At 71.3% G+C, this 110,134-nt stretch carries 119 protein-coding genes and 3 pseudogenes (1 of these 122 cut by a window edge); 72 read left to right on the forward strand and 50 right to left on the reverse strand.

Translation table 11 applies throughout. The annotated features are described in order from the left end of the window. Together BLV39_RS14230 and BLV39_RS14235 are read left to right on the forward strand one after the other, a co-directional pair. Positions 1-309 (forward strand): phosphate ABC transporter ATP-binding protein (locus BLV39_RS14230; protein ID WP_425304695.1); only part of this gene is annotated, 309 nt, incomplete at its 5' end. A 56-nt stretch (positions 310-365) separates the two neighbouring features. Beyond that, positions 366-2,318, forward strand: coding sequence for a sensor histidine kinase (locus tag BLV39_RS14235; protein ID WP_090791558.1), 1,953 nt, complete (start codon positions 366-368; stop codon positions 2,316-2,318). Here the strand turns inward: BLV39_RS14235 and BLV39_RS14240 are convergent. After that, positions 2,205-2,810, reverse strand: a complete 606-nt coding sequence (locus BLV39_RS14240) for a response regulator transcription factor (RefSeq protein WP_090791561.1) — start codon at positions 2,808-2,810, stop codon at positions 2,205-2,207. The genes BLV39_RS14235 and BLV39_RS14240 overlap by 114 nt on opposite strands. Before the next feature lie 105 nt (positions 2,811-2,915). Here BLV39_RS14240 and BLV39_RS14245 point away from each other — a divergent pair, with 105 nt between their 5' ends. Further along, positions 2,916-3,470: a dihydrofolate reductase family protein gene (locus tag BLV39_RS14245; protein WP_090797234.1), complete on the forward strand. Its 555-nt coding sequence runs from the start codon at positions 2,916-2,918 to the stop codon at positions 3,468-3,470. Positions 3,471-3,516: 46 nt separating this feature from the next. Here BLV39_RS14245 and BLV39_RS14250 read toward each other — a convergent pair whose 3' ends face one another. Then, positions 3,517-4,110, reverse strand: a complete 594-nt coding sequence (locus BLV39_RS14250; protein ID WP_090797238.1) for a heme-binding beta-barrel domain-containing protein — start codon at positions 4,108-4,110, stop codon at positions 3,517-3,519. Continuing rightward, positions 4,107-4,211, reverse strand: coding sequence for a small membrane protein MtfM (gene mtfM, locus BLV39_RS44785; protein WP_275408206.1), 105 nt, complete (start codon positions 4,209-4,211; stop codon positions 4,107-4,109). Before mtfM ends, BLV39_RS14250 begins: the two co-directional genes overlap by 4 nt. Positions 4,212-4,234: 23 nt before the next feature. On the opposite strand from mtfM, the gene BLV39_RS14255 reads away from it, so the two are divergent. Further along, the gene (locus BLV39_RS14255) at positions 4,235-4,597 is read left to right on the forward strand and encodes a DsrE family protein (RefSeq protein ID WP_090791564.1); all 363 of its coding nucleotides are present in this window, start codon (positions 4,235-4,237) and stop codon (positions 4,595-4,597) included. After that, a complete protein-coding gene (locus tag BLV39_RS14260; RefSeq protein ID WP_090791567.1) occupies positions 4,597-5,223 on the forward strand; it encodes an SAM-dependent methyltransferase in 627 nt (208 codons plus the stop codon). Before BLV39_RS14255 ends, BLV39_RS14260 begins: the two co-directional genes overlap by 1 nt. A gap of 161 nt (positions 5,224-5,384) precedes the next feature. Here BLV39_RS14260 and BLV39_RS14265 read toward each other — a convergent pair whose 3' ends face one another. Continuing rightward, positions 5,385-6,812: an MFS transporter gene (locus BLV39_RS14265; RefSeq protein WP_239083640.1), complete on the reverse strand. Its 1,428-nt coding sequence runs from the start codon at positions 6,810-6,812 to the stop codon at positions 5,385-5,387. Between the two features lie 131 nt (positions 6,813-6,943). On the opposite strand from BLV39_RS14265, the gene BLV39_RS14270 reads away from it, so the two are divergent. The 7 genes from BLV39_RS14270 to BLV39_RS14300 all read left to right on the forward strand — a co-directional run bounded on the left by BLV39_RS14270 (position 6,944) and on the right by BLV39_RS14300 (position 12,209). Then, the gene (locus BLV39_RS14270) at positions 6,944-7,588 is read left to right on the forward strand and encodes a TetR/AcrR family transcriptional regulator (protein WP_090791569.1); all 645 of its coding nucleotides are present in this window, start codon (positions 6,944-6,946) and stop codon (positions 7,586-7,588) included. Between the two features lie 19 nt (positions 7,589-7,607). Beyond that, a complete protein-coding gene (locus tag BLV39_RS14275) occupies positions 7,608-8,039 on the forward strand; it encodes a Fur family transcriptional regulator (RefSeq protein WP_090791572.1) in 432 nt (143 codons plus the stop codon). Then, positions 8,036-9,121, forward strand: a complete 1,086-nt coding sequence (gene ygfZ / locus BLV39_RS14280; protein ID WP_090791575.1) for a CAF17-like 4Fe-4S cluster assembly/insertion protein YgfZ — start codon at positions 8,036-8,038, stop codon at positions 9,119-9,121. The genes BLV39_RS14275 and ygfZ overlap by 4 nt, the downstream gene beginning before the upstream one ends. Before the next feature lie 23 nt (positions 9,122-9,144). Beyond that, the gene (locus BLV39_RS14285; RefSeq protein WP_090791576.1) at positions 9,145-9,984 is read left to right on the forward strand and encodes a beta-keto acid cleavage family enzyme; all 840 of its coding nucleotides are present in this window, start codon (positions 9,145-9,147) and stop codon (positions 9,982-9,984) included. Between the two features lie 24 nt (positions 9,985-10,008). Further along, positions 10,009-10,968 carry an asparaginase gene (locus tag BLV39_RS14290; protein ID WP_090791579.1) on the forward strand — a complete coding sequence of 320 codons (960 nt, stop codon included), beginning with the start codon at positions 10,009-10,011 and terminating at the stop codon, positions 10,966-10,968. 87 nt (positions 10,969-11,055) lie between these two features. Continuing rightward, positions 11,056-11,658, forward strand: a complete 603-nt coding sequence (locus BLV39_RS14295; protein WP_090791581.1) for a helix-turn-helix domain-containing protein — start codon at positions 11,056-11,058, stop codon at positions 11,656-11,658. Beyond that, positions 11,658-12,209 carry a hypothetical protein gene (locus tag BLV39_RS14300; protein ID WP_090791586.1) on the forward strand — a complete coding sequence of 184 codons (552 nt, stop codon included), beginning with the start codon at positions 11,658-11,660 and terminating at the stop codon, positions 12,207-12,209. The genes BLV39_RS14295 and BLV39_RS14300 overlap by 1 nt, the downstream gene beginning before the upstream one ends. Positions 12,210-12,266: 57 nt before the next feature. Here BLV39_RS14300 and BLV39_RS14305 read toward each other — a convergent pair whose 3' ends face one another. The 5 genes from BLV39_RS14305 to BLV39_RS14325 all read right to left on the reverse strand — a co-directional run bounded on the left by BLV39_RS14305 (position 12,267) and on the right by BLV39_RS14325 (position 14,973). Next, the gene (locus tag BLV39_RS14305) at positions 12,267-13,004 is read right to left on the reverse strand and encodes an alanyl-tRNA editing protein (RefSeq protein WP_090791589.1); all 738 of its coding nucleotides are present in this window, start codon (positions 13,002-13,004) and stop codon (positions 12,267-12,269) included. A gap of 11 nt (positions 13,005-13,015) precedes the next feature. Continuing rightward, entirely contained in the window at positions 13,016-13,909 is an 894-nt protein-coding gene (locus tag BLV39_RS14310) for an alpha/beta fold hydrolase (RefSeq protein ID WP_090791592.1), read from the reverse strand. After that, a complete protein-coding gene (locus BLV39_RS14315; RefSeq protein ID WP_090791594.1) occupies positions 13,906-14,220 on the reverse strand; it encodes a DUF2516 family protein in 315 nt (104 codons plus the stop codon). The genes BLV39_RS14310 and BLV39_RS14315 overlap by 4 nt, the downstream gene beginning before the upstream one ends. 116 nt (positions 14,221-14,336) lie before the next feature. Further along, a complete protein-coding gene (locus BLV39_RS14320; RefSeq protein WP_090791597.1) occupies positions 14,337-14,543 on the reverse strand; it encodes a hypothetical protein in 207 nt (68 codons plus the stop codon). A 46-nt stretch (positions 14,544-14,589) separates the two neighbouring features. Beyond that, on the reverse strand, positions 14,590-14,973 hold the full coding sequence (locus BLV39_RS14325; RefSeq protein ID WP_090791599.1) for an MmcQ/YjbR family DNA-binding protein: 384 nt from the start codon (positions 14,971-14,973) through the stop codon (positions 14,590-14,592). A 46-nt stretch (positions 14,974-15,019) separates the two neighbouring features. On the opposite strand from BLV39_RS14325, the gene BLV39_RS14330 reads away from it, so the two are divergent. Continuing rightward, entirely contained in the window at positions 15,020-15,502 is a 483-nt protein-coding gene (locus tag BLV39_RS14330; RefSeq protein ID WP_090791602.1) for a GNAT family N-acetyltransferase, read from the forward strand. Positions 15,503-15,555: 53 nt separating this feature from the next. Here BLV39_RS14330 and BLV39_RS14335 read toward each other — a convergent pair whose 3' ends face one another. Then, positions 15,556-16,089 (reverse strand): hypothetical protein, encoded by a 534-nt coding sequence (locus BLV39_RS14335; RefSeq protein WP_090791605.1) that lies wholly within the window; start codon positions 16,087-16,089, stop codon positions 15,556-15,558. A gap of 727 nt (positions 16,090-16,816) precedes the next feature. On the opposite strand from BLV39_RS14335, the gene BLV39_RS14340 reads away from it, so the two are divergent. The 6 genes from BLV39_RS14340 (at position 16,817) to BLV39_RS14365 (ending at position 20,873) form a co-directional block, all read left to right on the forward strand. Then, positions 16,817-17,260 carry a hypothetical protein gene (locus tag BLV39_RS14340; protein WP_090791607.1) on the forward strand — a complete coding sequence of 148 codons (444 nt, stop codon included), beginning with the start codon at positions 16,817-16,819 and terminating at the stop codon, positions 17,258-17,260. 73 nt (positions 17,261-17,333) lie between these two features. Then, on the forward strand, positions 17,334-17,813 hold the full coding sequence (locus BLV39_RS14345; RefSeq protein WP_090791610.1) for a hypothetical protein: 480 nt from the start codon (positions 17,334-17,336) through the stop codon (positions 17,811-17,813). Positions 17,814-17,820: 7 nt separating this feature from the next. After that, positions 17,821-18,267 carry a hypothetical protein gene (locus tag BLV39_RS14350; protein WP_090791612.1) on the forward strand — a complete coding sequence of 149 codons (447 nt, stop codon included), beginning with the start codon at positions 17,821-17,823 and terminating at the stop codon, positions 18,265-18,267. After that, entirely contained in the window at positions 18,264-19,487 is a 1,224-nt protein-coding gene (locus tag BLV39_RS14355; RefSeq protein WP_090791614.1) for a hypothetical protein, read from the forward strand. Before BLV39_RS14350 ends, BLV39_RS14355 begins: the two co-directional genes overlap by 4 nt. Further along, positions 19,484-19,957: a hypothetical protein gene (locus tag BLV39_RS14360; RefSeq protein ID WP_090791617.1), complete on the forward strand. Its 474-nt coding sequence runs from the start codon at positions 19,484-19,486 to the stop codon at positions 19,955-19,957. Before BLV39_RS14355 ends, BLV39_RS14360 begins: the two co-directional genes overlap by 4 nt. Positions 19,958-20,006: 49 nt before the next feature. Next, the gene (locus BLV39_RS14365; protein WP_090791620.1) at positions 20,007-20,873 is read left to right on the forward strand and encodes a DMT family protein; all 867 of its coding nucleotides are present in this window, start codon (positions 20,007-20,009) and stop codon (positions 20,871-20,873) included. Here BLV39_RS14365 and BLV39_RS14370 read toward each other — a convergent pair. The 3 genes from BLV39_RS14370 to mshA form a co-directional block, all read right to left on the reverse strand. After that, a complete protein-coding gene (locus tag BLV39_RS14370) occupies positions 20,870-21,595 on the reverse strand; it encodes a Type 1 glutamine amidotransferase-like domain-containing protein (protein WP_090791623.1) in 726 nt (241 codons plus the stop codon). The genes BLV39_RS14365 and BLV39_RS14370 overlap by 4 nt on opposite strands. A 266-nt stretch (positions 21,596-21,861) precedes the next feature. Continuing rightward, complete coding sequence (locus BLV39_RS14375; protein ID WP_090797245.1) at positions 21,862-22,377, reverse strand: type III secretion system chaperone family protein; 516 nt, start codon at positions 22,375-22,377, stop codon at positions 21,862-21,864. After that, the gene (gene mshA / locus BLV39_RS14380; RefSeq protein WP_239083639.1) at positions 22,374-23,732 is read right to left on the reverse strand and encodes a D-inositol-3-phosphate glycosyltransferase; all 1,359 of its coding nucleotides are present in this window, start codon (positions 23,730-23,732) and stop codon (positions 22,374-22,376) included. The genes BLV39_RS14375 and mshA overlap by 4 nt, the downstream gene beginning before the upstream one ends. Before the next feature lie 170 nt (positions 23,733-23,902). Here mshA and BLV39_RS14385 point away from each other — a divergent pair, with 170 nt between their 5' ends. From BLV39_RS14385 to BLV39_RS42980, 3 genes are all read left to right on the forward strand, one after another. After that, entirely contained in the window at positions 23,903-24,721 is an 819-nt protein-coding gene (locus BLV39_RS14385; RefSeq protein ID WP_090791628.1) for an SDR family oxidoreductase, read from the forward strand. A gap of 17 nt (positions 24,722-24,738) precedes the next feature. Continuing rightward, entirely contained in the window at positions 24,739-25,536 is a 798-nt protein-coding gene (locus BLV39_RS14390; protein WP_090797248.1) for an SAM-dependent methyltransferase, read from the forward strand. Positions 25,537-25,615: 79 nt separating this feature from the next. Beyond that, positions 25,616-25,957 (forward strand): LPXTG cell wall anchor domain-containing protein, encoded by a 342-nt coding sequence (locus BLV39_RS42980; protein ID WP_090791631.1) that lies wholly within the window; start codon positions 25,616-25,618, stop codon positions 25,955-25,957. 144 nt (positions 25,958-26,101) lie between these two features. Here BLV39_RS42980 and BLV39_RS14400 read toward each other — a convergent pair whose 3' ends face one another. Then, complete coding sequence (locus BLV39_RS14400; protein ID WP_090797252.1) at positions 26,102-27,190, reverse strand: UDP-N-acetylmuramate dehydrogenase; 1,089 nt, start codon at positions 27,188-27,190, stop codon at positions 26,102-26,104. Between the two features lie 70 nt (positions 27,191-27,260). Between BLV39_RS14400 and BLV39_RS14405 the strand changes: the two genes are divergently transcribed. The 4 genes from BLV39_RS14405 to BLV39_RS42985 are packed head-to-tail and all read left to right on the forward strand — an operon-like array spanning position 27,261 to position 30,772. After that, complete coding sequence (locus tag BLV39_RS14405) at positions 27,261-28,022, forward strand: maleylpyruvate isomerase family mycothiol-dependent enzyme (RefSeq protein WP_090791634.1); 762 nt, start codon at positions 27,261-27,263, stop codon at positions 28,020-28,022. 4 nt (positions 28,023-28,026) lie between these two features. Continuing rightward, entirely contained in the window at positions 28,027-29,055 is a 1,029-nt protein-coding gene (locus tag BLV39_RS14410; protein ID WP_090791637.1) for a LacI family DNA-binding transcriptional regulator, read from the forward strand. A gap of 56 nt (positions 29,056-29,111) precedes the next feature. Then, positions 29,112-29,627 carry a SigE family RNA polymerase sigma factor gene (locus BLV39_RS14415; RefSeq protein ID WP_090791639.1) on the forward strand — a complete coding sequence of 172 codons (516 nt, stop codon included), beginning with the start codon at positions 29,112-29,114 and terminating at the stop codon, positions 29,625-29,627. Next, on the forward strand, positions 29,624-30,772 hold the full coding sequence (locus BLV39_RS42985) for a WD40 repeat domain-containing protein (protein ID WP_090791642.1): 1,149 nt from the start codon (positions 29,624-29,626) through the stop codon (positions 30,770-30,772). The genes BLV39_RS14415 and BLV39_RS42985 overlap by 4 nt, the downstream gene beginning before the upstream one ends. Here BLV39_RS42985 and BLV39_RS14425 read toward each other — a convergent pair. Together BLV39_RS14425 and BLV39_RS14430 are read right to left on the reverse strand one after the other, a co-directional pair. Then, positions 30,752-31,975, reverse strand: a complete 1,224-nt coding sequence (locus BLV39_RS14425; protein ID WP_239083638.1) for an MFS transporter — start codon at positions 31,973-31,975, stop codon at positions 30,752-30,754. The genes BLV39_RS42985 and BLV39_RS14425 overlap by 21 nt on opposite strands. A gap of 41 nt (positions 31,976-32,016) precedes the next feature. After that, positions 32,017-33,300 carry an MDR family MFS transporter gene (locus BLV39_RS14430; RefSeq protein WP_239083637.1) on the reverse strand — a complete coding sequence of 428 codons (1,284 nt, stop codon included), beginning with the start codon at positions 33,298-33,300 and terminating at the stop codon, positions 32,017-32,019. 165 nt (positions 33,301-33,465) lie between these two features. Between BLV39_RS14430 and BLV39_RS14435 the strand changes: the two genes are divergently transcribed. Next, positions 33,466-34,215: a phosphoglyceromutase gene (locus tag BLV39_RS14435; protein WP_090791647.1), complete on the forward strand. Its 750-nt coding sequence runs from the start codon at positions 33,466-33,468 to the stop codon at positions 34,213-34,215. Here the strand turns inward: BLV39_RS14435 and phoU are convergent. After that, the gene (gene phoU / locus BLV39_RS14440; RefSeq protein WP_090797260.1) at positions 34,212-34,865 is read right to left on the reverse strand and encodes a phosphate signaling complex protein PhoU; all 654 of its coding nucleotides are present in this window, start codon (positions 34,863-34,865) and stop codon (positions 34,212-34,214) included. The two genes, BLV39_RS14435 and phoU, sit on opposite strands and share 4 nt — an antisense overlap. Before the next feature lie 221 nt (positions 34,866-35,086). Between phoU and BLV39_RS14445 the strand changes: the two genes are divergently transcribed. Beyond that, positions 35,087-36,376 carry a sensor histidine kinase gene (locus BLV39_RS14445; RefSeq protein WP_090791653.1) on the forward strand — a complete coding sequence of 430 codons (1,290 nt, stop codon included), beginning with the start codon at positions 35,087-35,089 and terminating at the stop codon, positions 36,374-36,376. A gap of 13 nt (positions 36,377-36,389) precedes the next feature. After that, on the forward strand, positions 36,390-37,073 hold the full coding sequence (locus tag BLV39_RS14450) for a response regulator transcription factor (protein WP_090791655.1): 684 nt from the start codon (positions 36,390-36,392) through the stop codon (positions 37,071-37,073). Between the two features lie 5 nt (positions 37,074-37,078). On the opposite strand, the gene BLV39_RS14455 is transcribed toward BLV39_RS14450, so the two are convergent. After that, a complete protein-coding gene (locus BLV39_RS14455; protein ID WP_239083636.1) occupies positions 37,079-37,960 on the reverse strand; it encodes a DUF3109 family protein in 882 nt (293 codons plus the stop codon). A gap of 88 nt (positions 37,961-38,048) precedes the next feature. On the opposite strand from BLV39_RS14455, the gene BLV39_RS14460 reads away from it, so the two are divergent. Continuing rightward, positions 38,049-38,993: a Ppx/GppA phosphatase family protein gene (locus BLV39_RS14460; protein ID WP_090791658.1), complete on the forward strand. Its 945-nt coding sequence runs from the start codon at positions 38,049-38,051 to the stop codon at positions 38,991-38,993. Between the two features lie 61 nt (positions 38,994-39,054). Next, entirely contained in the window at positions 39,055-39,855 is an 801-nt protein-coding gene (locus BLV39_RS14465) for a sugar phosphate isomerase/epimerase family protein (RefSeq protein WP_176984923.1), read from the forward strand. On the opposite strand, the gene BLV39_RS14470 is transcribed toward BLV39_RS14465, so the two are convergent. Continuing rightward, complete coding sequence (locus tag BLV39_RS14470) at positions 39,852-40,385, reverse strand: CGNR zinc finger domain-containing protein (protein ID WP_090791661.1); 534 nt, start codon at positions 40,383-40,385, stop codon at positions 39,852-39,854. The two genes, BLV39_RS14465 and BLV39_RS14470, sit on opposite strands and share 4 nt — an antisense overlap. 137 nt (positions 40,386-40,522) lie before the next feature. Between BLV39_RS14470 and BLV39_RS14475 the strand changes: the two genes are divergently transcribed. The 6 genes from BLV39_RS14475 (at position 40,523) to BLV39_RS14500 (ending at position 45,777) form a co-directional block, all read left to right on the forward strand. Beyond that, positions 40,523-41,443 (forward strand): proline dehydrogenase family protein, encoded by a 921-nt coding sequence (locus tag BLV39_RS14475; RefSeq protein WP_090791665.1) that lies wholly within the window; start codon positions 40,523-40,525, stop codon positions 41,441-41,443. A gap of 53 nt (positions 41,444-41,496) precedes the next feature. Next, positions 41,497-42,807 carry a hypothetical protein gene (locus BLV39_RS14480; protein ID WP_143049765.1) on the forward strand — a complete coding sequence of 437 codons (1,311 nt, stop codon included), beginning with the start codon at positions 41,497-41,499 and terminating at the stop codon, positions 42,805-42,807. 175 nt (positions 42,808-42,982) lie between these two features. After that, the gene (locus BLV39_RS14485) at positions 42,983-43,192 is read left to right on the forward strand and encodes a helix-turn-helix domain-containing protein (protein WP_089253551.1); all 210 of its coding nucleotides are present in this window, start codon (positions 42,983-42,985) and stop codon (positions 43,190-43,192) included. A 217-nt stretch (positions 43,193-43,409) separates the two neighbouring features. After that, the gene (locus tag BLV39_RS14490) at positions 43,410-43,511 is read left to right on the forward strand and encodes a 30S ribosomal protein bS22 (protein ID WP_007465623.1); all 102 of its coding nucleotides are present in this window, start codon (positions 43,410-43,412) and stop codon (positions 43,509-43,511) included. 113 nt (positions 43,512-43,624) lie between these two features. After that, positions 43,625-44,686 (forward strand): NAD-dependent epimerase/dehydratase family protein, encoded by a 1,062-nt coding sequence (locus BLV39_RS14495; protein ID WP_090791669.1) that lies wholly within the window; start codon positions 43,625-43,627, stop codon positions 44,684-44,686. A 221-nt stretch (positions 44,687-44,907) separates the two neighbouring features. Further along, positions 44,908-45,777 (forward strand): lysophospholipid acyltransferase family protein, encoded by an 870-nt coding sequence (locus BLV39_RS14500; protein ID WP_090797267.1) that lies wholly within the window; start codon positions 44,908-44,910, stop codon positions 45,775-45,777. Positions 45,778-45,793: 16 nt separating this feature from the next. On the opposite strand, the gene BLV39_RS14505 is transcribed toward BLV39_RS14500, so the two are convergent. From BLV39_RS14505 to BLV39_RS14515, 3 genes and pseudogenes are all read right to left on the reverse strand, one after another. Beyond that, positions 45,794-46,669 (reverse strand): HAD family hydrolase, encoded by an 876-nt coding sequence (locus tag BLV39_RS14505; protein ID WP_090791671.1) that lies wholly within the window; start codon positions 46,667-46,669, stop codon positions 45,794-45,796. A gap of 368 nt (positions 46,670-47,037) precedes the next feature. Then, positions 47,038-47,904 (reverse strand): annotated as a pseudogene (locus tag BLV39_RS14510) (DUF5667 domain-containing protein); the annotation flags it as partial. Positions 47,905-48,019: 115 nt separating this feature from the next. Continuing rightward, a complete protein-coding gene (locus BLV39_RS14515) occupies positions 48,020-48,913 on the reverse strand; it encodes an ECF subfamily RNA polymerase sigma factor, BldN family (protein ID WP_090797271.1) in 894 nt (297 codons plus the stop codon). A gap of 588 nt (positions 48,914-49,501) precedes the next feature. On the opposite strand from BLV39_RS14515, the gene BLV39_RS14520 reads away from it, so the two are divergent. The 3 genes from BLV39_RS14520 to BLV39_RS14530 are packed head-to-tail and all read left to right on the forward strand — an operon-like array spanning position 49,502 to position 51,912. After that, a complete protein-coding gene (locus BLV39_RS14520) occupies positions 49,502-51,025 on the forward strand; it encodes an AMP-binding protein (RefSeq protein WP_239083635.1) in 1,524 nt (507 codons plus the stop codon). Continuing rightward, positions 51,018-51,254 (forward strand): glutaredoxin family protein, encoded by a 237-nt coding sequence (locus BLV39_RS14525; protein WP_090791677.1) that lies wholly within the window; start codon positions 51,018-51,020, stop codon positions 51,252-51,254. The genes BLV39_RS14520 and BLV39_RS14525 overlap by 8 nt, the downstream gene beginning before the upstream one ends. Before the next feature lie 10 nt (positions 51,255-51,264). Further along, complete coding sequence (locus BLV39_RS14530) at positions 51,265-51,912, forward strand: HAD family hydrolase (RefSeq protein WP_373315288.1); 648 nt, start codon at positions 51,265-51,267, stop codon at positions 51,910-51,912. On the opposite strand, the gene BLV39_RS14535 is transcribed toward BLV39_RS14530, so the two are convergent. Together BLV39_RS14535 and BLV39_RS14540 are read right to left on the reverse strand one after the other, a co-directional pair. Next, the gene (locus tag BLV39_RS14535; protein WP_090791684.1) at positions 51,901-52,545 is read right to left on the reverse strand and encodes a response regulator; all 645 of its coding nucleotides are present in this window, start codon (positions 52,543-52,545) and stop codon (positions 51,901-51,903) included. The two genes, BLV39_RS14530 and BLV39_RS14535, sit on opposite strands and share 12 nt — an antisense overlap. Positions 52,546-52,598: 53 nt before the next feature. Further along, complete coding sequence (locus BLV39_RS14540; protein WP_090791688.1) at positions 52,599-53,903, reverse strand: sensor histidine kinase; 1,305 nt, start codon at positions 53,901-53,903, stop codon at positions 52,599-52,601. A 302-nt stretch (positions 53,904-54,205) separates the two neighbouring features. Between BLV39_RS14540 and BLV39_RS14545 the strand changes: the two genes are divergently transcribed. From BLV39_RS14545 to BLV39_RS14570, 6 genes are all read left to right on the forward strand, one after another. Then, a complete protein-coding gene (locus tag BLV39_RS14545; RefSeq protein ID WP_090791692.1) occupies positions 54,206-54,931 on the forward strand; it encodes a redox-sensing transcriptional repressor Rex in 726 nt (241 codons plus the stop codon). Beyond that, on the forward strand, positions 54,928-56,235 hold the full coding sequence (locus BLV39_RS14550; protein ID WP_090791696.1) for a glutamyl-tRNA reductase: 1,308 nt from the start codon (positions 54,928-54,930) through the stop codon (positions 56,233-56,235). Before BLV39_RS14545 ends, BLV39_RS14550 begins: the two co-directional genes overlap by 4 nt. Beyond that, positions 56,232-57,158, forward strand: a complete 927-nt coding sequence (gene hemC / locus BLV39_RS14555) for a hydroxymethylbilane synthase (protein ID WP_090791699.1) — start codon at positions 56,232-56,234, stop codon at positions 57,156-57,158. The genes BLV39_RS14550 and hemC overlap by 4 nt, the downstream gene beginning before the upstream one ends. Continuing rightward, positions 57,155-58,735, forward strand: coding sequence for a bifunctional uroporphyrinogen-III C-methyltransferase/uroporphyrinogen-III synthase (locus BLV39_RS14560; RefSeq protein ID WP_090791701.1), 1,581 nt, complete (start codon positions 57,155-57,157; stop codon positions 58,733-58,735). The genes hemC and BLV39_RS14560 overlap by 4 nt, the downstream gene beginning before the upstream one ends. Continuing rightward, positions 58,735-59,718 carry a porphobilinogen synthase gene (gene hemB, locus BLV39_RS14565; protein WP_090791705.1) on the forward strand — a complete coding sequence of 328 codons (984 nt, stop codon included), beginning with the start codon at positions 58,735-58,737 and terminating at the stop codon, positions 59,716-59,718. The genes BLV39_RS14560 and hemB overlap by 1 nt, the downstream gene beginning before the upstream one ends. Before the next feature lie 178 nt (positions 59,719-59,896). Further along, complete coding sequence (locus BLV39_RS14570) at positions 59,897-60,370, forward strand: helix-turn-helix domain-containing protein (RefSeq protein WP_090797275.1); 474 nt, start codon at positions 59,897-59,899, stop codon at positions 60,368-60,370. 52 nt (positions 60,371-60,422) lie between these two features. Here the strand turns inward: BLV39_RS14570 and BLV39_RS14575 are convergent, their stop codons facing one another. The 3 genes from BLV39_RS14575 to BLV39_RS14585 all read right to left on the reverse strand — a co-directional run bounded on the left by BLV39_RS14575 (position 60,423) and on the right by BLV39_RS14585 (position 65,972). Further along, positions 60,423-63,659 (reverse strand): lamin tail domain-containing protein, encoded by a 3,237-nt coding sequence (locus BLV39_RS14575; RefSeq protein ID WP_090791707.1) that lies wholly within the window; start codon positions 63,657-63,659, stop codon positions 60,423-60,425. A gap of 90 nt (positions 63,660-63,749) precedes the next feature. After that, on the reverse strand, positions 63,750-64,754 hold the full coding sequence (locus BLV39_RS14580; RefSeq protein ID WP_090791710.1) for a GNAT family N-acetyltransferase: 1,005 nt from the start codon (positions 64,752-64,754) through the stop codon (positions 63,750-63,752). Positions 64,755-64,826: 72 nt separating this feature from the next. Continuing rightward, entirely contained in the window at positions 64,827-65,972 is a 1,146-nt protein-coding gene (locus BLV39_RS14585) for a lytic murein transglycosylase (RefSeq protein WP_239083634.1), read from the reverse strand. A 113-nt stretch (positions 65,973-66,085) separates the two neighbouring features. Here BLV39_RS14585 and BLV39_RS14590 point away from each other — a divergent pair, with 113 nt between their 5' ends. From BLV39_RS14590 to BLV39_RS14600, 3 genes and pseudogenes are all read left to right on the forward strand, one after another. Further along, positions 66,086-66,304, forward strand: coding sequence for an FmdB family zinc ribbon protein (locus tag BLV39_RS14590; protein ID WP_090791716.1), 219 nt, complete (start codon positions 66,086-66,088; stop codon positions 66,302-66,304). A 227-nt stretch (positions 66,305-66,531) separates the two neighbouring features. Continuing rightward, positions 66,532-69,339: pseudogene (locus tag BLV39_RS14595) on the forward strand (ATP-binding protein); the annotation flags it as partial. A 380-nt stretch (positions 69,340-69,719) separates the two neighbouring features. Next, positions 69,720-70,745, forward strand: a complete 1,026-nt coding sequence (locus BLV39_RS14600; protein WP_090791719.1) for a potassium channel family protein — start codon at positions 69,720-69,722, stop codon at positions 70,743-70,745. On the opposite strand, the gene BLV39_RS14605 is transcribed toward BLV39_RS14600, so the two are convergent. From BLV39_RS14605 to BLV39_RS14615, 3 genes are all read right to left on the reverse strand, one after another. Next, a complete protein-coding gene (locus BLV39_RS14605; RefSeq protein ID WP_090791721.1) occupies positions 70,746-71,780 on the reverse strand; it encodes a 2-oxoacid:ferredoxin oxidoreductase subunit beta in 1,035 nt (344 codons plus the stop codon). It lies immediately after the preceding gene. Next, on the reverse strand, positions 71,773-73,620 hold the full coding sequence (locus BLV39_RS14610) for a 2-oxoacid:acceptor oxidoreductase subunit alpha (RefSeq protein WP_090791724.1): 1,848 nt from the start codon (positions 73,618-73,620) through the stop codon (positions 71,773-71,775). Before BLV39_RS14610 ends, BLV39_RS14605 begins: the two co-directional genes overlap by 8 nt. Positions 73,621-73,814: 194 nt before the next feature. Beyond that, positions 73,815-75,224, reverse strand: coding sequence for a hypothetical protein (locus BLV39_RS14615; RefSeq protein WP_090791727.1), 1,410 nt, complete (start codon positions 75,222-75,224; stop codon positions 73,815-73,817). Positions 75,225-75,381: 157 nt separating this feature from the next. Here BLV39_RS14615 and ndhC point away from each other — a divergent pair, with 157 nt between their 5' ends. Then, the gene (ndhC, locus tag BLV39_RS14620; protein ID WP_090791730.1) at positions 75,382-75,759 is read left to right on the forward strand and encodes an NADH-quinone oxidoreductase subunit A; all 378 of its coding nucleotides are present in this window, start codon (positions 75,382-75,384) and stop codon (positions 75,757-75,759) included. An 8-nt stretch (positions 75,760-75,767) separates the two neighbouring features. On the opposite strand, the gene folP is transcribed toward ndhC, so the two are convergent. After that, positions 75,768-76,637 (reverse strand): dihydropteroate synthase, encoded by an 870-nt coding sequence (gene folP, locus BLV39_RS14625; protein WP_090791734.1) that lies wholly within the window; start codon positions 76,635-76,637, stop codon positions 75,768-75,770. A 109-nt stretch (positions 76,638-76,746) separates the two neighbouring features. Here folP and BLV39_RS14630 point away from each other — a divergent pair. From BLV39_RS14630 to BLV39_RS14645, 4 genes and pseudogenes are all read left to right on the forward strand, one after another. Continuing rightward, positions 76,747-77,107: pseudogene (locus BLV39_RS14630) on the forward strand (DivIVA domain-containing protein); the annotation flags it as partial. Positions 77,108-77,765: 658 nt separating this feature from the next. After that, on the forward strand, positions 77,766-78,251 hold the full coding sequence (locus BLV39_RS14635; RefSeq protein ID WP_090791737.1) for an SRPBCC family protein: 486 nt from the start codon (positions 77,766-77,768) through the stop codon (positions 78,249-78,251). A gap of 32 nt (positions 78,252-78,283) precedes the next feature. Then, positions 78,284-78,853 (forward strand): DNA-3-methyladenine glycosylase I, encoded by a 570-nt coding sequence (locus BLV39_RS14640; protein ID WP_090791742.1) that lies wholly within the window; start codon positions 78,284-78,286, stop codon positions 78,851-78,853. A gap of 22 nt (positions 78,854-78,875) precedes the next feature. After that, complete coding sequence (locus BLV39_RS14645) at positions 78,876-79,457, forward strand: hypothetical protein (RefSeq protein WP_090791746.1); 582 nt, start codon at positions 78,876-78,878, stop codon at positions 79,455-79,457. Here the strand turns inward: BLV39_RS14645 and BLV39_RS14650 are convergent, their stop codons facing one another. After that, positions 79,458-80,249: an enoyl-CoA hydratase/isomerase family protein gene (locus BLV39_RS14650; RefSeq protein WP_090791749.1), complete on the reverse strand. Its 792-nt coding sequence runs from the start codon at positions 80,247-80,249 to the stop codon at positions 79,458-79,460. It abuts the gene before it with no gap. A 3-nt stretch (positions 80,250-80,252) separates the two neighbouring features. Beyond that, on the reverse strand, positions 80,253-81,071 hold the full coding sequence (locus BLV39_RS14655) for a PaaX family transcriptional regulator (protein ID WP_090791753.1): 819 nt from the start codon (positions 81,069-81,071) through the stop codon (positions 80,253-80,255). A gap of 218 nt (positions 81,072-81,289) precedes the next feature. Here BLV39_RS14655 and BLV39_RS14660 point away from each other — a divergent pair, with 218 nt between their 5' ends. Together BLV39_RS14660 and BLV39_RS14665 are read left to right on the forward strand one after the other, a co-directional pair. Further along, the gene (locus BLV39_RS14660) at positions 81,290-81,457 is read left to right on the forward strand and encodes a DUF3117 domain-containing protein (protein ID WP_089253522.1); all 168 of its coding nucleotides are present in this window, start codon (positions 81,290-81,292) and stop codon (positions 81,455-81,457) included. A 101-nt stretch (positions 81,458-81,558) separates the two neighbouring features. After that, the gene (locus BLV39_RS14665) at positions 81,559-82,977 is read left to right on the forward strand and encodes a leucyl aminopeptidase (protein ID WP_090791756.1); all 1,419 of its coding nucleotides are present in this window, start codon (positions 81,559-81,561) and stop codon (positions 82,975-82,977) included. On the opposite strand, the gene BLV39_RS14670 is transcribed toward BLV39_RS14665, so the two are convergent. Continuing rightward, the gene (locus BLV39_RS14670) at positions 82,978-83,619 is read right to left on the reverse strand and encodes an O-methyltransferase (RefSeq protein WP_090791761.1); all 642 of its coding nucleotides are present in this window, start codon (positions 83,617-83,619) and stop codon (positions 82,978-82,980) included. Between the two features lie 170 nt (positions 83,620-83,789). Between BLV39_RS14670 and BLV39_RS14675 the strand changes: the two genes are divergently transcribed. Together BLV39_RS14675 and BLV39_RS14680 are read left to right on the forward strand one after the other, a co-directional pair. Further along, the gene (locus BLV39_RS14675) at positions 83,790-85,139 is read left to right on the forward strand and encodes a S1C family serine protease (protein ID WP_373315287.1); all 1,350 of its coding nucleotides are present in this window, start codon (positions 83,790-83,792) and stop codon (positions 85,137-85,139) included. Between the two features lie 69 nt (positions 85,140-85,208). After that, on the forward strand, positions 85,209-85,619 hold the full coding sequence (locus BLV39_RS14680; RefSeq protein WP_090791767.1) for a twin-arginine translocase TatA/TatE family subunit: 411 nt from the start codon (positions 85,209-85,211) through the stop codon (positions 85,617-85,619). A gap of 4 nt (positions 85,620-85,623) precedes the next feature. On the opposite strand, the gene BLV39_RS14685 is transcribed toward BLV39_RS14680, so the two are convergent. From BLV39_RS14685 to BLV39_RS14695, 3 genes are read right to left on the reverse strand one after another with little or no spacing between them, the layout of a single operon-like run. Next, positions 85,624-86,769, reverse strand: coding sequence for an Mrp/NBP35 family ATP-binding protein (locus tag BLV39_RS14685; protein WP_090791770.1), 1,146 nt, complete (start codon positions 86,767-86,769; stop codon positions 85,624-85,626). 21 nt (positions 86,770-86,790) lie between these two features. Beyond that, positions 86,791-87,336: a DUF1003 domain-containing protein gene (locus BLV39_RS14690; RefSeq protein WP_090791775.1), complete on the reverse strand. Its 546-nt coding sequence runs from the start codon at positions 87,334-87,336 to the stop codon at positions 86,791-86,793. Beyond that, positions 87,329-88,645, reverse strand: a complete 1,317-nt coding sequence (locus BLV39_RS14695; RefSeq protein ID WP_090791777.1) for a magnesium transporter MgtE N-terminal domain-containing protein — start codon at positions 88,643-88,645, stop codon at positions 87,329-87,331. Before BLV39_RS14695 ends, BLV39_RS14690 begins: the two co-directional genes overlap by 8 nt. Positions 88,646-88,676: 31 nt before the next feature. Here BLV39_RS14695 and BLV39_RS14700 point away from each other — a divergent pair, with 31 nt between their 5' ends. The 3 genes from BLV39_RS14700 to BLV39_RS14710 are packed head-to-tail and all read left to right on the forward strand — an operon-like array spanning position 88,677 to position 91,230. After that, positions 88,677-89,552, forward strand: a complete 876-nt coding sequence (locus BLV39_RS14700; protein WP_090791779.1) for a PhzF family phenazine biosynthesis protein — start codon at positions 88,677-88,679, stop codon at positions 89,550-89,552. 47 nt (positions 89,553-89,599) lie between these two features. Further along, positions 89,600-89,929, forward strand: a complete 330-nt coding sequence (locus BLV39_RS14705; protein WP_090797278.1) for a PadR family transcriptional regulator — start codon at positions 89,600-89,602, stop codon at positions 89,927-89,929. Further along, positions 89,926-91,230, forward strand: coding sequence for a hypothetical protein (locus BLV39_RS14710; RefSeq protein WP_090791782.1), 1,305 nt, complete (start codon positions 89,926-89,928; stop codon positions 91,228-91,230). The genes BLV39_RS14705 and BLV39_RS14710 overlap by 4 nt, the downstream gene beginning before the upstream one ends. Here BLV39_RS14710 and BLV39_RS14715 read toward each other — a convergent pair. Then, positions 91,227-91,727 carry a hypothetical protein gene (locus tag BLV39_RS14715; RefSeq protein ID WP_090791785.1) on the reverse strand — a complete coding sequence of 167 codons (501 nt, stop codon included), beginning with the start codon at positions 91,725-91,727 and terminating at the stop codon, positions 91,227-91,229. The genes BLV39_RS14710 and BLV39_RS14715 overlap by 4 nt on opposite strands. Beyond that, complete coding sequence (locus BLV39_RS14720) at positions 91,724-92,443, reverse strand: HAD family hydrolase (RefSeq protein ID WP_090797282.1); 720 nt, start codon at positions 92,441-92,443, stop codon at positions 91,724-91,726. The genes BLV39_RS14715 and BLV39_RS14720 overlap by 4 nt, the downstream gene beginning before the upstream one ends. Before the next feature lie 174 nt (positions 92,444-92,617). Here BLV39_RS14720 and BLV39_RS14725 point away from each other — a divergent pair, with 174 nt between their 5' ends. Further along, the gene (locus BLV39_RS14725) at positions 92,618-93,514 is read left to right on the forward strand and encodes a DMT family transporter (RefSeq protein WP_090797285.1); all 897 of its coding nucleotides are present in this window, start codon (positions 92,618-92,620) and stop codon (positions 93,512-93,514) included. On the opposite strand, the gene BLV39_RS14730 is transcribed toward BLV39_RS14725, so the two are convergent. Then, positions 93,511-94,326, reverse strand: coding sequence for an SDR family NAD(P)-dependent oxidoreductase (locus BLV39_RS14730; protein WP_090791788.1), 816 nt, complete (start codon positions 94,324-94,326; stop codon positions 93,511-93,513). The two genes, BLV39_RS14725 and BLV39_RS14730, sit on opposite strands and share 4 nt — an antisense overlap. An 86-nt stretch (positions 94,327-94,412) precedes the next feature. Between BLV39_RS14730 and BLV39_RS14735 the strand changes: the two genes are divergently transcribed. Then, positions 94,413-95,369, forward strand: coding sequence for an HpcH/HpaI aldolase/citrate lyase family protein (locus BLV39_RS14735; RefSeq protein ID WP_090791791.1), 957 nt, complete (start codon positions 94,413-94,415; stop codon positions 95,367-95,369). On the opposite strand, the gene BLV39_RS14740 is transcribed toward BLV39_RS14735, so the two are convergent. Continuing rightward, complete coding sequence (locus BLV39_RS14740; RefSeq protein ID WP_090791794.1) at positions 95,350-95,979, reverse strand: DUF4190 domain-containing protein; 630 nt, start codon at positions 95,977-95,979, stop codon at positions 95,350-95,352. The two genes, BLV39_RS14735 and BLV39_RS14740, sit on opposite strands and share 20 nt — an antisense overlap. A gap of 131 nt (positions 95,980-96,110) precedes the next feature. On the opposite strand from BLV39_RS14740, the gene BLV39_RS14745 reads away from it, so the two are divergent. Then, entirely contained in the window at positions 96,111-96,905 is a 795-nt protein-coding gene (locus tag BLV39_RS14745; protein ID WP_090791797.1) for an SDR family NAD(P)-dependent oxidoreductase, read from the forward strand. Here BLV39_RS14745 and BLV39_RS14750 read toward each other — a convergent pair. Continuing rightward, positions 96,902-97,387, reverse strand: a complete 486-nt coding sequence (locus BLV39_RS14750; RefSeq protein WP_090791800.1) for a DUF4190 domain-containing protein — start codon at positions 97,385-97,387, stop codon at positions 96,902-96,904. The two genes, BLV39_RS14745 and BLV39_RS14750, sit on opposite strands and share 4 nt — an antisense overlap. 63 nt (positions 97,388-97,450) lie before the next feature. On the opposite strand from BLV39_RS14750, the gene BLV39_RS14755 reads away from it, so the two are divergent. Next, positions 97,451-98,647 (forward strand): acyl-CoA dehydrogenase family protein, encoded by a 1,197-nt coding sequence (locus BLV39_RS14755; RefSeq protein ID WP_090797289.1) that lies wholly within the window; start codon positions 97,451-97,453, stop codon positions 98,645-98,647. A 9-nt stretch (positions 98,648-98,656) separates the two neighbouring features. Beyond that, positions 98,657-99,889: an MFS transporter gene (locus BLV39_RS14760; protein ID WP_090791804.1), complete on the forward strand. Its 1,233-nt coding sequence runs from the start codon at positions 98,657-98,659 to the stop codon at positions 99,887-99,889. Here the strand turns inward: BLV39_RS14760 and BLV39_RS14765 are convergent. From BLV39_RS14765 to BLV39_RS14780, 4 genes are read right to left on the reverse strand one after another with little or no spacing between them, the layout of a single operon-like run. Beyond that, positions 99,857-100,735 carry a GNAT family N-acetyltransferase gene (locus BLV39_RS14765; RefSeq protein ID WP_090791808.1) on the reverse strand — a complete coding sequence of 293 codons (879 nt, stop codon included), beginning with the start codon at positions 100,733-100,735 and terminating at the stop codon, positions 99,857-99,859. The two genes, BLV39_RS14760 and BLV39_RS14765, sit on opposite strands and share 33 nt — an antisense overlap. A gap of 50 nt (positions 100,736-100,785) precedes the next feature. Continuing rightward, entirely contained in the window at positions 100,786-101,190 is a 405-nt protein-coding gene (locus tag BLV39_RS14770) for a CoA-binding protein (protein ID WP_090791811.1), read from the reverse strand. A 10-nt stretch (positions 101,191-101,200) separates the two neighbouring features. Continuing rightward, positions 101,201-102,004 (reverse strand): hypothetical protein, encoded by an 804-nt coding sequence (locus tag BLV39_RS14775; RefSeq protein ID WP_090791817.1) that lies wholly within the window; start codon positions 102,002-102,004, stop codon positions 101,201-101,203. A 30-nt stretch (positions 102,005-102,034) separates the two neighbouring features. Then, entirely contained in the window at positions 102,035-102,487 is a 453-nt protein-coding gene (locus tag BLV39_RS14780) for a hypothetical protein (RefSeq protein WP_090791820.1), read from the reverse strand. 103 nt (positions 102,488-102,590) lie between these two features. Here BLV39_RS14780 and BLV39_RS14785 point away from each other — a divergent pair, with 103 nt between their 5' ends. From BLV39_RS14785 to BLV39_RS14810, 6 genes are all read left to right on the forward strand, one after another. Further along, positions 102,591-103,283 (forward strand): response regulator transcription factor, encoded by a 693-nt coding sequence (locus BLV39_RS14785; RefSeq protein WP_090791823.1) that lies wholly within the window; start codon positions 102,591-102,593, stop codon positions 103,281-103,283. Then, the gene (locus BLV39_RS14790; protein WP_090791826.1) at positions 103,280-104,542 is read left to right on the forward strand and encodes a HAMP domain-containing sensor histidine kinase; all 1,263 of its coding nucleotides are present in this window, start codon (positions 103,280-103,282) and stop codon (positions 104,540-104,542) included. The genes BLV39_RS14785 and BLV39_RS14790 overlap by 4 nt, the downstream gene beginning before the upstream one ends. Before the next feature lie 72 nt (positions 104,543-104,614). Next, complete coding sequence (locus tag BLV39_RS14795; RefSeq protein ID WP_090791830.1) at positions 104,615-105,106, forward strand: PepSY domain-containing protein; 492 nt, start codon at positions 104,615-104,617, stop codon at positions 105,104-105,106. 72 nt (positions 105,107-105,178) lie between these two features. Beyond that, complete coding sequence (locus BLV39_RS14800) at positions 105,179-106,093, forward strand: ornithine cyclodeaminase family protein (RefSeq protein ID WP_090797293.1); 915 nt, start codon at positions 105,179-105,181, stop codon at positions 106,091-106,093. Between the two features lie 12 nt (positions 106,094-106,105). Beyond that, positions 106,106-106,687 (forward strand): nucleotidyltransferase family protein, encoded by a 582-nt coding sequence (locus BLV39_RS14805; protein ID WP_090797297.1) that lies wholly within the window; start codon positions 106,106-106,108, stop codon positions 106,685-106,687. Next, complete coding sequence (locus BLV39_RS14810) at positions 106,687-107,148, forward strand: hypothetical protein (RefSeq protein WP_204082772.1); 462 nt, start codon at positions 106,687-106,689, stop codon at positions 107,146-107,148. Before BLV39_RS14805 ends, BLV39_RS14810 begins: the two co-directional genes overlap by 1 nt. 155 nt (positions 107,149-107,303) lie before the next feature. On the opposite strand, the gene BLV39_RS14815 is transcribed toward BLV39_RS14810, so the two are convergent. From BLV39_RS14815 to BLV39_RS14830, 4 genes are all read right to left on the reverse strand, one after another. Beyond that, positions 107,304-108,128, reverse strand: coding sequence for a RecB family exonuclease (locus tag BLV39_RS14815; protein ID WP_090797300.1), 825 nt, complete (start codon positions 108,126-108,128; stop codon positions 107,304-107,306). 111 nt (positions 108,129-108,239) lie between these two features. Next, a complete protein-coding gene (locus BLV39_RS14820; RefSeq protein ID WP_090791837.1) occupies positions 108,240-108,857 on the reverse strand; it encodes a MarC family protein in 618 nt (205 codons plus the stop codon). A gap of 29 nt (positions 108,858-108,886) precedes the next feature. After that, positions 108,887-109,744, reverse strand: coding sequence for a PHP domain-containing protein (locus BLV39_RS14825; RefSeq protein WP_090791840.1), 858 nt, complete (start codon positions 109,742-109,744; stop codon positions 108,887-108,889). Positions 109,745-109,764: 20 nt separating this feature from the next. Further along, positions 109,765-110,134, reverse strand: partial view of a hypothetical protein gene (locus BLV39_RS14830; protein WP_143049766.1) — the end only. 803 nt of this gene lie beyond the right edge of the window; 370 of the gene's 1,173 nt are visible here — the last part of the coding sequence; its start codon lies off the right edge, out of view; its stop codon occupies positions 109,765-109,767.

Raw genomic sequence — 110,134 nt, forward strand, 5'->3', positions numbered from 1 at the left:
TTGTGCATCGCGCGGACGATCGCGGTGGAGCCGCAGGTCGTGCTGATGGACGAGCCGTGCTCGGCGCTGGACCCGATCTCGACGCTGGCGATCGAGGACCTGATGTTCAAGCTGAAGGACCGCTACACGATCATCATCGTCACGCACAACATGCAGCAGGCCGCCCGCGTGAGCGACCGCACGGCCTTCTTCTCGATCGAGCGCACCGGCGACCCGGGCCGCCTGATCGAGCACGACTCGACGCAGAAGATCTTCAGCAACCCGAGCCAGAAGAAGACCGAGGACTACATCACCGGCCGCTTCGGCTGAGCCGTTTTTCGCTTCGGCCCGCGACTGCTCGTCGCGGGCCGAATAGCATCCGGGCGATGTCCACCCATCCGGAGTTGCGACTGGCCCGGTTCGCGGCCGCGGCCCTAGCCGTCGGGTTCGGCTTCGGCGGGCTGGTCGGCATCATCGACAGCGACCAGCCGGCCGCCCACCGGCTCGTAGCGGTCGCCCTGCTGGGCGCGCTGGTCGCGCTGCATCTGCGCACCTGCGTGCGTCCGGCGGACGGCAGTCGCCCGGCGGCCTGGCGTGCGGCGATCGCGATCCAGGCGCTGCTGACCGGCGTGGGCATGATCTGGTTCGCCGACACCTGGTACGGCAACTCGGGTTTCCTGGCCGCGGCGCTGCTGCTGCTGATCCGGCCGCCCCGCCTGGCCTGGACCGGCTTCGGGCTGGTCGTAGTCGTCCAGTTCGCCGCCGCCCTGCCCGTCCGGCCGACGGTCGGCGAGGCGCTCTATCTCGCGGTCGGGCACACGGCCTTCGTCGGCATCGCGCTGTACGCGGTCGCCCGCCTGGCCGATCTGGTCACCGACCTGCACGAAACCCGGCTGGCGTTGGCCGCAACGGAGGTGGCCCGGCAACGCCTGGCGTTCGGGCGTGAGCTCAACGACCGGGTCGGCGCCAGCATGCGCCGGCTGATCCGGCACGGCGAAGCCATCCTGGCCCGGCCCGACACCCCCTTGGATCTGGGCCAGGCGCTCACGATGGCCCGCGCGGCGCTGAACGACGCGCGCTCGGTCGCGCACGGCCACCGCGACCAGGAGGTCGTCCCGCGCCACCCCGCGGCGGACCTCGGCACCGTGGGCGTGGCCGCGGTCGGCGCGCTGGCGGTCGTCCTCATGATCGTGCCCACCGCGGTGCGCTGGGCGGCGCGGGTCGGCCTGTCCGGCGGCGAGGTGGTGTTGCTGGCGGCGGCGCTGACCGCGTTCGTCGCCTGCTACCTGCGTGGCTGCCTCCCGCTGCGCGACGGCGCCCGACCGCGCTGGTGGCCGGCCGTGCTGTTCGCCGCGGCGGTGCTGGCCGTGGCGCCGCTCGCCGTGTTCCCGTTCACGGTGTGGCACGTGGCGTACTTCCTGCCCGGGCTCACCCTGGTGCTGCTGCGTGGGCCGGTGCGCTGGTTGGTCAGCGTGCCGCTGATCTGCCTGGACGCGGTGCTGTTCTGGTGGGACGCGAACCTGGGCGATCCGACGGTCCTGGGCCTGGCCTACGAGGCGGTCTGGTCGGGCGAGCGGGCGTTGCTGGTGTTCGCGTTGGCCAACATGGCCGGCCTGACGGCCCGGCTGGTGACCGCGCGAGCCGAGCTTGCCCGGGCGGCCGCGGTGCACGAGCGGCTGCGGTTCGCGCGGGACCTGCACGACCTGTTCGGCTTCGGCCTCTCGGTGCTGGTGCTCAAGAACGAGCTCGCGTTGCGGCTGGCCGGGCGGGACGCCGGCCGCGCCCGTGCGGAGCTCGCGGAAGGCATCGGGGTCGCCCGGCAGTCCCTCGCCGAGCTCGAGTCGGTCGCCGTTGGCTATCAGGCGATGACGGTCGACACCGAGGCCCGCACCGCCCGCACGGTGTTGACCGATGCCGGGATCGAGGTGTCCGGCGACGTCGTGCCGGGACCGTTGGATGCGCGGACCGACACGGTGCTCGCGATCGTGCTCCGCGAAGGAGTCACCAACCTGCTGCGGCACAGCGCCGCACGTCGGTGCACGCTGGAGGTCGAGCGCACCGCGACCGAGGTCCGGCTGCGCATCGTCAACGACGGCGTCGGGCACGTCGGCGAGACGCTTCCGGGGATGGGCCTGGAGAGCCTGCGCGGCCGGGTCGGCGCCCTGGGCGGCCGGCTGACCGCACAGGCCGACGGCGACCGCTTCCGGCTCGTCGCGAGCGTGCCGTTAGAGCCAGCCCTGGTCGGTCGCGATGCGGATGGCGTCGACCCGGTTGCGCGCGTCGAGTCGGGTGATCGCCGACGAGAGGTAGTTGCGCACCGTACCCACGCTGAGGAATAGCGTGGCGGCGATCTCGTCGGGTCCGGCGCCGGTCGCGGCCAGCCGCAACACGTCGACCTCCCGCGCGGGCAACGGACTGTCCGGCGTTTCCAGCGCGGCCAGCGCGAGCTGCGGATCGACCACCCGCTCGCCCGCGGCGACCTTCCGGATCGCGTCGACGATCGTCTGTGGCACCGAGTGCTTGAGCAGGAACCCCGACGCACCGGCGGTGAGGGCGCGACGCAGATGACCGGGCCGGGACAGGCCAGTGAGGATCACCGTCCGGCAGCGCGGCAGCCGCTCCCGCAACCGCGCGGCGGCGGCGATGCCGTCCAACCCGGGCAGGTCGATGTCCAACAGCGCGACGTCGGGCAGCGCGTGGGCAGCGGCGTCGACGATCTCGTCGCCACGTTCCACAGTGGCCACCACCGTGAGGTCGTCCTCGAGCTCCAACACCGCCGCCAACGACTCCCGCAGCAGTCGAACGTCCTCGGCGATCATCACTCGGATCATGTGAGTTCCTCATACGGAGTCGCTGAGCGCCGCACTACCGGCCGGATCACTGGAAACGGAACTCTATCCACATGCCCGACGGACGGGCGGTGGAAGGAAATGACGATGCGCAGGATCATCGCCTCGACGTACGCGACGCTCGACGGCTTCATCGACAACCCGCACCTGTGGTCGATGCGGCACAACAGCCCGGACGCCATGAAGTACGCGCTCGAACTCGCCCTCGGCGCCGACGCGCTGCTGCTGGGCCGGGTCACCTACGAGGGCATGGCGCAGGCGTGGCCCGCCATGGGCGGCAACCCGTACGCCGACCACGTCAACAGCATCGAGAAGTACGCCGTCTCGTCGACCCTGAGCGAGCCGGCCGACTGGCAGAACTCCACCCTCATCCCGGGCGACAAGCTGCACGAGACCGTCACCGAGCTCAAGAGCCGGCCCGGCAAAGACATCCTGATCTGGGGCAACGGCCGGCTCACCGACGACCTGGCCGCGCACGGCCTGCTCGACGAGTACCGAGTCTGGATCTACCCGGTCCTCAAGGGCAGCGGCGAGCCGCTGTTTCGGGCGGACAGCGTCACCGCGCTCGAGCACGTCGACACGACGACCTTCGAGTCCGGCGTCGTGGTGCTCACCTACCGACCGGTCGCGTCCGAAGGCTAGGTGTTCCGCCGGCGCGGGAGGCCCGCTCCCGCGCCGGTCACCGGGCTCAGCCGCCGACGCGGACGAGGCGGGCCGAAAGGTGCGGGGACAGCGGCTGGCCGACGGCGGCCATCTCCTGGGCGTAGAGCAGCTCCCCGTTGACGATGCCGAAGAGGCGGTGGCCGGCGGTCACCTCTTTGGCGGTCGGGGTGCGCAGGACGAGGTCGGTCGCCATCTCGACGCGGGCGCCCTCGATCTTGCCGATGTGCATCTCCATGATGCCGCTCGGCGTGGTGATCAGGGCCTCGATCTCGCCGGTGCCCCGGCCGTCGACCATGACCGGGCGCCACCAGCCGGTTTCCCGGCCGGCGGGCTTGACCGGCAGGTTCTCCTCGTTGATCACCCAGGCGCGCGACTCGTAGTAGAGGAACGGCCGGCCGTCGTGGGTGATTTTGATTTCCTGGCCGTAGTCGAAGTCCTCGATCGTCGGGAAGCCACCACGCCCGCGCCCGCGCCACAGGCCGATGTACGGCAACAGCGGCTGGAGCGCCGGGTGCAGGTCAGGGCCTTCGCGCAGGTCGTACGTCTCCACGAACGGATACGGATCCACCGGCGGGGCGTTGAGCCACGGCGGGGGTTCCATCGGGTTCTCGTCGGTCACCATCTGCCCCTTGCTACGCGTGCTGCCAGGTAGACCAGACCACCCGCCAGCGCGCCGAAGCCTGCCACGAGCAGGCTTACGAACCCGATCTCGGTCACCACGCGAACGATCCTATGCTGAGCCGATGGCTCGTACCCTGATCGTCAAGGTCACCGCCGGGGCGGACGCGCCGGAGCGGTGTGCCCAGGCCTTCACTGTCGCCGCGACGGCAATTGCCGCCGGGGCCGACGTCTCATTGTGGCTGACAGGTGAATCGTCCTGGTTCGCGCTCCCTGGCCGGGCGGCCACCTTCGAACTGCCCCACTCGGCGCCGCTCGACGACCTGCTCGCGGCCGTGCTGGCCGCCGGCCGCGTCACCCTCTGCACCCAGTGCGCGGCCCGCCGAGAGATAACCGAGACCGACGTCATCCCAGGCGTACGCATCGCAGGCGCGGCCGCCTTCGTCGAGGAGTGCCTGACCGACGGCGCGCAGGCGCTGGTCTACTGATGGCCCGCGACTGGGTCGACTGGCACACCGGCTACGCGGACCCGGAATCCACGATCTCCCGCCGACTGCGCGCGGTGCAGGAACAGATCCGCCTGGCCCTGGACGCGGCCCCGCCCGGCCGCATCGGCGTGGTCAGCATGTGCGCGGGCGAGGGCCGCGACCTCCTCGAGGTACTCGCTGAACACCCAAGAGCCGCCGACGTCGACGCGCGCCTGGTCGAGCTCGACCCGGTGCTGGCCGACCGTGCCCGAGCCGCGGCGTCGGCGTTGCCATCGCGGGTCGAGGTGATCCAGTCGGACGCGGCCCTCACCGACACGTACACCGGCGCGGTCCCGGCCCAGTTGGTCCTGTTCTGCGGAATCTTCGGCAACATCTCCGACGCGGACATCGCCACAACGCTCGCGGCGTCACCAGAGTTCACAGCGCCCGGCGGCGTCGTGGTCTGGACCCGGCACCGTCGAGAGCCCGACCTGGTGCCCCAGATCCTCGACTGGTTCGCCGCGGCCGGTTTCGAGCCGCTGTCGGTCTCGCCACCGGACGCCGACTACGGCGTAGGCGCACATCGCAACACCGGTCCGGGCCGTCCCCTCGCCTTGGGCCGCCGCCTCTTCACGTTCCAGCGCTGACAAAACGGACACCCCCGACCGGGGGTGTTCGAGCAGCTTTGCTCTGCACCCATATACGCACCATCCCGTTGACCTGCGGTGCGTATATGGGTGCAGAGCAAAGCGGCGGCAAAACAGCGCCCTCTCCGGAGGTGGAGAGGGCGCTGCGGTTCAGGCGAATTTCAGGCGCGGGCTTTGCGGGGGAGCAGGAAGCCCAGGGCGAAGGTGATCGCCGTCAGGGCCAGCGCGATCAGGGTCACCCGTTCCACGCCCACGTCGATGCGTGCGAAGAAGACCGTGCCGAGGACGGCGACGCCGAGGACCGCGCCGAGTTGTTGCAGCGACTCCAGGATGCCGGCTGCCGAGCCGACCTCGTCGTCGCGCACCTCGCCCATGATGATGCCGAACAGTGGCACGAAGATCATGCCCATTCCGATGCCGTAGACCAGCAGCGGCACGAGAAGCTGGCGGACGCCGAGGTTGTCGAGCTGGAACACCGGGTACAGGGCGGCGGTGCCGACCAGCATCAGCGCCAGTCCGATGTGCAGGATGTGCCGGCCGAGGCGGTTCATCATCGTGCTGCCGAAGCCCGAGCCGATGAACGCGCCCACTGCCCAGGCCGCCATGGTGAGACTGGCCTTCATCGGGCTGTAGCCGAGCACGAGCTGCAGGAACATTCCCACTGCCAGCGAGAAGCCGGCGATGGCGCCGAAGAAGAAGATCACGAAGAGCACGCCCGACGCGTACGAGCGGCGGGTGAACACGCGCAACTCCACCAGCGGGTCGCGGCCCGAGCCGGCCCGGCGGATCTGCCGCAGCGCGAACGCCACCAGCACCGGCACCGCCGCCGCCATCATCGCGAACGTCCACACCGGCCAGCCCTGCTCCCGGCCCTGCATCAGCGGGAAGACCAGCAGCAGCAGGCCGATCGCCGCGGTCAGCGCGCCGGTCACGTCGAGGCGGGTGCGGGTCCGCGGCGCGGTTGCCTTCGGCAGCGCGGCCCGGCCGGCCAGCAGGGCGAACAGGCCCAGCGGGAGGTTGATGGCGAAGACCATCCGCCAGCCGGTGCCGAACAGGTCGGCGTCGATCAGGGCACCGGCCACGACCGGGCCGAGGATCGTCGAGAAGCCGATGATCGGGCCGAAGGTGCCGAACGCCTTGCCGATCTCGTGCGGCGGGAAGAGGTCGCGGATCAGCCCGAAGCCCTGCGGCACCATCACGGCCGCGAACAGGCCCTGCACCACCCGCGCGGCGATCAGGCTCTCCGGCGACCAGGCGACCGCGCAGAGGAGCGAGGCGGCGACGAAGCCGACCACGCCGACCAGCAGCACGCGCCGCCGGCCGAACATGTCGCCGAGTCGCCCGCCGGTGAGCAGACCAAGAGCCATGGCCAGCGTGTACGAGGCGGCGACCCACTGCAGGCTCGTGTAGCTGCCGCCCAGCGAGGCCTGTATCGCCGGCGCGCCGACGTTGACCACCGTGGTGTCCAGCAGGTTCATGATCGTTGCGGCCAGGATCGCGAAGAGGCCGAGCCAGCGGCGGGAACGGACCGGCGCCGCGACCGAGGCCGGCGGGGCGATGGTGACTGGGTCGAGAACGACGGTGCTCACGGCTACCTCCGAGGCGGAGCGGAATGAACTGTTCCGTCATCAGACTAGCAGAGCGGAACGATCTGTTCCACAACTTCGAGCAAGAAACAGAACAGAACTTTTCGTTCCGTTCGGGTGGTAGTGTTGTACGCATGACGACCGTCCCGCTGAGTGGCCGCCGCGCCCAGGCCGCCCGCAACGACTCGGTGATCCTCGACGCCGCGCGCGATGTCTTCATCGCCGATCCCGGCGCGCCGATCGCCGCCGTGGCGCACAAGGCCGGTGTCGGCATCAGCGCGCTCTACCGCCGCTATCCGAGCAAGGAGGAGCTGCTCTCCAAGCTCTGCCTCGACGGCCTGCTGCTCTACGTCGAGATCGCCGAGGAGGCCAACGCCGCTCTCGACGCGGGTGCCGACCCGGCGGAGACCTTCGAGACCTTCATGGTGCGGGTCGTCGACGCCGACACACACTCGCTGACCCAGAAGTTGGCCGGGACGTTCGAGCCGACCGAGGAGCACACCAGCAACGCCATCCGGGCCGGCGAGCTCAACCAGCATCTGGTCGAGCGGCTGCACGAGGCCCGGGCGGTCCGGCCCGACCTCGAGCTGGCCGACCTCGGTCAGCTCTTCGAGATGATCGCGGCCATCCGGTTCGGCGACGACGAACGCCGCGGCCAGCTCCGCCGCCGTTATCTCGGGCTGCTGATGGCCGGCCTGTTCCAGCCCGACGCGGCACCGCTGCCCGGCCCGGCGCCGTACGTCGGTGAGTTCGCCGGCCGCTGGGCCAAGGCCACGTAGCGCGGCGAACTATCATTCGATGGTGTCGGATTCCTCGCTTGCTGAAGTGCTCCGGGCGCGTGGGCTGCGGCTGACCGCGCAGCGCCAACTCGTCCTGGAGGCCGTCTACGAGCTGGGTCACGCGACACCGGAGCAGGTGCACAACGCGGTCCGCGAGACGGCCGCCGGTGTGAACATCACCACCATCTACCGCACCTTGGAACTGCTCGAGGACCTCGGGTTGGTTACCCATACGCACCTCTCGCACGGGTCACCGACGTACCACGCGGCTGGGAACCACCAGCACGTCCACCTGGTGTGCCGGTCCTGCGGAGAGGTGACCGAGATCGAACCGTCGGTCCTCCAACCGCTGGTGGACCAGCTCGCCACCGAGCGGGGGTTTCGGGTCGACGTCGGGCACGTGGCGCTGTTCGGCGATTGCCGGAACTGTGAGGGGCGGGAGCAGGGATGATCGACGCACCGGGTGCGGTGGCCATTGAGGCGATCGACGAGGAAAGCGCTGACCGGGGGGTGGCCGCTCATTACGGCAACCCGACCCGCGAGCAGCGACTGCTGGCCGACGACGTCGCGCTGGTCGACCGGTCCAACCGCGGCGTGATCGCCGTGCCGGGTGAGGAGCGGGCCTCCTGGCTGCACACGCTGACCACCCAGCACCTGGCCGACCTCCGGGCCGGGCAGGGCAGCGAGCTGCTGGTGCTGTCGCCGCACGGGCACGTCGAGCAGCACGCGCTAGTCGCGGAGGACGGCGAGACCACCTGGCTCGACACGGAGCCGGGCGCGACCGCGGGCCTGCTGAAATACCTCGAGATGATGCGGTTCTTCACCAAGGTCGACCCGCGCGACGCCACCGCCGAATACGCCATGTTCGCGCTGGTCGGCCCGCACGCGGTGCAGGCCGCCGCCAAGCTCGACGAGAGCCTGGGCACGCTGGCCGCACCCGACGCGGTCGCGGTGCCGAACGCCAAGTTCTCCGCCGGTGACGCGCCGCCGCGGCCGACCACGATCTACGACGTCCGGGCACTGCCCGGTGGCGGCTGGGCCCGCCGCACCACGCTCGGCGTCGACGTCCTGGTGCCGCGCGAGCAGTTCGCCGAGACGACCCAGCGGCTCCTCGACGCGGGCATCGCGCCGGCCGGGCTCTGGGCGTACGAGGCGACCCGGGTGGCCGCCCGCCTCCCGAGGCTCGGCTGGGAGACCGACCACCGCACGATCCCGGCGGAGGTCGACCTGATCGGCCCGGCCGTGCACCTCGACAAGGGTTGCTACCGGGGCCAGGAGACGGTGGCCCGGGTGCACCACCTCGGCCGGCCGCCGCGCCGGCTGGTGCTGCTGCACCTCGACGGCATCGCCACCGACCAGCCGCCGGCCAAGGGCACCGAGGTGATCTCCGACGGCCGCACGGTCGGCTTCGTCGGCACCGCCGTGCGCCACCACGAGCTCGGCGCGGTCGCGCTGGCCGTCCTCAAGCGCAACGTCCCAGACGACGCGACGCTCAAGGTCGGCGAGTCCACGGCCGCGATCGACCCGACGTAAGGACCCGGCTTAGGATCGCGCCTATGACAACAACGACGTTGATCACGGTGGCGCCGACCGGGGCCGAGTCGGCCAAGTCCGACGTGCCCGCCCTGCCCGTCACGCTCGACGAGCTGGTGGTGACCGCCAAGGAGTGCGCCGCCCTCGGTGCCTCGGTGATCCACGTGCACATCCGTGGCGAGGACGCGCGGCCGACGCTCGACCTCGGCCGGCTGCGGGAGACCGTGGCCGCGCTGCGCGAGTCGACGGACCTGATCGTGCAGCTCTCCAGCGGCGGCGCGGTGACCGACCCCGAGGCCGACCGGCTGCGCGTGCTCGACGCCGAGCCCGACATGGCCTCGTGCACGATGGGCACGGTCAACTTCGGCGACGACGTCTTCCTCAACCGCTGGGAGTTCGTCGTCGACCTGCACACCCGGATGCAGGAACGGGGCATCGTCCCCGAGTACGAGATCTTCGACCTCGGCCACCTCGCCACGCTCGAACGGCTGCTGAGCAAGCACGGGCTGCCGGCCGGCGGGCACGTGCACGTCGACTTCGTGATGGGCGTGCCGGGCGGCATGCCGGGCACGACGGCCGCCCTGGTCGCCTGCACCAACGAGGTGCGCAACCTGCCGGAAGGCACGACCTTCGCCGCCACGGGGATCGGGCGCACGACGATTCCGGTCATGCTCGCGTCGCTGTCGGCCGGCGGGCACCTGCGGGTCGGCATGGAAGACACCGTCACGTACGCCAAGGGCCGTCCGGTCGAGTCCAACATGCAGCTCGTCGCCCGCGCGGTCGGCTTCGCGCAGCTCGCCCAGCGCCCGCCGATGACCCCGGCCGACGCGCGTGAGCTGCTCGGGCTCAAGACCAACTCCTGATCGCCGAGGGGTACGGTCGCAGCCATGGGCAAGTTCTACGAAGGCGGCGTACGCCTCACCGAGGTCGTCCGTTCCGGCTTCTCGGAGGGTTACCACCACGGCTCCGTGGTGGTGCTCGACGCGTCCGGCAACACCGTCGCCGCCACGGGTGACGTCGAGTCGCCGATGTTCCCGCGCTCGTCCAACAAGCCGATGCAGGCAGTCGGCATGCTCCGCGCGGGGCTGCGGTTGACCGATTCGGCCGACCTGGCGCTGGTCTGTGCCAGTCACTGGGGCCAGGACATCCACGTCAACCGGGCCGCCGCGATGCTGCGCTCCGCGGGGCTGGACGAGTCGGCGCTGCGCTGCCCACCCGACCTGCCGCTGGACCCGGCCGCCGCCGCGGACGTGATCCGCGCCGGCGGTGGGCCGTCGCGGATCCAGATGAACTGCTCCGGCAAGCACACCGGCATGCTGCTGACCTGCGTGGCCGCCGGCTGGCCGACCGAGGGCTACCTGTCGCCCGAGCACCCGCTGCAGAAATCGATCACCGCCGCGGTGGCCGACCTCGCCGGTGAAGACGTCGTGGCGACCGCCGTCGACGGCTGCGGTGCGCCGTTGCTCGGCATCTCGTTGACCGCGCTGGCCCGGGCGTTCGGCACGCTCGTGGAGGCCGCGCCCGGGACGGCAGAGCGGTCGGTCGCCGACGCGATGCGCGCCCACCCGGAGCTGGTCTCAGGCACCGACACGGTGGAACAGAAGCTGATGGCGGCCGTACCCGGAATGCTCGTCAAGGCCGGCGCCGAAGGCGTGATGGCGGTCGCCGTGCCGGGTGCCGGCGCGGTCGCGATCAAGATGGACGACGGCGCACACCGGGGCAACCGGCCGGTGCTGGTGTCGGCGTTGCGCCGGATCGGCGTGACCGGCACGGCCCTCGAGCAGGCCGCACAGGAGCTCGTGCTGGGCGGCGGCGAAACGGTCGGAGAACTGCACAGCACCTGGTAGATGTCCGATTTTGATACTTCGTGACTCTGCTAACTGCTGTTAGCGTTTCGCTTGCAGGAGCTAGCAAACGGCGCTAACGTCGTTCGCATGCCCTCGAAAGATCTGCCCCGCGACGTGGGGGGCTTCATCCGAGACCTGCGACGCAACGCGCAGATCTCGCTCCGCCAGCTCGCCGAGCAGGCGGGCGTCAGCAACCCCTATCTGAGCCAGGTCGAGCGCGGGCTGCGCAAGCCCAGCGCCGAGGTGCTCCAGCAACTGGCCAACGCCCTGCGGGTGTCGACGCCGGTGATGTATCTGCGTGCCGGCCTGCTGGAGGAGAAGGAAGGCCACGGCGTGCTGACCGCCATCGCCGCCGACTCCGAGCTCACGATCGCTCAGAAGCAGTCGCTCAGCCAGATCTACGAGACGTTCCGCCGCGAGAACGCGCGGCACGCCGAGGCGGAGGCGGAGACGGCCAAGCAGGCCGAGGCCGCCAGCGAGGCGGCCGCCCAGGCCGCGCGCGCCGCTGACGCCGCCGCAGCCGCGGCCGGTCGCGCCGCCGGTGGGCCCACGAAGGCCCCGACCGGCTGGCCCGACGACACAGAAGCCACCCCAACACCGGCGGCGGAGCCCGCCAAGCCGGTGGTCAAGAAAACGGCCAAGAAGGCCGTGAAGAAGGCGGCACCAAGGGCCGCCGAGGAGGAGAACTGATGTCCCAGCCGAAGACGACCCGCATTCCGGCTCCGTTGTACGCGGCCGCCGGCGCCGGGGAGATGGCCTACCGTCAGCTGCTCAAGCTGCCGACGTTCGCCAACGACCTGGGCGACAAGGCCGCCAACAACGGTGCGGAGCTGCGCCAGTCGGTGATCACCACGACCACCGACCTGCGCCAGCGGGCCAGTGCGGCCTACCGGCAGGCCAACGAGCGCGCGGTCAAGCTGCGTCGCGAGGACCTCGACGTCGACCGCCTGCGTGACCTGGCCATGCGCAACGCCGGCCAGTTCATCGTGACCGCCCAGGAGATCCAGGAGCGGGCGATCTCGTTCTACGGCGAGCTCGTCGCGCGCGGCGAGAAGGTCGTCGGCACCGGTGTCGTGGAGGCCGCCGACGTCGTGCAGGCCGACATGGTCGAGACCGGCAAGCCGTTCACGCCGAAGGCGGAGAGCAACGGGCACGGCACCCTGAACAGCGCCGACCCCAAGCCGGCCGGTGCGAAGAAGACCGCGCCGACCACGCCCCCGAAGAAGGCCACCAAGCCGTAGCACCACACCGAAAAGGGGACCGACCGGCTGGTCGGTCCCCTTTCGCGTACGCGGGACTCAGTCGGCGATCCGGACCCGTACCCGACGGTTCGCCTTGCCCTTGCTCTCCACCTTGACCACCTGCACCCGGCCGATCGCCCGGGTCGAGGCCACGTGGGTGCCGCCGTCGGCCTGCACGTCGAGGCCCACGATGTCGACGATGCGGATCTCCTGCTCGTCGGCGGGGATCAGGTTCGACTGGGTGCGGATGATGTCGGGCAGCGCCAGCGCCTCGGTCCGGGGGAGCACCTTCACCGCGACCGCCCGGTCGGCGGTCACCTCGGTGTTGACCAGCTCCTCCAGCTTTAGCTTGAAGTCCGGCGGCACCTCCGGGAGGTTGAAGTCCATCCGGGCCTCGCCGGGCTCCATGTTGCCGCCCGTGACCAGCGCGCCGAAGTCGCGGAACACCACACCACAGAGCACGTGCAGCCCCGAGTGGGTACGCATGAGCATCGTGCGGCGGGCGTCCTCGACCGCGCCGGTCACCGCGGTGCCGACCGGCGGCAGCGGGTCACCCTCGGCCGGAAGCAGGTAGAGGTCGTCGCCCTTGCGAGTGCCGACGATCCGGGTCTGGGTGCCCTGCCAGAGCAGCGTGCCGTGGTCCGGCGGCTGGCCACCGCCACCCGGGTAGAAGGCCGACCGGTCCAGGACGATGCCGTCCTCGGGTGACGAGTGCAGGACTGTGCACTCCCACTCGCGCAGCGTCGGGTCGATCAGGTCGAGGCGGTGTGTGCGGCCGTGCTCGGAAACGCCCATGACCGGGCAGACTACTCCCGAGCGTTGAGGAATTCGGAGATCCGGCCGCGCAGGTCGGCCCGGTCGGTCCAGATCACCCCAGGCCGGTCGTAGACGTGCAGGGTGGCGTTGGGCAGCGCCTCCGCGAGCCGCTCCGCGACCGGCACCGGGTGCAGGTCGTCACCGGCGCACGCGATCACCAGGGCGGGCGCGGTCACTTTGTGCAGCGGTGCCGGGTCGGGGATCGCCACCTGCTCGGACAGCGAGGCGAGGTCTTTTGCCAGCCCGTCGCGCATGAGCTGGTCGATCCGCTGCCGCAGGTAGGCCCAGACCGCCGGCGTGCCCCGCAGCGTGGGCGGGAACTCGACGGAGATCGCGTCGGCGACCGCGGCGACGTCACCCGAGGCGACGGCGGCGGCCAGGGCGGCCAGGCGGGCCTTGACCGTGGCCGGGCGGGGCAGGTCGAGCACCGCCGGAAGGAAGAAGACCAGCCGGTCGAACCGGTCCGGGTTGTCAGCGACCAGCCGGGTCAGCGCGCCGGCGCCCAGGCTGACCCCCATCGCTCGGGTCGCCCCCGTCAGATCGGCGATCGCGCGCAGGTCACGGGCCAGGTCGGAGTACGACCACGGTCCCGGCGGCGCGTCGGAGCGGCCGTGGCCGCGGAACTGGAAGAACACCTTGCGCCCGCCGACCGCGCTGCCGTAGGGCCGGGTCACCGCGATGCCGCTGGCCAGGCCGTGCGCGAACACGGTGGTGGGGCTGCCGGTGCCGATGATCAGGCGCTCCAGCCGAACCCCGTGCGGGGTCGAGACGACCTCGGTCTCGGGTTCGGGCAGCGTGGGCCGCCCGCTGCGCGGGGCGCTCGGGCCGGGTCCGTAGGTCCGCGGACCCCCGTCGGGCGGTGGGGGCCAGCGGAAATCCCTCACCAGAAGCCTTTGCCGTCAGTGAGATCCTTCAGCCCTGGTCGCACGTCGAGCAGGTAGACCAGGGCCGCGCCGATGCCGATCAGCCGGAAGATGCTGAGCGAGTCGTTGAGCAGCAGCGACAGCAGCAGACAGATGCCGAGGATCGCCAGCCAGCCGCCCTTGGGCAGCGAGCCGATCGCCGCGAACGCGTCGCCGCGCTGGGTCAGGCAATGCACGAACGCGATGCCGATCAGCACCAGCGCGAGGATCAAGCTCGCTATGTTGATGCCCCACAGGACATTGTCGTAGAAAATGGGCGCGCTCGTGGACATGCCCCTAAGCGTACTTCCGTGTCGGCCGCACGGGTGCCGGGAGCTTTGGGGCAGCCCACCTGATCATGGCAACGCCGCCGCCCGGGTCCGGACGACGGTGTCGCGGTGCGCGCGGCTCAGTGCTCCGGCACGTAGCGCCACGGCGGGTCGCTGCCAGGTGCGTCGTCGGCCACATATGTCTCCGTGACCTTCTTCTCGCCGCCCGGGCCGGTCCAGCGCCATTCGTGGGTGAGCGGGCTCGGCGGCAGACCGTCGGTGATGGGCACCTCGATCTGGGTGCCGTCCTGTGGGCCGCCGATGACCGGAATCCACGCGTTTGCCATGCTCAGATCATCGCGCGGGCGATTGTCGGACGTGCGGCGAATCGCGCTATCCGGGCGGCTCAGGCAACAGCGCCGCGAGCTTCTTCGGCGCCATGATCCGGTAGCTCTCGGTCAGTAGCTCACCCACCTCCACCCAGTCGGTGCGCCGGCCGAACGTGATCCCGACCACGTTGCCGCCCCACTCGGCCCGGAAGAACGGCGGACCCCCGCTCGCGAACGCGGCGACCTCGTCGTCGGCCGCCCGGAAGGTCATCACGACGAGCGGGCCGGTGCGGTCCTGGTCGCGCGTGTAGACGTGGGCGATGGTGCGCTGCCTGATCCGCCAGCGCACGCCGATCCAGGCCGGCTCTTCGTAGGCCTCCGGCAGCCCGCGACAGATCGCCCGCAGCCGGGCGAGGATCGCGGGTGGGACGTCGCCGGGTGCGGACATGACAGGACCGTAGCGCCGGGGTCCGACAGTTCCGTAGCCTCGGCGCATGCCTTCGGTGACCCTCCGCCCGGCCCGCGAGGCCGACATCGAGGCGCTCACCGAGATCTGGCACCGCGGCTGGGCCGACGGCCATCTCGGCAACGTGCCCGACGCGTTGGTAGCGGTCCGGACCCCGGATACCTTCCGTTCCCGAACCGTCGACGGCCTCCCGCATACGACGGTCGCGCTGGTCGGCGAGTCGATCGCCGGCTTCGTCAAGGTGGTCGACGAAGAGGTCGAGCAGGTCTACGTCTCCGCCACCCACCGCGGCTCCGGCGTCGCGGGCGTACTGCTCGCGGAAGCCGAGCGCCAGGTAGCGGCCGAGGGTTACGCGGAGGCCTGGCTCGCGGTCGCGGCGGGCAACGCCCGAGCGCGCCGCTTCTACGAACGCAGCGGCTGGTCAGACGCAGGCCTCTTCGACTACTTAGCCAGCACGGCCGAAGGCCCAATCCCAGTCCCCTGCCACCGCTACGTGAAACCGGTCGCCTAGACGCGAAAGCGCCCCGCACCTCCGAAGAGATGCGGGGCGCTGGACAACCGGTGTCAGATAGTGATGGACGCGCCGTGGGACGTGTTTGCCGGATCGTTCGTGGCGTCGAGTTGGACGTTCCACTTGGTCGGGAACGTCATGCCCTGGCACTTCACGGTGGCGTCGCCGTGGAGAGTGATCGCGTCGTCGATCGTCACGACTACCACCGAGTTCGGCGGAAGCACGATGCCGGGGTTGCCAAGGACCCGCTCGATCAGCCACGTGGCGCAGTCCGGCTTGTCCGCCGCGAGGGGGCCTTCGATGTCGGTGTAAGGGATGTTGACCGCAGTGATGCTGCTGATCCGGGCTTGGACGTTGTTGTTGGTTGGCGACGCGATCGTGAGTTTCACGTCGGCGGCGTTGCCTGGCAGTAGCGGCGCGGTGGTCGACCATTCGGCGGTGACCGTGATTTCGCCGAACTTCGCAGCTGCGCCCTGCGCGGTGGCCTGCGGTGCGTAGTAGAAGGCCGCATATGCGATTCCGCTGGCGGCGATGACGCCCGCGACGGCGAGGGCGGCGGCCAGGATGCGCTTCGAACGCTTCTGCAAGGGAGGTCTCCTAGGGCGTGCCGGCGTTGTCTCGGGCCGGCGCATGTTCATGGCGGGTGTCGCGGACAAACCGGATTTTCCGGCCGGTTGTGGCGACATAGGAGACTCTGCCCGAACGGGACGAGAACGCGGCATAGAGAACACGGTCCGTGGTTGTTCGCCGACAAGCGGTCCTGCCGGTCGGACCGGATGACCCCGAATGAGTGACCCCCCTTGAACGCGATAAATGCTCGACCTTGGTTGAGTATTTAAGCAACTAATAAAGCGCACTGATCGTTTTGCTGAATGGCGACAAAGAATCGCTTCGGCGCCGCGTCGCATTGCGGACCGAAATGGCCCGCGCAGCCGAGCTCGCACGCTCTGGCGCGAGGCGGCGCGACCCCGGCCGTGGGAAGAACTCGCAGGTCAGAGCGTTTCGCCACGCCGGTCGTTGCTAACGGTGCGATACCTGCTAGGGAAGTGTTTTCCCAGCTCAGAGCGCTATCCGCGACCAGGGAACCACCACGAAACGGGCTTAACGGGCATATTGGGTCACTCTAAGGGGTTAGGCCTTCAGGGTTTAGTTCTGCTATTTGCGCACAGCAAAGGTCGGACGGTTGCTTGCTTGAACGATAAGCGTCTTCTGGGCAAAGTTGTCATCGGCGCCGGACCGCCTCCACCGGGCCGGCGCCGACATAGAGATCGTTCTTTTCGCCCAATCTCAGCACAGCCCTGAAAGGACTTCGCCATGCGCAAGGTCACCAAGCGGACAGTCACCGTCCTCGTCGCCGCAGCCATCACGCTCGGGACGTCGAGTGCCGCTTGGGCGTGGTGGGAGTTCTCGGGCCGGGCCACCGTCGAGGCCTCGGCCGCGTCGATCAAGCCGATCAAGGTCGAGACGCGGGACGTCAACGGCCTCTACCCGGGTGCCGAGAAGGACCTGCGGGTCGAGATCTACAACCCGAACCCGTTCCCGGTCGTTATCACGGAAGCCGAGGCAACCGTCCGCACCAGGTCGGAGCACTGCGACGACGCGATCAGCGTCGAGCTGCCCAGGCGGCCGGTCCGGGTCGAGCCGGGCCACAAGTCCTACACGTTGGAAGACGCCGTTCGGATGGACCGCGACGTGGAGCGATGCCAGGGCGCGGACTTCAAGGTGGTCATTTTCTACTCGGGCCAGAACGCGGCCTGATCGCCGTCGGCGGGTGGCGGAGCCGGTTCGGCCGCGTCACCCGCCGAGTCCAGAAATGAACGTAGGAGCGTCCATGCGCAACATGTCCCAGCGCACCGCCATCATCACGCTGGTCGCCGTCATCGTGACGGGCATCGCCAGCGTGGCGTGGGCGGCGTGGTCGGTTACTGGCCAGGGGACCGCGACGGTGACAGCGGCCGAGGTGACCGCGCTGCAAGCGACGGCCCGGCCGACGGGAAGCCTGTTCCCGGGCGGCACCGCCGACATCGAGATCCGCGTGACCAACCCGAACGAGTTCGCCGTCGAGGTGCAGTCGTTCGCGCAGTCCCCGGACATCGTGGTCGACGACGCGCACGCCGCCGGGTGCCCGGCCGGCAACGTGCGGCTCAAGGCGACCAAGAAGCCGATTGGCCAGCGGGTCGAGGCCGACGGTGGCCGCGAGACGTTCGTGGTCGAGGACGCGGTCGAGATGGTCTACAACGCACCCGAGTCGTGCATGGGCGCTTCCTTCGAGATCACGCTCGCGCTGGCCGGCGTCGGCCTCCCGGACTGAGGTCTTCATGAAGCTGACGACGGCCCTCGCCGCAGGCGCGCTGGCGCTCGCCTTGGCGGGCGCCGTTGCCACGTCAGGTCCCGCCGGCGCCGAGCTCAAGCTGACCGGCGACGAGGCGCACACGTTCGTGATCGACGGGACGTCGGTGTCCGGCCTCCACCCGGGCTCCGAGCGGTCGACCGCGCTGCGGGTCCGCAACCCGTACCCGTTCGACCTGCGGTTGACCCGCCTGCGCGGCGACGTCGTCGACAGCTCCAGCCCCGACTGCCCGGCTCACCCGGGCAACCTCACCGCCGGCCCGCACCAGGGCCGGCTGCCGCTAACGGTGCGCGCCCGTCAGTCGCGCGATGCCGGTTCGATTCCGATCCGGATGCCCGCCTCGGTGACCAACGAATGCTCGGGGGTCACCTTCACCATCCGGATCACCGGTGTAGCCACGAAGGTGAACAAGTGAAAAGACTGATCGCCACGTCCCCCGCCGTACTCGGTGGCATTGCCGCTGTCACCCTGGTCGCCGGCGCCGGGGCGGCGATCGCCGCGTGGCGTGTCCAGAGCGACGAGGTCGTGCTGACCGCGGAGACCGCGACGCTCTCGCCGGGCAACAAGCCGGCGGTCAGCGCGGCAGGCAACCTGGTGACCGTGTCGTGGACGCCCAACACGTTCGGCGACCGGAAGGTCGACAGCTACCGGATCCAGCGCTACGACCTGGCCGGCTCCGTGCAGCAGCCGCGCGGCACCTGCGAGGAGAACGTCGCCAAGGAGTCCTGTGGGGACTCGGGCGTGCCGACGGGCTCGTGGCGCTACACGGTCGTGCCGGTCAAGGGCGGCTGGACCGGGCCGGAGAGCGCGAAGAGCGACGCGGTGATCGTCGCCGCTGACGGCAAGGCCGTGGTGGTGCCCGACCCGGCGGTCGCGAAGCCGGCCGGCCCCGCCGCGGGTCCCGCCGTCGTCGCGATCGGCGACCCCGCCCAACCGGCGGCCACCCCCGCGCCCGGCAGCCCACCGGCCTGGACCGTGCAGCCAGGTGCCGACGGGGTGCTCGGCACGGACGACACGCTGACCTACGCGGGCGGAGCGCCGGTCGCACCCAACGACGTCATCATCGGCTGGGACGGCGGCGCACGCCCCGTCACCGTGGTGGCCGAGGCCGGCGCGCAGCCGGTGCTGACGGTCGACGACGGCGCGACCCGGATCTTCGGCCCGCTCGCGGTGCCACCCGCGACGGTGCCCGCCAACCTCACCTTCGACGCGACGCTGGCCGAGGTGAAGGGCCGGATCGTGCTGACACTCGGCGCGGTGCGGGTGGCGCCGGCACCGGACGAGGCGGCCACCGCACCCGGCGAGCCGACCGCCGGCACCGACCCGACGACCGGCACGGACACCCCGGAAACCCCCGGCGCGGCCACGCCGAGCACGGAAACCACCGAGCCGGCCGAGCCGGGCGGCACGCCGAGCACGACCGAGTCGGCCGGCGGCGACCCGAGCGGCGCCGACCAGCCAGGGACCGGGGGAGACGGCGGCGACAGTGGCAATGGCGGCGACGCCAGCACCGCGGGCACCGAGGGTGAGCCGGACGCTCCGGCCACCGACACCGCCGCGACCGGAACGCCGGCCGCGGAGGTGACCCCGTCGACGGCCAGCAGCGACCCGGCCGTCGTGCTCGTCGCCGCATGACCGATCCGGCCGGCGAAGAACCGACGACCCGCGAGGTCACCGCCCGTAACCTCGCGACCGTCCTGAACGGTGTAATCGGTGTGCAGCTCACGCCGAAGAAGGTCCTCGCGCTGATCCTCGGGCTCGGCCTGCCCGTCGTGGTCGCGGTCGGCTGGGTGCTCGGTCAGCGCCAGGCCACCGGCACCCCGTCCGACGGTTCGGGTGCGATGGGCACCGCGCCGCACGAGCAGGTGCCCTCGCCGGCCGCCCAGTACGACGTCTACGAGGACGCGCCGACGGTGGTGCCGATGGCCAGCACGTCGGCCGTGCCGTCGCCGCGACCCAAGGACGCCGGACCGAAGAACAGCCAGGCGCCGCAGCCGACGGTCCAGCCGACCGTTGTGCCCGAGGACCAGACGCCGAGCCCGGAACCGAGCCCTGCGGAGACGACTCCGAGCCCGGAGGAGCCCAGCGCGGAGCCCGAAGGATAAAACCGGCTAAACCGCCCACTGGGCCGGCTGTCGCCCGTACGGTCAGCTCATGGGCCTGATCCTGGCGATCGTTTCGGCGATCTGCTACGGCGCGGCGTCGGTGTTCCAGGCGATCGCGGCCCGCCGGGCGCCGAGCTCGGACACCGTCAGCGCGAAGTCGCTGGTCGGGGTGTTCGCGCAGTGGCCGTACATCCTCGGTCTCGGCCTGGACGGCGCCGGCTTCGTGGCCCAGTTCATCGCCCTGCGCAGCCTGCCCATCTTCCTGGTGCAGGCGGCCCTGGCGGCCAGCCTCGCGGTGACCGCGGTGATCGCCATCCCGCTGCTCAAGCTGCGGCTCGGCCCGGTGCAGTGGACCGCGGTCGGTGGCGTCTGCGTCGGCCTCGCGCTGCTCGGCATCTCGGCCGGGCGGGAGAACGCCGACCAGCCCTCCTGGACGTTCCGGATCGGCCTGACGATCGCCGTACCCGTGCTGGCCCTGCTGGGTCTGGCCGCCATCAAGCTCAAGGACCCCCTGCGGGCGGCGACCCTCGGTCTGGTCGGCGGCCTGTTCTTCGGAGTCGTGGCGCTGGCCGCGCGGTCGATCTCGGACGTCGACTTCGTCGACTGGTTCAGCGGCCCGGAGATCTACACGCTGGTCGTCTCCGGGGCCCTGGCCTTCGTCTTCTACACGATCGGCCTCCAGCGCGCCTCGGTGACGACGGTGACCGCCGGCCTGGTGATCGGCGAGACCGTCCTGCCGTCGGTGGTCGGCGTGCTGGCGCTGGGCGACAGCACCCGGCGCGGCTTCATCCCGGTCGCGGTGGTCGGTTTCGCGCTCGCCATCGCGTCCAGCCTGATGCTGGCCAAGTACGGCAGCCTGGAGGAGCCGGAGGACGCGGCCGGGGCGCCGGAGACCGCCGAGCTCCAGGCGGACTAGACCGGCCGGTCGGCGATCACCCGCGCGTTCAGCGGCCGGTGCACTCCGGGCTCGACCCGGTACGCGTCGGCCCCGGGAGCGGACGTCACGGCCTCGACGAGCTCGGTGCCCACGTAGTGCAGGCCGGTCCCGTCGTCGGTGGCGTAACCCGCGGGCAGCGTGCCGTCGTCGACCAGGGCCTGGAACAGCGTCCGCCGGGGTTGGTAGGTGTAGTCGTGGTGCACGCCGTTGCTGTAGGGCAGGAAACCGAGCGCGTCGGTCACGGGGTCCAGGTCGTCTGAGAACGAGTCGGTGGTGCCGCCCGTGTGCCAGCAGATGCTGCCGGCGCTGCCGCCGCCCAGCACGACGCCGGCCTCCCAGCACTCCCGCATGATCTCGTCGAGCCGGTGCGCCCGCCAGACCGCCAGCAGGTTGACCACGCTGCCGCCGCTGACCCAGATCAGGTCGCGCGAGAGCAGGAAGGACCGGACGTCACGCACGTTGGGCTGGGGGAAGAGCTGTAAGTGGCTCGGCTCGGCGTCGGGGGACTCCCGCAGCACGGTGTAGAGGCTGGCGATCGCGGCCGGGTCGTCGCCGACCGCGGTAGTGACGAAGCAGACCTTGGCGCGGGGTACGCCCGTCAGCGAGATCGCGTGGTCGAGGAGGGCGCTGCGCTGGTCAGGCGGCGTACCGGCGGGACGGGCAGCGGGTGAGACGGCGAAGATCTGCGGCGGGCGAGACACGCTTGATCATCTCAGAAGGACAACCAGCGGGGCGAACGACGCCCACCCCCGTAAGCGTCGCCCGCTCGCCCGCCGGTTTCAGGTGACCGACCGTCCCCCAACGGGCTGGTCACCGTACCCCCAACGCTTGCGCTCGTCGTGTGCCGGGCCTCGCGGCCTGCGGCTACCCCCAAAAACCCCTTCGAGCGTGGCGCTAACGAGAACGGTAGTTCTCCACGAGATCAGTGGACAAGCGAGAATGCCTGTCTCGCCCATCACATCGGTCCTTACCGCTCAGTAGGAGAAATCGGCGGGAAGAGATGCGTGAATGCCTGGAGGTTCGCCGTGGACTCGCCGCGCTTGACGCGCCACTCCCACTCGCGCCGGATCGCCGTGCCGAAGCCGATTTCCAACATCGTGTCGAACGAGTCGTCGGCGTAGCTGAGCACCGCGCCGAGCAGCCGGTCGAGCTCGTCCTCGGTCACGCCGGCCAGCCCGGTCCGGCCGGTCAGATAGACGTCACCGACCTGGTCGATGGAGAAGGCGACCCCGTACATCCGGGCGTTGCGCTGGAGCAGCCAGGCCCACAGCTCCTCGCGCCGCTCGTCCGGCTGGCGCATCACGAACGCCTCGACCCGCAGGGCGTGCTCGCCGACGATCAGGTTGCAGCTCGTCTTGAGCTTGTGGGTGCCGGGCAGGGTCACGACGTACGACAGCTCGCCGGTCGCCTCGATCGGAAGCTCCCGCTCGGCGCAGACCCGCTCGATCAGCGCCGCGACCTCGGCCGGCGAGGGGCCACTCACCACGCGGCCGTGCCCGCGCCCAACGCCGCCGCTTCGCCCTCGAGTCGGGCGGTCAGCCGCTCCCGATGCTCTGTCACCGCACCACCGTAAACCGCCAGCAGCCCGCTCGCCGTGCGCGACCAGGAGAACTCGCTGGCGTGCGCGACGGCGCCTCGAGACAGCTCCACCCGCAGGCCCGGCGCGGCCAGCAGGCCACCCAGCGCCCGGGCCCAGTCGTCCGGGTCGTGCCCGTCGACGAGTACGCCGCTGATGTTGTCGCGGACCGCGGTGACCAGGCCACCGACCGCCGCGGCGACCACCGGGGTGCCACACGCCTGTGCCTCGACCGCGACCAGCCCGAACGACTCGTTGTACGACGGGACGGCGACCAGGTCGGCGGCGCGGTAGACGTCGGCGAGGTCGCTGCCGGTCTGCGGCGGCATGAAGCGCACCGCGTGGCTGATGCCGAGCGACGCGGCGAGCTCGATCAGCGCGGCCGGCCGGGCCAGGCCGGTGCCGCTCGGCCCGCCGACGATCACCACGGTCAGGTCGCGGGCGAGCTCCGGGTCGCGGGCGTGCAGCGCGGCGGCCGCGGCCAGCAGCACGTCGGGTGCCTTGAGCGGCTGGATCCGGCCGACGAAGGCGACGATGTGGCCGCGCTCGGGCAGCCCCAGCCGGCGGCGGGCGGCGCCCTTGTCGCCGGGGGTGAAGCGGTCCAGGTCGACGCCGGGCTCGACGACGCTGACCAGGTCGGAGTCCGCCCCGTACCGGTCGATCAGGTCGCGGGCCTCGAACGTCGTGTTGGCCACCAGCCGGTCGGCCTCGGCGACCACCTGCTCCTCGCCGACCACGCGGGCAAGCGGCTCGGGGCGGTCACCGGCGGCGAGCTGGGCGTTCTTGACCTTGGCGAGGGTGTGCGCGGAGTGCACCAGCGGCACGCCCCAGCGCTCCCGGGCCAGCCAGCCGACCTGTCCGGAGATCCAGTAGTGGGAGTGCACCAGGTCGTAGTAGCCGGGCGCGTGCGCCGCCTCGGCACGCAGGACGCCGGTGGCGAAGGCGCACATCTGCGCCGGCAGGTCTTCCTTGGCCAGGCCCTCGAACGGACCGGAGATGACGTGCCGGACGAGCACGCCCGGCGCCATCTCGACGGTGTGCGGCAGGTCGCTGGAGGTGGCGCGGGTGAAGATCTCGGTCTCGACCCCGGCCTCGGCGAGCCGGCGGGCGACCTCGGTGACGTAGACGTTCATGCCGCCCGCGTCACCGGTGCCAGGCTGGTCGAGCGGTGAGGTGTGAACGGACAGCGTGGCGATGCGTCGGGGGAGCGGCCAGGGCTTGGGTCCTCGCTGCCGGCCGACGCCGGACGGCGCCTGCACCACATCTGCTCCTTCCAAGCCGCGCCCGACATCGCCGGGCGCCCATGTATAAACCTCTCCCCCAGGCGACATCTTCCCCACGGAAGGGTGGCTACGCCTACTCGACCGTAGACATACGTGACGGACTTCATCCGGCAGTGAGGCTCGCCACGGGATGGGAGAGGATTGTGGGCATGCCGATCGCGATCGTCACCGGTGCGTCCAGCGGGATCGGGGCGGCCACCGCCCGCCGCCTGGCCGCCGAAGGATTCACCGTCGTTCTGTCCGCCCGCCGTGCCGACCGACTGGCCGAGTTGGTGACGCAGATCACCGACGCCGGCGGCAGCGCGGTCGCGGTGCCCTGCGACGTCACCTCCGACGAGTCGGTGGCGGGCCTCGCCGAGGCGGTGGCCGATCTCGCCGAGTCGTACGGCCGGGAGGGCGGCGGCCCCGACGAGCGGGTCAGCCTGCTGGTCAACAACGCCGGCGGCGCCCTCGGCCTCGACCCCGTCGAGCACGGCTCGGTCGACGACTGGCAGTGGATGTTCGAGGTCAACGTGCTCGGCACGCTGCGGGTGACCAAGGCCCTGCTGCCGCTGCTGGAGGCGTCCGAGGCCGGCACGATCGTGATGGTCAGCTCGACCGCGGGCTTCATCGTGTACGAGGGTGGTGGCGGCTACAGCGCCGCCAAGCACGGCATGACCGCGATGACCGGCACGTTGCGCCTGGAGTTGGCCGGCCGCCCGGTGCGGGTGGTCGAGATCGACCCGGGCATGGTCCGCACCGACGAGTTCGCGACCAAGCGGTTCCGCGGCGACACGGAGCGGGCCGACGCGGTCTACGCCGGCGTCGAGATGCCGCTGACCGCCGACGACGTCGCCGACTGCATCGCCTGGACGGCGACCCGACCGCAGCACGTCAACATCGACCGGATCGTGGTCCGGCCCTTGGCTCAGGCCGCTCAGCACAAGGTCGCGCGCGGGCCGATCGGCCGGCAACGGCCGACCAGCTAGCAGAGCGGGAAGCAGAACTGACCGGGCGACAGCGACCACAGGGGTTCGTCACCAGAGGGACGACGAACCCCAACCGGCTGCGCCGGATCGACAACTGGATCGCGGCGTACGCGGCTGGGGTGTTGCGCGACGCCGCCGATCCGCTGGTGGTGGACCTCGGCTACGGCGCAACCCCGGTGACCGCGGTCGAGCTGCGCTCCCGGTTGGCCCGGGTGCGACCCGACGTGCGGGTGGTCGGGCTGGAGATCGACCCGGAGCGAGTGGCTTTCGCGGCGTCGGCCGCTGATCCTCCGGGGCTGACCTTCGCCCGTGGTGGCTTCGAGCTGGCCGGCCTGCGCCCGGTGGTGGTGCGGGTGCTCAACGTGCTGCGCCAGTACGACGAGGACCGGGTCGCGCCGGCCTGGGCGACGATGACCGGTGCGCTGGCGCCGGACGGCATCGTGGTCGAGGGCACCTGCGACGAGCTAGGCCGGCTGGCCGCCTGGGTCTGCCTGGATCGCGCCGGCCCCCGCTCGCTCACCCTGGCCGCCCGGCTGTCGACCCTCGACACCCCGGCCACGCTGGCCGAACGGCTGCCCAAGGCGCTGATCCACCACAACGTGCCGGGCGAGCCGGTGTACGACCTGCTGCGGGCGCTCGACGACGGGTGGCGGGATGCCGCGCCGTACGCGACTTTCGGCGCCCGGCAGCGGTGGCAGCGGGCGGTGGCCTCGGTCAAGGCCGGCGGCTGGCCGGTGCTCGATCGTCCGGCCCGTTGGCGCCTGGGTGAGCTCACGGTCGCCTGGTCGGCGATCATGCCGACAAAATTCTCTTAACCGGACACGCCACCTAAATCGCCACAGCATCGTTGGGCCGTTCGACAACAACCCATCACACAGACGGGGAGGACAGGCTGTGCGTAACCGGCTGTCCCTCATTCTCGCCGCTTTCGCGCTGCTGGTGCCGGCGATCGCGCTGACCAGCGTGGCCGCTTCGGCCGCGCCGGCCGCGTACGTGGCCGCGGCGCCGTGTCCGCCTGGCTCGGTCCAGCAGGACTACTACTGCCAGCCCACCGACACTCCGACGACGCCGCCGGCGGTCACGGAGGAGCCCGAGCCGCAGCCGACGCCGACACTTCCGCAGACCGGTGCGGACGCCGGAGTCGTGGCCGGGATCGGCGGCGGCGTGCTGCTGGCCGGTGCGGTCATCGCGATCTGGGCGACGGCTTTCCGCCGCCGCCACCGTTTCGAGGCCTGAGCTCTGCAACAGCCCCCAGCCCGGTGCGTACCCGGGGGTCCAGTGGGGGTACCGAAGGGGGTCCGCTCTTGGCGGGCCCCCTTCCATTTGTAAGCAAGGGACCCTTGTTAACGCATAGCGTTAACAAGGGTCCCTTGCTTCGCCTTATAGGGCGCAGTTGACCAGCACGGGCTCCGGGTGCAGGGTCACGCCGAACCGCTCGTGCACGCCGTCGCGGATCTCCCGGGCCAGGTCGAGCAGTGCGGCCGTGCTGCCCTGACCACGGTTGGTCAGTGCCAGCGTGTGCTTGCCGGAGATGGCCACGCCGCCCCGACCGCCGTAGCCCTTGGTGAACCCGGACTTGTCGATCAGCCAGGCGGCGCTGATCTTGACCAGCCCGCCCGGGCCGGGCCAGGAGGGCGGCTCGCCGACGCCGCCGGCCCGCGCGCGCAGGAACTCGAAGGCGGCGGCGTCCAGCACCGGGTTGGTGAAGAACGAGCCGACGGACCAGGTGTCGTGGTCGGCCGGGTCGAGCACCATGCCCTTGCCCGCGCGCAGGGCACGCACCGCCGCCCGTGCCTCGGCCAGCGGCACCCGGTCGCCCGGTCCCACGCCCAGCGCCCGGGCGAGCTCCGCGTAGCGCAGCGGCGCCGACCGCGGGTCACGGGCCAGCCGGAAGTCGACGGAGAGCACCACCCAGCGGTCGCTGTGCTTGAAGATGCTGGTCCGATAGGCGAACCGGCACTCGGCCGGTGCCATCCGGCGGACGGTGTCGTCGAGCCGGTCGTAGACCTCGACGCCGAGGATCGTGTCGGTGACCTCCTGGCCGTAGGCGCCGACGTTCTGGATCGGCGTCGCACCGGCCGAGCCGGGGATCCCGGAGAGGCACTCGACCCCGGACCAGCCGGCGTCGACGGTGGCGGCGACGAACTCGTCCCAGGGCTCGCCGGCCGCGACCCGGACCACGACGTGGTCGCCGTCGGACTCGACAATCTCGAAACCGCGGGAACGGATCAGGATCACCGGTCCGGGTACGCCCGCATCGGCGATCACCACGTTGCTGCCCCCGGCCAGGATCATGGCGGGTGCATCGTCGCGCGCGGTCGCGCGTACCATTTGCACGATTTGATCCGTGTTTTCAGCCGTTTGCACCTGGCCCGCGGGGCCGCCCAATCGCAGCGTGGTGAAGTCGGCCAACGCTCGTGGATCGAGCGGGCCGGCGGCGGTCGGAGGTTCGGCGCTAACGTCTGGCACGTTGTTCACCCTAGGCTGGGGGGCTCCGGCATCAGTGGCGACGGTCCGGCCTGCACCTAAGGAGCATCCGATGACCAGACTGCACGGCACCAAGGACTTCTGGCTCGGCGGTCTGCGGGCGGAGGCGGCCGCGTTCGGCGCCGCGGTGTCCCAGGCACCGCCGGACGCCCCGGTGCCGTCCTGCCCCGACTGGACCGTCACCGACCTGGTGCACCACCTGGGCAGTTGCTACGAGTGGGTGACCGGCCTGGTCGAGCGCGGCGGCACCGAGCGGCCCGACCGCCGCGAGCACCCCGTCGACGTGCCCGCCGGCGACGCGACGTTGGCCTGGTGGCAGATGCGCTACGACACCCTGATCTCCACTCTGGACGCCACCGATCCCGAGGCGCCGCTGTGGAACTGGGCGCCGCAGTCCAAGAAGGCCGGTTTCTGGAACCGGCGGATGGCGCACGAGACCGCGGTGCACCGGTGGGACGCGCAGATGGCGATGGCGGCGAGCGAGCCGATCGAGGCGAAGCTGGCCGCCGACGGGATCTCCGAGGCGCTCGACACGTGGTTGCCGGCCGGGCGGCGCAAGAGTGGCGACCGCCCGCACGGCGTCGTGCAGCTCTTCGCGGCCGACGCCGACCAGGAATGGCTGGTGCGACTGCGCGGCGAGGGCGTCGCGCTGCTCGACACCGACACCATCCTCGACACCGACGAACCGCCGGCCCGGGTGCAGGCCGAGGGCACCGCGAGTGATCTGCTGCTGGCGATCTACGGCCGGGTGGGCTTCGATGTCCTGGTGGTCAGTGGCGACCCGACGCTGCTGACGGCGTTACGCACGGGGTGATTCCTTGACCAGGGCGAAGAACGGAACGCGCGAACGGCCGACACTCGAGGCGGTGGCCAAGCGGGCAGGCGTGTCCCGAGCCACCGTGTCGCGGGTGGTCAACGGCTCGACCACGGTCGCCGAACCCATCCAGGAGGCGGTCCGGCGGGCGGTGCGCGAGCTGGGCTACGTGCCCAACCTCGCCGCCCGGAGCTTGGTCACCCAGCGCACCGACTCCGCCGCCCTGATCCTGCCGGAGACGCCGACCCGGGTGTTCTCCGACGACCCGTTCTTCCACGGCGTCATCCGCGGCGTCTCGATGGAGCTCGACGCCGCCGACAAGCAGCTCGTGCTGCTGATCGCCGGCTCGACCGCCGGCCACGACCGGGTCGAGCGCTACACGATGGGCCGGCACGTCGACGGCGTCATGTTCGCCTCGATGCACGGCGCCGACCCACTGCCCGCCGCGCTGATCCGGATGGGCATCCCGGTCATGTGCAGCGGTCGGCCACTCGGTCGCGCCACGGTCGAGGTGCCCTACGTCGACGTCGACCAGATCGGCGGCGTGGTCTCGGCCGTCCGGCACCTGCTCGACTCGGGCCGCAAGCGGATCGCGACCATCTCCGGCCCGCAGGACATGGTGGCCGGCATCGACCGGCTGACCGGCTACCGGCAGGCGCTGCGCGACTCGGACCGACGCTCGATCGTCGCGATCGGCGACTTCACCCGGGAGTCCGGCACGGTCGCGATGCGCCAGCTCCTCGACGACGACCCCAAACTCGACGCGGTGTTCGCGGCCTCCGACCTGATGGCTCACGGCGCGCTGCGGGCGTTGCGGGAGGCCGGTCGGCGCGTGCCGGACGACGTCGCCGTGATCGGCTTCGACGACATCGAGATGGCCCGCTACACCGAGCCGCCGCTGACCACCGTCCGCCAGCCGATCCAACAGATCGGCCGCGAGATGGCCCGCCAGCTCATGCGCCTGGTAGCGGGCGAGGAGATCGAGCCGGTGACGATGCTCCCTACCGAACTGATCATCCGAGAGTCGGCGTAGGTGCAACAGATTCGCGTCGGTCCACGTTCTTAGCTTCGTGGATCGACGGAGCCGGCGTGGACGCTGAGACGCGGCGCGACTTCAGCGCCTTCGTCGCGGACCGGTCCGCCGGGCTGTTCCGGTTCGCGATGGGGCTGACCGGGCAACCGCAGCAGGCCGAGGACCTGCTCCAGTCGGCGCTGGCCAAGGCATACCGGCACTGGGGCCGGGTGCGACACGGCAACCCGGACGCGTACCTGCGGCAGGCGATGTGTCGCGAGCAGATCGACTGGTTCCGGCGGCCGAGCTGGGGGCGGGAGCTGCCGAGCGAGCGACTTCCCGAGCGCCGGGTGGGCGACGGCACCGCGACCGTCGACCTGCGGCTCGCGCTCCGCGACGCGCTGGCCCGGCTCGGCCCGAAGCACCGCGCGGTGCTGGTGCTGCGCTATCTGGAGGACCTACCCGACGACGAGATCGCGGCGCTGCTCGGCTGCCGGCCGGCGACCGTGCGGAGCCTCGCCGCCCGCGGCCTCGAGCGCCTTCGGGTGCTCTGCCCCGAGCTCGCGCCGCAGTTGAGTGAGGGCGCGCGATGAGCGCCGAACTGCGCCGCACGCTGCGGGAGCTCACCGACGTGCCGCCGCCGGCGGACCTGGCCACCAACTCGATCCGGCTGGCGGGTCGGCGGCGCCGCAACCGGATCGTGGCCGGCGCGGCGGCGCTATTGGTGGCGGTCGTGGTCGCCGTGCCGCTCGCACTGCGGCCGGACGGGCGCGGCGAACCGGTGCCGATCGGTCCGACCCCGTCGATCACCTCGCCCGCGCCCGAGCTGGAGACGCCCGAACCGACGCCGGCGCCGGACGTCCCGCTTCCGCCCGGCGAGGGCAAGCGGCGGGTCGTCGCGTTCGCGTACGCCGGCGCCCTGCCCACGACCTCGACCGACAACGAGCCGATCACCCCGGACGACGCCGTCTCGTACGTGCTCGACCGGACGACGGGGGAGTACCGGAAGATCGATTACCGGGTCGTGGCGCCCGCGCCCGACGGGAAGCGGTTCTTCGTCGCCGACGGCGGGCGCGGCGGGTTCATGGCCGGAGCCGGCGGGCCGGTGCAGTGGGTCGACCACCAAGGCGGCTTTATCAAGCAGGTCGACTGGTCACCCGACGGCCGACGGGTGCTGCTCAACCACGACGGCGGGTTCACCGTGGTCGACGCGACGACGCGCGCGGCCGGGTCGTTCGTGCCGATGGCGGACGCCAGCACCGGCAATGCCCGTGGCCTCGGCTTCTTCTGGGTCGACGGGCGGACCCTGGGACACACCGTCAGCGTCGCGAACGGCGAGGCGAATCCCGACCGTACGGTCGCCATCCGGTTCTACGACCTGCGCGGGAAAAAGCTGCGGACACTGGGATTCCCGGGCACCACGGCCGTCCGGACCTCCGCTGACGTGTCGCCGGACGGGCGGCGCGCGGCGGCGATCGGCCCCTGGGACGAGCGCCGGATCGAGATCGTCGACCTGGCCACCGGCGAGGTCGAAGCGCGGCTCTCCGGGGACGACGTCGCGGGCTGGTACGACGACGACCACCTCGTGCTCAAGGACGACAGCGGATTGCAGGTCGTCGACCTCACCGGCCGGGTCGTGCGCTCCCTGCCCGGCTCCGACGAGGTGCTGCACGGCTCCACGGTGCATCTGGTGCCGGCGGCCGGGCTGCCCGCGAAGTCAGCCCGCTACGCGTTCTAGCTCGCGGACGGCCAGCGCCCGGCGGGCGGCTTCGCGGTCGCGGGACGGGCCGGTCAGCAGGTGGCCGACGGCGGCGACCAGGCCGACCGAGCCGACCGCGATCCAGTGCCAGCTTCCGATGTGGTCGAGGCTGAGGCCGCCGAGGGCCGGGGTGATGAACGCCGCGGCCGGGAAGGTCAGGCTGAACACCGACTGGTAGCGGCCGCGCAGTTCCTCCGGGGACAGCTCCGCGTTGACCTCGGCGTTGGGCGGCGCGGCGAGCATCGAACCGATCGTCCAGATCACCGAGGCGAGCAGGTAGACGGCCAGGTGGTCGGCGAAGGCCAGGGCACCGAAGCCGATGCCGATCAGCCCGAGGGCGGTGGCCAGCACGGTGTGCTTGCGGTGCCCGTCGATCAGCGGGGGCACGAAGAGCTGGCCGACCACGATCAGGGCCGCGCTGATCGCGACCACCGTCCCGTACGCGGCGGGGCTCAGCCCGTCGGCCCGCATCGCCAGCGGCATGATCGTCGAGGTCTGGGTGGACAACGCGGCCAGCAGGAAGGTCAGCCCGACGAAGACCAGGTACGTGCGGTCGGTGAGGGCGGTCAGCAGCCCACCGTTGTGCCTGGTGGCCGCATGGCGGCGGAACGTCTCCGGCACCTTCCAGGCGATCACCACCGCGGTCACCGCCGTGGCGCCCGCGTCGGCGAGGAAGAGCGCCAGGTAGCTCGCCTGGGCCAGCAGGCCGGCGAGCAGGCCGGCCGCCGCCATGCCGAGGTTGAACGACCAGAACTGGAGGTTGAACGCGCGCGACCGGCGCTCGGCCGGCACCACGTCGACGATCGCGGCGACAAACGCCGGCATCGGCATCGAATGGACGAGCCCGAGCAGGACCGTGAGGGCCGCGATCAGGCCGAGGTGGGTGGTGAAGGCCAGCGCCGCCATCAACCCGGCCGCCACGGTGTGCGCCCAGAACAGCGTGGCCCGCCGTCCCCAGTGGTCGGCGAGGACGCCGCCGAGCAGCGTGCCGGCCACGCCGCCGATCCCGTAGCCGCCGACGACCAGGCCGGCCAGGCTGGCCGAGGCGCCGCGCTCGTCGGTCAGGTAGACCGACATGATCAGCATGGCGAACGCGCCGACCCGGTTGATCAGCATGCCGGTCCAGAGGTACCAGTACGTCCCGGGCAGGCCGCCCGCGGTGTTCCGCAACCAGGCCCGCAACCCCGGTCCTCCTTCAGTTAAGAAGCCTTACCGAAGGGACGCTACGAAGCCGACGAGGTGGGCGCCAGCGTGTCGCTCATCACGCCGGGCGGTGCGGGCACCACGGCGTCGCGGGGCACGGGCACCCGGGAGGCGGCGAGCGCCGCGGCGCGACGCTCCCGGGCCGGTCCGGCGGCCAGGTTGACCGCCGCCGCCACGAAGGCGATCAGCGCGCACCCGATCCACAGTGCGCTGTTGCCCAGCAGGTCCCGGACGAACCCGCCGGCCACCGGTGCGGTGAAACCGGCGATCGACCAGGAGAGCGCGAAGACCCCCTGGTAGCGGCCGCGCACCGCGGCGGGCGCGAGGTCGGCGATGGTGGCCGCGTTGGCCGGCGAGTAGACCATCTCGCCGACGGTCCAGATCAGCACGGTCATCGCGTACAGCCAGGCGCTGCCGGCCAGCGCGGTCAGGCCGAAGCCGATGCCCTGCACGATCGTGCCGACCGCGAGCACCCTGGCCCGGCTGTGGCCGGCGATGAGCTTCGGGATGAAGAGCTGGCCGAGCACGATCAGCAGGCCGTTGAGCGCGATCACCCAGCCGAACGTCGACGAGGACAGGCCGTCGTCGGTCATCGCGATCGGCAGCATCGAGATGTGCTGGAGGAAGACCATCGCGGCCAGCAGGTTGGCGCCGGTGAAGATCAGGAACACCGGGTCGCGCAGGACCATGCCGAGACCGCCGCGGCTGCCTGTCCCCGCAGGCAGATGCACGCCGACCGGGCGCGTTTCCTTGATCTTGACGAACACGATCGCCGCGGTGATCAGCGTCGCTGACGCGTCGATCACGAAGAGCAGCACGTAGTCCAGGTGCGCGGCGAAACCGCCGAGGATCGCCGCCGACGCGAAGCCCAGGTTGATCGCCCAGTAGTTGAGCGAGAACGCGCGTACCCGGTCGCGGTCGGGCACGACGTCGACCATCATCGCGGCGAACGCGGGGCGAGCGGCCTCGGCGAACGCGCCGAGGGCGAACGCGACGCCGGCGATCATCGCGAACGGCCGGGAGAAGCCGAGCAACAGCATCATGCCGGCGCCGCCGACGTGGGCGATCAGCAGCGTCGGCCGCCGGCCCCAGCGGTCGGCGAGGACGCCGCCGACCATCGTGCCGATGCCGCCGCCGGCACTCCACAGGCCGACCACCAGGCCGGCCTGGATGTCGCTGAAGCCCCGTTCCTTGGTCAGGTAGACAGTCAGGAAGATCAGTACGAAGCCGCCGAGCCGGTTGACCAGGGTGCCGCACCAGAGATACCAGAACGTCCTGGGCAGTCCACCCGTCGTCTCACGCAACCAGCCTCGTACCACTATTTGGCCCCCCAGGTAATGACCGCCAATCCGCAGCGGCCTTACGCAACCTAGGTTGTCGGCACCCAGGAAGTCATCAGGATTACCGCATGGCGGTCGTCACGCCGGGTGGGTTGCCGGCCGGTTCACCGGCTGCGCGAGGATGGCGGCATGACTGTGGGGACGTTGGTGCTGCTCCGGCACGGCGAGAGTGAGTGGAACGCGAAGAACCTGTTCACCGGGTGGGTCGACGTCGACCTGACCGAGAAGGGCGAGACCGAGGCCCGGCGCGGCGGCGCGCTGCTGCGGGAGCACGGCCTGCTGCCGGACGTGCTGCACACCAGCCTGCTGCGCCGCGCGATCCGCACCAGCGAGCTCGCGCTGGGCGAGGCCGGCCGCTCGTGGATTCCGGTCAACCGGTCCTGGCGGCTCAACGAGCGCCACTACGGTGCGCTCCAGGGCAAGGACAAGAAGCAGACGCTCGAGGAGTACGGCGAGGAGCAGTTCATGCTCTGGCGCCGGTCGTACGACGTGCCGCCGCCGCCGATCGACCCGGGCGACGAGTGGGCGCAGACCGACGACCCGCGCTACGCGACCCTGCCGCCCGAGCTGATGCCGCGCACCGAGTGCCTCAAGGACGTGCTCGTCCGCACCCTGCCGTACTGGTACGACGCGATCGTCCCGGACCTGCTCGCCGGCAAGACCGTGCTGGTCGCCGCGCACGGCAACTCGCTGCGCGCCGTCGTCAAGCACCTGGACGGCATCTCCGACGAGGCGATCGCCAAGCTCAACATCCCGACCGGCATCCCGCTGCGCTACGACCTGGACGCCAACCTGCGCCCGATCACCGTCGGCGGCGCCTACCTGGACCCGGCGGCCGCCGCCGAAGCAGCGGCCGCAGTGGCCAACCAGGGACGTTAGTTCGAGGCCTGCGGCTGTTCGCCGGTCACCAGGTAGATGACGTGGTGGCCGGCGTTCACCGCATGGTCCGCGAAACGCTCGTAGAAGCGGCCCAGGAGAGCGCCGTCGATCGCCGTCTCGGCGCCGTAGGGCCAGTCCGGGCTGAGCATGACCTTGAACAGCTCGACGTGCAGCGCGTCCATCGCGTCGTCGTCGCTGTCGAGCTCCGCGGCGCCGACCGCGTCGAGCTTCGAGATCACGGTCGCGATCTTGGCGGCCATCTTGTCGGCCACGTCGGCCTTGGCCTGGAAGACCGGGCGCAGCTCGGCCGGGACCGCCGGCGACGGGTGCCGGCGCAGCGCGGTCTTCGCCACGTGGTCGGCGAGGTCGCCCATCCGCTCGAGGTCGGCCGCCGTCTGCAGGGCAGTGATCAACACTCGCAGGTCGCTGGCCACCGGGGCCTGGCGGGCCATGAGATCGGTCACCCGCTCCTCGACCTGGCGGTACAGCGAGTCGACCTCGGCGTCCCGGGAGATCACGTCCTCCGCGGCAGCGCGGTCGGCGCGCAGCAGGGCGGTGGTCGCCTCGCTCATTGCGGTGCGGACCGCCTCGGCCATGTCGACCAACAACTGGCTGACGATGTGCAGGTCAGCGCGGAACTCTTCGCGCAAAGCCATGTCGGTGCTCCTGGGGAACGGTGTGTCGTCTACAGAAATAATGTGACCTGAGAGTAATATCTGGTCACGCTTCGACTTATGTCCGGTTCACCGTAGGTGTACGCCACAGAACGCCAGTTAACGGCGCTGAGCCGGCCGGTGAACATTGGGCGATCTGCGCCCGCTTTGCCCGGCCCGACCAGCCTGTTCGTTAACAATGACCCTACGATCGCCTCGTGGAATGGGCGATCGTGGCTGGCGTGTGCGTCAGTCTGTTGGCGGGCTTCGCCGCCGGATCGCTGATCCCGCGCATCAGGCGGCGGGGATCAGCGACCGTCGCCGCTACCCGCGCTGCTGGCGAGGGAAGGCAGGCGATCACCATCGACCGGCACGATCCGCAGCCCGGATTGGGTCGCAAGAGCCTCGACTCGCTGCGGGTCGGCGTGGTGGTGCTCGACAGCGACGACACCGTGGTGCTGGTCAACCCAGCCGCGCGGGCGATGGGTCTGCTCCGCTCGGCGGGCACGCCCGGCAGCCTGGTCGCGCACCCGATCATCCGCACCCTGGCCGGCCAGGTCCGCCGCTCCGGCGTCCGCCGCGACGTCGAGATGGACCTGCCCCGCGGTGACGGAGTCTCCGAGCCCCTCGGCGTCCACCTGCGCGCGGTCGGCCTGGGCGGCAACTTCGTGGCCGTGGAAGCCGCCGACGTCACCGAGTCGCACCGGGTCAGCCGGGTGCGCCGGGACTTCGTCGCGAACGTCAGCCACGAGCTCAAGACCCCGATCGGCGCGCTCCAACTGCTCGCCGAGGCCCTGCTCGACGCCACCGACCCGACCAACATCGGCCCGCAGCCCGGCGCCGGCCCCGAGGAAGACGTGGCCGCCGCCCGCCGGTTCGCGGTGCGGATCCAGCACGAGTCGACCCGGTTGGGCCGGCTGGTCAACGAGCTGCTGGAGCTGACCCGGCTCCAGGGCGCCGACCCGCTGCCCGACCCCGAGCCGGTCCCGGTCGACTGGGTGGTCGCCGAGGTGATCGACCGGACCCGCACGACGGCCGCCGCCCGCGAGATCGAGGTCGTGGTCGAAGGCAAGCGCGGACTCACCGTCTACGGCAGCGACAGCCAGTTCGCCACCGCGCTGTCCAACCTGGTGGAGAACGCGATCGCGTACTCGAAGGAAGAGACCCGGATCACCATCACGACCGCGCTCGACGAGTCGTCAATCGTGCTCTCGGTGGCCGACCAGGGCATCGGCATCGCGCCGGACGAGGTCGACCGGATCTTCGAGCGGTTCTACCGTGCCGACCGCGCCCGGTCCCGGGCCACCGGCGGCACCGGGCTCGGCCTGGCCATCGTCAAGCACATCGCCACCAACCATGGCGGGCGCATCGATGTTGTCAGCACACTGGGAGAGGGTTCGACGTTCACCCTTCGGTTTCCGGCCAGTCCGCCGGATGCCGCCCTCCCGCTACCCCCCTCTATTGAGATCGTGACCGGATCGGCCGAGTCGAGCCGATCCGAGCGGTAAGGAAGGAAAGTCCGTGGCCCGCGTGCTCGTGGTCGAGGACGAAGAGTCGTTCTCCGATGCCCTCTCGTACATGCTCCGCAAGGAGGGTTTCGAGGTCTCGGTCGCACCGACCGGCACCTTGGCGCTGACCGAGTTCGACCGGACCGGCGCCGACATCGTGCTGCTCGACCTCATGCTGCCGGAGATGTCCGGCACCGAGGTCTGCCGCCAGCTCCGTCAGCGCTCCCGCGTGCCGATCATCATGGTCACCGCACGGGACAGCGAGATCGACAAGGTGGTCGGCCTGGAGATCGGCGCCGACGACTACGTCACCAAGCCGTACTCGCCGCGCGAACTGGTCGCCCGGATCCGCGCGGTGCTCCGCCGCCAGGGCACCGAGATCACCGAGCCCGACGCACCGACCCTGGCCGCCGGCCCGGTCCGGATGGACGTCGAGCGGCACGTGGTGACCGTCGACGGCTCGTCCGTGCAGTTGCCGCTCAAGGAGTTCGAGCTGCTCGAGCTGCTGCTCCGCAACGCCGGCCGGGTGCTCACCCGAGGCCAGCTCATCGACCGCGTCTGGGGCGCCGACTACGTGGGCGACACCAAGACCCTTGACGTGCACGTCAAGCGCCTGCGCTCCAAGGTCGAGCCCGAGCCGTCGACGCCGCGCTTCATCGTCACCGTCCGCGGCCTGGGCTACAAGTTCGAGCCGTAACCGGCCTAGCGCTTCTTCGGCGGGTGGGCGGGCTCGGCGCCGCCGTTGAGGTCTTTGGTGCGGGTCAGCGGCAGGCGGCGCTTCGGGTCGGCCGGGTGCGGGGCGACCATGCCGCGGCGGGCGCGGGCGGCGCACATCTCGGCCAGCTTGGCGTAGGCGGCCTTGCCGATCAGGGCCGTCAGCTCCGGCTCGTAGGACTGCCACATCGCCTCGCTGCCGACGTGGGCCTCCGGGGACGACGTGCACCACCAGTGCAGGTCGTGCCCGCCGGAACCCCAGCCGCGGCGGTCGAACTCGGTCAGCGTCGTGATCAGGATCTTGGTGCCGTCGGGGCGCTTGTTCCAGTCCTGGTCGCGGCGGACCGGAAGCTGCCAGCACACGTCGGGCTTGTATTCCAGCGGGTGCACGCCGTCGCGCAGGGCCTGGGCGTGCAGCGCGCAGCCGCCGCCGGCCGGGAAGTCCGCGTCGTTGAGGAACACGCAGGGGCCGTCGGCGCTCTGGGTGGCGGTGCGCCGGGCCGGCGTCTTGCCGTCGACGGTGTCCATCTCGGTGTAGTTCTTGAACCCTCGGCGGTAGTGCTGCCAGGTGTCCGGCGTCAGCTTCTTGGCCGCCGCCCGGACCCGGGACTCGTCGTCGGAGTCGGTGAAGAACGCGCCGTGGGAGCAGCAACCGTCCGCGGCCCGGCCCTCGATGATGCCGTGGCAACCCTTGCCGAAGATGCACGTCCAGCGGGACAGCAACCAGGTCAGGTCGGCACGGATGAGGTGCTTGGGGTCCTCGGGGTCGAAGAACTCCACCCATTCCCGCGGGAAGTCCAGATCGACCTCGCGGCTGCGGGGATCGTCGTCCGAGTCGACGAGGACGCGAAGCTGGTTGCGTGCTGGCACCCGACAAGACTACGCCCGAATAGGCTGCGGGCCCGCGTTGCCGCACGGCAACGCGGTGGCGATAACCGTTGGGCCATAAGGTGCGGACATGAGGTTGGGCGTTCTAGACGTCGGTTCCAACACCGTTCACCTGCTGTTGGTCGACGCGCACCACGGTGCGCACCCGTGGCCGGCGCACTCGGAGAAGGCGGTGCTGCGGCTGGCCGAGCAGATCGGCCCCGACGGCGCGCTCACCAAGGCGGGCTCGGACGCGCTGGTCAAGGCCGCGCACGACGCGCAGGCCAGCGCCCGCCGGTTGAAGGCCGACGACCTGCTGGCGTTCGCCACCTCGGCGGTCCGGGACGCGACCAACTCCCAGGAAGTGCTGGCCCGGGTACGCAAGGAGACCGGCGTGCGGCTCCAGGTGCTCTCCGGCGCCGACGAGGCCCGCGCCACCTTCCTGGCCGTCCGGCGCTGGTTCGGGTGGTCGGCGGGCCGGCTGCTGGTGCTCGACATCGGCGGCGGCTCGCTGGAGATCGCGGCCGGCATCGACGAGACTCCGGACCTCGCGATGTCGCTGCCGCTGGGCGCGGGCCGGCTCAGCCGTGAGCGGCTGGGTGTCGATCGGGACACCTCCTCGCCGCCGTCGCCGAAGAGCGTCGACGAGCTCCAGGCGTACGTGGAGAAGCAGCTCGAGTCGGCCGCGGCGAAGCTGGCCGAGGTCCGGTGGGACCGCGCGGTGGCCACCTCGAAGACGTTCCGCACGCTGGCCCGGCTGGCCGGCGCGGCACCGTCCCGGCAGGGACTCTGGGAGCCGCGCGCGCTGACCGCTCAGGGCCTGCGCCAGGTGCTCGGCTTCATCCGGCTGATCCCACCGCGCCAGGTGTACGAGCTGGAGGGCGTCAGCGCCAGCCGGTCACACCAGTTGCTGGCCGGTGCGGTCGTGGCCGAGGCCGTGCTGCGTCGCCTCCAGATCGAAGCGGCGGACATCTGCCCGTGGGCGCTGCGCGAAGGCGTGATCCTGCGCCGGCTCGATCAGCTTGAATCGGCATAAACGATGGATTTGGGGTGGCTCGTCCAGGTGCCTGCTGCCGCGTAGGACTACCCTGATTGACGTGACCTCGCGCACCCCCGTACTGCTGTCAAGCTCTTCGGTGTTCCCCGAGCCGACCGCCGCCGCCTTCGAAATGGCCGCGCGGCTGGGCTACGACGGCATCGAGGTCATGGTGTGGACCGACGCGGTGAGCCAGGACGCCGGTGCCCTGAAGGGGCTGGCGGCGCACTACGGCGTGCCGGTGCTCAGCGTCCACGCGCCCTGCCTGCTGGTGACCCAGCGGGTGTGGAGCTCCGACCCGTGGGAGCGGCTGCGCCGCGCGGCCGAGCTCGCCGAGTCGCTGGAGGCGCCGACCGTGGTCGTGCACCCGCCGTTCAGTTGGCAGCGCGACTACGCCCGGTCGTTCCAGCCGGGGCTCGAGCGGATCGCGCACAAGCACAGCGACCTGACCTTCGCGATCGAGAACATGTTCCCGGTGCGCATGGCCGGCCGCGAGTTCGTGCCCTACCAGCCGGGCTGGAACCCGACCGAATCCGGCTTCGACGCGTACACCCTGGACCTGTCGCACTGCGCCGCTAGCCGCACGGACGCGCTCGCCATGGCCGACGCCATGGGCGCCGGCCTCAAGCACGTGCACCTGGGCGACGGCAGCGGCGAAGGGCGCGACGAGCACCTGGTGCCCGGGCGCGGCAACCAGCCCTGCGGCGAGTTGCTCGAGTCGCTGGCCGGGCGGGGCTTCCGCGGCTCGATCGCCGTGGAGGTCAACACCCGGGGTGCCAAGAGCCGCGCCGACCGCGAGGCCGACCTGGGCGCGGCCCTGGAGTTCGCCCGCGCCCACCTGCCGGCCCCGGCCAAGGTCTAGACGCCCGCGAGAGTCGCTCTCTTGCGAGCCCGGTGCGCCGCCACGTGCGAGCGCGTCGCGCACCGCTCGGAGCAGAACCGCCGGCAGTTGTTGGACGACGTGTCCAGGTAGACGTTGCCGCACCGGTCGTCGGCGCAGACCCCGAACCGGGCACTGCCGTGGGTGGTCAGCCAGACCGCCAGCCCCCACACCGCCGCGGCGAGGAACTCGTTGCTGGCCGAAGCACCGCGGCTGGTCACGTGCATGTGCCAGTCGCTGGCATCGTGCCCGGAGATCCGCGGCTGGACCGGATGGTCCTTCAGCAATGAGTTGAGCTCGTTGACCGCCTCGGTGTCGCGGTCGGTGCTGCCGAACTGGAAGACGTCGCGCAGCCGCTTCTGGGCACGGCGGAACGTCGTCACATCACGCTCGGTGACCTCGTCGCGCATCCAGGCGTTGTCGGCGATGAAAACGGCCCGCAGGTCGTCGATGCCCTCCATCGGGGCGTTGACCAGGTCAACGGCGGTGCGCGCGTACGCATCGAAGTTCACCCGACAACCGTAGACGACGCGGCCAGAGCATGCCTCGTCCGTCGGGTCACTCCGCGACGAAGCCACTCCGCTAAGCGATCATGAAGGGTTGCCAAGCTCGCCGAGAAGCGTCCGCCAACGGGCGCTACGCTGCGGTCATGCTCCGTTCGGTCATCCTCGCCGCCTCCCGGTCATCCCGGGTCGAGCGGCTCGTCGAGACGGCTCCGCTGACCCGCGACGTCGTCCACCGCTTCATCGCCGGCATCGCCACCGATGACGCTCTGCACACGACCCGCGACCTGGTGGGCGACGGCCTCCGGGTGACCCTCGACCACCTCGGCGAGGACACGGTCAACCCCGACCAGGCGACGGCCATCAAGGACGAATACCTAGCGCTGCTCGGAGCGCTCGGCGGAGCCGGCCTGACGCCCGCCGCCGAGGTCAGCGTCAAGCTCTCGGCCCTCGGCCAGAAGTTCGACGAGCAGCTCGCGTACGACCTGACGCGGCAGATCTGCGCCGCCGCGAGCAACGCCGGCACGACGGTGACCCTCGACATGGAGGACCACACCACCACGGACTCCACCCTGGAGATCCTGGCCAAGCTCCGGCTCGACTACCCGACCACCGGCGCCGTGCTGCAGGCCTACCTGCGCCGCACCGAGGCCGACTGCCGCGAGCTGGCCACGCTCGGCTCCCGCGTCCGGCTGTGCAAGGGCGCCTACAAGGAGCCCGAGTCGGTCGCCTTCCAGTCCGCCATCGACGTCGACAAGTCGTACGTGCGCTGCATGAACATCCTGATGTCGGGCGAGGGCTACCCGATGCTGGCCACCCACGACCCCCGGCTGATCGCGATCGCCGAGGACCGGGCCCGCTGGTTCGACCGCTCGACCGACGCGTTCGAGTTCCAGCTCCTGCACGGCGTGCGCCCCGACGAGCAGTTGCGGCTGGCCGCCGAGGGCTACACCGTGCGCGTCTATGTGCCCTACGGCAACGACTGGTACGGCTACATGATGCGCCGCCTGGCCGAACGTCCGGCGAACCTGCTGTTCTTCGCCCGCGCCATGAAATCGCGCAAGTAACTCATCCGTACGGCTGATCCCTCGATCGGGTGGACGGCCTTAATCTCGCCCGGATGGCTGAGGAGACAGGTGCGCCGGCACCACGCCGGCGGTGGTCCTTGTGGCTTTCCCTCGGTCTGGTGGCCACGCTCGTGCTGTGCGTCGCTCCGGTCGGAGTCGGCGTCGTCGTGTTCCGCGGGCTCGACTCGCCGGCCTGGCCGGCGACACCGTCAGCCAAGGCCGAGCCGGCCCGCAGTCCGGTCGCCGGCGACGCCGACCGGGTCACCGCCGCGTGGTTGCGCGACAAGATCGGTGCCGCGCTGACCGCACAGGGCACCGCGCTGCTCGGCGGCGACCAGGCGGGCTTTCTCGCGATCGCCGATCCGGCCAGCCCGGCGAAGGCCACGCTGAGCGCCCAGTTCGCCTCGCTGCGGGGCATGAAGATCACCCGCTGGGTGCCGTCGGCGGACTCCATCCCCTCGTCGGTCGGCCCGCAGAAGTGGCGGACCCTGGTCGAGGTCGAGCACTGCTTCGTCGAGCCCGACTGCAAGCCGATGACCATCACGTACGGCACGGTGTGGACCGACACCGCGGCCGGGCTCAAGCTGGTCGGCGTCGAGCCGTCCATGTCGACGTACGACGGCCCCCGCCCGTGGGAGGTCGACCAGCTCGTGGTCGCCCGCGGCAAGCGGGTCATGGTGGCCACCACGAACGCGCTGCGCGGGCAGCTCAAGACCGTCCTGGCCGAGGCCGAGAAGGCCGCCGTGGTCGCCGACCGGTACGCGGTCGGTGGGCCGCCCCCGGCGCACTACGAGGTGTTCTACGCGGGCACCGAGCAGTGGAAACGGTGGTTCGGCGGCAGCCGGCCGGCGTGGACCGCCGGCTACGCGCTGCCGGTCGGCGGGCGCCAGGTCGACGTCGTGATCAACGCGGCCGCACCGCAGCGCAACAACCTCGACGACCTGCTCCGCCACGAGATGACCCACGCCTCGACGATGCCGCAGAACGGCTTCCCGACGTCGGCCTGGTGGCTGGTCGAGGGGATCGCCGAGCTCGCCGCGTCCGGTGGCGCCGCGCCGCAGGCCTACGAGGGCATCGAAGAGGTGCGCAAGGTGGTCAAGGAGCGCGGCTGGGCCGGTCCGCTGCAGGACCTCAAGATCGCCGATGGCGCGGCCGACTGGGAGGTCGCCGGCGCGTACGGGATCGGCTACCTCGCTGTCAGACAGCTCGCGGAGCGGTTCGGCGAGCCCGACGTGCTGGCCTTCATGAAGGCCCTGACACATGACCGGATGTCGATCGAAGAGGCCAGTCGAGAGGTCTTCGGCGAGCCGTGGTCTGTGCTCAATGATCAGTGTGTGGCAGCTGTGAGGGCGGCCGCAGCATGATCATTCATCGAGATATGTCCCCTTTAGGGGTAAATTTCGGGAAAACTCGGTGAGTTGCCTTGACTAACCATGATCAAACCGGCGAAGGGATCGCGCCGGTAACAACGGCACCGCTACCGTACTAGTTACACGAGCGCCTGACGGCGCGCGCCGGGGATGGATTGGTTGGTGAGCCATGGCAGGATCACCACAAGCCGACAGGCTGTCGGAGGTCAAGTTCCTCACGGTGGCCGAGGTGGCGACATTGATGCGGGTGTCAAAGATGACGGTCTACCGCTTGGTGCATTCGGGTGATCTCACCGCGGTGCGCGTCGGTCGATCGTTCCGGGTTCCGGAACACGCCGTGAACGAATACTTACGGGGCGCGTTCCAAGAGTCCGCATAAGAGTGGCCATGGAGCCGGCCGCGGGGCTGTGATGGCCCCGCGGCCGGGGTCGCTTTGGCTGGGCTGACGGTCGACGCGTACCCTGGATCGCGATTCTTACCCCGCTGTGGTGCAATGCGCCCGCCGTCGGGTCGGATCCGATGTCAGATCGCCGTCGGCCTTCACGTCCCCGTGACGTCCGGCGCATGTCGCACGTTCACTGGGAGAGGGCTGTCGTATGGGCTCGGTGGTCAAGAAGCGCCGCAAGCGTATGGCCAAGAAGAAGCACCGCAAGCTGCTGCGCAAGACCCGCGTCCAGCGTCGCCGTCTCGGCAAGTGACGTCGGCCCGAGCCTGAGGTCCAATCCTGGGCCGTCGGTTCGGGTCTGACGTCAGATGCCTGTGGCCCGGCGCGTCCGCGCGGCACCCTCCTGAGATTTGACCGGAGGCCAACGTGAGGTCGCGACCAACAGGCTCGGTTGTCGTCACCGGCGTCAGCCGGTTTCTGGGCGCCCACGTGGCCGCCCGGCTCGCCGCCGACGACCGGATCGGCCGCGTGGTCGGGCTTGACCCGCACGCGCCGCCAGCGGAGTTCGCTCACCTGCTCGACGGTGTCGAGCAGGTGCGCGGCGACGCCGGGTCCGCCAGCACCGTGATCGCCGACCTCGAGGCCGAGGCGGTGGTCCATCTCGCGCTGGCCACCGCACCCGACCCGCAACACGGCGGGCGGGCGGCGATGAAAGAACAGAACGTCATCGGCACCATGCACCTGCTAGCCGCCTGCCAACAGGCGCCGCGGCTGCGCAAGCTGGTGATGCGCTCGTCCACGGCCGCCTACGGGGCGTCGTTCCGCGACCCGGCGGTGTTCACCGAAGACACCGAGCCGCGTGAGGTGCCCCGCGGCGGGTTCGCCCGGGACATCCTCGACATCGAGGGCTACGTCCGAGGCTTCCGGCGCCGCCGCACCGACGTGACCGCGACCGTGCTGCGCTTCGCGCCGTTCATCGGCTCCAACGCCGACACCACGCTGACCCGGTACTTCGCCCGCCCGGTGGTGCCCACCGTGCTCGGCCGCGACCCGCGCCTCCAGTTCCTGCACATCGAGGACGCGCTGGAGATCGTGCACCGGTCGGTGGTCGACGACCACGCCGGCACGTTCAACGTCGCGGGGGCCGGTGTGCTCTCGCTGTCCCAGGCGATCCGCCGGGCCGGCCGGATACCCGTGCCCGTGCTCGAACCCGGGCTGTCCGCCGCCTCCAACCTGGTGCGCAACCTCGGCCGCAGCGGCTACGGGCTCGACCAGGTCGACCTGTTCGTGCACGGCCGGGTGGTCGACACGAGCAAACTGGTCAGCGAGTTCGGCTGGAGCCCGCGGAGCACCGCCGACGCGTTCGATGACTTCGTCGCGGGCCACCGTGGTGGGGCGGTGCTGCGCCGGGAACAGTTGGCCATCGCGGAACAGGCCATCCTCGACGGGATCCGCCAGGCACGCGCGACCGTGCAGGAGAAGGCATGACAGACGATTCGGGCCGGCCCGACCGGCCGCCGCGCAAGAGCACCCGCAAGGCGACCCCGCGCCGCGCACCGGCGCAGAAGACCAACGGCGCCAGCCGCCGGGGGAGCGTTCCGGCCACGGAGTTCACGGTCGTCGAGCCAGCACCCAACGGCAACGGTCCGGCCGCCTCCAACGGTGTCCGATCCACAACTCCCAGCAGCAACGGGACTGCCCCGGCGCCGTTGCCGCCCGCGGTGGAAGACCAGCCCGGTGACGTCTGGGACGACCGGGTCGCCCGGGGGCTGGCGTTCCTGCGGCGCCGGCTGGGCGGTGACTACGAGGTCGACGAGTTCGGGTTCGACCCGGAACTCACCGACAAGGTGTTCCTGCCGATGCTGCGGCTGCTCTACCGCGACTGGTTCCGCACCGAGGTCTTCGGCGTCGAGAACCTGCCGGCGAACGGGTCGGCGCTGGTGGTCGGCAATCACTCCGGCACCGTCGCGCTCGACGCGATCATGCTGGCCACGGCCGTCAACGACCGCACGCCCAACCGCCGCCACCTGCGGCTGCTCGGTGCCGACCTGGTGTTCCGCATGCCGATCGTCTCGGAGCTGGCCCGCAAGTCGGGCGGCACGGTCGCCTGCAACCCCGACGCCGAGCGGCTGCTGAGCACCGGCGAGCTCGTCGGTGTCTTCCCCGAGGGCTTCAAGGGCGTCGGCAAGCAGTACGCGCAGCGCTACAAGCTCCAGCGGTTCGGCCGGGGCGGGTTCGTCTCGGCGGCGCTGCGCACCGGCACGCCGATCGTGCCGGCCGCGATCGTCGGCGCCGAGGAGATCTACCCGATGCTCGCCGACATCAAGCCGCTGGCCCGGCTGCTCGGCCTGCCCTACTTCCCGGTGACGCCGACCTTCCCGTGGCTGGGCCCGCTGGGCATGCTGCCGTTGCCGAGCAAGTGGCTGATCGAGTTCTCGAAGCCGATCCCGACGGCGCACCTGCAGGACCAGGCCGACGACCCGCTGGTCGTGTTCAACCTGGCCGACCAGGTGCGGGAGACCATCCAGCAGACCCTGCACACGCTGCTGGAGCGCCGGCCAGACCCCTTCGGCCGGTAAGCCGGGTAAAGCCGGCTCAGCCGGCGCGGCGCCGCCGGCGGGCCGCCAGGACCGTTGTGATCGCGCCGGCCAGCAGACCGGCGGCCAGCGTCGACGGCACCGCCACTTTGGCGGCCTTGCGGCCGGTGCGGAAGTCGCGCATCTCCCAGCCCTGCTCGCGGGCGGCTCGACGCAGCCCGCTGTCGGGGTTGACGGCGACCGCGTTGCCGACCGCCGAGAGCATCGGCAGGTCGTTGACCGAGTCGCTGTAGGCGGTGCACCGGCGCAGGTCGAGCCCCTCGACGTTGGCGAGCTGGGTGATCGCGTCGGCCTTGGCCGGGCCGTGCATCAGGTCGCCGACCAGTCGGCCCGTGTAGGCACCGTCGATCACCTCGGCCACCGTGCCGATCGCGCCGGTCAGCCCGAGCCGCTGTGCGATGACCCGGCCGATCTCCACGGGTGCGGCGCTGACCAGCCAGACCCGCTCGCCGGCGTCGAGATGCAATTGCGCCAGCGCGCGGGTGCCGGACCAGATCCGTGGCGCCATCAGCTCGTCGAAGATCTCTTCGGTCAGCCGCTCGATGTCGTCGACCCGCCAGCCCTCGATGAACGCCAACGCCACCTTCTTGGCGTTCGACATGTCGCCGGCGTGTTCGGCCGCGAGCAGCCGATAGCGGGCCTGCTGCCAGGCGAACCGGGCCAGGTCGGTGGTGGTGAAGTAGCGCCGCGCGGCCAGCCCACGGGCGATCCAGTAGATCGACGCGCCCTGCAGCATGGTGTTGTCGATGTCGAAGAAGGCCGCCGCGCTCTTGTCGATGTCGACCTCGAGCGCCGCTTCGAGCTCGGCCGCGGCCCAACCTGCCGTGTGACCGTGTGCGTCCGTGCTGATGGTCAGCCGGTGCTCCGATGTCACGCAGCTACCTCCGATCGATCCGCCCTTGGCCCCACAAACGAGGGTATCCGGCCGAACGCACTGCTTCAGCGATCGAGGCGTTCCTCCAGGTGAGGAACGCCCCGATCGTGGTAGGTCGGCAGGAGTCAGGAACCGGGTACGAGGCCGCCCAGCAGGCCGCCGAGATCCTCGACGAGGTTGCTGTTGTTGCTCGGTGCCGGGGTCGGCGTAGCCGGTGCCGGGCTGGAACCCGGACGGTCGGCCGAGCCCGGCGTGGCGGGTGAGCCGGACGGGGCCGGCTTCGGGTCGGACTTCTCCGGCCGCGACTCGTTGGCCTCGCCATTGCCGCCGGACTGCTTGCCAGCCGGTGCGTCAGCAGGTGCGCTGCCCGCCGGACAGGTGCCTGGCAGCGGACCCAGCGCGTCGGCCTTGGCCGCCGCGTCGCCGCCGCACTCCAGCGACCGGCGCAGCTCGTCGGACCGCTTCTCGACCGAGAGCAGCAGCGCGACGGAGGACAGCGCACGCTCGTGGCGGGCTCCCGTCGTCGTGCCGAGCAGGCTGCTGACCTCGGTGCGCTGGTGCTTGAGGAACGCGTCGACCGCGTCGAGCGCGGCCATCTCGTGCCGTTGCGCCGCGGTCGTGGTGAGCAGCCGCACACCCTCGGTGGTGTTGGCGTCCATGTCGTCGAGCGCCCGGGCGAACCCGTCGCTGTCGCTGACGGCCCGCGCCTCCGAGAGTCGGTTGCGGGCGAAGTCCAGGAAAAGCTGGCCCTTGGACAGGTCGGAGCTGGCCAGTGCGAGCTGAGCCCGCTCGGTGGAGCGCTTGACGCCGTAGAGCGCGTCGCCCGGAACCGCGTTCTCGCTGGCCGCTGACATGCCCGAGATGGCGATCGCACCGACGGCTACGCCGGCCAGGATCGCTCCACGGGTACGGAGACGGCGCGCCCGTTGCTTCGGCGCGTTGGCCGCGGCCCGGAACGCCTGCAGGTCGACGGTCGCGCCGGTGTCGGCGATCGCGCCGATCCCTTCGCGCTCCGCCGCTGCGACGAGGGCCGCACGCAGGCTCATCCGGAACTCAGGGTCGACGTCAACGTCGACTGAGTGTTTGAGCGCTGACACCCGATGCCCGACAGCCACGACATCGGCGAGATCGTTGTCCACCGGAGACCGCACGTGGTGACGACGGCCGCCGTGGGCCTCGTCGAGAAGCTGGGCGAAGCGCTCGGCGCGCCGCCGGTGGAAAAGGACGGAGTTCACCGCGGGCACCTCCCTTCGCTGATTACGACAGTGAAACCGGGATGGGAACCCATCACCGGACGCATCGAGTTCAACTGTCGTAGGGCACGAAAAGTTACGGGGCGGTCCCCACCGGTCACGGTTGGAACCCGTCCGGCAGCAGCCGGGCGAGGGCTCTGACCGCACGGTATTGCAGTGCCTTGATGGCACCCTCGTTCTTGCCCATCGACTGCGCCGTCTCGGCCACCGAGAAGCCCTGGAGGAACCGGAGCACGATGCACTCCTGCTGCTCCGGGTTGAGCTGCTTGACGGCCGTGAGTAGGGCGACGTTGGTGATGTGGTCGACGACGGCGGCTTCGGGGCTGCCCTCGGGGCCGCGGTCCTCGCGGTCGGCGTCGAGCACGTCGCCCGTGGTCACCTCGAGCCGGTAGCGGCCCGACTTGAAGTGGTCGGCGACCAGGTTGCGGGCGATCGTGACCAGCCAGGCGCCCAGGTCGCGGCCCTGCCAGGTGAAGCTGCCGATGCGCTTGAGAGCGCGCAGGAACGTGTCGGAGGTGAGGTCCTCGGCGAGCTGGCGGTTGCCGACGCGGAAGTAGACGAACCGGAAGACGGTGTCGACGTAGCGGTCGTAGATCAGCCCGAACGCCTCGGCCTCGCCCGCCTGGGCCCGCTCGACCAGCGTCCAGACCTCGGTGGCCGGGTCGGACGGGTCGGGGCGGGACGGGTACTGGGTCGGCGCGCCTCCGGAGCCTCCGGTGCGCTGCTCGGTGATCGGCGGCACGGCGGGCAGGACGGCGGTCTCGCCGCTTTCCGCCGGGCTCTGGCCGACACCGGGTTGGGCCGGCATGGTCGGCCGGTTGGGAGTGCCCACGCGACCGCCGTTGACCTGCTTGGAGTTGCTGCCCGGGCCGACTGGCCGGCCAGGGATGTCGGTGTGCGGCTTGTTGCGGGTCCGCCGGGCGCCCCCGTCGGCGACGGAACCGTCGCCACGCCAGGTGGATCCGTCACCTCGGATGTCGAGGATCCGCATCTCGTGCACCGTCCGGCGCAAGGCCGCGAGGCCCGCGCTCAGTGCGGCTGGGACGTCATGGAGTTCATTGCCCGGGGCATAGCTGTAAGCCGTCACTTGCCGCCCTCCAGGCCGCGTGCGGGGGCTGCGTCAACAGCCAACCGGAGCCACCAGGAGGCGGCACCGGGACATAGGTGCTCATGCAACGCGTTCACGGGCACAGCGGCCTCCTCGGGGATGAGGGGTGTGACTCACATACAAAAGGGGTGAGCCGACCCAGGAATGATAGGGCCAACATCACCCACGTGTGGGGAGTCCGTTACACAGAGCCGAAGTATTTCCCGATACCACCTGAACGTGTCGCACATCTTGTCCGCTGCCGGACCTAAGACACCTAGCCGGAGGACGGCTGTCACCTGCGGAAAGCGGCCGACACGCCGAATCGCGACACGCCGATATGCACAGGTGCCTCTAGCCGATCGGCGACACGCGGGTGCCTCGTCGGTTCGTGAGCACGGTCCCGTCGGTGGGATCGCGACGCACACTCGCACAACGCACCGGACGACAACCGTGGCCACGGTCGGCGACACTGTGCCAGACTCGGCGACCGTGGTGGACCACCGTTCCGACACACTTGCCGACCGGGTGGCCGCAGCCGCTGCCGCGACACCCGACAAGACCGCCTTGATCTGGCACGACACGAGCCTGCGCTGGGGTGAGCTGGACCGTCGCGTCGATGCCGCCGCGGCCGCGCTCACCGGGCTCAACCTGCCAGCGGGCGCTCGGGTTGCGCTCGCGTTACCCAACTCACCCCGCTACGCCGTGACCTTCTTCGCCGTCCTGCGCGCGGGCCTGGTCGCGGTGCCGGTGAATCCGCAGTACACCGCCCGGGAACTGCGGCACGTGCTGGCCGACTCCGGGGCGTCGCTGTTGGTCGCCAGCCCCGATGTCGCGCGCGTCGTGGAGGGCATCCGAGGCGACCTGCCCGAGTTGGCGCGCGTACTCGAAAAGCTTCCCGAAGAGGGTCCGGCCGGTTCCGTGGCCGCGACCAACGATCTGGCCGTGCTGCTCTACACCTCGGGCACCGAAGGCGCGCCCAAGGGCGCGATGCTCAGCCATCGTGCGCTGCTGGCCAACCACGCGCAGATCGACGGCATCACGCCCACTGTGGTCGGTCCGGACGACATCCTGTTGCTCGCATTGCCGCTCTTTCACGCCTACGGGCTGAACTCCGGGCTTGGCGCGGTCGCCTATCACGGCGCCACCGGTGTGCTCGTCGACCGCTTCGATCCGGCGGACTCGCTTGCCCTGATCGCCCGGCACGGCGTGACCGGGCTGGTCGGCGTCCCCTCGATGTACCAGGCCTGGTCGCTGGTGCCGGACGCCGGCGCGGCGCTGACGACGGTACGGGTCGCGGTGTGCGGCGCCGCGCCGCTGGACCCGGAGACCGCGACGCGGTTCACCCGGGCGACGTCGCTTCCGGTCTTCGTCGGGTACGGGCTGACCGAGACCGCACCGGCGGTCACCTCGACGCTGCTCAGCCCGGAGCCGAAGCTGGGCTCGATCGGCCGCGCCATTCCCGGTGTCGAGCTGCGGCTGGTCGCGCCCGACGGCAGCGCGGTCTCCGACGTGTCCGATCTGGACAGTGACGAGTTCGACCTCGAGCTCGGCCCGCCGGAGACCGACCCCGGCGAGATCGTGGTCCGCGGCGCCAACCTGTTCGACGGCTACTGGCCCGACGGGCGCGACGGTCCCGACGCCGACGGTTGGTGGGCCACGGGCGACATCGCGTACGCCGACGCCGACGGAGACCTGTTCATCGTCGACCGCCGGGGTGAGCTGATCATCGTGAACGGCTTCAACGTCTACCCTCGCGAGGTGGAACAGGTTCTGGAAGCCCACCCTGGCGTCGCCGAGGCGGCCGTGATCGGCGTGCCGCACCCGTACACCGGACAGACCGTCAAAGCGTTTGTCGTGCGCGCTCCCGGCACCGAGGTGGATCCCGACGAACTGCTCTCGCACGCCGAGGCGAATCTCGCCCGGTTCAAGACGCCGACCGCGCTGGAGTTCGTGGCGGAGCTGCCGCACTCGGCGATCGGCAAGGTGCGCAAGGCGGAACTGCGGGATGTCTAGGGTCACGTTGCTCACCCGGGTCGACTGCCACCTGTGCGACGCGGCGCGGTCCGCGCTGGACCGGGTCGCACAGCGCACCGGTGAGCCGTGGACCGAGGTTGACGTGGCCTCCGACATCGAGCTCGAGCGCGACTACGGCGACCGGTTGCCAGTCGTGTTGCTGGACGGCAAGGAGCACGGTTACTGGCGGGTCGAGGAGGACCGGCTGGCCCGAGATCTCGATGGGTAAAGTCGTTCACGTGACGCGTACGCACCTGGTCTGGGACTGGAACGGCACCCTGCTCAACGACTTCGCACTGGTCCTGTCCGCGACCAACCACGCGCTCGCGACCGTGGGCGGCCCGTCGGTGACCGCCGACCACCACCGGCGCCACTTCATCCGGCCGGTCGCCGACTACTACGCGATGGTGCTCGGGCGGGCAGTCGACGCCGACGAGTTCGACCAGCTCGACGAGATCTTCCACGACGCCTACCGGGCCGGGCTGACCACGTGCGCGCTCGCCGACGACGCGGTCACCGCCATGCGGTCCTGGCACGGCAGCCAGTCGCTGCTGTCCATGTGGTTCCACGAGGACCTGGTGCCGGCCGTGACGGCGTTCGGGCTCGACGGCCGGTTCCGGCGGGTCGACGGGGTGCAGGTCGCGCTCGGCGGAGACCGGGCGTTCAAGGCCGGCCACCTCGCGCGGCACATGGCGGCACTCGAGCTCGACGGTGCGTCGATGGTGCTGATCGGCGACTCGCTCGACGATGCCGACGCCGCCACGTCGGTGGGCGCCGGATGCGTGCTCTACACCGGCGGGTTCACCGACGAGGAGCGGCTGCGCGCCTCCGGGCATCCGGTGGCCGGGACGCTCTCCGAGGCCGTTGAGCTCGCCCTAACCGCGTAGGTAGGTCAGCACCGCGAGCACCCGCCGGTGCTGCTCCTCGTCGGGCGGGAGCTGAAGCTTGGTGAAGATGTTGCGCACGTGCTTCTCCACGGCGCCGTCGCTGACCACCAGCTTGCGGGCGATCGCGGTGTTGGACATGCCCTCGGCCATCAGCCCCAGCACCTCGCGCTCGCGGGCCGTCAGCTCACGCAGCGGGTCGTCACGCCGGCGCCGCACCAGTAGCTGGGCGACCACCTCGGGGTCGAGCACCGTCCCGCCGCCGGCCACCCGGGCGAGTGCGTCCAGGAACTCGGTGATCGCCGCCACCCGGTCCTTGAGCAGGTAGCCGACCGCGCCGGCCCGATCGGCCAGCAGATCGTCGGCGTACGAGACCTCGACGTACTGCGACAACACCAGCACCGGGGTGCCGGGCACGAGGCGGCGTGCCTCGACAGCGGCCTTGAGTCCTTCGTCGGTGTGTGACGGCGGCATTCGCACGTCGACGATCGAGACGTCGGGTTTCTCTCGGACGATGGCCTCGACCAGGCTCGGCCCGTCACCGACCGCGGCCGCCACCTCGTGGCCGTGCTCGGTCACGAGCCGGACCAGGCCCTCGCGGAGGAGTACGGCGTCGTCAGCGATCACTATGCGCACCGGTCGAGCGTAGTAGAAGGGCCCCCGTCGGTAGGGGGCCCTTCAGATGCGGTTCAGATCGGGAGCGTGGCCTGGATCAGCGTGGGGCCTCCGGCGGGGCTGGTGACGGTGAGCTGACCGCCCGCCGCGTGCACCCGGTCGGCCAGGCCAGCCAGGCCGTGGCCCTTGGAGACGTGGGCGCCGCCCTCGCCGTCGTCGGAGATCTCCACCCGCAGATCTTCGCCCTCCCGGCTGACCGCGATCCGGCAGATCTCCGCCCGGCTGTGCTTGGCGACGTTGGTCAGCGACTCGGCGACCACGAAGTAGGCGGCGCTCTCCAGCGCCGGGTCCAGCCGGCCGGCGGAGGTGCCCAGCGCCTGGTCTATCGAGAGGTCGATCGGGATCACACCGCGACCGGCGAGGGCGGCCAGCGCGCTGGGCAGGCCACGGTCGACCAGGATCGGGGGTGCGATGCCCCGGGACAGCGAGCGGAGCTCGTCGAGGGTCTCCCGGGTCTGGGTCAGCGCCTCGTCGATGGTCCGGCGGGCCGCCTCCGGGTCGCGGTCGAACTGCTGCTGTGCCCGGCCGAGGTCCATCGCGAGCCGGACCAGCCGCTGCTGGGGACCGTCGTGGATGTCGCGTTCGAGCCGGCGCAGGGCGGTCGCCTCGGCCGACACCGCGGCCCGCCGCTGCCCTTCCAGTGTGGTGATCTTGCTGCGCATCTCGGCCACGCCGGTCAGCATCGCCTTGCTGAAGTTGGCCTGCAGCAGGGCCACGCCGCGCACCACGATCGGCAAGCTGAGCAGGAAGAACACCCCGATGGCGGTGTACAGCAGCAGGCGCGGACCGGTGCCGTCACCCAGGCCGAGCAGGGTGTTGAGGTCGACCTCGTCGTCGCCGCGCGGAATCGCCCAGTCGTAGGCCCAGTAGAACGCGCCGCCGATCGCGCCGGCCCACCAGACGACGGTGACCACGAACCCGAAGATCGACAGGACGAACTTGACCAGGGCGTGCACCGCGTCGAGCCAGGACTGGCTGTCGCCGATGACCGCGATGACGCGCTTGAAGAGGCCGGCGCCAGGCGCGGCGGTGCGGTACTCGGGGCGCACCCGCGGCAGCCGCAGGATGCGGCCGATCGCGAGCCGGTCGAGGTCGGCGAAGATCCGGGCGAGCAGCAGGGCTCCCGCCATCACCGGCAGGCCGATGCCTGTGACGATCAGGCCGGCGCTGAGCACCAGCCCGACCAGGACTGCGACGAAACCGGCGATCGCCAGCGGAAAGCCCACGATCACGTACGCCGAGTCGGTCATCAGCTGACGCACGATGCCACGGTGACTCGTGGTGCTCGAGGTGGGGCTGGAAACGACGGCTGTTGTCATGCCATCGACGCTAGGCATCAGCGCTCTTTACCCCCATCCAGTCGGCTTGCCTCTTCAGGGTAGGGCTGGCCGTACCTCACCCCGGTACCCGCGACTCGCGATTGGTGGTATGGGTCCGATTTACGCAATAATCGTGAGCAGGAACGGCGACCAAGATCGCGATTTGTGCACGAGTTCACAAGCGCTTAGTCTGTGTTCCCGACGAATCCCGTTAACACAGCCGGTCTTCGCGCATTGGGTCGGGGGCGGCACAGCCGCGGGCCCCGCTCGCGGGCAGCCGGACGATCGCAAAACGGAGTCGCATGAGCCAGCACCGCCCGACAGGCCCCAACGGACGGTCCGGCGGCGTACCCGCCCTCCCGGACCTGCCCGAGGCGACGGTGGCCCGCCTGCCGGAATATCTTCGTGCGCTGCACCACATCGCCGAAACGGGCAACGACACCATTTCGAGCGAGGGGCTCGCCGCGGCGGCCGGGGTCAACTCGGCAAAGCTTCGCAAAGACCTTTCCCACCTCGGCTCGTACGGGACGCGTGGGGTTGGCTATGACGTGGCGCTGCTCATCGACCAGATCGAGTTCACCCTCGGGCTGACCCAGCGCCGCGCGGTCGCGCTGGTCGGCGTCGGTAATCTCGGTCACGCATTGGCCGGCTACGCGGGCTTCGCCAGCCGCGGCTTCCGCATCGCTGCCCTCTTCGACGCCGACCAGGCCCGGGTGGGTGAGCCGATCAACGGCCTTGACGTGCGTCACATCTCTGAGCTGGCCACGGTCGCCGCAGCCGAGTCGATCGCGATCGGCGTCATCGCCACCCCCGCCGCGGCCGCCCAGGACGTCGCCGACGCCCTCGTCGCGGCCGGCGTCACCAGCATCCTCAACTTCGCGCCTTGCGTACTTTCGGTACCCGAAGGGGTGGACGTCCGCAAAGTCGACCTGGCGATCGAGTTGCAGATTCTGTCGTTCCACGAGCACCGTAAGTCGGCGTTGACCTCCCTACCGGGCGGCCTTGCAGAAGAGGCGGTGGGCACGTGAACCTGATCGTGGTGGGCGCTTCCTACAAGACCACGCCGGTCGCGATGCTGGAGACGCTGGTGGTGCCGGCGGTCGACGTGACCAACACGCTCGACCAGTTGGTGGCCCAGCCCTACGTACGCGAGGCGGTCATCGTCTCCACGTGCAACCGGGTGGAGATCTACGCCGCGGTCACCGGCTTCCACGGCGGACTCACCGACATCTGCGCCGTGCTCGGTGAGCGCGCCGGTCGCTCCCCGGCCGAGCTGGCCACCCACCTCTACGTGCACCACGACGCCGCCGCGGTCGAGCACGCGTTCCGGGTCGCCACCGGGCTCGACTCGATGGTGATCGGTGAGGCGCAGATCCTCGGCCAGCTCCGTGACGCCTATCACGCCGCCACCGAGGCCGACAGCGCCGGCCGCACCCTGCACGAGCTGATGCAACAGGCGCTGCGGGTCGGCAAGCGGGCACACGCCGAGACCGGCATCGACCGGGCCGGGCAGAGCGTGGTGACCGCGGCCCTCGACATCGCCGCCAGCCACTTCGCCGGCGGACTCACCGACCGGCCCGCTCTCGTGGTGGGTGCCGGCGCGATGGGCGCCCTCTCCGTCGCCACGCTGTCCCGCATCGGCGTCGGTCCCGTGTCGGTGACCAACCGGGGTGCCGACCGCGCGACCCGGCTCGCCGCCGCCTACGGCGCGACCGCGGCCCCGGTCGCCGACCTGCGGCGACTGCTGTCCGAGGTCGACCTGGTGATCGCCGCGACCGCGTCCACCGAGCCGGTGCTCACCCGCGAGACGGTCGAGGCCGCCCTGCCCGGTCGCACCACGCCGCTCGTCCTGCTCGACCTGGCCGTGCCGCGCGATGTCGAGCCCGAGGTCGCCGGCCTGCCCGGCGTCGTCGTGGTCGACATCGACACGCTCGCCGCCGAGTTGCGCGCCGGCCAGCACGCCGCCGACGAGGTGGCCGTGCAGGAGATCGTCGAGACCGAGGTCGAGGCGTTCGTGGCCTGGCTGCGCGGTGCCGACGTGGCACCGACCGTGGCCGCGTTGCGCACCCGGGCCGACGAGGTCGTCGCCGCTGAGCTCAGCCGCCTCCGGCAGCGCCGTCCGGAGCTTTCCGAAGAGCAGCGGGCCGAGGTCGCACATGCCGTGCACCGGGTGGTCCGCCGCCTCCTGCACTCGCCGACCGTCCGGGTCCGGCAACTCGCCGCCGAGCCCGGTGGCGACCAGTACGCCGCGCTGATGCGCCAGCTCTTCGACCTCGAAGTGCCGCAGACCGCGCAGGCGGATGACGTCCCCCCGTTGGGAGAGCCCAGATGACCTCGCTGCGCCTCGGGACCCGGGGCAGCAAGCTCGCGCTGGCCCAGTCCCGGTTGGTCGCCGACGCGGTGACCGCCGCCACCGGCCGTCCGGTGGAGTTGGTGGAGATCAGCACCGCTGGTGACCGGTCTTCCGCGCCCGTCGCCCAGTTGGGCGTCGGCGTGTTCGTGTCCGCTCTGCGTGACGCGCTCACCGAGCGCCGGATCGACTTCGCGGTGCACTCCTACAAAGACCTGCCGTCGGCCCAGCCGGGCGCGCTGCACATCGCGGCCATTCCGCTGCGGGAGGACCCGCGCGACGCGCTCATCGCGCGCGACGGCCGCATGCTGACCGACCTGCCCGACGGCGCGATCGTCGGCACCGGCGCGGTGCGCCGGATCGCACAGCTCAACGCGCTGCGGCTGCCGCTGCGGGTGACGCCGATCCGGGGCAACGTCGACACCCGGATCAGGCGGGTCACCGGCCCGGAGGCCGACCTTGACGCCGTCGTCGTCGCCCGTGCCGGAGTGGTCCGGCTCGGGCGGGCCGACGAGATCACCGAAACGCTCGACCCCATGCTGATGCTGCCCGCACCGGCACAGGGTGCGCTGGCGGTGGAGTGCCGCCACGACGACCACGACCTGGTCGCGGAGCTCGGAGCGCTCGACGACGGACCGACCCGGGCCGCGGTCACCGCGGAACGGGCGTTGCTGGCCACGCTGGAGGCCGGGTGCAGTGCCCCGGTCGCCGCCTACGCGGAATTCGCGGAGGGTGAGGACGGCGATGAGATCTACCTGCGCGGTGCGGTGATCAGCGCGGATGGCGAGCGCGCCATCCGTCTTTCGCGCACCGGAACGCCCAGCGCCGCCGCGGAGATCGGCAAGGCACTCGCCGCCGAACTCCTCGACCGTGGCGCCGATACCTTGTTTGGGAGCACAGAATGACCCGCACCCGTAAGCCCGCAGGCCACATCTCGTTCGTCGGGGCGGGACCTGGCGATCCGGGCCTGTTGACCCGCCGGGCGCACGACGCGCTGGTCGAGGCAGACCAGGTGGTCTACGACCGCGGCGTGCCGGAGTCGCTGCTCGCGGCGATCCGCGCCGAGGCCAAGGACGACGCCCAGTTCACCCCCGCCGAGGGCACCACCGGCGACGTGGCCAAGGTGCTGATCTCGGCCGCGCGCTCCGGGCTCTCCGCCGTGCACCTCGTGGCCGGCGACCCGTTCGGACACGAGTCGGTGGTCAAGGAGGTGCAGGCCGTCGCCCGCACCGCCGTCCACTTCGAGGTCGTGCCGGGAGTCGGCCAGGCCGAGGGCGTGGCGACCTACGCGGGCGTTCCGCTCCCCGGGCTGCGCACCGCCGCCGACGTCGACGACGTCTCGTCGCTGGACTTCGAGGCACTGGCCGTCGCGGTGGCCCGTGACTCGCTGGCCCTCGCGGTCGACGCCGGTGACCTGGCCGCGCTCCGTGATGGCCTGCTCTCCGCCGGCCTCGACGGCACCACCCCGGTCGGGGTGACCGGCGACGGCACCGGCGAGACCCAGTTCACCACGACGTCGACCGTCGACAGCTTCGTCGCTGCCGCCCTCGGCTTCACCGGACGGGTGGTGCTCACCCTCGGCGCCGGCGTCGCGCACCGCGACAAGCTGAGCTGGTGGGAGAACCGGCCGCTGTACGGCTGGAAGGTGCTGGTACCCCGCACCAAGGAGCAGGCCGGCGCGATGAGTGCCCGACTGCGTGCCTACGGCGCGATCCCGTGCGAGGTGCCGACCATCGCGGTCGAGCCGCCCCGCACGCCGGCGCAGATGGAGCGCGCGGTCAAGGGCCTGGTCGACGGCCGCTACGCCTGGGTGCTGTTCACCTCGGTCAACGCGGTCCGCGCGGTCTGGGAGAAGTTCGGCGAGCACGGCCTCGACGCCCGCCACTTCGGCGGCGTGAAGATCGCTTGCATAGGAGAGGCGACGGCCGACGCGGTCCGCGCCTTCGGCATCCAGCCCGAGCTGGTGCCGGCCGGCGAGCAGTCCTCGGAGGGCCTCCTGGCCGAGTTCTCGCCGCACGACGAGGTGCTCGACCCGGTGGGTCGGGTGCTGCTGCCGCGCGCCGACATCGCCACCGAGACCCTCGCCGCCGGACTCACCGAGCTTGGCTGGGAGGTCGACGACGTGACGGCGTACCGCACGGTCCGCGCGGCGCCGCCGCCGGCCGAGATCCGCGACGCCATCAAGTCGGGCGGCTTCGACGCGGTGCTCTTCACGAGCTCGTCCACGGTCCGCAACCTGGTCGGCATCGCCGGCAAGCCGCACACCCGCACGGTGGTCGCGGTCATCGGCCCGAAGACGGCCGAGACGGCAACGGAGTTCGGCCTGCGCGTCGACGTCCAGCCGGCCCACGCCTCGGTCCCGGACCTGGTCGAAGCCCTGGCCTCGTACGCGGTGGAACTGCGCGAAAAGCTGGCAGCGATGCCGGCGAAGCAACGCCGCGGCTCGAAGGTGCAAGGCCCAACAGCGCTGCGGTTCCGCTGATGGCTTTCCCCACGGACCGCCCACGCCGCCTGCGAGTCAACTCCGCGGTACGCCGCCTGGTCGAGGAGACCAAGCTGGCGCCGTCGGAGCTCGTACTGCCGATGTTCGTCAAAGAGGGCCTGACAGAGCCCCGCCCACTGTCCGCGATGCCCGGCGTTGTGCAGCACTCCCGCGAGTCGCTGCGCAAAGCCGCGGCCGAAGCGGTCAGAGCAGGCGTAGGCGGCATCATGCTCTTCGGCGTCCCGACCTCAAAGGACCCAGAGGGCTCAGGCGGCCTGGACCCGAACGGCATCCTCAACGTAGCGATCCGAGACGTGATCTCAGAGGTAGGCGACGCCACAGTAGTAATGGGCGACCTCTGCCTGGACGAGTTCACCTCACACGGCCACTGCGGCGTCCTGGACGAAGCAGGCCAAGTAGACAACGACGCGACCCTGGAGTCCTACGCCAAGATGGCGGTAGCCCAGGCCGAAGCGGGCGCACACATGGTGGGCCCGTCCGGAATGATGGACGGCCAGGTAGGCGTAGTCCGCCAGTCCCTGGACGCAGAGGGCTACCAGGACGTAGGAGTCCTGGCCTACGCGGTGAAGTACGCGTCAGCCTTCTACGGCCCGTTCCGAGAAGCAGTCGAGTCATCCCTAGAGGGCGACCGCCGCACATACCAACAGGACCCAGCCAACTTCCGCGAGGCCCTACGCGAGGTAGCGCTAGACGTAGAAGAAGGCGCGGACATAGTGATGGTCAAACCGGCCCTCACAAACCTGGACGTAATCGCCGCGGTCCGAGCAGCAGTAACCATCCCGGTAGCCGCGTACCAAATCTCCGGCGAGTACGCGATGGTCGAAGCCGCAGCAGCCAACGGCTGGGTAGACCGCGAACGCGCCCTGATGGAAACCCTGACCTCAATCCGCCGAGCCGGAGCCCAAATAATCCTGACCTACTGGGCCACAGAAGCAGCCGCCCTCCTCCGCTCGCGCTACTAAAGATCACCACCACCCCACCAACCCACCCCCTGTCTCACCGCATTTGCTCTGCACCCATATACGCACCACCCCTGCGTCGGGCCGGTGCGTATATGGGTGCAGAGCAAAGCTGCTGAAGTTATCCACAGGTTCTGGGGTCGGGGTGTTGGGCCGGGGTTCCGGGCGGCATGCTTTGGCGATGGGTGGGCTGGCGCTTCCGGTTTCGGGTCTTTTGCGGGCTGCTCGGCGGCAGGCTGATCTCAGTCAGCGGCAACTTGCGGCTAGGAGTGGGGCTAGTCACGGCACCATCAGTCGGATCGAGGCTGGTGGGTTGGTTCCTAGTCTTTCCATGATGGAGAAGTTGCTGGCTGCGTGCGGGTATCGGCTGTTGGTGGTCGATGATGGGCGGCGGACGCTGCGGCCCATGGCTGACAGTGACAACACCTTGGACGGGGCTCGTCGGCGGTTTCCGGCTCATCTCGACGTGATTCTTGATCCGTTGCCGGGGGAGTGGTGGGCCGACATCTACGGGCTCGCGCGGCCGCCTGAGACGTTTTATCGCGATCGGGGTAAGCGGGATCGGCAGCGGCGGCGGAGTCAGTGGGAGGTTCGGGTCAAGCAGCAGCGTTGGCTGCCGCCGCCTCCGACGCTTTTGGAGTATTACGGCGGCTGAGACGCGAAACGGCCCGGCTGTGGGGCCGGGCCGTTTCTGGGTGCGTGGTGCGTTAGTCGTCGTTGCGGATCGTGCCTACGCCGATCGGGTCCGTCAGGACCAGGCCGGGGATGCCCGCCACGATCAGCGTCAGGGTTTCGTTCGGTTCGCGCTGGCGGTCGCCCTTGACCGTTACGTCCACCGTTGTGGACGTGGCTCCGGCGGCCAGGGTGCGGCAGCCGATCACCGGGTCGTAGTCGCTGCCTGCTCTCGCGGTCAGGCCTAACGTCGTGCCGCACAGCAGGACCGGCTGGCTCAGCGGGCGGGAGACCGACACGGTGAAGGTGAGCTTGGTCGTGCCTGTGTTTCCTTCGGTCACCGTGGCGTCCGAGACTCGCAGTTCCGCCCTCGAGTTGAAGCGGGCTACCTGCGGGTCGTGGTCGCTGGAACCCCGCGAGCCGTCGCCCGCGTAGTTGGCCGCCCAGTCCGCGTTGATGTGGGCCGCGCGCATTTGCACCAGGTCCGAGTAGAGCGGGTTGTTGACGAACAGGTGGTCCAGCGTCTGGGCCTGTCCTTCGTAGCTGTACGAGTACGCGCTGGCCGGAACGTCCCGGGCAAGGTCCTCCCACAGATTGTGCAGGCCGGCGTCGTACAGCGGCGCCAGTTGGTCGCCCGGGTTGTTCTGTACCGGGTCGTCTGGCCGCGGGAAGACGTTGAGGTCGCCGCCGTAGACGACCCTGGCGTTCGGGTCGGACTGTTCGATCGCTGTGACGATGGCGGCGCCGTAGCGGGCCTGTTCGCGGCGTTGGCCTACTCGGCCGTCCGGAGTCGACGAGTAGTGGTTGCTCACCGCCCACAGGACCGACTTCTCGTTGCCGCCCGGGGTTGCCGCTACCAGGAACTTCGCTACCTGGGGGGCGCGGGTGAAGACGTCCGAGCCGTCTACGCCCGTTGACGTGTCGACGTCACCTGGGAGGTCGGCGTTCAGGGACTTCGGGTTCTGCACATCCGTGTTGTACGGCAGGCCCGGTGCCCGGTACGAGACCGTGGGAGTCGCGCCCAGCACCGTGTCCGTCGCGGCGGCGGGGGCCAGGGCGACTCGGTCTGTGCGGTAGAGGAACGCCGCGGTGATGCCTCGGTCGTCGGCGCCGTCACGGTCATAGGCTGCCGCGTACGCCGGACCGCCCTTGGCCTTGATGGTCAGCGCCAGTTCCTGGATGGTGTCGGGCGCGCCGTCGGCGTTGTCGGTGGTGCCGCAGGACAGGGCGTTGCCCGCGACCGTGCAGATGTCCTGGTCTTCGGCTTCCTGCACGAGGATCACGTCGGGGCTGTGCAGGTCGTTGGTGACCTGGTCGGCGAGCGCGGCCAGTTGGTTGTCGTAGTCGGCCTGGTCGACCGGGACGTAGTCGAACGGCGGGCTCACGCCCGGGCAACCCGTGTTGCCGAGGAAGTCGCAGCCGTCGAACGGGTCGTCGCGGAAGTCATAGAGATTTTCGACGTTGTACGTGGCGACCGCGTACTCCGTGTTGCGGTTGGCGGCCTTCGGTGGGTTGTTCTTCGAGGGGTCCGTGCCGCCCGCGAAGGTGACCTGGCCGGGCTGGATGCCGTACTTGTCGAACGAGAAGTACAGGCCACCGACCGCGTCGCTCGTCAGCTTGTCGAAGGTGTGCGCCGGCGGGAGCAGCGTGAAGCTGTCGCCTGCGCGGTCCTTGACGCCCATCGAGCCGAACATGATCCGGTTGCCGTTCTCGTCATCGAAACGGGCCGGGTTGTTGTCCAGCGGGTGCGAGTCACGGAAGACGCGCTGGGCGTACGGGTCGGCCCGGTCGAGCAGCGGGTCGTCCTTGTCGACCACCCACACCTCGGAGTCGGCGGTGCCGGCGAACACGTCGCGGCCGCTGACGGCCTGTGCGCCCGCCCGTACGCGCATCTGCATGCCCTCGTGCCGCTCCCAGAACCGGTCGGCGCTGGCCAGGTCGACCGGCGGCACCGCGTCGGTGGCGGGGACCTCGACTCCGCTGGCCAGCTTGGACACCAGCGAGGCGCTGGCGAGCTGGCTCAGGTTGAAGAACTCGGTGACCCGGGCGCGGACCACGATCTCGTCGCCGACGACGGGCTGGTAGCCGCCGATCAGCGTGGTGAACGTGCTGGTGTAGACGAAGATGCCGTCGGAGGTCAGCGGGTCGCCGTCTTCGGTGCCGGGGCGGCTCTGCAGGAAGAACCCGTACTGCAGGGCGCCGGCCGAGGTGCGGGACAGGGTCCGCTGGGTGACCACGCCGCGCACGTCGTAGAGCTGCTGGCTGTTGCCGCTGGCCGGGGCGAGGGGCGAGCGGTCGAGCTTGCCCTCCTCGGCATCAGTGGTCTGGCCCTGCACCGCACCGACCGACAGCACGCCGTTGACCTGGACGGCCAGCGTGCACGTCGCGGTGGTGCCCGCGTCGTCGGTCGACGTCAACTGGACCGCGTAGCTGCCGGCCGGCACCTCGGCGCTGACGGTGACCGTCGCCGTGGCGGTCGTACCCGGGCCGGTGGCCGCGGTGAACGCCGTGCGGCTGATGGTGCCCGAGGCCGGTGCCGGTGTGACGTTGGTGACCGCGAGGTCGGTGATCGTGTCGTCCGCGTCAACCGCCGTGACGTCACGGGTCGCCGCCGCACCCTCGGAGGTGGTCAGCGCGCTGCCGCAGGTGAGCACGGCGGGCGCGTCGACGGGGCCGCCGCCGGTGGAGTGGCTGCCGAGACCGTCGAAGGTGTCGGTGGCGAAGCCGTCCCACTGCACCGCCGGGTCGAAGGCGTCGCTCGGGTCGGTGTCGCCCGCCTCGACCGTCGACTTGCGGCGCAACGTGTTGTCGGCCGTGCTCTCCAGCCCCGTGCCCCACTCGGTGCCCGGGTCGACTCCCACCTGGCCGAGCGAGTCGACGACCGCGGTGCCTTTGCGGAGCACGATCGCGTCGTCGCCGTTCCAGAGCCCGGAGCCGCTGGTGAGGTCCGCCTGGGCCAGGATCGCGGGGACCGAGGCCGAGTGGGCGAACACGAAGACGTCGCCGGCGGCGACTGTGCCCGTCAGCGCGGCGTTGAAGGTGGCCGTGGTGGAGCCGTTGAAGTAGACCGACAGTTGGTAACCGGTCAGGTCGACCGGGGCGCCGGTGCCGTTGTAGAGCTCGACCGCCTTGTTGTTGGACGAGCCTTCGACGTACTCGGAAATGATCAGGTCGGTCGGTGCCGCGTAGGCCCCAGTGGACACGCCGAACAACGTGGCGGTCGTGGTAAGGGTCGCGGCCGCCAGCAATGCGGGCGCGCGCAACGAGCGCAAGGAAGCCTCCAGGGGTGGTGGGGGCGTAACGAGGGGTTGGGCAATCAAGGGCTGTGTAACAGCCCCGTATGGCGATCCAGTGTCGGCTAGCTAAACGCCGTGCTCAAGGTGTCGGAGGACGTCGGCGACATCGGCGCCGTATTCGTACCATTCACGGTCAGGCTGGAAGCCGAGCTCCGCGTTGACCTTGAGCATCGACTCGTTGGCCTGTGCGTTCCAGGTCTGCACTTCGGCCAGTTTGGGCTCGGCCGAGCGCAACTCGAAGAGCATCCGGGCTTTGATGGCGCGGTCGATGCCATAGCCACGGTGGTCCTGGGCGACGATCGTGTCGTACTGGTCGGCGCGGGTGGGGTGTTGGGCCGGGACGACGACCTCGGTCAGGCCCGCCACGTCGCCGGTCTTGTCGTGGATCGCGAGCACGATGTAGGGCTGCATGCCCCGGCGGTGCAGGCAGTCGAGGCTCGCCCGTAGTCGCTGGGGGTCGTAGGAGCTGGGTCGCAGGTCGAGGTCGCCGTCGTCGATCTCACGGAGCTCCGCCTTGGCCTTGGCGTACGCGTCGAGCAGGTCGTCGGGCGGCCCGCCCGGGCAGAACTCGATGCGGTAGCCGGCCCCGATGCCGCGGGCCATCTCGCCGAGGGCCAGCCAGTCGACGGAGTTGAGCCGGAGCACACTGCGGGTCTCGGTGTATTCACGGACGAATCCCACCGACTCGAAGAAAGTGACGGCCGGGGTGCCGCCGACGACTTCGGCGCCGATAACGGAGAAGCCTTCGTGATACGTCTTGCGGGCGGCCTGCGCGAGCATTTCCCGGGCCAGGCCCGCACGCCGCGCCTTGGGGTGGATCAGTAACTCGACCACGCCGATGTCGCCGAGGAGCAGCACGTTGGCGTGCCCGACGACCCGTCCTGGTGGCTCTTCGGCGAGCCAGGAAATGCGTCGCTCACCAGGCATCGTCTCCGCGAGGTATTCACGGAGGTAACTCTCTTGCCACAGTGGGTCATCCGGGAGGTCCGCCATGAGCACCGCATTCAGGCTGTCCAGCATCGAACGGAGCTCATCGGCGGAGGCGGTTTTCGGATCCCACTCGCGCACCATCACCTGTCTAGCTTGCCGCTAACAGGTCCTACGCGAAAGGCCTTAGTTCTCCAAAGTGCCGATGCGGCTACGCTACGTGCGACTCTTGGTGCCGTACTCGTTGGCTGTGTCGAACACGTCCTGGGCGTATCGCCGCACGTCGTTGTAGCTGAGGATGGCTCCCCACCAGTCCTGCGGGTTCTGCAGGTTCCGGTTGTTACGGCACAGATAGTTAGCCGCTGCGAGGGCTGCGTCGTTGAGGTCATGAGGGTCCTTGATGCCGTCGTTGTCCGCATCCTCACCGGCGTTGGCCCAGGTGGACGGGATGAACTGCATCGGACCGACCGCGCGGTCGTACGTCGGATCGCCGTCCATCTGGCCGTTGTCGGTGTCGGTGATGCGCTGGCGGCCGCCCTGGCCGTCCAGCGGCAGGCCGATGATGTGCGGCAGCGACTGGCCGGTTGGCGTGAGCGTGGCGCCGTTGGCGGTGCCGTGCGCCGACTCGACCTTGCCGATCGCGGCGAGCGTGGTCCAGGTGAGGTGGCAGGACGGCGTCTTCTGGCCGACGACGAGCTCCGCGTAGCCGTAGGCCCGCACCGCGGTGGCGCTGATGCCGGTCTTCGTGGCGATCTGCTGCGCCCAGGAGTTGATGACGTCGGCCGGCTGCCCGAAACCGCCCCCGGCCGGTGGGATGCCCACGCCCTGGGTCGGGCTGTTGGTCGGGAACGAGGTCGGGAAGCCCGGATCGCTCGGCGCCTGGCCCGTGGGGAAGGCGTTGTCCGGCGCGGCGCTCCCCGACGTGTCGGCCGACGGGTTGGTGGCCGTGCTGGGGTGCGCGGCGGGAGGCGCGTTCGCCGGCAGCACCACGGCGCCCGCGACGGCGGTCAGGGCGACCAGTGCGAACAGCAGCACGCCGGGCAGGACGAGCCGGCCGCTCGGGCGCTTGGCCCAGGCGCCGACGGCGGTGGCACCGGACCGGACCGCGGCGACACCCGGGACGCCCCGGACGACCGGACGCTCGATGCCGGGCGGCGGACGCTTCGCCGGGTCCCACTCCTTGTCGAGGTCGATGTCGACTTTGGTGGGTGGGCTCGCTGTCGTGCTCGGCTCAGCGGGCTTCGCCGCGCCGGAGGCAGGCTCTGCGGGTTCGGACTTTCCGGTCTCCGGCTCAGTCTCCGGAGCTGGCGATGGCGGCTCCGGACCGGCCGGCGTCTCGCCCGGCGGTCGCTGCTCTGGCACGGAAGCGCGAAGCTTCGCGGCACCCGTCGGTGAATCCTCCCCGGCACCCACACGAGGGAGCCTACCGATCCGGGTGCGCGTTCCGGTACGGCGGAGGCCGTACCCTGTCTGGCATGCCCCGTTATGAGTTCCGCTGCCGCGCTTGCGGCAGCACCTTTGAGGTCAACCGTCCGATGGCCGAAGCGTCCGCGCCGGCACAGTGCCCGGACGGCCACGGCGACACCGTCAAGCTCCTCTCCACGGTCGCCGTCGGCGGTCGTGGCGGTGCGGCGCCCGCGCCGGCCGCGGGTGGTGGCGGCGGCGGTTGCTGCGGCGGTGCCTGCGGGTGTTGATCCCCACTCCCTGACCCTCTGTCGATCATCCGTTGGGCCGGGAAGCTTGGCCGAGGGTGCCGCATCCACCCTTAGGACACCTCAGTTACTCAGCCGTGACACCGCGGCCGGACATCCGCGGTTAACCCCGGCGTGGCACGTTGCTCCAGGTAGGAGCGGGTTTTCGACCTTGGGCCCTGCCGGGCCAGCCGAACCTACGATGCGCCGGCGGTCCGGAGTGCGGCAGCATGGACCCGACTTCCAGGGGGGCGGAGGTTTCAGGCGTGCCGGGACGAGTTCACCTTCCCAGTGGGTTGGTGACTTTCTTGTTCACCGACATCGAGGGCTCGACTCGACTTGCCCAGATGCTCGGTGCGGGTTATCGGCCGGTGCTCACCGAGCACCGGCGACTCTTGCGCGCCACCCTCGCGGCCAACCACGGTGTCGAGCTGTTCACCGAGGGCGACTCGTTCTTCATCGCGTTCGACGACGCCGCCGCGGCGCTCGACGCGTGTGTCACCGCCCAGCGGGCGTTGGCCGACCACGAGTGGCCCACCCCCGAGGCCGCGCCCAGGGTCCGGATGGGCCTGCACACGGGGCACGCGGTCCCGCTCGCCGGTGAGTACGCGAGCCCCGAGGTGCACCGGGCCGCCCGGATCGCGGCCGCCGCGCACGGCGGCCAGGTGCTGCTGTCCGCGTCGACCGCACACCACGCCGCACCATTGCCGGCCGACGCCTCGCTGATCGACCTGGGGCTGCACCGGTTGCGCGGCTTCGACGACCGCGAACGCCTCTTTCAACTCGTCGCACCGGGCCTGGCCCGCGACTTCCCGCGCCCTCGCACCGTCGACGAGACCGCGCACAACCTGCCGACCCAGGTGACCTCGTTCGTCGGCCGGCAGACCGAGCGGGCCGAGCTCTCCGCCCTGGTGCGCGACAACCGGCTCGTCACGGTCGTCGGCGCGGGTGGCGCCGGCAAGACCCGGATCGCCGTCGAGGTGGCCGGCACGCTGGTCGACTCCTACCCGGACGGCGTGTGGTTCGTCGACATCGCCACGGTCACCGACCCCGGCCTGGTCGCCTTCGCGGTCGCCGCCGTCTTCGGCCTGCGCCCGGAGCCTGGCCGCCCGATGATCGACACCCTGGTCGACTACGCCGCGGGCCGGCGCATGCTGCTCATGCTCGACACCTGTGACGCCCAGCCGGGTGCGTCCGCCGAGGCCATCTCCCGGCTGCTCACCGGTGGCAGTGCACTGCGCGTGCTGGCCACCAGCCGGGAGCCGTTCGGGCTGCCCGGTGAGGTCGTGTGGCGAATCCCTCCGCTGTCGACGGAGCCAGGCCCGCACGGCGGGCCGAGCGATGCGATGGCGCTGCTGCTCGACCGCACCGCGGCAGCCCGTGGCGGCCGGCGCGGCGCGCTGAACGAGTCCTCCGAGCTCCACCGGGTGGTGGCCCGCCTCGACGGTTTGCCGCTGGCCATCGAGCTCGCCGCGGCCCGGCTCCGGGTGCTCTCCGCGAGCCAGCTCGCCGAGCGCCTCGACGACGTGCTCGGCACGCTCGACGCCGGCCGTGAAGACGCCGCGGAGACCCTGCCCGGCTATCCGTCGACGGAATACGCCGGCGGCCAGCAGGAAGACACCGTCGACCTCAACGCCGCGGCGATCGGCGGGGCGCGCAGCCCGCAGACCCGGGCCGCGTTGCGTTCGGCGACCCAGCGGCACGCCACCATGCAGGCCACCGTCACGTGGTCGTACCGCACGCTCGGCCCGCGCGCCGCCCGGCTGTTGCGCTGGCTGGCGGTCTTCGCCGGTCCGGTTGATCTGACCACTGTGGAGTGGTTGCTCGACGACGACCCGCTCGACCCGCTGGCCGTGCTGGTCGACAAGTCGATGATCCAGGTCGAGCCGCACGGAGCGGCGAGCACCTACCGGATCCTCGACCCGATCCGGGCGTACGCGGCCCGCCGCCTGGTCGACGCCGGTGAGGAGCAGGGCGCCCGCGACCGGCACGTCGCGTGGTGCGCGCACGCGCTGCAACGGGTGTTCCACGGTGCCGACGGCCGGCCGGTGACGCTGTCGCTGGCCGCGCTCGACCCGCTGGCCGACGAGCTGCGCGCCGCACTGCGCTGGACGGCCACGGGCGGCAGCGCGCGGATGGGTCTGCGCCTGGCCGGCGGGCTCGACCAGTGGTGGCGCGAGCGTGGGCTGGCCCGGGAGGGCCGACTCTGGCTGTTCCGCCTCTACGGCCGGATCGCCGAGACCGGTGAGCCGATCCCGGACGCCGAGCTGGCGGCGGCGTACCACATGCATTCGCAGCACGCGGCCGCCGACGGCGAGTTCGCCGAGGAGCTGCGGTTCGCCCAGCGCGCCGAGGCCGCCGCCCAGCAGGCGGGCGACGCCGGCCTGCTGGCCCGGGTGATCGCCGGCCGCGCCGGTCCGCTGATCGACATGGGCCGGCTCAGCGAGGCCGAGCGGGCCAGCCGCGACGTGATGGAGTGGGCCACCGACAACGGCGTCGCGAGCGAGGCGCTGGTCGCCGTGCTGAGCCTGGCCGAGCTGCTGTGGCAACGTGGCGCCCTGGACGAGGCGGCCGAGCTGCTCGGCGCGGCGCGCCCGCTCGAGGCGGCCCGGCCCGCCGAACGCGGCCGGCGCACCGTCGACATGCTGCTCGGCATGGTCGCGCTCGCCCGCGGTGACCTGGTCGCGGCGCACGACCATCTGGTGGTCGCGCTGCGCTCCCGGATGGCGTACGGGTTCCGCAGCAGGGCCTGCGACAGCCTCAACGCCGTGGCAGTTCGGTGCGCGCACGGTGGCGACCCGAAGACCGCGGCCAAGCTGTTCGGTGCCGCGCAGGCGACCCGCACGACCCAGCGCGGCGCGGGTGGGCTGTTCGCGGCCTACTGGTCGCAGGAGCAAGAGGCCATCCGGGCGGTGCTCGGCGACGCGGCCTTCGACACGGCGTACGCGGGCGGCGCGGAGCTCACGCTCGAGCAGGCGGCCGGGATGGCGCTCGCGGTCGAGCACCCGGACCTGGCCGCCGGCTCCAGCCGGTTCGCCCCGGAGCCGGTGACCGCCGACCACCCCGCCGATCCGACTCTTCCGGTCGAGCCCCGGCCCACCGAGCCGCTGCGTCCGGTCCAGGCCCGGCACCGGGCCGACCAGCGGCACCCCAACGAGCCGGCCCGCGACGGCGACGACAACACCACCGTGGTCATCAACGAGCCGCGCCCCAACCGCGCCGCCGAGCCACAGCCACCGCATCCCCGCCGGTCCCGCACCTATCGGGGTGCGTTGATCGGCGACGCCGAGTCAGACAAGGCCTGAGTCGTCACGGTACGCGTCGTCGCGCGTACCGGGAGATATCGACCGGGGCCGGTGCATTCCCGGGCGTCGGCCGTCGCGGGGCTCGTTTAAGGTGTGGGCGTGCGGGAGACGGCGTGATCCATTTTCCCCGGGTACGCCAGAGTCCACTGCGCGCACTCGGCGTGCGGCTGCTTGCCGCCGTCGGCCTGGTCATGGCGACAGTCGGGATCGTCTACGTCGACCGCGGCGGCTACCGAGACGTCACCGAGACGCCGCTGTCGCTGCTCGACTGTGCGTACTACGCGGTGGTGACGCTGTCGACGACCGGCTACGGCGACATCACCCCGATCAGCGAGTCGGCCCGCGTGGTCAACGTCTTCCTGATCACCCCGGCGCGCGTGCTCTTCCTGATCATCCTGGTCGGCACGACCCTCGAAGTGTTGACCGAGCAGTACCGCACCAACCTGCGCCTGACGCGCTGGAGGAGCAAAGTGAAAGACCACGTGATCATCTGCGGGTACGGGACCAAGGGTCGCAGCGCCGTCAACGTGCTACTGGAGAACGGCCTCGACAAGCGCAAGATCGTGGTGGTCGAGACGAACCAGACCGCGCTGCGGTCGGCGATCGCCAACGGCCTGGTCGGTGTCGAAGGCTCCGCGACTCGGTCGGCGACGCTGCTGGAGGCGCACGTCAAGGACGCCAAGTCAGTGATCATCGCCACCCACAGCGACGACGCGGCCGTGCTGGTGACGCTGACCGTGCGCCAACTCACCGCTGGCAAGGTGCGGATCATCGCCGCGGCCCGCGAGGCGGAGAACGCGCCCCTGCTGCGGCAGAGCGGTGCGCACCACGTGATCGTGTCGGCGTCCACCGCCGGCCGGCTGCTCGGCCTGTCGACCTCGGCCCCGCCGCTGATCGAGGTGGTCGAGGACCTGCTGACCCCGGGTCAGGGCATGGCGCTGGCGATGCGCTCCGCCGAGCGCAAGGAGGTCGGCTCGGCACCACGCGACCTCGACCCGCTGGTCATCGCGCTGGTGCGCCGGGGCAAGGTCGTCTCGCTGGCCGAGCCGGCGGGCCTCACGGTCGAGACCGGCGACATGCTGGTCTACGTCCGTGACGACCGGCCCTCAGCGATGGCCGAGGGCCGGCAGCACAGCTAACTAGAGGATGGTCCAGGTGTCGCCGGTGGTGAGCAGCCCGGCGAGCTGGTCCTCGGGCGTACCCGTCGCCTTCGCCTTCGCGGTCTCGACCTGCGACACCACGAGCTCGTCGTAGGACGGCCGGTCCACCTTGCGGAACACCCCGATCGGCGTGTTGCGCAGGTCGAGCCCCGGCAGGCGGGACAGCGCGAACGCGTACGCCGGCTCGGAGACCGTGGCGTCGTGCACGACGATGTCGGCCGGGTCGACCGACGCCGTGTCACGCACCTCCAGGCCGAAGCCGCCCGGCGGGTGCACCACGCAGCGCTGGCCGTCGGCCCCGAAGGTGATCGGCTGGCCGTGCTCGAGCCGGATCAGGTACTCGTCGCGGGTGGCCGGGTCCTTGAGCGTCTCGAAGGCACCGTCGTTGAAGATGTTGCAGTTCTGGTAGATCTCCACGAACGCGGAGCCGTTGTGCTCGGCCGCGGCGCGCAGCACCGACTGGAGGTGCTTGCGGTCGGAGTCGAGGGTCCGCGCGACGAACGTGGCCTCGGCACCCAACGCCAGCGAGAGCGGGTTGAACGGCGAGTCAGCCGATCCGACCGGCGTCGACTTGGTGATCTTGCCGATCTCGGAGGTCGGGGAGTACTGCCCCTTGGTCAGCCCGTAGATCCGGTTGTTGAACAGCAGGATCTTCAGGTTGACGTTGCGGCGCAGCGCGTGGATCAGGTGGTTGCCACCGATCGAGAGCGCGTCGCCGTCGCCGGTGACCACCCAGACCGACAGGTCGGGGCGGCTGACCGACAGGCCGGTCGCGATCGCCGGCGCGCGGCCGTGGATCGAGTGCATCCCGTAGGTGTTCATGTAGTACGGGAAGCGCGACGAGCAGCCGATGCCGGACACGAACACGGTGCGCTCGCGCGGGATCTTCAGCTCGGGCATGAAGGACTGGACGGCCGCCAGGATCGCGTAGTCACCGCACCCGGGACACCAGCGAACCTCCTGGTCGGACTTGAAGTCCTTCTGGGTCAGCTTCACTGCGACGGGCTCAGCCATTTTTCACGACTTCCTCGAGCATGGACTCCAGCTTGGCGGCCGTGAAGGGCAGGCCGCTGACCTGGTTGTACGGGATGGCGTCGACGAGGAAGCGCGCCCGGATCACGTGGGCGAGCTGGCCCAGGTTCATCTCCGGGATGACCACGCGGTCGTAGCCCTTGAGCACCTCGCCGAGGTTGGCGGGCATCGGCGACAGGTGCCGCAGGTGGGCCTGCGCGATCGGCAGGCCGCGCTGGCGCAGTGCGCGGCAGGCGGCGCCGATCGGGCCGTAGGTCGAGCCCCAGCCCAGCACCAGCGTGCGCGCGTCGCCGTCGGGGTCTTCCACCTCGATGTCGGGCACCGGGATGCCCTCGATCCGGGCGGCCCGGGTGCGCACCATGAAGTCGTGGTTCGCCGGGTCGTACGAGATGTCGCCCGTCTTGTCGGCCTTCTCCAGACCGCCGATCCGGTGCTCCAACCCCGGCGTGCCCGGGATCGCCCACGGCCGGGCCATCGTGACCGGGTCGCGCAGGTAAGGCAGGAACGTCTTGCCGTCTTCGCCGTTGGGCTCGGTCGCGAACTCGACCCGCAGGTCGGGCAGCGAGTCGACCTCGGGCAGCAGCCACGGCTCGGAGCCGTTCGCCACGTAGTTGTCGGACAGCAGGATCACCGGCGTGCGGTACGTCAGCGCGATCCTGGCCGCCTCGAGCGCGGCGAAGAAGCAGTCGGACGGCGACCGTGGCGCGACGACGGCGACCGGCGCCTCGCCGTGCCGGCCGAACAGCGCCATGTTGAGGTCGGCCTGCTCGGTCTTGGTCGGCAGACCGGTCGACGGGCCGGCCCGCTGCACGTCGATGATCACCAGCGGCAGCTCCAGCGCGACCGCCAGGGAGATCGTCTCGCCCTTGAGCGCGACGCCCGGGCCGGACGTGGTGGTGATGCCGAGGCTGCCACCGTACGAGGCGCCGAGCGCGGCACCGATCGCGGCGATCTCGTCTTCGGCCTGCATCGTGGTGACGCCGAACCGCTTGTGCTTGCTCAGCTCGTGCAGGATGTCGGACGCCGGGGTGATCGGGTACGCACCGAGGAAGACCGGCAGGCCCGAGCGCACGCCGGCGGCCACGAGGCCCAGCGACAGCGCCTGGTTGCCGGTGATGTTGCGGTAGGTCCCCGGGCTCATCTTCGCCGGCTTGACCTCGTAGCGGACGCCGAAGTCCTCGGTCGTCTCGCCGAAGTTCCACCCGGCCTTGAACGCCGCGATGTTGGCCGCGACCAACTCCGGGCGAGCGGCGAACTTGCGCTCCAGGAAACGGAGCGTCGAGTCGTAGGGCCGCGAGTACATCCAGGAGAGCAGGCCGAGAGCGAACATGTTCTTCGCGCGCTCGGCGTCCTTCTTCGAGACGTCGTGGTCGGCGAGGGCGCCGATCGTCATCGCGGTCAGCGCGACCGGGTGCAACGAGTAGCCGTCGAGCGAACCGTCTTCGAGCGGGTTCGCCGCATAACCCACCTTGGTGAGGTTGCGCTTGGTGAACTCGTCGGTGTTGACGATGATGTCGGCGCCGCGCGGCAGGTCACCCACGTTGGCTTTGAGCGCTGCCGGGTTCATCGCGACCAGCACGTTGGGGGCGTCACCCGGCGTGAGGATGTCGGTGTCGGCGAAATGCACCTGGAAGCTGGAGACCCCTGGCAGGGTGCCGGCGGGCGCCCGGATCTCCGCGGGGAAGTTGGGTAGCGTCGAGATGTCGTTGCCGAGCTGGGCGGTCTCCGACGTGAATCGATCGCCGGTGAGCTGCATGCCGTCGCCGGAGTCGCCAGCGAAGCGGATGACCACGCGATCCAGTTGACGGACCTGTTTGGCCACGAGAAGCTGACCTCCTTGCCGGACGGCGGCGGCGGGGTCGCGCGTCGTTGGGCCGTCCCGCTCCATGTTGTGTCTTGGAAAAGCGTACGTCCCGGGAACAGCCTTTCCACGTACCGGGTCCCGCCCGGTGAGACGACCTTCTCACGTCGGGGTCAGGGTTGCCTTACTTGTGAGCGAAAGCACTGCTCACGGGCCTAGTCACGAGTCGCCGCATCGAAGGCCGCGGTGGTGTCGTCTTCTATACGGCGACGCAGCGACGTCGTGGCGAGGGTGATGGCCAGGACCACCAGGAGTACCGAGACGATCACCAGAGCGAGCGCGGTCTTCTGTACGCCGGTCAGACCGTCGGTGCTCTCGGACACCTTCGCGAAGCCGCCGATCACGCCCTGGGAGGCCGTCGGGCCGGCCGCGCCCCCCGGGCTGGCCGCCGGCGTGGCGGTGGCCGCGGCGGCGGTGATCCGGAAGCTCATCTGCACCTGCTTGGTGCGGCCGCCCGAGGTCAGCATGCCGAACACCGCGCCCGACAGCGGCGCCAGGCGCTGTGCCTCGGCCGTCGCGCGCAGCGGCACCGTGGTGGTGACCGTTTCGTCGGCGCGCAGCCGGCCCACGTCGCATCGGAAGCGCTCGCCGTTGGACGCGCAGCCGGCGGGCTGGCCGTCGACCGTCACTCCCTCGGGCAGCAGCACCTCGACGGCACCCGTCGACGCGTCGTCGCCGGTGTTGGTCAGCTTGACCTGGAGGTTGGCCGGGCCGGTCGGGGAGTCGAAGTTGACCTCGCCGGCGGCGAGCCCGATCCCGGCGACCGGCGGGCCGGGCGGGAAGAGCACCGCGAAACCCTGGTTGTCGACGATCGAGCCGAGGTCCGGCCGGGAGACCGCGGCCGCAGTGACGTCGACCGAGCCACCCAGCGGCATCTGCTGCCAGGCGTTGCCCGCCACCCGGACGCGGATCGAGGTCTCGAAGCGATGGCCTGGCCCGGCGACCCAGGATCCGCACACGTACGAGCGCCCGCCGGACAGCGCGCAGCCCGCCGTGCCGGCGTCGGTCACCCCGGCCGGCAGGGTGTAGCGCATCGTCATCCGCTCGACGATCGAGCCGGTGTTGGTGACCACCACCCGCAGGGTGGCCGGGCTGCTGGACCGCGACCAGTAGGACCAACCCAGGCTGACGTCGCCGGTCCAGACCGTGGCGCCTAGCTGCGGCTGGCCGGGCAGCACCGGGCCGGGCTGTTCGGGCGGGGCACCCGTCGGGTGGTCCTCCCTGGCCGACGGCCTGGTGGTCGGTCGCCGCGTCGTCGGGTCGGTGGACGGCTGCTCCGTCGGCTGCTCGGAGGCGGTCGGCGAGCTGGTCGGCTCCGGCGACGTCGGATCGTCGCTCGGCACCGGGTTGGTCGGCGGGGAGTCGGGCTCGGTCGCGCTGGTCTCGGGGTCGCCCGGGTTGCCGCCGGTGTCGTCGCCAGGGTCGAGGGCAGCCGTTACGCCGACCGGGCTGGCCGCGCCGGCTCCCATCGACGGGACCGTCACGATGAGAGCCATCATCCCGGCCGCGATCAGGCCGGCAACGGACGCGCGGAGCAGGGCGTACGCGCGCTGGCTGCTCGCCATGGTTCCTCCGACCGTTGCTGGGGTGCCTCATTATTCGGCGATACTTGCCACCGGACACCCGTTCCGTCGGAAACAAAACCGTAACTCCCGCCCTTTGCCGGCTGACCCGAGATCATCGGCCGACTCGAATCGCCCGAACGGCGGTAGAGTCCCGGCCATGACGGGTTACCTCGGGTCGTACGCGACGCTGGGGCTCCTCCTGTTGGCGAGCGTGCTGATCTTTGTCGGGGCGTTCAGCGCCAACCGGCTGCTCAGTCCGGCCAATCCGGCCGAGCCCGTGGGCAAGCGCCTGACCTATGAGAGCGGCGTCGACCCGGTCGGTGGCGACTGGGCACAAATGCAGATCCGCTATTACGTGTACGCGTACCTTTACGTGCTTTTCGCGGTCGAGGCCGTTTTTCTCTTTCCGTGGGCGGTGGTCTTCGACCGCCCCGGCTTCGGTGCGACGACCGTGGTGGAAATGGCCATCTTCGTGGCCGTCCTGGCGCTCGGCATCCTCTACGCCTGGCGCAAGAAGATTCTCAACTGGACTTAGGGCGCGTCCTAGGCGAGGCCTCGGCGGGAGACCGCCGGCGGGCGGTCGCCGCGGATCGACGCCACGGTGTCGAGCACGCGGCGGGTCTCACGGACCTGGTGTGCCCGGAACATCCGGGCGCCGAGCCAGGCGGAGACGGCGGTCGCCGCGAGGGTGCCCTCCAGTCGCTCCTCGACGGGCAGGTCGAGCGTCTCGCCGATGAAGTCCTTGTTGGACAGTGCGACCAGCACCGGCCAGCCGGTGGCCACCAGGTCGCCCAGCCGCCGGGTGAGCTCCAGCGAGTGCCGGGTGTTCTTGCCGAAGTCGTGCGCGGGGTCGATGACGATGCCGTCGGCGCGTACGCCCAGGGCCTGCGCCCGCCGCGCCAACGCGGTGACCGTGTCGACGGCATCGGTGACGACGTCGGTGAACGCGGCCCGGTGCGGGCGGGTACGCGGTCGCAGGCCGCCCGCATGGGTGCAGACCAGCCCCGCACCGGTCGCGGCGGCGACCTCGGCCAGTCGTGGGTCCGCGCCGGCCCAGGTGTCGTTGATCAGGTCCGCGCCGGCCGCGACCGCCTCGGTGGCGACCTCGGCGCGCCAGGTATCGATCGAGATGACCGTGTCCGGGAAGGCCGCGCGCACCGTGGCCACGGTGGCGACCGTGCGGGCGATCTCCTCGGCCGGGTCGACGTGGTCGCCCGGGCCGGCCTTCACGCCGCCGATGTCGATGACGTCGGCGCCGTCCCGGACCGCCGCCTCGACCGCACGCAGGGCGGCGTCAGCGGCATATGTGGCTCCCCGGTCGAAGAACGAGTCGGGTGTCCGGTTCACGATCGCCATGACCACGAGGTCCGTCGGGCCGAACGTACGCGGACCCAGCCGCAACTCGCCCGACATATCGATTCCTCCTGCCGCCGTCGTACCACTGGCTTGATCCTTGCCCGCGAAGGTGGACGACGGGGTGGCGGGGTCGACCCTCTCGGCGCGACATGCCACGATCGGGCGTATGGGTCAGCTACTCCTTATTGTGGTCGTCGCGGTCACCGTCGCGGCGGTCGTGTTCGGCGTGACCGTGCTGGTCAGCGGTCGCGACCCGGGCCTGTCGCCCGCCGAGCCCGACGGTCGGGCATTACCGCTGCCCACCACCCGGCCACTGCTGGAGGCCGACCTCGGCGACGTGCGCTTCGACCTGGCCACCCGGGGCTACCGGATGGCCCAGGTCGACCAGGCGCTGCGCCGCGCCGCCTACGACATCGGCTACAAGGACGAGCTGATCGGCGTCCTGGAGGCCGAGGTCAACGCCCTCCGCGAGGGTCGGGTGCTGGACGCCGACGCGCTGCGCCGGGCTCGCGAGGCTGCCCAGGCCCCGCCGCCGCCGGCACCCGCGGCGACCGAACCCGGCAAGCCGGGGTGGACCGAGTTCACCCGCCCGGCTGACTCTGACGAAATCGCCGACGAGCCCACGGCGGCTGTTCCGGCCGAAACGGCGGTGGCCGAGCCGGCCCCGACCGAGTCCGTGGACGCCCCGTCGGCGCCCGTTCCCGCTGCCTCCGACGCCGCTGACCCGGCCGCCGAGGTGGCACCTGACCAGGCCGAGCCCGCCGCCGCCGAGCAGGACCCGAAGCCGGCTCAGGCCGCGGCCACCGCAGTCGTCTCGGAGCCGGAGCCGGCCGCACCGGCCGAGTCGGCCGGGCCGACCGTCGTGTCCGCGCCGGCCGCAACCGATTCGACGGCGGCGATCGAGCCGGCCGCGGCAGCGCAGTCCAGCGGGTCCGAGCAGGCCAGCGGGGTCGAGCCGGCCAGCGCGACCGAGCCGGCCGCACCGGCCAAGGCGCGCGCCCCGCGGAAGACCCCCGCGACCCGCACCTCGCGCCCGACCAAGCGGGCCGCCGCCGCGGCGGCGGAGCCGAACGAGGCCGAATCCCCGGGTGTTTCGCCGGAAGGCGCGCCAATCAGGAAATCGGCCATCGAGTCGGAAACCTCGGAAGTCGCGGCTCCGACGGAAGACGCCGAATCGGCCCGCCGATGAGGGAGGAAGACCTGCGGGACGCCGCCCAGCCGGGTGCCGGCGAGGTCACCGCGACGGTCATCATCCGCGCGCCCGCCAAGCAGGTGTACGAGGCGTTCACCGCCTGGCGCCGGCAGGGCGAGTGGATCCCGTTCACCACCGTTCGGGTGATCTCCGGCGACGGCGGTGAGGGCTCCGTGATCGAGGCGGTCACCGCGCTCGGTCCGGCCGTCCTCCGGGACGAGTTCCGGGTGGCGCGGCTGGACCCGCCCTACGAGGTGCGGGTCATCCACCAGGGCCGGCTGCTGCGCGGCCCCGGCGTGCTGCGCTGCACCCCGATGGGCCAGGACCGCACCCAGGTCGTCTGGCACGAGTGGTTCCACCTGCCCGGCGGCGCCGCGGGCCGGGTCGCCTGGCCGGTGCTGTGGCCGGGTTCGAAGTTCAGCCTGACCCAGGCCCTCAAGCGCTTCGCGCGCCTGGTCGAGGCCGGCCGGCTGCCCTGAGGACTGTCGTACCCGGCTCATAGGCTCGGCTCGTGACAGACCTCGTGATCGGCGCCGACGGCAAGGCGCGCTGCCCGTGGGGCAGCAGCACCGACTACCTCGCCTACCACGACACCGAGTGGGGGCAGCCGCTGCACGGCGACGACCATCTCTTCGAGCGGATGACGCTGGAGGCGTTCCAGTCCGGCCTGTCCTGGCTGACCATCCTGCGCAAGCGGGAGAACTTCCGGGCCGCGTTCGACCACTTCAAGATCAAAAAGATTGCCGCGTACGACGCCGGTGACGTCGCCCGCTTGATGGCCGACGTCGGGATCGTCCGCAACCGGCAGAAGGTCGACGCCGCGATCGCCAACGCCCGCGCCGCGCTCGAGCTCAGCGGTGGTCTGAGCAAGCTGCTGTGGTCCTACGCGCCGCCGCCACGGCCACACCGCCCGCGCGGGTCCGCGCAGGTCCCGGCCATCACGCCCGAGTCGACCGCGATGGCCAAAGACCTCAAGAAGCGCGGGTTCCGGTTCGTCGGCCCCACGACCGCCTACGCGCTGATGCAGGCGACCGGCATGGTCGACGACCACCTGGCCGGCTGCCACGTGCCGCCGCACTGACCTGGAGCGGCCCTGTGATGGGATGGTCGGCATGGCACAGTGGGCGGTCGTCATCCCCGAGGCGAGGTTGGCAAGTGAGCGGCTCTTCCACCACGAGACGCTCGAGCTGTCCGACGGCGGCGACGTTCCGGGCCCGGTCGAGGGTGACCAGGTGCTGATCGTCGCCGAGGAACCGGCGCCGCGGGTGGTGGCCCTCGGCCGGATCACGGCCGCGGCCGGCCGGGCCGACGACGACCCGGACAACGCCGACGTCGCGCCGGGCGGCCCGGTGGTGGTCACCTACACGCGCCGCTTCTTCGACGAGCCGACCGATGCCGCCGAGCTGACCCTGGCCGGCCCGCTCACGTCGGTCGACGCGCCGACCTTCGCGGCCCTGTCGGCCCGGGTCACGCCCGCCGTCGACAACCGCACCTGGCTGGTCAGCCTCGACCTGCCGATCGAGGCACCCAACCCGGCCGAGGCGGTCCGGCTCTTCTGGACCTACGTCATGGAGCTGGGCCCGCGCGAGCTGCCCACCTACGTGTCCCCGTCCGACGACGAGCTGGCCATGCAGGCCTTCGTCCTGGGCGAAGAAGCCAACCAGGACCCGGAAGAAGAGGACTAGCTAGCGGCCTTCGAAGGTGGGCTTCTGCTTGTTGACGAAGGCGGCCGTGGCGTTGCGGTGGTCGGCGGTGGCGCCGCTGATCGATTGGGCCTGTGCCTCGGCGGACAGCGCGTCCTGGAGCGTGCCGGCGTCGCCGACGGAGAGCTCGCGCTTGATCGCCGCGTAGGCCACCGTGGGTCCCGCGGCCAGCCGGGCGGCCAGCTCCTGAGCAGCCGGCAGCACCTCGGCGTCGGTGTCGACCACGCGGGTCAGCAGGCCCAGCCGGTGCGCGTCGTCGGCCTTGACCTGCTCGGCCAGCATCAGCATCTCGATCGCCTTGGCGTGCCCGACGAGCCGGGGCAGCGACCAGGACAGGCCGGTGTCGGCGGCCAGGCCGACGTTGGCGAACGCCATCAGGAACGACGTGCTCGGGCCGCCGATGCGGAAGTCGGCCAGCAGCGCCAGGCCGGCGCCCGCTCCGGCCGCCATGCCGCCGACGGCGGCGATCACCGGCTTGGGCATGCTGCCCAGCTTGGACGCGATCGGGTTGTAGTGCCGGCGGACCGTGTCGAGCGAGTCGGTGGTGCCGGACTCCAACACGCCGACGTGCTCGCGGAGATCCTGGCCGGTGCAGAACGCCCGGCCGGCACCGGCCAGCACCACGGCGCGGCAGGAGCGGTCGGTCTCCAGCGCCGCGAGGGCGTCGCGGAGCGCCTCCTTGAGCGGCACGTCGAGCGCGTTCATCGCCTCGGGCCGGTTGAGGGTCAGCGTCACCACGGCGTCGGTGCGGTCGACCAGCAGCACGTCACTCACGTGTCAGGAACCTTTCGATCGGGCGGCCCGCAGGCCCGCTTCGAGACAGCTTTCCACGTAGCGGTCGGCGGCCGGGCGCAGCCGCGTGGCGTGCCGGTCGAAGAACGCGGCGGCGTTGGTGCCGGCCCAGCGCTCCGGCAGCAGCGCGGGCGGAAGCTGCGGGTCGCGGAACAGGAACGTGCGCCAGGCGTGCACGAGCCGGAACCGGGCCGCGTACGCGAGCTCGTCCTCGCTGCGCGGCGTCACGTGCGTCAGCAGCGGGCGCTGTTCGGCGACGAAGGCCTCGTACGCGTTGCCGATCTCGGACAGGTCCCAGGCCCGGCGGACGACCGCCATCGCACCGGACGTGCCGGCGGCGTGTGTCGCGGTGAACCGTTCGTAGCCGATGCCGGTCTCGACGAGCATGGCGTCGACGTCGACGCCGGGCCGGGTGGCGACCCAGGTGCGCTCGTCGAGCATGCCGTAACCGAGGTAGCTGAGGTTCGCGCCGAGGCGTTGGCGTTCGCGACGCGCCGCCGGAGCCTCCAGGACGATCAGGTCGAAGCGCCCGTCCCAGCCCGGCCGGTTGGTGCGGTAGATCCGGGCGGCGGCCTCGTCGAGTCGGCGGGCCGCCTTCGACGTGATCAGATAGCCCGGTCCGGCGGCCAGTCGCAGGGGGTGCAGCCAGCCTTGTCGCACCATGCGGGACACGGCTGTCCGAACTGCGGGCGGTGCGATGCCGAGGGGTGCGAGCAGGCGAACCAACGCCGCCACGGGAGCCCTGCCGCCGCGCGGGCGCAGGTAGTCACCGTAGAGGTCGAAGAGTGCCGACCGTGCCTGCATGACCGCACATTGTGACAGCCACTTTCAAGATAAGCTAGATGCTGTCACATCAATACCGGCTCGGTTTGGGCCCAGCGGTGGTTATCAGGGAAAATCATTGGTCGGCGCCCTGCGAGGCGCCCTCGGGTAATACGGTGCCACGGGCCGTAGCGTGGTGCCGCCGGTACGAAGAGGCTGTGGGATAACCCACCACCCTGGCGAGTCTGAGGGGAGACAACATGGCGGCGATGAAGCCGCGGACGGGCGATGGTCCGCTGGAGGTCACCAAGGAGGGCCGGGGCATCGTGATGCGGGTTCCGCTGGAAGGCGGAGGGCGGCTCGTCGTTGAGATGACCCCTGACGAGGCCAACGCGCTCGGTGACGCACTGAAGACCGCTGCCGGCTGACGTCCGAACGCGCCCGCCGGCATGCCCCCCGGGCTGCCGGCGGGCCTCCTTTGTCCGAGGACAGCCCGCGCAGGACAGCTCAGCACAACCCGGAGGCCGGCGTGCCCACATTCCGTTTTATCGACCCCGCCGACGTAGACGCCGACACGCTCGTCGTGCCCACCCGGGCCGGGGTGCCGCTGCCTGACGGACTGCCGGCCGACGTGGTCGCGCTGGCCGTCGACCACAGCGGCAAGGGCGGGGTCGTCGAGGTGCTGCCCCGGCCGACCCAACGCCCGTCGAAGGTCCTGCTGGTCGGCGTGGGCGACGGCGGGGCCAGCGGGTGGCGCGCCGCCGGTGCCGGGCTCGCCCGGTCCACGGCCCGCACGAGCACCGTCACGGTCGTCCTGCCGGCGGGCGACGACACCGATCTCCGCGCGTTCGCCGAAGGCGTCCTGCTCGGTTCCTACCGCTTCCGGCTCGGCGCGCCGCGCCCCGACGCGCCGCCGGCGCTCGACGAGGTGCTGCTGGCCGGCACGCCCGACGAGGCCGCGCTGGCCACCGCCCGGGCGACCGCCGAGGCCACGATGCTGGCCCGCGACCTGACCAACATGCCGTCCGACGAGAAGACGCCGGAGTGGTTCGCCGAGCAGGTCAGCGCTGCCGCGGCGGCGTACGACGGCCTGACCATCTCCGTTCGTGAGCCGGAGCAGCTCGCGGCCGAGGGCTTCGGCGGCATCCTGGCCGTCGGCGGCGGGTCGTCGCGTGGACCCCGCCTGGTCGAGCTGACCTGGTCGCCGGCGCAGGCGACCCAACACGTCGTGCTGGTCGGCAAGGGCATCACGTTCGACACCGGCGGCATCTCGATCAAGCCGCGCGACGCGATGAAGCTCATGCGCAAAGACATGGGCGGCGCGGCGGCCGTCGTGGCCGCGACGATCGCCGCCGCGGCGCTGCGCCTCCCCGTTCGGGTGACGGCGCTCGCCCCGCTCGCCGAAAACTTGGTCAGCGGCTCGGCCTTCCGGCCCGGTGACGTGATCCGGCATTACGGCGGGCGCACCAGCGAGAGCAACAACAGCGACGCCGAGGGCCGGCTGGTGCTGGCCGACGCGCTCGCCTACGCGGTCGACCGGCTCGACCCCGATCTGATCGTCGACCTGGCCACGCTGACCGGGGCCAATGCGGTCGCGCTCGGCAAGCGCACCGCGGCCCTCTACAGCGACAACGACGGGCTGGCCAAGTCGTTCGCCGAGGCCGCCACCGACGCCGGTGAGCAGGTCTGGCGGATGCCGCTGACGACCGACTACCGCGACTTCCTCAGCAGCGAGCTAGCCGACCTGAGCAGCATCGCCTCGGAGGGCGGGGCCGGCTCGGTGATGGCCGCGCTCTATCTCGCCGAGTTCGCCGGGCCGCTGCGTGATCGATGGGTGCACATCGACATGTCGGCGCCGTCGTGGATCGAGTCCGACAGTTCCGAACTGTCCAAGGGCGCGACCGGCTGGGGCGTACGCACCCTTCTCCGCTGGCTGGCGAGCCTCTAATTAGCGGCGGACCGCGGTGAGCAGGCCGGCACCGGTGGGCAGCAGCGCCGGGACCCAGTCGTCGGAGTCGCGTAGGTCCTTGACGACCTCGCGGATCAGCACCGTCTCCGGGTCACGGGCGGCCGGGTCACCGATCCGGCCGCCGGCCAGGGCGTTGTTGACGGCGAGCACGCCGCCGACGCGCAGCAGCCGGCGGGCGGCGGCGACGCAGGCCGCGTACTCGGTCGGGTCAGCGTCGACGAACACCAGGTCGTATCCGCCGTCGGTGAGCCGGGGCAGCACGTCCAGGGCACGCCCGGTGATGATCCGCGTACGCGACGGCGCGAAGCCGGCCTCCTGGAAGATCCGCCGGGCCACCCGCTGGTGCTCGTTCTCGACGTCGATCGTGGTCAGCACGCCGTCACGGCGCATGCCCCGGAGCAGCCAGACGCCGCTCACCCCGGTGCCGGTGCCGATCTCGACGAGTGACCGGGCGTTTCCCGCGGCGGCCAGCAGACGCAACGCCGCGCCGGCGCCTGGTGTCACGCATTCCAGCCCGACCTCGTCGGCGAGCCGGCGCGCGGTCTGGAGCACCAGGTCCTCAGGCGGGTACGCGTCGGCGAACTGCAGCGCCTGCGCGCAGGCCTGGCCGGCGGTGCCCATGGGTGAACCTCCGTGCGAGGGGGAGCGGGGGGACCGGGTATGAGCGTAGAGCGCACCGTCGGTGTTGGATGGACGGGCGGTGCCCGGAGGCCGTTCGGCAACTGCTGAATGCTCTTCAGGTATCCATGTAATCCTTGAGTCGGGGTAGTGGGCGGCGACCGGGAGGCGACGTGACCGACGGCTGGAACGGCTATCAGCCTGGCCGGCCTGCGGGCCAACAGGCCCCGGGCCCGTTGCCGTCCAGCCCCGCACCGTCGTACCCCGTGTCGCCCGGTCCGATGCCGTCGCCGTACGCCGCGCCCCCCGGCTCCGTGCCGGCCAGCCCGTGGTGGTCCGACGCGTTGGGAGATCCCTGGCGCGACCCGCACGCGCCGGCCGCGGTCGTGCTCCCGCCCGGCCCGACCGGTGCCGCGGAGCCCGAGCGCGTGGTCGACCCGAACGCGCCGCGCCCGCCCGGCAACCGCTCGGTGCTGGTCGTCGCCGTGGTCTCCGCCCTGCTCGCCGGCCTGCTCGGCGGCTCACTCGGCTACGCGTTCGCCGCCCGCAACGGCGTCGGCGGGGGCACCGCACTCGGCGGCAACGGCGCGACGCCACCGGCCGCGGCCAACCGCCCCCCGGACTCGCTGGCCGGCGTCGCCGCGCGGCTGCTGCCCAGCGTGGTCACCGTCCGGGTGGCGTCGAGCGAAGGGTCCAGCCTCGGTTCGGGCTTCGTGGTGTCGGCCGACGGTTACGTCATCACCAACGACCACGTGGTCGAGGGTGGCGGCACGAAGACGTACACGGCGGTCTTCAGCGACGGCAGCGTCGCCTCGGCCAAGCTGGTCGGCCAGGACCCGGAGTCCGACATCGCGGTGATCAAGTTGGCCCGCGAGGGCCTGACGCCCATCGAGTTCGGCGACTCCGACACCATCGCGGTCGGCGACCCGGTGCTGGCCATCGGTTCGCCGCTGGCGCTGGCCAACACGGTCACCTCCGGCATCGTCAGCGCGGTCGACCGCACGATCCAGGCGGGCGACCCGGGCGGGCCGGTCCGCTACTACGCGGCCATCCAGACCGACGCCGCCGTCAACCAGGGCAACTCGGGCGGCCCGCTGGTCGACGGCGGTGGCCGGGTGATCGGCGTCAACGCGGTGATCAAGTCGGTGTCCGCCGACGACCAGACCGCCGGCAACATCGGCCTGGCCTTCGCCATCCCGATCAACCAGGCGAAACGGGTCGCGCAGGACATCATCGACACCGGCAAGGCCCGCCGCACGGTGATCGGCGCCAAGGTGACCAATGGGCGCACCACCGGCACCGGCGTCCGCCTCGACACGGTCGAGCCGGGCGGCCCGGCCGAGTCGGCCGGCCTGCGCGCCGGCGACATCGTGACCAGGATCGACCGCCACCCGCTGGAGGAGTCGACCGACCTGATCGCGCTGGTCCGCAAGTACGCGCCGGGCGCGGTGGTCACGGTCGAGTACCGGCGTGGGACGGAGACGCAGACCGCCTCGGTGACTTTGGCCGCAGACGCCCAGTAGCTTCGGCCGTTCCCTTCCCGCTCGGCCCGCGCGTATGGTTGCGCCGGGGATCGCACGAGGGAGGCCCGGTTGTTCGAGAACCTGAACTGGTGGGAGATCGGCCTGCTCGTGCTGGTCGCCCTGCTGATCTTCGGCGACAAGCTGCCGAACGTGATCACCGACGGCCTGCGCATGGTCCGCAACCTGCGCAAGATGGCCACCAACGCGACCGGTGACCTGAGCCGTGAGCTCGGCACCGACATCCAGCTCGAAGACCTGCACCCGAAGGCGTTCATCCGCAAGCACCTGATGAGCGAGGAAGAGCAGGAGTCGCTGCGCAAGCCGCTGCAGAAGATGTTCGACGACGCGAAGTCGGACCTCAGCGGCGTGCACCAGGATCTCAAGGACGTCGCGAAGGCGGCCGACATCAAGAGCCCGGCGACGGGCGCGGCCAGCGCACCAGCGCCGCCGGCCCGTCGCTCGTTCGACGACTACACGTAAACCGCTAGCGCCCGGCGGGGCGCAGGCCCAGGGGCTTGCCGATCAGCGACTCGCGGCGCACCGCCAGCCGGTCTGCCACCGCCGAGATGGCCTGGGCGGCCGGGGCGTCCGGCTCGGAGAGCACGATCGGCAGGCCGGCGTCGCCGGCCTCGCGGACCCGGGTGTCCAGCGGGATCTGGCCCAGCAGCGGCACCTCGGCGCCCAGCGTGCGGCTCAGCTTGTCGGCGACCACCTGGCCGCCGCCGGAGCCGAAGATCTCCATCCGCTCGCCGGTCGGCAGCTCGAGCCACGACATGTTCTCCACGACGCCGATCAGGCGCTGGTGGGTCTGCAGTGAGATCGCTCCGGCGCGCTCGGCGACCTCGGCCGCGGCCGTCTGCGGCGTGGTGACCACCAGGATCTCCGCGTTGGGCAGGAGCTGGGCCAGCGAGATCGCCACGTCGCCGGTGCCCGGCGGCAGGTCGAGCAGCAGCACGTCGAGGTCGCCCCAGTAGACGTCGGCGAGGAACTGCTGGAGCGCCCGATGCAGCATCGGGCCGCGCCAGACGACCGCCGCGTTCTCGGCGGTGAACATGCCGATCGAGATCACCTTCACGCCATGCGCCTCGGGCGGCATGATCATGTCTTCCACCCGGGTGGGGCGGCCGGTGGCGCCGAGCATCCGCGGCACCGAGTGGCCGTAGATGTCGGCGTCGACCACGCCGACGGACAGGCCGCGGGCGGCCAGCGCGGCGGCCAGGTTGACGGTGACGCTCGACTTGCCGACGCCGCCCTTGCCGCTGGCGATCGCGTACACCCGGGTGCGGGAACCCGGCTCGGCGAACGGGATCACCGGCTCGGCGCCGCCACCGCCGCGCAGACGGGTCTGCAGCTCCTGGCGCTGGTCCTTGCTCATGACGCCGAAGTCGACCAGCACGCCGCTGACGCCGGGCACGGCACTCACGGCACTGGTGATGTCGTTGTTCAACTTGTCGCGCAAGGGGCAACCGGCGACGGTCAGCAGCAGGTCGACGCGCACTAGCCCGTCTTCGTCGATCGTGAACGACTTGACCATGCCCAGATCGGTGATCGGGCGGTGAATCTCTGGGTCGTCGACGGTGGCGAGGGCGGCCTGGATGGCTTCCTCACGAGACGTGGCAGGCGCAGACATGCTGCAACTGTATGCCGGACGTCAGGCGTCGGTGTCCGCGTGGTCGTCCGGTTCGGCCAGGCTTTGCTTCGACTTGCGCTTGCGCCGTCGCTGGATCTCGTCGAGGTCCTCCGCGAGCCGGCCGAGTTCCGAGCGGAGGAAGTCGCGGGTCGCCAGCTCGCCGATCGCGAGCCGCAACGACGCGATCTCGCGTGTCAGGTATTCGGTGTCGGCCTTCTGCGCCGCCGCCCGCCGCCGGTCCTCCTCCAACGAGACGCGGTCCCGGTCGGCCTGCCGGTTCTGCGCGAGCAGTATCAGCGGCGCGGCGTACGACGCCTGCAACGAGAGGATCAGGGTCAGGAACGTGAAGGTGTACGGGTCGAAGCGCCAGCCCGACGGTGCCAATGTGTTCCAGCCCACCCAGAGCAGGATCACGATGCTCATGTAGACGAGGAACTTCGCCGTGCCGAGCGCCCGGGCGATCGCCTCCGACCAGCGACCGAAGGATTCCGGGTCGAACCGGGGCAGTTTCAGCCGGTGCGGCTCACGCGGCTGGTCGAGCCGTGCGGGTGGGCGTGGCTCAGCCATCGTCGCTGCCGTCTCGACCCCTGGGCGGCACGACGTGCGGTGGGATCGGCAGGGGCGCGCCGACCAGGTCGTCGGCGACGTCTCGGTCGCGCCAGTCCGGCGGCAGCGAGTGGTCGAGCACGTCGTCGACGGTCACGGCACCGACCAGCCGGTTGTTGGAGTCGACGACCGGCATCGCGACCAGGTCGTACATGGCCATCCGGCGGGTGACCTCGATCAGCGGGGTCTCCGGGCGCAGCGGGTTGATGCCGCTGTCGACCACGCCGCCGATGATCTCCGAAGGGGGCTCCCGGAGCAGCTTCTGGAAGTGCACCATGCCCAGGTATCGGCCGGTGGGCGTGGCCATCGGCGCCCGCGCGACGAAGACCTGCGCCGCCACCGCGGGCGGCAGTTGCGGCTCGCGGATCCGGGCCAGCGCGTCGGCGACCGTGGCGTCCGGGGTGAGGATCACCGGCTCCGAGGTCATCACGCTGCCGGCCGTGCCGGCCGAGTACTTGAGTAGCTGCCGCACCGGCTCGGCCTCGTCGGGTTCCATCAGGTCCAGCAGCGCCTGCCGCTCCGGACCGGGCAGTTCGCCGAGCAGGTCGGCCGCGTCGTCGGCGTCCATCTCCTCGAGGATGTCCGCCGCGCGCTCCTGGTCGAGCACGGCCAGGATCTCCACCTGGTCGTGCTCGGGAAGCTCGCTGAGCACGTCGGCCAGCCGCTCGTCGTCGAGGGCGGCGGCGACCTCGTTGCGCCGGGTGTCCGACATCTCCTGGAGCGCGTTGGCCACGTCGGCCGGGCGCATCTGTTCCAGCACGGCGAGCAGCCCCGCGGTGCCCTGGGTGTCGGTCAGGCCGATCAGCCCGCGCACGCGGTCCCATTCGAGCTCGACCAGTTGCCCGCGCCGGGTGAGCCGGCGGCTCGGCTGGCGGACCGCGACCCGGGCCAGCGACCACTCGTCGGTGCGGCTGGCCTCCATCGCCAGGTCGACCACCACGCCCGGGGTCTCCTCGGGCAGGATCGTCACCCGGCGGTCCAGCAGGTCTTCGAGGACCAGCAGCTCGTTGGGGCGCTTCTCGAAGCGGCGCAGGTTGAGCGTGCCGGTGCTGAGCACGACCGCGTCCGCGTCGATCGAGATGAACCGGCCCATCGGCAGGAAGATCCGGCGCCGGACCGTCATCTCCGCGACCAGGCCGACGACCTGGGGTGGCCGGTTGGTGGTGCGCAGGCGGGCGACGGCGTCACGGATCCGACCGACCTGGTCCCCGTTGGGGTCGTAGACCGGCAGGCCCGCGAGCCTGGCGATATAAACCCGCGCCGTCGTCACTACGTCAGCCTAATTCCCTAGGCTGTCTCGCATGTCTAGCGTGGCGTACGAGATCGTCGACGTCTTCACCGACCGGCCGTTCACCGGCAACCCCCTGGCAGTCGTGTTCGGCGCCGAGGAGCTGGCTGGCAGCCAGATGCAGGAACTGGCCCGCGAGTTCAATCTGTCCGAGACGGTGTTCGTGCTGCCGCCGACGCCTGGCGCGGCGGCCACCTACCGGGCGCGCATCTTCACCCCCAACAGCGAGCTTCCGTTCGCGGGACATCCGAGCGTCGGGGCCGCGGTGACCGCCAGCGCGCGCGGGATGTTCGCCGCGGGTGCGGTCGTCCAGGAATGCGGGGCGGGTCTGCTGCCGGTCGTGGTCTCCGGGTCGACCGCCACGCTGACCGGTGGCACCGCCACGATCGGCGAGCCGCTCGATCCCGCTCCGCTGCTGGCTGCCGTCGGCCTGACCGCGGACGACCTGGACCCGGCCGGCCCACCCCGGATCGCCGGCTGTGGTCTGGAGTTCCCCTATCTGCCGGTACGCGCCGACGCGGTGACCCGGGCCCGGCTCGACACCGGTGCGGCGGACGGCGTCGCGGCGCACAGCATCGACGTCTTCTCCTGGGACCCGCAGAGCCGCACCGCGCACGTGCGGGTCTTCGTGCCCGGGCTGTCCGTGCCAGAGGACCCCGCGACCGGCTCGGCCGCGCTCGGCCTCGGGGTCTGGCTCGTCACCAGCGGCCTGCTCCCGGCCGACGGCGAGAGCGGCTACGTGGTGCACCAGGGCCTGGAGCTGCACCGCCCGTCGGTTCTGGAGTGCGTCGTCACCGCGGCCGTCGGCGTGGTGACCAAGGCCCAGGTGACGGGCAGCGTGGTGCCGATCGCCCGCGGCGAGATGGCCGTGCCGCCGTTCGTCGGATAAGCCGACTGGCGGTATATACCGATAGTCGGTAGCATCGACGCATGGCCATGCAGGAGCCGACCTTCTTCATCCTGACCGCGTTAGCCGAGCAGCCGTTGCACGGCTACGGGGTGATCCGCGCCGTGACCGAGCTGTCCGGCGGGCGGATCACCCTGCGCGCGGGCACGCTCTATGCCGCCCTCGACCGACTGACCGAGGAAGGGCTGCTGGTCGTCGACCGTGAGGAGGCCGTCGACGGGCGGCTGCGGCGTTACTACCGGCTGACCGACGACGGCGGCACCGCCCTGTCGGCCGAGGTCGACCGGATGCGCGCCAACGCGGCGATGGCCGCCGCCCGGCTCCGCAACATCCGGCTCGCGTTCGGCCCGACGTCGTGAGCCGACTCGAGCGCGGTTACCGGCGGCTGCTGCTGGCCTATCCACGCGCCTACCGGCGGGCCCGCGGCGACGAGATCGTCACGACCCTGTTGGAGGGTGCCCCGCCGGACCGGGTCCGGCCCCCGGCCGGTGACGCGTGGGATCTGATCCGCGGCGGCCTGCGCCAGCGGTTCGCGCCGCCCCATGGGCGCGGCTACGCCGTGGTCGCTCTGGTGTGCGCGGCCGCCGTGGCCTACCTCGCCCTTGGCGGGGCGATTCGGCTCACCACCGCGTCCGAGTCCAGCAAGGACACGCTCTTCATCGCGGGCGCGACTCTGTTGCCGCCCGAGGCGCCCGTGTACGGCGACCAGGAGCGGATGTTGACGACCTTCGGGGGTCCGACACTGATCGATCTCAGTTACGCGCAGCGACCGCGATCCCTCGACGACCTTGCCGTTGAGGCCCGGGCCCGGGCGATCGCCGACGGCTGGCTGGCGGGCCCGATCGAGGCGCGCCGGTTCACGCTCGAACGCGACGGACAGCAGCGGGTCGTGACGGTCACCGACGCACTCCCGGCCGAACCCACGGCCGGCGTGTCCGTCCACTCGCGATATCCCTGGCCAGCCCCACTCCTGCCCGTAGGCATCGCCGCCGTCGTCCTCGGCGGGTTGGCAGGATGGCTGGCCGGGGCGTGGACGCTACGGCGGTTCCGGTCCCGCACGCCGGCGGGCCAGCTCCTGATCGCGCTGACCGGCGCGCCGGGCCTGCTGCTCGTCGGCGCGGTGGCGGTCAGCACCGCGGCCGAACTGGACGTGTCCGGCCTGACGGTCTTCACCGGCACGCTCCCGGAAGGGATGGGCCTCGCCGCCCTGGTGCTGACGCCGCTGCTGGCGGCGAGCCTGCCGGCCGACGACCCGGCGGCCGCGCCGCGCCCGCCCACCGACCTGGTGCGAGTCGGCATCCGCGTCGTCACGGCGGCCCACCTCGCGTTCGCCGCCGCGATCGCGACGGTGCTGGTCACCTTCACGGTGCGCATGCTGGCCACCGGAGCCGACCGCGTCGCCATGCTGAGCGGCGCGCACGATCCCAAAGACCTGCTGCCGCTCCCCGTGTACGCGGCGGTGATGGTGCTCTTCTACATCGGCATCGTGCTCTCGCCGCTGCTCCTGCTCGTCTCGATGCCGTTGCTGGGAGTCGGTCGAGGCCGGGTCAGCCCGGTCGCCTGGCGGGTCCTGCTGGCCGCCGCGATCTCCGCCGTAGTCCTCCCGGCGTTGCTGTTCACCCCGTACGGCGGCGATGCGTCCGTCTGGTTCATGGACTAGCCGCGGTTGCGCCGCACCTTGTGCAGGCGGAACGGCTTGCGGGTCGGCCGGGCCGCCGGGGTCTCGCGCGGCGGCTCGGCGAGGCTGCCGTCGGGCAGGTCGGGCCGCGTCACCACGGGCCCGTCCTCGGCCGGGCTCAGGCGGCTCAGCGTGCAGTCCATCGCCCAGCGCTCGACCAGCCTGTCGGTCGGGACGGGCGCGTTGAGCCGCTTGCCACCGACCTGGGGCGCGACCGTGTTCCACTCGTCGTCGCCTGGCTGCACCCGGCGCACGTCGGCGGTCCAGGTGACGATCCGGCCGCCGTGGTCGCCGCGCAGCGTCACCTCGGCCGTGCCGGCGCCGGCCAGCCCGGCCAGTTGCTGCTCGCCGATGCCGGTGACGACGTAGAGCGCGCCGTCGACCGGGACGCACCAGAGCCCGCGCGCCGGACCGCCGTCGACGGACACCCAGGCAATGGCCGCTTTCTTGATCGCCTCTTCCACCACGGCGTCGCTCATGCCCTCATCCTGCCCGGCAGTGCGGCGGGTGCGCCACGGTCCACCTCGTCGAGTACGTCGACGAGGCCGGTCACCGAGCGTCCGCACCAGCCGACGTCGGCCGCGAACACCAGGTGGTCGGCGAGGTCGGGGGCGGCCAGGCGGACGGCGGTCATGCCGACCTCGGCGGCACCGGTCAGCTCGTGGCTGCCGCCGTCGCCGACGTAGAGGCACTCGGCCGGGGCCACGCCGAGCCGCTGGCAGGCCGCCAGGTAGATGCTCGGGTCGGGCTTGCAGACCCCCTCCTCGACGGAGAACACGGCAATGTCCAGCAGCGGCGCCACCGCGAGGCCCGGCAGCAGGGCCGGCAGTTCGTGGGTGCAGTCGCTGATCAGCGCCGTCCGCAGCCCGCGCAGGCGCAGTGCCCAGAGCACGGGCACGGCCTCGTCGCGTAGCTCCGTGTCGCGGCAGAGCGCCCGGAAGCGGCAGTCGAGCGCGGCCCGGACCGCGTCGTCGGACGGGTCGGCTCCGGCGCGGGTGGCGATCCAGCGCAGGTTGTCCTCCGCCGAGCCGAGCTCGCCGCTGGCCCGGCGGTAGTAGGTGGCATCGAGCAGCGAGACCATGACCCGGGCATCGCATCCCAGGATGCGGGCGATCTCGAGGTGCTCGGGGCCGCGATGGACGGAGCGGGTGAGAGTGCCGAAGAAGTCGAACACGACTGCGCGTAATGCGGGCAACATCAGCCTCCACGGCATGACCTGGGGGCAGTAGCTGGCACGACCGGGCGAGCCTATCGACGGCGACCGCCGCGCCCTATCGGCCGATCGACTGAGAGTAGTCGGATAGCCGCAGTAAGTGATTTGTGAGGATGGTTCACTGTGCCCCGCCCCGCGCTCGACCCGGCCGCGTCCATGGCGCTCGTCGTCGCCGTCCTCGCCGTGTCCACCTCGGGTCCGCTGATCGCGTTCGCCACGGCGGCGCCGGCCATGGCCATCGCGTTCTGGCGCAACGCGCTGGCGGTCGGCGTGCTCGGCCCGATCTCGCTGTTCGCCCGCCGCGCCGAGTACGCCAACCTGGCCCGCCGCGAAGCCGCGTTCTGCGCGCTGGCCGGCGTCGCCCTCGCGGCGCACTTCGCGGCCTGGATGCCGAGCATCCGGTTCACCACGGTGGCGGCGTCGACGGCCCTGGTCGCCACCCAGCCGGTCTGGCAGGGGCTGATCTCGGTCGCCCAGGGCCGCCGGCTCCGCACCGTGACCTGGGCCGGCATCGGTGTCGCGGTGCTCGGTGCGGTGCTGGCCACCGGCGCCGACTTCGGCGTCTCGTCCCGCGCGGTGCTCGGCGACCTGTTGGCCGTACTCGGCGCGGTGATGGCGGCGGCGTACACCGCGTTCGGCGAGCGGGCCCGGGTCACGTTGAGCACGACGACGTACACGACGATCTGCTATTCGGTCTGTGCCGTGCTCCTGCTGGTCGTCTGCCTCGCGTCGGGTCAGTCGCTCGGCGGCTACCCGAGCACGACCTGGCTGGCCATCCTGGGCCTGGTCGCCGGCGCCCAGTTGCTCGGGCACACGATGTTCAACTACGCGCTGCGCCGGGTCTCGGCCACGACGATCAGCGTGCTGATCCTGTTGGAGGTGCCGGGCGCGGGGCTGATCGCCTGGCTCTGGCTCGACCAGGTGCCGCCGGCCGCGTCGCTGGCCGGGCTCGCGCTCCTGATGGTCGGCGTCCTGATCGTGGTGCTGGGTGGTGCCCACGCGGGCCGCCGCGAGCGCGAGCGGGCCCGCCTTCAGGTCGAGACCGCGGCCTAGCTGATCGCCTGCTCGCTGGCCTTCCAGAGCGCGCCGGCCAGGGCCGGGTCGGTGGCCTTGCGGCCGACGCGGCGCGGTTTCTTGTCGACGTAGTAGGCGCCGTTGACCAGCCGCGCCGGGTCGGCCGTGGCCAGGAAGACCAGCGTCTCCGCGCCCTTCTCGGGGCTGCGCAGCAGCGGACCGTGCTTCATGCCCCAGGCGACCAGCCGGTTGTCGTTGTAGAACCGGGTGCGCACGGCGCCCGGGTGGAACGAGAAGGCCAGCATCCCGGGCCACTGCCGGGCCGCCTCACCGGCGAACAGGATGTTGGCCTGCTTGCTGGTGCCGTACGCGCGGAACGGGATGTAGCGCTCCAGCGGCCGGTTGAGGTCGTGCGGGTCGAGGTTGCCCCAGCGGTGCGCGCCGGAGGCGGTCACCACCATCCGCCCGATCCGGTCGTGCAGCAGCACCGTGAGCAGGAAGCCGGCCAGGTGGTTGGCCTGGATGGTCAGCTCGTGACCGTCCACGGTGGTCGCCGGGTGCAGCACGATCGCGCCCGCGTTGTTGGCGAGCACGTCGATCCGGTCGTACGCCGAACGCAACTGTCCGGCCAGCTCCCGCACGTCGTCGAGCGCGGCGAAATCGGCGCGGAACGACGCGGGCAGCGTGCCGGTGGCGTCGCGCACCTCGGCGGCGGCCGCGGCCAGCCGGGCCGGGTCGCGACCGACGAGAACGACCTGGTCACCGCGGCCGGCCAGGGCGACGGCGGCGGACAGCCCGATGCCGGAGCTGGCGCCGGTGATGACAACGACTCGCCCGGTGACTTCTTCCACAGCTTGGTTCTCCTCGGTCTTCGCGCGAGGTTACCGTCTGGTTGAGCCTGTGCTGAGCTAACAATAACGATCGTGAGGAGCCGTCGATGGTTGCTGCGGGTCGCCCACGCCGGTCCTGTTTGGCCGTACCCGGATCCAGCCTGAAGATGCTCGACAAGGCCCGCGGTCTTCCGGCTGATCAGGTCTTCCTGGATCTCGAGGACGCGGTCGCCCCACTGGCCAAGCCGGAGGCGCGTAAGAACATCGTCGCGGCGCTCAACGAGGGCGACTGGGGCACCAAGACCCGGGTCGTCCGCGTCAACGACCTGACCACCGAGTGGACCTACCGCGACGTGGTCGAGGTGGTCGAGGGCGCCGGTTCCAACCTGGACTGCGTGATGCTGCCCAAGGTGCAGTCCGCGGCGCACATCGAGTGGCTCGACCTCACGCTCACGCAGATCGAGAAGGCGGTCGGCCTGCCGGTCGGCCGGATCGGCATCGAGGCCCAGATCGAGAACGCGGCCGGCCTGGTCAACGTGGACGCGATCGCGGCGGCCTCGCCCCGGGTCGAGACGATCATCTTCGGCCCGGCCGACTTCATGGCGTCGATCAACATGCGGTCGCTGGTGGTCGGCGGGCTGATCCCCGACTACCCCGGCGACCCGTACCACTACATCCTGATGCGCCTGCTGATGGCCGCGCGGATGCACGACAAGCAGGCGATCGACGGCCCGTTCCTGCAGATCCGCGACGTCGACGCGTTCCGCGCGGTGGCCAAGCGCTCCGCCGCGCTCGGCTTCGACGGCAAATGGGTGCTGCACCCGGGGCAGATCGACGCGGCCAACGAGATCTATGCCCCGGCGCAGGACGACTACGACCGGGCGGAGCTCATCCTCGACGCGTACGAGCACGCGACGTCGGAAGCCGGCGGCAAGCTCGGCGCGGTGATGCTCGGCGACGAGATGATCGACGAGGCGTCGCGCAAGATGGCGCTCGTCATCGCGGCCAAGGGGCGGGCCGCCGGGCTGACCCGCACCTCGCGGTTCACGCCGCCGGAGGGCTGAACAAGGCGCCCATCAGCGCGTACGGGTCGTCGAACATGCCCTCGTTCGCACCGATGATGAGCATGACGACGACGAACACGAGATAGCCCAGGATCAGCGCGGTCAGGATCCAGCCGACGATGATGCCCGCGAGCGCCATGCCGTCGCCACTCTCGCCGCGCTCGCGGATCTGCTTGCGCGCGACGTGGCCGAGGATCGCACCGACCGGCGCCGAGATGCAGGTGGCCAGGCCGGCGAGGGCGCAGACCAGGGCCGCGATCGCGAGGCCGTTGGTCTTCTGCGCGACGGGGTAGCCGTAACCCGGGTAGGCGCTGACCGGAGCGGCGTACTCGCCGCCGGGGTAGCCCGTCGGATAGCCGGGCGCGGGCGGGTAACCGGGAGTCGCGGCATAGCCGGGCGCCGCCGGGTAGCCGGGCGGCACGGGTTGGCCCGGCGCGGCGTAGCCCGGTGCCGCGGGATAGCCCGGCGTCGCGGGGTAGGCCGGTGCGGCCGGGTAGGGCTGGGTGGCCGGGTAGCTTTCGGCCGCCGGGTAGGCCGGCTGGCTCGGCACCGTCGGGTCCGCCAGGGGCGCGGTCGGGTCGAAGGGTGCGTTCGGGTTCTGGTCGGTCATCGCGCTCTCCGAGGTCGGGCCAGGCGGGGCGACCGTAGGGTATCGGCCGAGCGCATTCTCCGGCGGCCCGTGTGCTGCCCCGACAGGGGGTGTCGTTGCCGGTGTTGCGCGGACCGGGCAGGATCTCACGCATGGGAATCGACACGCAGGCCGACGACGGGCTCACCACCGTTCGCCTCGACGGCCGGGTCGCTCTGGTCACGGGGGCCGGCAGTCCCGACGGCATCGGCTACGCGACCGCTCGGCGGCTGCGCCAGCTCGGCGCGCGGGTGGCCATCGTGTCGACCACCCGACGCATCCACGAGCGCGCGACCGAGCTCGGCGCCATCGGCTTCGTCGCCGACCTGACCGACGAGGCCGAGGTCGGTGCGCTCGCCGACGCGGTCGCTGAGCAGCTCGGCGACGTCGAGGTGCTGGTCAACAACGCCGGCCTGGCGAGCCGGGCCAGTCCCGAGGTGCTCCGCCCGGTCGGCCAGCTCACGTTCGACGAGTGGCGGTCCGAGATCGATCGCAACCTCAGCACCGCGTTCCTGTGCAGCCGGGCGTTCATCGCCGGCATGGCCGAACGCGGCTGGGGCCGCATCGTCAACCTCTCGGCCACCGCAGGACCGGTCAACGCACTGCCGACCGAGGCCGCGTACGCGGCGGCCAAGGCCGGTGTGGTCGGCCTGACCCGGGCGCTGGCCATGGAGATGGTGGCCGACGGGGTGACCGTCAACGCGGTCGCGCCGGGCACCATCTACACCGCCGCGTCCACGGTCACCGAGATCAAGCAGGGCCTGGGCACACCGATCGGACGACCGGGCACGCCCGACGAGGTGGCGGCCGCGATCGCGTTCCTCTGCTCGCCGGCCGCGTCCTACATCACCGGCCAGATGCTGGTGGTCGACGGCGGCAACAGCGTCCGCGAGGCCCAGTTCCGCTAGTACCCGGTGTCGGTGACGCTGGTGGTGTTCGAGCTCAGCATCCCGAGCCCGATGACGCCGCAGCAGCCGAGCACGTAGAGGCCGGTCAGCACGTAGCCGATGATCAGGCCGGCGGTGGCGAGACCCGCGCCGTCCTCGCCGGAGGTGCGTAGCTGCTTCTTGGCGATGTGGCCGAGCACGATGCCCGCCGGCGGGATCAGGATGCCGAGCACCAGCGCCAGGATCGCCATGACACTGGTCCGGCGCTGTTGCGGGTAGCCGCCGGCGTAGGCCTGCTGCGGGTAGCCGGCGGGGTAGCCGGGCTGCACGGCCGGCGGGTACTGGCCGTACGGGTCGGGCGCGGGCTGCCCCGAGATCGGCGGGCCGTAGGACGGCGGACCGGACTGCGGCGGGCCGTAGGACGGCGGTGCGGACTGCTGCGGGTCGTACGGCTGACCGGGCTGGTAGGGGTCGGGCTGGTTCGGCGGCGGGGGGTAACTCATGCCGGCACGCTACTAAACGCTTTCCCGCCCCGCCCACCGTCATGACAAGGGAAGATGTGGGTCATGGCGCGCCTGGCCCAGACACCGGACCTCACCGACGTGCAGACGTCGATCATCGAGACGGTGCGGGAGTTCGTCGATAAAGAGATCATTCCGCACGCGCAACGGCTCGAGCATGCCGACGAGTACCCGGCCGACATCGTCGACGGCATGCGCGAGATGGGCCTCTTCGGACTGACCATCGACGAGGAGCACGGCGGCCTGGGTGAGTCGCTGCTCACGTACGCGCTGGTGGTCGAAGAGCTTTCCCGGGGTTGGATGTCGATCTCCGGGATCGTCAACACCCACTTCATCGTCGCGTACCTGATCGCCCACCACGGCTCGGACGAGCAACGCGCCACCCTGCTGCCCAGGATGGCGACCGGCGAGGTGCGGGGCGCGTTCTCGATGTCGGAGCCCGGCTGTGGGTCCGACGTGGCCGCGATCCGGTCGACCGCGCGCCGCGACGGCGACGCTTACGTGCTCGACGGCCAGAAGATGTGGCTGACCAACGGCGCCTACTCGTCGGTGGTGGCCACTTTGGTCAAAACCGAGATCGGCGCCGAGAGCGTGTACGGCAACATGTCGTGCTTCCTGCTGGAGAAGGAGCCCGGGTTCGGCGAGACCGCGCCGGGGCTGACCATCCCCGGGAAGATCGCGAAGATGGGCTACAAGGGCGTCGAGACCACGGAGATGATCCTCGACGGCGTCGCGGTGCCGGAGTCGACCGTGCTCGGCGGCCCCGACCAGCTCGGCCGAGGCTTCTACCAGATGATGGACGGCATCGAGGTCGGCCGGGTCAACGTGGCCGCGCGCGCGTGCGGCATCTCGATCAGGGCATTCGAGCTGGCCATCGCGTACGCGCAGCAGCGGCACACGTTCGGCGAGCCGCTCGCGGGGCACCAGGCGATCGCGTTCAAGCTCGCCGAGATGGCCACGAAGATCGAGGCGGCGCACGCGCTGATGGTCAACGCCGCCCGGCTCAAGGACGCCGGCGCCCGCAACGATGTCGAGGCCGGGATGGCCAAGCTGCTCGCCTCCGAATACTGCGCGCAGGTGGTGCAGGAGGCGTTCCGGATCCACGGCGGCTACGGCTACTCCGCCGAGTACGAGATCGAGCGGCTGATGCGCGAGGCGCCGTTCCTGCTCATCGGCGAGGGCACCTCGGAGATCCAAAAAACGATCATCTCCCGGGGTCTACTCAAGGAGTACCGCCTCTAACCTGAGGCCGTGTCACTACGCAAGGACCGGAACTTCCTGCTGTTCTGGGTCCTCCAGACCGTGTCGGTCGCCGGTGACTCGCTGACCACCCTCGCGGTGCCCGTGCTGGTTCTCGCGCTCACCGGTTCGATCGTCCAGATGGGCTTGGTCACCGGCGCGATCGGCGCCGCCTGGCTGGTCTCCGGCGTGCTGGCCGGCTCGATCGTGGACCGCCTCGACCGCCGCACCGTGATGATCGCCTGCGACGTGGCCCGGGCCGTGCTCTACGGCCTGGTCCCGCTGGTCTGGCTGTTCGAGCCGCACGTCTGGGTGCTCTACGTCGCGATGCCGCTCGGTGCCGCTGCGGGGATGCTCTACCAGGTCGGCTACATCACCGCGGTGCCGGCGCTGGTCCGCAAGGACCAGATCACCCAGGCGAACGGCCTGCTCTCGGCGTCCTTCGCGGTAGCGGGCATCACCGGCCCGGCGATCGCCGGCGTGCTGTTCGCGGTGCTCGACCCGGCGTGGGTGATCGGGATCGACGCCGTCAGCTTCGGCCTGTCGGCGATCGCGATGTCGTTCGTGCGGCTGCGGCCCAGGGAGCGGGAGGCCGAGCGCGAGTCGCCGATCCGCGGCTTCGTCACCGGCGTGCGGTTCCTCTGGGGACACCCCGTGCTGCGCACGATCACGCTGCTGCTGTGCGGGGTCATCTTCCTCACGTACGCGATGGACGACCTGATCATCTATCGCCTGCGGGAAGACCTGGGTCAGGGCACCGGCGCGGTCGGCGTGGTCTTCGCGATCGCCGCGGCGGGCACGGTCGTGGCCGGGTCGGTGGTCGCCGTGCTGCGCCGCCGGCTCGGCTTCGGTGCCTGCTGGATCGGCGCGTACGCCCTGACCGCGGTCGCCCTGGCCGGCGCCGGCAGCGCCACGGTGGTGCCGGTGCTGGCCGGCCTGGTCGCGGTGATCCTGTTCTGCCAGGGCGTGGCCGGCACCTGCTCGATGTCGCTGCGCCAGGAGATCACCCCGGACCACCTGCTCGGCCGGGTCACCTCGGCGTTCTGGACCATCCACTACCTGCCGGGCCCGCTCGGCGCACCGCTGGTCACCTTCGCCGCGGCGCGGGCCGGCGTACCCACGGTGATGTTGGTGCTCGGTCTCGGCCTGGGTGTCATCGCCTTGATCGCCGCGTTCTCGCCCCTGCGGACGAGGGCGCCCGAGCGACTCGCCCTAGACCGACCGGCGCATGGTGAAGCTCTCTAGCCGCGTCGCGTAGCCGAGGTGCTCGTTGAGCCGGCGCATGTCGGCGTTGCCCCGCTGGGTCCAGGTGTAGACCTCGGTGATCCCGGTGGCGGCGGCATGCGCGAGCGCGATCCGTTTGAGATAGGCGGCCACGCCCCGGCCGCGCCAGTCGCGGCGGACCACGGTCAGCGCGTTCTCCGCGCGGTGCGGGTTGTCGTGGTCGGCGATCAGGCCGGCCAGTGCGACCGGCTCCCCGCCTTCGACGGCGAGGAACATCGCCGCGGGATCGCCGATCCAGCTCGTCCGCCACTCGTCGATGGACGCGTGCATCGGCGCGATCAACGCCATGTCCTCGAACGCCTGCGCGCCGAGCACCTCGTAGGCGGTGTCCCACAGGTCCGGCCGCTGCGCGACGGTGACCACCTCGACGTCGCCGCGCTGTGCGGGAGACGGCTCGGCGCCGATGGCGCGTACCTGCTCGACCTGGCGGTCGACCTCGGTGAAACCGTGCCGCTCGGCGAACGCCCGCGAGCCGACGTCGTCGGTGTGCGCGAGCACGTGCCCGACGCCCAGCGTGACGGCGTGCGCCCAGAGATGGGACAGCACCCGGGTGCCGACACCCTGCCGGCGGAACTCTGGCAGCACCCGCGGCGTCACCACCGCGGCGCCCGTGATGCTGGAGTGGTCGGCCGATCCGCTGCCGACGAGCTTGCCGTCGTCTTCGACCAACAGCACCAGCGAGTCCCGGGTCAGCGACGCGCGCATCTCAGCGACCGAGGGCGCCCGCTCGTAGGGGATGACGGCCATCCGCACCTGGCGCACGAGGCCGAAGTCGTCGTCGGTCCCGGCCCGTCGCACCGTCAGCATGGTCGGACGTTAGCTCCCCGCCCGGCCCCTCGCGACCGTATTTGGCCTTGCTAGATCCGGGTCAGTGCGCCGACCGCGCGCTCGACCGCGATGCAGCGGTCCTCGACGTAGTCGAGGCCGGCCTGGGTGGCGAGCTCGCGCGCCTCGGGGGAGACGATGTCGAGCTGGAGCCAGACCGCCGGTGCGCCCGCCGCGATCGCGTCGCGCACCACGTCGGGTGCGTCGGCGGCCGGGCGGAAGACGTTGACCAGGTCGACCGGGAACGGGATCTCGGCCACCGAGCGATAGACCTGCTCGCCGAACAGCTCGTCGACGAACGGGTTGACGGGGATGATCCGCCAGCCGTGGCGCTGCATCTGGAGGGGGACGGAGTGCGCGGCCTTACCGGGGTCGCGCGAGGCGCCGACCACCGCGATGACTTTGGCGTCGGCGAGGAGTTGCTGAGCATCACGCACGTGACCGACTCTATCTCCGGTGCGCGGCGGTCGACCGCTCGCTCTGCGGTGCCTCGGCCTGCCGGATCACGCTCACGGTCGGGCCGGCGGGCAACGCGGGCGGTGCGCCACCGTCGCGGAGCCGCCGGGACAGCCGCTCGAGCTCGGCCGGGCGGCCGATCGACTCGCGGTGCTCGGGATGGGCGACGTAGTAGCGGATCGCGTCGGCCAGGAACCACGGATGGATGTCGAGCACGTCGATCGGCACGTCCAGGCGCTGCCGGCGCTCGCTCGGCGGCCGCACCAGGTAGCCCGAGCCGATCAACAGCTCCAGCCGCTGCGTACGCACCTGCGGCGCCCACGGCGTGCCCGGCCGGATCGCCGCCCACGGCACGTCGACGCGGTGCAGCCGGCCCGGGATCCGCAGCCCTTCGGCGCGCAGCTCGACCGTGTTCGGCACGAGCAGCGAGCGGACCAGCAGTGCCGCCGCGAGCAGACCGAGCAGCAGCGAGACGATCCCGTCGAACGCGCCTCCGCCGTCCGCGAACCGGTCGATCGCCAGCGCTGCCTGCGAGGTCAACACCAGCACCAGCGCGGCGGTCTCGATGGTGCGGCGGCGGTTGGTCGGCGCCACGAACGTGTCGGCCTGGACCTCGAAGCTGGCCGGCCCGGCGGGACGCCAGCCGATCAGCGCGACCAGCGCGCCGACCCCGATCAGAGTCGGGCCGAGGTGCAGCACGAAGTCGAGCAGCAGCACGGGGATGTCGAAGGCGATCGCGGCGGCACCCCACACCGCTCCCAGGGCCGCGGCGCCGAGCAGCCATCGCTGGTGCATGGCCGGAGCCTACCGGGGGATCGGTAGCCGTCAGTCGTCGTGTCCCTTCCGGACCGGTTGACCGGCCCGGCATTCGAGCTTGATCTCGGACTGAACTCCGGAGCCCTCGAACTTGGCCTCCGCCTCGTCGTCGGGGCCTTCGTCGAGGTCACGAAGGGCGAAACCCTGCGCCGCCGACCACGTTTCGATCTTGACGAGCCCGTTCTCGCAGCGGGCCACCACCGTGCCGCCCTCGATCTGGAACGTCTTGGGTCGGGCGTCACTCGTCGGTGTGGTGGCGGAGCCGGTGCTGTGGCTCGGTGCGGTCCTGGCCGGCGTGGCGCTACGCGCCGCCAGGTCACGGGCCACCTCGTTTTGGCTGCGCACGCCGCCGGGCGTGCTCGTGAGGCTGTCGCCGACCAGCCGGATCGCGCCGATGCCGGCCAGGGTGGCGACGACAACGGCGGCGAGCCATCCGAGTACGGCGAGACTCCGGCGGGACATCACTCGACTATGCCCGGTCGCGCGCTAAGAACGGCACCGCGGGACGCTAAGAGCGGGTTAAGAGGACCGGCCGGCCGGGCACCGGAGGGATACGGTGCGAGCTGTGCCGCGTCTGCTGCTCATCGAGGACGATCCGGCGATCCGTGCGCCCCTGCTGCGGGCGTTGCGGGAGCGGGGGCACGCCGTCGCGGCCGCGACCACCGCGATGGACGGTCTGCGGGCGGCCCTCGACGACCGCCCGGACCTGGTGGTGCTGGACCTGGGCCTGCCCGATGTCGACGGCGCCGAACTGCTGCGGATGCTGCGCGCGGTGAGCCGGGTACCGGTGATCGTCGCGACGGCCCGGGACGCCGACGCCGAGATCGTCCGGGTGCTCGACGCGGGCGCCGACGACTACCTGGTCAAGCCGTTCACCGCCGCCCAGCTCGACGCCCGGGTGCGGGCGGTGCTGCGCCGCGGTGGGTCGCCCGCCGCGGCCGACGCCACCATCGTCGTCGGCGGCCTGGAGATCGACCCGAGATCACATGGGGTACGCCTCGACGGCGAGCCGGTCGACCTCACGCCCCGGGAGTTCGACCTGCTGCACCACCTGGCCGGCCGGCGGGGCGAGGTGGTCACCAAGCGGGAGCTGATGACCGAGGTCTGGCAGATTCCGTACGGCGGGGCCGACAAGACCGTCGACGTCCACCTGTCCTGGCTGCGCCGCAAGCTGGGCGAGACCGCCGCGGCGCCGCGCTACCTGCACACCGTCCGCGGCGTCGGGGTGCGGCTGTCGGCGCCGGGCGACTCGTTGTGAGGCGCCGGCTGACTCTGCTGGTCGCGGCGACCACTTCGCTGGTCCTGATCGCCTTCCTGGTCCCGCTGGCGCTGCTGTTGCGCGGCGTGGCCGAGGACCGGGCCACCGGCCGGGCGACCGCTGACCTGCAGGGCATCGTGCCGGTGGTCGGCACGGCCGACCGGGCCGCGATCGAGCTGACCGTCGACCGGCTGACCGCTTCCGGCCGACGGGTCACGGTGTTCCTCGCGGACGGCGGGGCACCAATCGGCGACCCGGTCCCGCGCACGCCGGCCGTCGACCTCGCCGCGACCGGCACGAGCCTGACCGCGGCGCTCGACGGCGGGCGGGAGATCGTGATCGGCGTCGGCCGCACCGATGGGACGGCGGTGATCCGCACGGTCGTACCCCAGGCTGATCTTCATGCCGGTGTGCGCCGGGCCTGGCTCGTGCTGGCGGCGTTGGGCCTGCTGCTGGTCGTGCTCGGGCTGCTCGTCGCCGACCGGCTGGCGCGCAGCCTCGTGCGGCCGATCGACGACCTGTCGCAGGTGTCGCACCGGTTGGCCCGCGCGGAGCTCGGCGCCCGCGCGGTCGTGCCGGCCGGCCCGCCGGAGCTGCGGGAGGTGGCCGGGGCGCTCAACCATCTGGCCGAGCGGATCCAGGTGCTGCTGCGCGAGGAGCGGGAGCAGGTGGCGGACCTCTCGCACCGGTTGCGCACGCCGTTGACCGCGTTGCGGTTGGAAGTGGAGTCGGTGCGCGACGCCGACGAGAGGACCCGGGTGGCGGCCGGGGTCGACGCGCTTGAGCGGGCGGTGACCGGGTTGATCCGCCAGGCGCGGTGGCGCAGCGGCCCCTCCGGCTCGGGTTCCTGCGATGCGGTCGAGGTCGTGCGGGACCGGGTGGAGTTCTGGTCCGTGTTGGCAGAGGACACCGGGCGGGCTCTTCGGTTGTCGCTGGTCGGCGGGCCGGTCCTGGTCGGGGTGGCCGCCGACGAGCTCGCGGCGGCGCTCGACGCGCTGCTCGGCAACGTGTTCGCCCATACACCGGACGGGACGCCGTTCGCGGTGTCGCTGTCGGCGGACCGCGTGCTCGTGGTGTCCGACGAGGGCCCGGGGCTGGCGGGCGTGGCGGTTTCGCGGGGCGTGAGCGCCGGGGGTGGGACCGGCCTCGGCCTGGACATCGCTAGGCGGGCGGCGGGCGGCGCTCTGGACATTTCCGATAATCCGGGTGGTGGCGCGGTGGTTGCCCTGCGGCTGGCGGCGGCCTTAACCCGGCCTTAGCGATCGCGCAGCGCGCCGCTATCCACGCTTGACCGAACCTCGTCCGTATCACCCCGATACGGAGGTCACGACATGAAGCGCACACCGGTGATCGTCACCCTGGCCGGCATGGCGGCGCTCGCCGTCACCGGAACGGCGCTGGCAGCCACGGCGGACGACGGTGCCAGCCCGGTCGCCGGCCTCGGCGCGGCGCCGACCGCTCCGCCCGAGGTTTCCGGCGGCCCCACGCCCGACGACTCGGCCACCAGCACGGCGCCGCCGCTCTCCGGCGACGTCGGCGCGGACGAGGCGCGCCGGATCGCGCTGGCCAAGGTCGGCGGCGGCACGGTCAACGAGATCGAGTCGGAGTTCGAGCACGGCTTCGTGACCTGGAAGGTGGAGATCGTCCGGGCCGGCGTCGAACACGACATCTACGTCGACCGGTCCACCGGCGACATCGTGAAGCTAGACAGCGATCACGACCGGGTTGCCGGCGGCCGCGACGACAGCCCGACACACGACGCGAACGACGACAAGGGCGGCGACCGGGACCGCGACGACCATGGCGGGCACGGCCGGGGCTGATCCTTTCCTCAACCTTCTCGCCACCCCTGGCCGCTGTGGTCGGGGGTGGCGGCCGTGTTCCAGACTGGCCTGGTGACCTTGCTCCTGGGCCGCAGCGACGTCGCCGCTGCCGTCGACATCGGCGCGGTGCTGGACCTGCTGGCCGCCGGTTTCCGCACTCCGGTCGCGGAGCCCGCGCCGCTGCGGATCCGCACCGACCTGCCCGGCCCCGGCACGGCGACCTGCCTGATGCCCGGCCTGCTGCCGGACGTGCCGGCGTACACGGTGAAGGTCAACGCCAAGTTCCCCGCCGCCGTGCCGGCCCTGCGCGGGGTGGTTTGCCTGCACTCCCTCGCCGACGGCGAACTGCTCGCCCTGCTGGACTCGGCCAGCGTGACGGCGTGGCGCACGGGTCTGGCGGCGGCGCTGGCGACCCACACGCTGGCCGACCCGGAAGCGCACACGCTGGGCTTCGTCGGCGCCGGCGCGCAGGCCGCGACCACCCTGGCGGGCCTACGCCACCTGCGCCGGTGGTCCCGCGTCGTGGCGACCGACCTCGACCCGGCCCGCGCGGCGGCCCTGCCGGCGGAGGTCGTCTCGTCGCCGGCATCGGTCGCCGCCGCGGCCGACGTGGTGGTGCTGGCCACCTGGTCGCGCGAGCCGCTGCTCGGGCGGGCGGACGTCCGCGCTGGCCAACACCTGACCTCGCTGGGCGCGGACGAGCCGGGCAAGCGCGAGCTGGCCGCGGACCTGCTGGCGGCGAGCCGGCTGATCGTCGACGACGTGGACCTCGCACTGTCCGGCGGCGCACTGGGGAGCGCCGGCCTGACCGCCGACGCGTGCGCGGGCACGCTGGGTGCGGTGCTGCGCGGAGAGCTACCGGCCGTCGCGCCGCAGTCGGTCTACAGCCCGGTGGGCCTGCCCTGGCAGGACCTCGCGCTGTGCTGGGCGGTCTACCAACAGGCTGTCGGCGCAGGCGCGGGCACCCGCGTCGACCTGCTCGGCTGAGATGCTGTGCCGATGCCCGAGACCGAGTTGACCGAGCTGGTGCGGTCCAGCCCGTGGCTGATGACGGTGTTGACCGCGGTGCGCGCGTCGAACCTGCCGGACGCCTGGACCGGCGCGGGCGTACTGCGCAACCTGGTGTGGGACGAGCGCTTCGGCACCGGCTTCGACCCGACCCGGGTCCGTGACGTCGACGTGGCGTTCTTCGACCCGACGGACCTGACCCGCGATCGCGACCGTTCGGCCACGTCGTCGCTCGCCGCGCTCTTGCCCGACGTGCCGTGGGAGGCGACCAACCAGGCCGCGGTGCACACCTGGTACCCGGCCCACTTCGGCGGCGGACCCATCCCGCCGCTCGGCAGCGCCGCGGAAGCCATCGCCACCTGGCCGGAAACGGCGACCTCGGTAGCGGTCCGCCTCGACCAAGCCGGGCAGTTGGAGGTGTGCGCCCCGCACGGCCTGACCGACCTGATGGCCGGCGTCTGGCGTCGCAACCCTCGGCAGATCACTGTGGAACGCTCCCGCCAACGCCTGACCCGCCACGCCCCGACCACCCGATGGCCAGGCGTCCGCGTGATCGCCCCGGAGGAGTCGTAGTGGCCTACGTGCTGGAGGCGGTTATCGGCGGCGCAGAGGTCCTGCGTCTGGTCGCCGAAGCTCAACCGCTCGCCGTCGTGGCGCCGCTGCCGAATGGCATGGCTCTGGTGCCGATGACCGACGAGCTCTTCGCCGCGTACGGCGCCCGCCAGGTGCTGGGCTTCGAGAAGTTGCCTGCCGACTTCGAACCGGTGCTGGCGACCTGCTCGTCGACCGCGCCGGTGGCCTACGTCGAGGCGGAGTTCTTCGGTGGTGAGGGCACCCAACGGGCCGCCCTGTGGCAAGGCGGCGCGCTGTCCGGCGACCCCGTGTCCGTCGACGAGGACGAACCGTTTGGACCAGCCGGCAGCCCCATCTCGCAAACACTGCGCCGACTCGGTGTCGACCGGGGAGACCGCCACGACGAGTTCGAGGCCCTCGACCTCGGCCGTCACTGCTCCACCAACGCCTGGCTGCGGTAACCCCCGGCGTGCCGCGATCACGCCGCAAGGGGCCCAGCGCGCCTAGCCCGCGCCGCGATCGACAGGACGCGCGTCAGTTGCCTCGCGGCCCGTTGGCCCCGCAGGGGGCGAACACCGGCCCCGCGACGCCGGGCTCAGCCCGATGGCGGCAACCGTCATGAGCCCCCCGTCGTCAAGGTGCGGTCGATGCCGGCCCACTGTTCCTTGCCCGGCACCTCGGCGCCGACCGGGCAGGAACGTTTGAAGTCGCACCAGGCGCACATCGGGCCTGGGGTCGTCGGGAACGCCTCGTCGGGGTCGGTGCCCGCCGCGATCGCCTTTTCGGCGTCGATGATGTCGCGGGCCGTGTCTTCGGCGCGGGAGACCTGGCGGGCGATGGACGCCTCGGTGTGGTCGTGCGCCGCGACCGTGCCCGTCGGTAGGTGGTGCAGCTCGACCCGCCGGCATGGCCGCCGGAAGACCCGCTCGGCCGCGTAGGCGTAGAGCGCCAGCGCCTGGGACCCTCGTGCGTCGTCGGCGTCGAGGCCCGTGCGGCCGGTCTTGTAGTCGACGATGACCACCTCGTCGCCGCGGGCGTCGATGCGGTCGGCTCGGCCGTTGAAGGCGAGCACCGCCGTCTTGACCGCGACCACGCGCTCGACGCCCAGCGGCTCGGCGTCGGGGTCGAGGCTCTCGACGTAGCCGTCGAGCCAGTCGAGGGCCCGCCGGTAGACGGCGCGCTCCTGGTCGTCGTCGCGGTAGCCCTCGCGGACCCAGGTGCCCTTGAGCAGGCCGGGTAGTGCCTCACGAGTGCGCCGCTCAGGCGGCAGCGCGAACCAGTTGCGCAGCGCGGTGTGCACGCTCGCGCCCAGCGAGTTGTGTGCCCACGGCGGACCCTTGGGCGGCGCCGGGCGGTCGACGTAGGAGTAGCGGTAGCGGCGCGGACAGTCGGTGTAGGCGCCGAGCTTGCTCGGCGTGCACACGAACAGGCGCTCCGGCATGCCGGCGAAGCCGAGCTGCTCGGAGCGCGGTGCCGGGGCCCGGCCGGTGGGGGAGGAGGTTGGCCTGCGCACGGGAGAATCCTCCCATCCGGGTACGACAACCCCGGACGGTCACCCTCCCCCAGCCCGGTACGAGTCGACGAAGGCGAAGACCGCGTCCGCGATCAACTGGACGGCGATCGCGGCCAGCAGGAGACCGGCAATGCGGGTGAGCACCTCGATGCCGCCGGGGCGAAGGACCTTGACCACGACACCGCAGTAACGCAGTACGAGCCAGACCACCAGCATCGCGGCGATGATGCCTGAGTAGACCGCCACGTAGTCCGACGCGCCGTCGGCCCGCTGGACGAACAGCATTGTCGCGACGATCGCGCCCGGGCCGGCCAGCAGCGGCGTGCCCAGTGGCACCAGCGCGATGTTCGACGTCGAGTGGTCGGTCGGGCCGTCCGTCTTCCCGGTCAGCAGCTCCAACGCGATCATGATGAGCAGCAGGCCGCCGGCGCCCTGCAGGGCCGGCAGGTCGACGTGCAGGTATTCGAGGATGTTCTGGCCGGCCACCGCGAACAGGATGATCACGCCGAGCGCCAGGCACACCGCCTGCCAGGCGGCGCGGTGCCGGTCGCGCGGTGCCATCGTGCCGGTCATCGCGACGAAGATCGGCACCATTCCCGGCGGATCCATGATCACCAGGAGTGTGACGACGACCTCGCCGAATACCTTCAGATCCACGCGGACACGTTAGGCGAAGGGCGTTCGCGTCAGCCAAGCACGGGTGTCTTTCCTGATGAGGCGGCCACGAGACGCTCAAAAACAGCAGGCGCCGTGGTCTCGGCCCCAAGCCCGACCACCTTGTGCGTGCCGTGAAAATCGGACGATCCGGTCACGGCGAGCCCGAGAGACGACGCCAGCGCCTGCACATGCGAACGTTCCGAAGGCGAGTGGTCCGTATGGTCCGCCTCCAACCCGAAAAGCCCGGCGGCCGAAAGCGACACGATCAGGTCGTCCGAGACGATCCGACCGCGCCGCGTCGCCCGAGGATGCGCGAAGACCGTGACCCCGCCGGCCGCCCGGACGAGCCGCACCGCTTCGAAGACGTCGATCTCCTCCTTGGGTACGCGATAACGCTGCCCCAGCCACTCCGGCGCGAACGCGGCGGCGGTCGAGGAGACCAGCCCGGCCCGGATCAGCGCCTGCGCGATGTGCGGGCGACCGACCGAGCCGCCGTCGGCGAAGCGCAGCACCTCGTCCCAGGTCACGTCATAGCCGTCGGCCCGCAGCAGCGAGATGATCCGCTCGGCCCGCACCTCGCGCGACGCCCGCACCCGGGTCAGCGCCGCCACGAGGTCGGGGTGCGTCGGGTCGAACAGGTACGCCAGCAGGTGCAGGGAGATCGGCTGTCGAGCCCCGTACCACCGGCAGGAAAGCTCGGCGCCACGCACGAGTGCCAGGCCGGGCGGTCGCGCGTCCGCCGCGGCGGCCCAGCCGGCGGTCGTGTCGTGGTCGGTGATCGCGACCACGTCGAGCCCGGCGGTGGCCGCCGCCGACATCAGCTCGGTCGGGGTCAGCGTCCCGTCGCTCGCGGTCGAGTGCGCGTGCAGGTCAATGCGGCTGTCCATCGCCGCAGACGCTACCGGGGTCAGTGGTCGGTCGAGCCCAGGCGGGGCACCAGGCCCCAGCTGCTGCCGGCCGCGGCGGGCACCTCGAGCAGCTTGCGCGTGCCGTCGGTCTGGCAACGGACCACCCCGTCGTCGTACGACGCGACGACCGTGCGGTTGTCGATCCAGATCGGCGCGCGTACGCCGGCCGCCGCGCACACCTTCACCGTCGGAGTGCCGATCAGGGCGTTGTCGACGTTGAGCAGGCGCAACTGGTCACCAGCCGGCTCGGCCAGCCAGCCACCGTCGGGGGAGAGGTTGTTCGTGATGCCCTCGCCGGGCGACTCGAATCCGCAGAGCTCGGTCATGGTTACCGACATGCCCGGACTGCCGGGGCGCAGCGAGGCCAGG

Source organism: Asanoa ishikariensis (assembly GCF_900107455.1).
In the GTDB taxonomy this organism is placed as follows: Bacteria; Actinomycetota; Actinomycetes; order Mycobacteriales; family Micromonosporaceae; genus Asanoa; species Asanoa ishikariensis.

Coding starts and splice junctions, on each gene's coding strand:
- BLV39_RS14235 (WP_090791558.1), top strand. CDS start 366: ATGTCCACCCATCCGGAGTTGCGACTGGCCCGGTTCGCGGCCGCGGCC.
- BLV39_RS14240 (WP_090791561.1), bottom strand. CDS start 2,810: ATGATCCGAGTGATGATCGCCGAGGACGTTCGACTGCTGCGGGAGTCG.
- BLV39_RS14245 (WP_090797234.1), top strand. CDS start 2,916: ATGCGCAGGATCATCGCCTCGACGTACGCGACGCTCGACGGCTTCATC.
- BLV39_RS14255 (WP_090791564.1), top strand. CDS start 4,235: ATGGCTCGTACCCTGATCGTCAAGGTCACCGCCGGGGCGGACGCGCCG.
- BLV39_RS14260 (WP_090791567.1), top strand. CDS start 4,597: ATGGCCCGCGACTGGGTCGACTGGCACACCGGCTACGCGGACCCGGAA.
- BLV39_RS14270 (WP_090791569.1), top strand. CDS start 6,944: ATGACGACCGTCCCGCTGAGTGGCCGCCGCGCCCAGGCCGCCCGCAAC.
- BLV39_RS14275 (WP_090791572.1), top strand. CDS start 7,608: ATGGTGTCGGATTCCTCGCTTGCTGAAGTGCTCCGGGCGCGTGGGCTG.
- ygfZ (WP_090791575.1), top strand. CDS start 8,036: ATGATCGACGCACCGGGTGCGGTGGCCATTGAGGCGATCGACGAGGAA.
- BLV39_RS14285 (WP_090791576.1), top strand. CDS start 9,145: ATGACAACAACGACGTTGATCACGGTGGCGCCGACCGGGGCCGAGTCG.
- BLV39_RS14290 (WP_090791579.1), top strand. CDS start 10,009: ATGGGCAAGTTCTACGAAGGCGGCGTACGCCTCACCGAGGTCGTCCGT.
- BLV39_RS14295 (WP_090791581.1), top strand. CDS start 11,056: ATGCCCTCGAAAGATCTGCCCCGCGACGTGGGGGGCTTCATCCGAGAC.
- BLV39_RS14300 (WP_090791586.1), top strand. CDS start 11,658: ATGTCCCAGCCGAAGACGACCCGCATTCCGGCTCCGTTGTACGCGGCC.
- BLV39_RS14305 (WP_090791589.1), bottom strand. CDS start 13,004: ATGGGCGTTTCCGAGCACGGCCGCACACACCGCCTCGACCTGATCGAC.
- BLV39_RS14315 (WP_090791594.1), bottom strand. CDS start 14,220: ATGTCCACGAGCGCGCCCATTTTCTACGACAATGTCCTGTGGGGCATC.
- BLV39_RS14320 (WP_090791597.1), bottom strand. CDS start 14,543: ATGGCAAACGCGTGGATTCCGGTCATCGGCGGCCCACAGGACGGCACC.
- BLV39_RS14325 (WP_090791599.1), bottom strand. CDS start 14,973: ATGTCCGCACCCGGCGACGTCCCACCCGCGATCCTCGCCCGGCTGCGG.
- BLV39_RS14330 (WP_090791602.1), top strand. CDS start 15,020: ATGCCTTCGGTGACCCTCCGCCCGGCCCGCGAGGCCGACATCGAGGCG.
- BLV39_RS14340 (WP_090791607.1), top strand. CDS start 16,817: ATGCGCAAGGTCACCAAGCGGACAGTCACCGTCCTCGTCGCCGCAGCC.
- BLV39_RS14345 (WP_090791610.1), top strand. CDS start 17,334: ATGCGCAACATGTCCCAGCGCACCGCCATCATCACGCTGGTCGCCGTC.
- BLV39_RS14350 (WP_090791612.1), top strand. CDS start 17,821: ATGAAGCTGACGACGGCCCTCGCCGCAGGCGCGCTGGCGCTCGCCTTG.
- BLV39_RS14360 (WP_090791617.1), top strand. CDS start 19,484: ATGACCGATCCGGCCGGCGAAGAACCGACGACCCGCGAGGTCACCGCC.
- BLV39_RS14365 (WP_090791620.1), top strand. CDS start 20,007: ATGGGCCTGATCCTGGCGATCGTTTCGGCGATCTGCTACGGCGCGGCG.
- BLV39_RS14385 (WP_090791628.1), top strand. CDS start 23,903: ATGCCGATCGCGATCGTCACCGGTGCGTCCAGCGGGATCGGGGCGGCC.
- BLV39_RS14405 (WP_090791634.1), top strand. CDS start 27,261: ATGACCAGACTGCACGGCACCAAGGACTTCTGGCTCGGCGGTCTGCGG.
- BLV39_RS42985 (WP_090791642.1), top strand. CDS start 29,624: ATGAGCGCCGAACTGCGCCGCACGCTGCGGGAGCTCACCGACGTGCCG.
- BLV39_RS14435 (WP_090791647.1), top strand. CDS start 33,466: ATGACTGTGGGGACGTTGGTGCTGCTCCGGCACGGCGAGAGTGAGTGG.
- BLV39_RS14460 (WP_090791658.1), top strand. CDS start 38,049: ATGAGGTTGGGCGTTCTAGACGTCGGTTCCAACACCGTTCACCTGCTG.
- BLV39_RS14475 (WP_090791665.1), top strand. CDS start 40,523: ATGCTCCGTTCGGTCATCCTCGCCGCCTCCCGGTCATCCCGGGTCGAG.
- BLV39_RS14480 (WP_143049765.1), top strand. CDS start 41,497: ATGGCTGAGGAGACAGGTGCGCCGGCACCACGCCGGCGGTGGTCCTTG.
- BLV39_RS14485 (WP_089253551.1), top strand. CDS start 42,983: ATGGCAGGATCACCACAAGCCGACAGGCTGTCGGAGGTCAAGTTCCTC.
- BLV39_RS14490 (WP_007465623.1), top strand. CDS start 43,410: ATGGGCTCGGTGGTCAAGAAGCGCCGCAAGCGTATGGCCAAGAAGAAG.
- BLV39_RS14515 (WP_090797271.1), bottom strand. CDS start 48,913: ATGCGGATCCTCGACATCCGAGGTGACGGATCCACCTGGCGTGGCGAC.
- BLV39_RS14525 (WP_090791677.1), top strand. CDS start 51,018: ATGTCTAGGGTCACGTTGCTCACCCGGGTCGACTGCCACCTGTGCGAC.
- BLV39_RS14540 (WP_090791688.1), bottom strand. CDS start 53,903: ATGACAACAGCCGTCGTTTCCAGCCCCACCTCGAGCACCACGAGTCAC.
- BLV39_RS14545 (WP_090791692.1), top strand. CDS start 54,206: ATGAGCCAGCACCGCCCGACAGGCCCCAACGGACGGTCCGGCGGCGTA.
- hemC (WP_090791699.1), top strand. CDS start 56,232: ATGACCTCGCTGCGCCTCGGGACCCGGGGCAGCAAGCTCGCGCTGGCC.
- BLV39_RS14560 (WP_090791701.1), top strand. CDS start 57,155: ATGACCCGCACCCGTAAGCCCGCAGGCCACATCTCGTTCGTCGGGGCG.
- hemB (WP_090791705.1), top strand. CDS start 58,735: ATGGCTTTCCCCACGGACCGCCCACGCCGCCTGCGAGTCAACTCCGCG.
- BLV39_RS14570 (WP_090797275.1), top strand. CDS start 59,897: ATGGGTGGGCTGGCGCTTCCGGTTTCGGGTCTTTTGCGGGCTGCTCGG.
- BLV39_RS14580 (WP_090791710.1), bottom strand. CDS start 64,754: ATGGTGCGCGAGTGGGATCCGAAAACCGCCTCCGCCGATGAGCTCCGT.
- BLV39_RS14590 (WP_090791716.1), top strand. CDS start 66,086: ATGCCCCGTTATGAGTTCCGCTGCCGCGCTTGCGGCAGCACCTTTGAG.
- BLV39_RS14605 (WP_090791721.1), bottom strand. CDS start 71,780: ATGGCTGAGCCCGTCGCAGTGAAGCTGACCCAGAAGGACTTCAAGTCC.
- BLV39_RS14615 (WP_090791727.1), bottom strand. CDS start 75,224: ATGGCGAGCAGCCAGCGCGCGTACGCCCTGCTCCGCGCGTCCGTTGCC.
- ndhC (WP_090791730.1), top strand. CDS start 75,382: ATGACGGGTTACCTCGGGTCGTACGCGACGCTGGGGCTCCTCCTGTTG.
- folP (WP_090791734.1), bottom strand. CDS start 76,637: ATGTCGGGCGAGTTGCGGCTGGGTCCGCGTACGTTCGGCCCGACGGAC.
- BLV39_RS14635 (WP_090791737.1), top strand. CDS start 77,766: ATGAGGGAGGAAGACCTGCGGGACGCCGCCCAGCCGGGTGCCGGCGAG.
- BLV39_RS14645 (WP_090791746.1), top strand. CDS start 78,876: ATGGTCGGCATGGCACAGTGGGCGGTCGTCATCCCCGAGGCGAGGTTG.
- BLV39_RS14655 (WP_090791753.1), bottom strand. CDS start 81,071: ATGCAGGCACGGTCGGCACTCTTCGACCTCTACGGTGACTACCTGCGC.
- BLV39_RS14660 (WP_089253522.1), top strand. CDS start 81,290: ATGGCGGCGATGAAGCCGCGGACGGGCGATGGTCCGCTGGAGGTCACC.
- BLV39_RS14670 (WP_090791761.1), bottom strand. CDS start 83,619: ATGGGCACCGCCGGCCAGGCCTGCGCGCAGGCGCTGCAGTTCGCCGAC.
- BLV39_RS14685 (WP_090791770.1), bottom strand. CDS start 86,769: ATGTCTGCGCCTGCCACGTCTCGTGAGGAAGCCATCCAGGCCGCCCTC.
- BLV39_RS14690 (WP_090791775.1), bottom strand. CDS start 87,336: ATGGCTGAGCCACGCCCACCCGCACGGCTCGACCAGCCGCGTGAGCCG.
- BLV39_RS14700 (WP_090791779.1), top strand. CDS start 88,677: ATGTCTAGCGTGGCGTACGAGATCGTCGACGTCTTCACCGACCGGCCG.
- BLV39_RS14705 (WP_090797278.1), top strand. CDS start 89,600: ATGCAGGAGCCGACCTTCTTCATCCTGACCGCGTTAGCCGAGCAGCCG.
- BLV39_RS14715 (WP_090791785.1), bottom strand. CDS start 91,727: ATGAGCGACGCCGTGGTGGAAGAGGCGATCAAGAAAGCGGCCATTGCC.
- BLV39_RS14725 (WP_090797285.1), top strand. CDS start 92,618: ATGGCGCTCGTCGTCGCCGTCCTCGCCGTGTCCACCTCGGGTCCGCTG.
- BLV39_RS14735 (WP_090791791.1), top strand. CDS start 94,413: ATGGTTGCTGCGGGTCGCCCACGCCGGTCCTGTTTGGCCGTACCCGGA.
- BLV39_RS14740 (WP_090791794.1), bottom strand. CDS start 95,979: ATGACCGACCAGAACCCGAACGCACCCTTCGACCCGACCGCGCCCCTG.
- BLV39_RS14745 (WP_090791797.1), top strand. CDS start 96,111: ATGGGAATCGACACGCAGGCCGACGACGGGCTCACCACCGTTCGCCTC.
- BLV39_RS14750 (WP_090791800.1), bottom strand. CDS start 97,387: ATGAGTTACCCCCCGCCGCCGAACCAGCCCGACCCCTACCAGCCCGGT.
- BLV39_RS14755 (WP_090797289.1), top strand. CDS start 97,451: ATGGCGCGCCTGGCCCAGACACCGGACCTCACCGACGTGCAGACGTCG.
- BLV39_RS14765 (WP_090791808.1), bottom strand. CDS start 100,735: ATGCTGACGGTGCGACGGGCCGGGACCGACGACGACTTCGGCCTCGTG.
- BLV39_RS14775 (WP_090791817.1), bottom strand. CDS start 102,004: ATGCACCAGCGATGGCTGCTCGGCGCCGCGGCCCTGGGAGCGGTGTGG.
- BLV39_RS14780 (WP_090791820.1), bottom strand. CDS start 102,487: ATGTCCCGCCGGAGTCTCGCCGTACTCGGATGGCTCGCCGCCGTTGTC.
- BLV39_RS14795 (WP_090791830.1), top strand. CDS start 104,615: ATGAAGCGCACACCGGTGATCGTCACCCTGGCCGGCATGGCGGCGCTC.
- BLV39_RS14805 (WP_090797297.1), top strand. CDS start 106,106: ATGCCCGAGACCGAGTTGACCGAGCTGGTGCGGTCCAGCCCGTGGCTG.
- BLV39_RS14815 (WP_090797300.1), bottom strand. CDS start 108,128: ATGCCGGAGCGCCTGTTCGTGTGCACGCCGAGCAAGCTCGGCGCCTAC.
- BLV39_RS14825 (WP_090791840.1), bottom strand. CDS start 109,744: ATGGACAGCCGCATTGACCTGCACGCGCACTCGACCGCGAGCGACGGG.